The organism is Cyanobium sp. Lug-B (genome assembly GCF_024345635.1).
Taxonomy (GTDB): domain Bacteria; phylum Cyanobacteriota; class Cyanobacteriia; order PCC-6307; family Cyanobiaceae; genus Cyanobium; species Cyanobium minutissimum.
In genome coordinates, this window is the sequence record NZ_JAGQBM010000001.1 from 1 (window position 1) to 103070 (window position 103070).

A 103070-nucleotide genomic window follows, 5' to 3' on the forward strand; every position below is an offset into this window, starting at 1 on the left:
GGCGGTGGCAGGGCCTGCTCGGGCGGCGACGGCGACCCTCCCCCGTCGGCGGGGGACTGGCGCACCTCCTCCAGCAGGTCGAGCAGGGAGGCGCGGCCCCCGGCGTTGCCTGGAGCGCCGAAGAGGTCACGGCCCAGCCAGGTGAGCCCCCCCAGGCTGAGCACGCCCGCCCCGGCCACCGCCAGCACCAGGGGGCGCAGGGACGAGGTCATGGCAGCAGCGACAGCCAGCGCTGCCGGTTGTCGCGGGTGTGGGGGCCGTCCAGATCGGGATCGATCACCAGCTGCCAGCCGGCGATGGCCGGGGGGTCGGGCACCAGGCGGGTGGTGCGCACCCGGCCATCCCGCGCGTAGAGCACCTGCCGTTCCGCCGCTGCCGTGGCCATGGCGAGGGCCATCGCCAGGTCCTCGGGGGTGCGCAGGCGCAGGTCGTCGAGGGCCAGCAGTTCATCGCCCGCCTGCAGGCAGGCCCGCTCCGCCGGCCCGTCCCGATGCACCCGCTTCAGCCGCAACATGCCCGATGCGGGCTCCTCCAGCTGCCAGCCGAAGAAGGGTTCCCGGGCCGGTGTGGGCCGCAGGGCCAGCCCGAGGTCCGCCAGGTAGGCGTCGAGGTCGGGGTCGTCGGTGCTCTCCAGCCAGTGCGGCAGCAGCGCAGCCAGGTCGGGGGCCCGGTCCGCGAAGGCGTTGACCAGATCGGCGTTGGTGTAGCCCCGCCCGGCGGCCCCATGGCTGCGCCACAGCGCCCGCAGCACCACCCCCAGGCTGGAGCCATGGCGCCGCAGGTGCAGGTCGAGCACCAGGGCCACAACGGCCCCCTTGAGGTAATAGCTGATCTGGCTGTCGGCGGAGGAGGCGTCCTGGCGGTAGAGCTTCACCCAGGCCTCCTCGGCGCTCTGCCGCAGTCCCTGCACCCGGCGTCCGGGGGTGAGCCGATAGCGGCTGAGGTCGGCCCCGAGGTCCTCGAGCAGGTCGGCCTCCGTGCCCACGCCGGCCGCCAGGGGCAGCAGCAGATCGAGGTAGGAGGTCACCCCCTCGGCGAACCAGAGACCGGGCACGATCGTGGCCCGTCCGTAGTCCAGCGGCGTCAGCTCGGCGGGCTTGAGGCGCCTCACATTCCACTGGTGCAGGTACTCGTGGGCCACGAGCTGCAGCAGCTTGCGCCGGCCACCGGGACCCGCCAGGGCGCGGCGGCCGTACTGGAGCACGCTGGCGTGGTCGTGTTCCAGGCCGCCGAAACCCGCCTCCAGCAGGTGCAGCACGAACAGGTAGCCGTCACTGGCGGGGGCGCTCTCCCCCATCAGGCGGCAGCAGGCCAGGGCGATCCGTTCCACGTCGGCCAGCCAGGCGGGATCCTCCACGGGCAGGTCGCCCCCCCAGGTGACCCAGCGGTGCGGCACCCCGGCGACGCTGAAGGGGTGGCAGGGGTGGGGGCCGGCCTCCAGCGGCGCATCGATCAGCCGGTCGTAGTCGGCGGCCACCCAGGCCCCGTCACCGGCGGCCGGGAGGGGGAGGAAGGCCTGCCAGCTCTCGGGCAGCCGCAGCTCCAGGCGGTGGGGATTCCAGCGTTCGCCCGTGGCTTCCAGCACCACCCCGGCCAAGGCCAGGAAGCCATGGTCGGCGCTGAGGTGGCAGGTGCGCACGCTCAGTTCCGTGGCCTGGAGGTCGTAGCGGACGACGAGGGGATCGAGGCGGGTGAGGGAGAGCCGCCAGCAGGCCTCCGAGAGCCGCGTCGGTACGACGCGGGCCTCCCCTTGAACCACCTCCAGACCCTCCAGGTTCCGGACATGGTCCCGGATCAGGTACGAGCCCGGGGTCCAGGCGGGCAGCCGCAGCTCCGTCCGCAGGCTCCGGGGGGTGAGGTGGAGGGTGACCTGGACCCGATGACGATGGGGCTCCCGCAGGTCGAGCTGGACGACCGGCCCGGCGGCCGTGTCGGGGTGGGGTGGGTCGTCAGACACGGAGCTCGATCGACGCCGTGGGGACGGCCAGGCGGGCCTCCTCGAGGGCCGCCCGGGCGGCATAGGCCCGGGTGATCCGGCCCAGCAGCCGCTGCAGGGCGGTGTTGCGGCTGAGGCGCTGGAGATCGCCCACCAGGGCGAGGGATCCGTCGTCCATGGCGGCCCATCCCAGGCCCTGGCCGTCCCTGAGCTGCAGCTGCAGCGTCACCGCCTGGCGTTCGCCGGCGAATCCGACCAGTTCACCCCCCCAGCGCCAGGGGAGATCGAGGCTGGCGAGGGTGGCCGCCAGGGCCTCGGCATCCCGCAGCACGGTGGGCAGGATGGAGAGATGGGACATGGACGCAATGCCCGATTCCGCTGACCATAGCGATCCCGGCGGGTCTCTCCAGTGGCCGTTGCCACAGCCGGCTCCGGCCTCCCAGGCCCCGCTGCGACTGGCGGTGATGGCCTCGGGGGCGGGAAGCAACTTCGAGGCCCTGGCGCGGGCCTGCGGCGAGGGGCGGCTGCACGGCCAGGTGGTCGTCCTGGCGGTCAACCGGCCGGACTGCGGGGCCCGGGAGCGGGCCGAACGGCTTGGCATCCCCTGTGAGGTGATCGACCACCGCCACCAGCCCTCGCGGGAGGCCCTCGACCGGGCCCTGATCCAGCTGTTCGAGGTGCACCGGGTGGATCTGGTGGTGATGGCGGGCTGGATGCGCATCGTCACCCCGGTGCTGATCGGAGCCTTCCCGGAGCGGCTGGTCAACATCCACCCCTCCCTGCTGCCCAGCTTCCGGGGCGCCGACGGGGTGGGCCAGGCCCTGGCGGCCGGGGTCACCCTGGCCGGCTGCACCGCCCACCTGGTGACCGCCGAGGTGGACGCGGGGCCGATCCTGGTGCAGGCGGCGGTGCCGGTGCTCGCAGGCGATGACCGGGAGCGGCTCCATGCCCGCATCCAGCGCCAGGAGCACCGGATCCTGCCCCTGGCCGTCAGCCTCGCCGCCCGGCGCCTGGCTCAGGGGTAGAAGGGCAGAAGCGGCAGGCCGGTGCCCGCCTCCAGGCCGCTGAGCAGGTTGAGGCACTGCACCCCCTGGCCGGCCTGCCCCTTGATCAGGTTGTCGATGGCGCTCATGACGATCAGCTGGCCGGTGCGTGGGTCCACCTGGACCGACAGCAGGCATCGGTTGGTGTTGCGCACCCACTTGGTGGAGGGGTAGACCCCCACCGGCAGGACCTGCACCGTGGGGCTGTGGCGGTAGGAGGCCTTGAGCAGGGTCGTGCAGTCCTCCGCCGTCAGCCCGGGGTCCCGCAGCCGTCCGTACACGGTGGCCAGCAGCCCCCGCACCATCGGCATCAGGTGGGGCGTGAACTGCAGCTGGATCGCCTGGCCCGCCGCCTGGCCCGCCAGCTGCTCGATCTCACTGGTGTGGCGGTGGCCCACCACCCCGTAGGGCGCCACGGCCTCGGCGGCCTCGGCCAGCAGCAGGTTCTCCTTGGCGGCCCGGCCGCCGCCGGAGGTGCCCGTCTTGGCATCGATGACGATGCCCCCCGTCTCGATCAGCCCCTGCTCGAGGAACGGCAGCAGGGCCAGCAGGCTGGCGGTGGGGAAGCAGCCGGGGGCCGCCACCAGGCGGGCCTGCCGGATCTGCGCCTCCGCCACCTCCACCAGCCCGTAGACGGCCTCCCGGCAGAGGTCATCGTCCTGGCGGGCGACCTGGCGGGCCTCGGCGGCATAGACCTCCTGCCACTGGGCCAGGGAGCGGTAGCGATAGTCGGCCGAAAGATCCACCACCTTCACGCCGCGCTGCAGCAGCTCCGGCACCAGGCCGGCCGCCAGGCCGTTCGGCAGGCTCAGCACGGCCAGATCGGCGGCGGCGGCGATCGCCTCCGGATCGGGCGAGCGCACCACCAGGTCGTCCTCCAGGGGGAGGAACGGCACCAGTTCGCTCCAGCGCCTGCCACTGCTGCGCTCCCCGCCCAGAAAGGTCACCGTCAGATCCGGGTGGCCCTGCAGCAGCCTGAGGGTCTGCAGTCCCCCGTAGCCACTGGCACCGATCACCGCAACGCGCTTGCCGGCCATGCGGAACGCAGAAGAACGCTGGATCGTACCGGCACCCTATAAATGAGGTTCGATCCTTTCTCCGATCCGTCTCGCTCCCTTGACCGTCCTGTCCGGCCCACGCCAGTCCACGGGCATTCACTTCGATGCCATCGCCGATGCCCTGGCGGCCATCCGTAACGGTGAGTCGATCGTGGTGGTCGATGACGAGAACCGGGAAAACGAAGGGGACCTGATCTGCGCGGCCCAGTTCGCCACCCCCCAGCAGATCAACTTCATGGCCACCGATGCCCGGGGGCTGATCTGCCTGGCGATGGAGGGCGAGCGGCTTGATGCCCTGGATCTGCCCCTGATGGTGGATCGCAACACCGACAGCAACCAGACCGCTTTCACCGTGAGCGTGGATGCGGGTCCGGAGCGGGGGGTGAGCACGGGCATCTCGGCGGAGGACCGGGCCCGGACGATCCAGGTGGCGATCCACCCCGATACCCGGCCCGGCGACCTGCGCCGACCGGGCCACATCTTCCCGCTGCGGGCCCGCCAGGGCGGAGTGCTGCAGCGGGCGGGCCACACCGAGGCGGCCGTCGACCTGGCCCGGCTGGCGGGCCTTTACCCGGCCGGTGTGATCTGCGAAATCCAGAATCCCGATGGCTCCATGGCCCGGCTGGCCCAGCTGGCCGACTACGCGCGCCACCACGGCCTGCGGCTGATCAGCATCGCCGACCTGATCCGCTACCGCCTCGACACCGAGCGGTTCGTGGCCCGCCAGGCGGAGGCCACCCTGCCCAGCAGCTTCGGCCAGTTCCGGGCGATCGGCTACCGCAACGAACTCGACGGCAGCGAGCACGTGGCGATCGTCAAGGGCTACCCGGAACGCGGCAGTGGTCCGGTGCTGGTGCGGGTGCACTCGGAGTGCCTCACCGGCGACGCCTTCGGCTCGCTCCGCTGCGACTGCCGCCCCCAGCTGGAGGCGGCGCTTCGCATGATCGAGTCGGCCGGTGAGGGGGTGGTGGTCTACCTGCGCCAGGAAGGGCGGGGCATCGGCCTGATCAACAAGCTCAAGGCCTACAGCCTCCAGGACGGCGGGCTTGACACGGTGGAGGCCAACGAACGGCTGGGCTTCGCCGCCGACCTGCGTAACTACGGCGTCGGCGCCCAGATCCTCAGCGACCTGGGGGTGCGCCGGCTGCGCCTGATCACCAACAACCCCCGCAAGATCGCCGGTCTGGGCGGCTACGGCCTCCAGGTGGTCGACCGGGTGCCGCTGGTGATGGATCCCGGCATCCACAACGCCGCCTACCTGCGGGTGAAGCGCACCAAGCTCGGCCACCTGATGGAGGCCGAATCCCACGGCCTCACGGCGGTGCTGGGCTGGCACGGCCCCCACGACCCCTTGCTGGGGGCCAGCCGTCTGGAGGTGCTGAGGGAGTGGGCAAGGCGCAAGGGGCTGCTGCTGGAGCGCGAGGAGGACCCCCGCCTGCTCGCCCTGCTCGACGGTCCCGGGCTGGCCCTGCTGCTGGCGGCCCACCAGTCCCGCCAGCTCACGGCCGCCGACCTGGCCGGGCCGCTGATGGAGATGGCCCGCTGGCAGGGCACCACCGGCGTGAACCTGCTGCTGGCGCCCGATGCCCGCCGCAAGGGCCATCCGAGCATCGATCTGGAGCCGGAGCGTCGCCAGCTGACCGACCTGGTGCCGCCTGAGGGCAGCGAGCAGGCGCTGACCCTCACCTGCCCGCTGCTCAACCTCACCCCCGGGGCCTTCATCGTCTGGTCCTGAGGGGTTGCCCGGGGCCAGCGGCCCCGGCTGTCCACCAGCACCGGGTGTGGTCAGTCCTCAATCGTCACCGTGCGGATGCGGCTGCCGTTCTTCAGGGCCAGCACCACATCGATGTTCTCGGTGTGGCCGAACACGGTGTGCTGGCCATCCAGGTGGGGCTGGGGGCCATGGCACAGGAAGAACTGGCTGCCGCCGGTGTTGCGGCCCGCATGGGCCATCGACAGGCTGCCGGCCTTGTGCTTCTGGGCGTTGATCTCGCAGGGGATGGTGTAGCCGGGACCGCCGGTACCGGCCATGCCGCGGGCACCCTCGCGACTGTTGGGGCACCCTCCCTGGGCCATGAAACCGTCGATCACCCGGTGGAAGGCCAGGCCGTCATAGAAGCCGTCCTTGGAGAGCTTCACGAAATTGGCGACGGTGCCGGGGGCATCGGCGTCGAACAGATCGATGGTGATCAGGCCGGCGTCGGTGTCCATCAGGGCCTTGGTCACGGTCGAGGAGGCAAACTTCGACTGTATCCGTCCAGGGCACCTCGCATCCATGGCCAGCACCGAGCCCCGTTCCCCGTCCCCCCAGGCCAGCGGTCTGCCGACGTCCGACCTTGCGAAGGCCCGTCTGGGGGTGCTCGGCGGCAGCGGCCTGTATGCCATGGAGGGCCTCGAGGACGTGCGTGAACTGACGGTCGACACCCCCTACGGGGCCCCCTCCGATAGCCTGCGGATCGGCCGGATCGGCGATCTGGAGGTGGTGTTCCTGGCCCGGCACGGGCGTCACCACACCTTCACCCCCAGCGAGGTTCCCTACCGGGCCAACCTCTGGGCCCTGCGCTCCCTCGGCGTGCGCTGGATCCTTTCGGTGTCCGCCGTGGGTTCCCTGCAGGAGAGCGTGCGGCCCCTCGACATGGTGGTGCCCGATCAGTTCATCGACCGCACCATGCAGCGGCCGCTCACCTTCTTCGGTGAGGGCCTGGTGGCCCACGTCGGCAACGCGGACCCCTACTGCGCCGTGCTCTCCCGGGTCCTCGCCGACGTCAGCGACAGCCTGATGCCGGAAGGGCGCCAGCTGCACCGCGGCGGCACCTACCTCTGCATGGAGGGGCCGGCCTTCTCCACCCGGGCGGAATCCGAGCTCTACCGCTCCTGGGGCTGCACGGTGATCGGCATGACCAACCACACCGAGGCCCGGCTGGCCCGGGAGGCGGAGATGGCCTACGCCACCCTGGCGATGGTCACCGACTACGACTGCTGGCATGCCATGCACGACGCCGTCACCGTCGAGCTGGTGATCGACAACCTGCGGGCCAATGCGGCCCTGGCCCAGCAGATCGTGCGGCTGGCCGCCGAACGGGTGCAGGCCCTGCGGCCCCCCAGCCCGGCCCACCAGGCCCTGCGCGATGCGCTGATGACGCCGCCCGCCCAGGTGCCGCCGGCCACCCGGCGCCGCACCGACCTGTTCACCGCCCCCTACTGGGGACCGTTCAGCGAGGGTGAGGTCACGAGGGAGACGACGCCGGCGGCAGGCTGACCCCGAGGGCCTCAAGGCACTGGCGCAGGCCGGGGCCGTGGCGTTCCAGGGCCGACCGGGCCGCTCCGGCCTCAAGCCCGGAGGCGGCCATCAGCAGCGCCAGGCGCACCGATCCTCCGGCCCGCTCCAGCAATCCCAGCCCCTGATCACGTGGTACGCCGGCCAGATCCCGCAGGATGCGCAGGGCCCGGTCCTCCAGCTTGCTGTTGGTGACCGCCACATCCACCATCCGGTTGCCATACACCTTGCCCAGGCGCACCATCACGCCGGTCGAGAGGATGTTGAGGGCCATCTTGGTGGCGGTGCCCGCCTTGAGCCGGGTGGAGCCGGTCAGCAGTTCCGGCCCGGTCAGCAGGCGGATGTCGATGTCACAGGGCATCGGCACCTGGTCGGCGGGCACGCAGGCCATGGCCACGGTGAGGGCCCCGATCGCCTGGCCGTGGGCCAGCCCCCCCAGCACATAGGGGGTGGTGCCGCCGGCGGCGATGCCCACCAGGGCATCATCCGGGCCGAAGCCCCGCTGGACGAGGTCGTCACGACCCGCCTCCCGCAGGTCCTCCAGTCCTTCGGAGCTGCGCAGCAGGGCCGCCGCCCCGCCCGCCAGCACCCCCTGCACCAGTTCGGGGGGACTGCAGAAGGTGGGCGGACACTCCGCCGCGTCCAGCACCCCGAGCCGTCCGGAGGTTCCCGCCCCCAGGTAGAAGAGGCGCCCGCCTCCGGCGAGCCGCGCCGCAATGGCGTCGATGGCGGCCGCCAGCTCCCCGGCGGCGGCGGCCACCGCCTGCTGGGGCAGCAGGTCGTTGGCACAGAAGAGCTCCACCAGGCTGGCCGTGGGCAGCCGGTCGAGGGTCTCGCTGGCCGGGTTGGGCCGCTCGGTGAGCAGGTGACCCCTGTCGCCGCCTGGGGCGCTCAAAGCAGACCTTCGAGGCGACGGCGGAAGGCCTCCAGCTCCGTATCGCCGCTGGGCCCGTCGGCATCCGCCCCGTCGGCGGGGGCCGGATCCTCCTTCCAGCCCGTCACTTCCATGTTGCGTTCGGGCGGGGCGAGCAGCAGCCGCTCCTCCTCGCTCTCGGGCATGAAGCCGGCGGGGACGAAGCGGGCCTCGTAGCCCGCTTCGGCGCAGAAATCCTCCAGATCCTGGCGATTGAGGGCCTCGACACAGGGCACCGGAAAGTCCTGGGCCTCGAGCAGCCCGGCGTAGCGCTCGGCGTCGTCGGGGTTCTCGAACAACAGCACCACCGTCCGACCGCCGAGTTCGAGCGAATGGATGCCTTCCTGTTCGCTGCCCGGATCGAACAGCAGGACATGCACCGGGTTGGGTGGGAGACCGCCGTCTGTCACATCGTCAGGGGTGGGGCGCAGGCCAGTGTCTCATCCGTTGGCGGTCGATGGGGCGTTCAGTCCCCGTCCCTGGGGCCGTTCTGTTCCCGGTCCAGCTCCCGCAGCCGCCGGAACAGGGCCTCCTCTGCCTCCGTCGGCCGCTCCGGAACCACGATTCTCACCTCCACCAGCTGGTCGCCGCGCTGCTCCCCCAGCCGCTGCCCCCGCTGCCGCAGCCGCAGCAGCCGGCCGCTGGAGGATCCGGGCGGCACCCGCAGCCGCACAGGCCCCTCCAGGGTCGGCACCACCGCCTGACAGCCGAGGGCGGCATCGGCGGGATGGAGATCGAGCTGGTAAAGCACCCGCAGGCCATCGATGCGCAGACCCTCCGCGGTGCGCACCCGCAGCTGCAGGAAGTGGTCGGCCCCGCCGGGCGCCACTCCCGCCAGCCGCAGCCGCCAGCCATCCCCCGCCAGGGGAGGGGTCCAGACCTCCACCACCGTGCCGTCCCGCAGCTCCAGCTCCAGCCGCTGACCACTGAGCGCCTGCTCCGGGGCGAGGCTCACGAGGGTCTCCTCGTCGGTGGCGGCCATCACCGGTGGCGGCGCGGCCGGCGCCGTCGCCACCTCGCCGGCCGCCGGGGGTTCCTCCTCGACGGGGTCCTCGTCCCAGTCACGGGGACGGCGCCTGTCCTGGCCGAACAGTTCCGCCAGGTAGTCCTCGAAGCGGGGAAAGCCGCTGGCGAAGGGATCGGCGTCGAGGCCGGCGCTGTCCTGGCCCTCCCCGGCTTCCCAGGCGCGACGGCGGACCGGATCGGAGAGCACCGCGTAGGCCTCGTTGACCCGCTTGAAGCGGGCCTCGGCCACCGGGTCGTTGCCGTTGAGATCGGGGTGCCAGCGGCGGGCCTGCTGGCGGAAGGCCCGCTTGATGCTGGCGGCGTCGGCGCCCGGAACCAGCCCGAGCACCTCCCAGTGATCGCGGGCGGCCGTGGCCGCCGGGTCCGACGTGGGGGACTGGCTCACGACCCTCAGCTATCGGCCCAGGGATCGTCCTGGTCGTAGCGGCCGGCGCGGCGGGGGCGGTGCCGCTCGCCGGAGACCTCGCGGTCGTAGGGCTCCTGGCGATCCCAGGGGCGACCGTTGTCCCAGCGGCGGGGGGGGAGGTCGTCGTCGTAGCCGGCCTCCCGCTCGGCGAAGCGGCCGAGGGGGTACGGATCCCGCTGCAGCGGCCGGGGCGGGCTCGACCAGGGGTCGGAGCGGCCCGATCCGCCCCAGTCGTCCCAGTCGTCGTCGGAGAAGAGTTCGTCCTTGAGGGACCCCAGGGTGTTCTTGAGGCCCTTGAGGGGTCCGCTCTCCGCCCGTCGTTCGCCCAGCAGGCGGCGGTTGAGGCCGAACAGGGCCTCCTGCAGCTGGCTCACGGCCAATTCGAGGTCGGCGGGGTCCTCCTGGGTGAGCACGTCCTGCACATCCCGCAGGGCCAGCTCCACGGCACGCTGCTGGCGGTCGGCACCGGCGGGGCCCAGCTCCAGGGCGGCATCCCGCAGCCGCCGCTCGGCCTGGGCCACCAGGGTCTGGGCGCGGTTGCGGCGGTCGATCACGGCCCGCTTGCGGCGGTCCTCCACCGACTTGCGCTCCGCTTCCTCCAGCAGCCGGTTGATTTCCTCCTCACTGAGGTTCGAGCCCCCCTGGATCGAGACGCTCTGCTGGCGCCCGGTGGTGCGGTCGGTGGCGGACACCTGCAGCAGACCGTTGGCGTCGATGTCGAAGGACACCTGCACCTGGGGCACACCGCGGGGGGCCGGCGGGATGCCGGAGAGGCGAAAGCGGCCGAGGGACTTGTTGTCGGCCGCCATCTGGCGCTCCCCCTGGAGCACGTGGATCTCCACCGACGACTGGTTGGCCTCCGAGGTGCTGAACAGGTCCGACTTGCGGACCGGAATCGGGGTGTTGCGGGGGATCAGCACCTTCATCACCCCACCGATCGTCTCCAGCCCGAGGGACAGGGGCGTGACGTCGTTGAGCATCAGGTCGCGCAGCTCACCGGTGAGGATGCCGGCCTGCACCGCCGCACCGATCGCCACCACCTCGTCGGGGTTGACCGACTGGCAGGGTTCCCGGGGAATCAGGGTGCGCACCATCTCCTGCACCATCGGCATGCGGGTGGAGCCGCCCACCAGCACGACGTCATCGATGGCGTCGGCACTCAGACCCGAATCCCGCAGGGCCCGCTGGACCGGACGCAGCAGCCGGTCGAGCAGGTCGGGGCAGAGCCCCTCGAAGGTGCCCCGCTCCAGGGTGGTCTCGATGTGGAGGGGGCCGTCGGGGCCCGTGGCGATGAACGGCAGCGACAGCGGCGTGCTCTGCACGCCCGAGAGCTCCTGCTTGGCCTTTTCGGCGGCCTCGGTGAGCCGCTGCAGCGCCTGGCGGTCGCGGCGCAGGTCGATGGTGTGCTCCGCCAGGAAGGCCTCGGCCACCCAGTCGACGATGCGGCGGTCCCAGTCGTTGCCCCCCAGCTGCGTGTCACCGCTGGTGGCCATCACATCGAAGACGCCGTTGGCGATGCGCAGCACGGAGACGTCGAAGGTGCCGCCGCCGAGGTCGAACACCAGCACCCGCTTCACGGTGCTGCGGTCAAAGCCATAGGCCAGCGCCGCCGCGGTGGGTTCGTTGAGGATCCGCTCCACCGTGATGCCCGCCAGTCGGCCGGCGTCGCGGGTGGCCTGGCGCTGGGCATCGTTGAAATAGGCCGGCACCGTGATCACCGCCGCCTCGACCGCCTCGCCCAGGTAGGTGGTGGCGTCGTCCACCAGCTTGCGCAGGATCGAGGCCACCAGTTCCTCGGGGGCGTACTCCCGTTCCGTGGCCGGGCAGATGACGCGCACGTTGCCCTGGTCGTTGGCCCGCACGCTGTAGGGCACCCCCAGGCTGCCCTCGTCGAGTTCGTCCCAGCTGCGGCCGACGAAGCGCTTGAGATTGGCGAAGGTGTTGCGGGGATTGAGCACCAGCTGGCGCCGGGCCAGCTGGCCCACCAGCAGTTCCTGGTCGCGGCTGAACCCCACCACCGAGGGGGTGGTACGCCCCCCCTCCGCATTGGCGATGACCTGGGGCCGGCCGCCTTCGAGCACGGCCACCACCGAATTGGTGGTGCCCAGATCGATGCCGACGATGCGCCCCATGGAAGTCCTGATGGCGGCCCAACGCTACCGGAGCCTGTCGACCGTTAAACCGAGCTTAAACGGGCCGGCTGAAACTCGTGCTGAGATCAGGAGCAACGTCCATGCCGACCGGCATCATTGCTGCATGAGGAGCTCCCCCTCCACCGACGCGTTCACCCTCAGACGACGGCCCCCCCAGGAGAAGCTGGTCGACATCGGCTTCCGCCAGCTCACCCTGGTGCTGGCCGCCTCGGTCGGGGTCGTCCTTCTGGCGATCTTCGTGACGGTGTTCAGCGGTGCCAAGGAGGCCATGGCCACCTTCGGCCTCAAGTTCCTCACCACCTCCGCCTGGGATCCGGTCAATGAGGACTACGGCGCCCTGATCGCCATCTACGGCACCCTCGTCACCTCGATCCTGTCCCTGCTGATCGCCGTGCCCATCGGTCTGGGAACGGCGATCTTCATCACCGAGGACCTGCTCCCCCGGGGCCTGCGGGACCTGATCGGCCTGCTGGTGGAACTGCTGGCCGCCATTCCTTCGGTGGTGCTCGGTCTGTGGGCCATCTTCGTGATGGAGCCCGCGATCCGCCCGTTCCTCTCGTTCCTTCACAGCAGCCTCGGCTGGACCCCCTTCTTCTCCACCGAGCCCCAGGGTCCCGGCACGGCGCCGGCGATCCTGATCCTGGTGGTGATGGTGCTGCCGATCATCACCGCCATTTCCCGCGATGCCCTCAACCAGGTGCCGATCGAGCTGCGCCAGGGGGCCTACGGGGTGGGCACCACCCGCTGGGGCGCCATCTTCAACGTCATCCTGCCGGCCGCCGTCTCCTCGATCATGGGCGGCGTGATGCTGTCGCTGGGCCGGGCCATGGGGGAGACCATGGCGGTGACCATGATCATCGGCAACTCCCTCAATTTCAGTGTCTCCCTCCTGGCCCCGGGCAACACCATTTCCTCGATGCTGGCCAACCAGTTCGGTGAGGCGGATGGCATCCAGGTGTCGGCCCTGATGTATGCGGCCGTCGTTCTGATGATCCTCACCTTCGTCGTCAACGTGATGGCCCAGTGGATCGTGCGGCGCCTCAGCCTGCGCTACTGATCCGGTTTCCTCCCTCCACCCACCAGCCTTCACGACGTTCCCTGGCCATGTCCGTCTCGACTCCGCCGACGACCCGTCTTTTCACGGAACGGCTCAGCCTCCATTACGACCCGTCCCTGAAGCGCAACCGCTTCAACCAGATCGCCACCGCCATCGCCGGATTCTTCGCCGTGGTGGCGGTGATCCCCCTGTTCCTGGTGATCATCTACGTGCTGATCCAGGGGGGACGGCTGCTCAGCCTGCAGCTGCTGACCGAGCTGCCCCCGGCCCCCGGCCTCGAAGGCGGCGGCATCGGCAACGCCATCCTGGGCACGATCGTCGTCACCCTCATCGCCTCCCTGATCGCCATCCCGGTAGGGGTGGGCGGCGGTGTCTACCTCTCCGAGTACGCCCAGAACGGCTGGTTCTCCCGCTTCGTGCGCTTCGGCAACGACGTGCTAGCCGGGGTGCCCTCGATCATCTGCGGCGTCTTCATCTACTCCCTGATCGTCGCCACCCGGATCTTCTTCGACCAGAGCTTCAGCGCCATGGCCGGCGGCATCGCCCTCTCGGTGCTGATGCTTCCCACCGTGATCAAGACCACCTACGAGGGCCTGCTGCTGGTGCCCCAGGAACTGCGCTGGGGGGCCTACGGCGTCGGCGCCTCCCGCTTTGTGACCATCACCCGGATCACCCTGCCGGCCGCCTTCACCCCCATCGCCACGGGGGTGGTGCTGGGCATCGCCCGGGCCGCCGGAGAAACGGCGCCGCTGATCTTCACGGCCCTGTTCTCCCCCTTCTGGCCCGAGGGGGTGTTCAACCCGATCGCCACCATGTCGGTGCTGATCTTCAACTTCGCGATCATGCCCTACGAGGCCCAGAACGAACTGGCCTGGGCGGCCTCCTTCGTGCTGGTGATCATGATTCTCGGCGCCAACCTGCTGGCCCGCTGGATCAGCCGCGCCTCGCGCTCCTGACCCCCTCTCCGTCCCCACTCCTCCGGCTCCGTCTTCTCCCATCCCTGCCATGACTGCTTCCCCTTCCTCCACCGCGGCCAGCGACGTCTGCATGTCCCTGCAGGACGTGACGATCTCCTACGGCAGCTTCGAAGCGGTCAAGAACGTCTACATGGATCTGCCCAAGGGCAAGGTGACCGCCTTCATCGGGCCTTCGGGCTGCGGCAAGAGCACGGTGCTGCGGGCCCTCAACCGCATGAACGACCTGATCCCGGGCTGCACGCTCAAGGGCCGGGTGATCTTCGATCAGCACGATCTCTACGACAAGCGGGTGGATCCGGTGGAGGTGCGCCGTCGCATCGGCATGGTGTTCCAGAAGCCCAATCCCTTCCCGAAATCGATCTACGAGAACATCGCCTTCGGTGCCCGGATCAACGGCTACAAGGGCGACATGGATGAACTGGTGGAACGCTCCCTGCGGAAGGCGGCCGTGTGGGACGAGTGCAAGGACAAGCTCCAGGAGAGCGGCCTCTCCCTCTCCGGTGGCCAGCAGCAGCGACTCTGCATCGCCCGGGCCATCGCCACCGAGCCGGAGGTGATCCTGATGGACGAACCCTGCTCGGCCCTCGATCCGATCTCAACCCTGAAGATCGAGGAGACGATGCATGAACTGAAGCGCAGCTACACGATCATGATCGTCACCCACAACATGCAGCAGGCCGTGCGCGTGGCTGACATGACCGCCTTCTTCAATGCCGAGGCCGTCGAAGGCGGCACCGGCAAGGTGGGCTATCTGGTGGAATTCAACGAGACCGAGAACATCTTCAACTCCCCCAGCCAGCAGTCGACCCTTGACTACGTCAGCGGACGCTTCGGCTGAGCCCCACTCCGGGGTGGCCGCGACCGCAGACCGATCAGCACATTCCGTCTCAGCACATCTTGTCTCAGCACATCCCGTCCCGTACCAGGGATGGGTCTCATTTTGGTGTGTCGCATCCTGGCTTGAAAAACCAAAAAAAAGCCGGCCCTGGGGACCGGCTTCAGCAAACGGAGAGGGAGGGATTCGAACCCTCGATAGAGTTGCCCCTATACAGCATTTCCAGTGCTGCGCCTTCGACCACTCGGCCACCTCTCCAGCGGCGAAATGGGGCAGATGGCAATGTAGCAGGGGCTGCACCTGGCCACCGCTCCCCAGCGATCTCGCCCCGCCTGCGCCCCCTGCCCCCCGTCCAGCGCCCCATGACCCGCACCCATCCGATCACGGTCCACTGGCGACAGGCCAACCGCGTCATCCGCCTCGATGTTCCGGAAGGGGAGTACATCCTGCGCAGCTTCGAGGCCCAGGGTGAACCGCTGCCCTTCAGCTGCCGCAACGGCTGCTGCACCGCCTGCGCCGTGCGGGTGTTGGACGGCAGCATCGACCAGCGGGAGGCCCTCGGCCTCTCCAGGCAGCTGCGGGAGCAGGGCTACGGCCTGCTGTGCGTGGCCCGGGCCACCGGCCCGCTGGAGGTGGAGACCCAGGACGAGGACGAGGTGTACGACCGCCAGTTCGGCCGTTTCTTCGGCCGCGGTCTGGTGCGTCCCGGCTTGCCCCTGGACGACGAATGACATCCCTCTGCCAAAGGGCCCTGGAGGGGTCCGGCCTCGATGGCGCCGAGCTGGAGCGCCTGCTGCAGGTGGCCCGTGCGGCCGCCGAGGCCGGGGGCCGCGAGCTGCGGCGCCACTTCGGCCGGCTGGAGCAGGTGAAGGAGAAGGGCACGGCGGGCAACCTGGTCACCGAGGCGGACCTGGCGGCCGAAGCGGCCGTGCTGGCGGTCCTGGCGGCCGGCACCCCCACCGTGGCCGTGCTGGCGGAGGAGAGCGGCCGGCTGGACGGCCAGGGGGATCTGCAGTGGTGCGTCGATCCCCTTGACGGCACCACCAACTACGCCCACGGCTACCCCTTCTTCGGCACCTCCGTGGGGCTGAGCTGGCGGGGCCTGCCCCTGCTCGGCGCCCTGGAGGTGCCGGTGCTGGAGGAGCACTACTGGGCGGCTCCGGGTCAGGGGGCCTGGTGCAACGGCCACCGGCTGAGCGTCAGCGACTGCGGCGCCCTTGCGGATTCCCTGCTCGTCACCGGGTTCTCGTACGACCGGGTTCGGCGGCTCGACAACAATTACGCCGAATTCGCCTGGTTCACCCACCGCAGCCACGGGGTGCGGCGGGCGGGGGCGGCGGCGGTCGATCTGGCTTTCGTCGCCGCCGGCCGGGTCGATGGCTACTGGGAGCGGGGCCTGTCCCCCTGGGATCTGGTGGCGGGCGTGGTGCTGGTGGAGGAGGCCGGCGGACAGGTGTGCGCCTACGACGGCGGCCCCCTCGACCTGGCCGACGGACGGGTGATCGCCTGCACCCCCGCCCTGCGTCAGCCGCTGATCGAGGGCCTGGCCCTGTGCCGTCCCCTCAGCGGGGCCAGCTTCGGTGCCCCGGAACTCGATGCCCTGGCCGGCGTGGCGACCGACGCTCCATAGGATCCGCCCCACCCCACCCCACCGCCCCAGCACTCCCCTCCATGGCCCTCCAACCTGCCGCCGGCGCCCGGGACCTCAACCCGGGTCAGGTGGACAGCAACCGGCGACTCTGCGACCTGCTGGCGACGGTGTACCGCCTCTGGGGCTACCAGGAGGTGGCGCCGCCCACCATCGAGCGGCTCGACACCCTTGAGGCCGGCGGCGCGATCGCCGAACGGGAGCTCGTGCGGCTGGCGGCCGACGAACCCCTCGGCCTGCGACCCGAACTCACCGCCCCGATCGCCCGGGCCGCCAGCACGCGCATGCTCGGCCGGCCCCGCCCGCTGCGGCTCTGGGCCAGCGGCACCACCTTCCGCAGCTTCATCGGCGACGGCGGCGGCCAGCGCATCAGCGAACAGCTGCAGAGCGGGGTGGAACTGCTCGGCGAGCCCTCCGCCGCCGCCGACACGGAACTGCTGCATCTGCTGCTGGCCGCCGTGGCGACCCTGGGGCTCGCCTCCGAGCACCGCCCCACCCTGTTGGTGGGCCACCACGGCCTGCTCAGCGCCCTGCTGAGCCAGGTTCCGGCGGAGCAGCGCTCCGCGGCGCGCCACGCCCTCACCGATTTCGATCCCCTCGCCCTCGCCGCCCTCTCCTTGCCCGAGAGCCAGCGCCAGCGGCTGATGGCCCTGATCGGCCTGCGGGGCGAGCCGGTGCGGGTGCTCTACCAGCTGGAGCAGTGGCTCGGTCCGGTGCCGCTGCTGGAGTCCCTCGCCGCCACCCTGGCCAGCGTCCAGGAGCCGGCCGGCGCCCTGGGGGTGCGGGTGCAGCTGGATCCCACCTTCCAGCCCCACTTCGATCTCTACGACGGGCTGGTGTTCAAGCTCGTCTGCCAGGGCAGCGATGCCCCGGTGGCGATCGCCAGCGGCGGCCGCTACGACGGCCTGGTGGGCCGCTTCTGCAGCGACACCGCCCAGGCGGCCGGCACCGGCTTCGGCTTCGACGTGGAGGCCATCCGTGACCTGCTCGATTCGGCGACGACCCCGGAGGCCGCCGCGGAGGCGCCCGGTCCGTGGCTGGTGGCCAGCGCCACCGCCGCCGGCCTCGGGGCGGCCCTGCGCCGCATGGCGGAACTGCACGGCGGCGGCGAGGCGGCCGAGCTCTGCACCCAGCCCTGCACCGACCAGGCGGCGGCGGACCAGCTGGCGGCGGAACGGGGCTGCCGCGGTGCCCTGTGGCTGGCTGCCTAGGATCCGGCCGCTCGCTTTTTCGCGTCGATGGCCCATTCGATCGTCACCAACGTCTGTGAGGGCGTGGCCGACTGCGTCGACGCCTGCCCCGTGGCCTGCATCCACCCCGGCCAGGGTGCGAACAGCAAGGGCACGGCCTTCTACTGGATCGATTTCGACACCTGCATCGACTGCGGCATCTGCCTGCAGGTGTGCCCGGTGGCGGGGGCGATCCTGCCCGAGGAGCGGCCCGACCTGCAGAAGCCCGGCGGCTGACGCCCGCTGGTTCGGAGACCCCACCCTCGCCGGCCTTGAGCCGCCGCGCACCCCCACCTAGGTTCAAGGCGATTCTTCTCTTTCGCCATGACGGTGCTGGAACAGGGCCAGATTCAGATCCACACCGAGAACATCTTCCCCATCATCAAGAAGGCCGTCTATTCCGGCCATGAGGTGTTCCTGCGGGAACTGGTGAGCAACGGTGTCGATGCCATCAGCAAGCGGCGCATGGCCGCCATGGCCGGGGACTGCAGCGAAGGGGAGGAAGGGACGATCGCCATCCGCATCGACCGGGAGGCGAAGACCCTCACCATCAGCGACAACGGCATCGGCATGACCGCCGATGAGGTGAAGCGCTACATCAACCAGGTGGCTTTCTCCAGCGCCGAAGACTTCCTCGAGAAGTACAAGAGCGAAAGCGACGCCATCATCGGCCATTTCGGCCTGGGCTTCTATTCCAGCTTCATGGTGGCCGCCCGGGTGGAGCTGGTCAGCCTCAGCGCCCGGCCCGGTGCCGAGGCGGTGCGCTGGAGCTGCGATGGCTCACCCAATTTCAGCCTCGAAGGGGCCGAGCGGTCCGAACCTGGCACCGACGTGATCCTGCATCTGATGGAGGAGGAGCTGGAGTACATCGAGCCATCCCGAATCCGCACCCTGATCACCACCTACTGCGATTTTCTGCCGGTGGCGGTGCAGCTGGACGGCGAAACCGTCAACAAGCGGGAGGCCCCCTGGCGCAAGAGCCCCCGGGAGCTCAGCGACGACGACTACATCGCCCTCTACCGCTATCTCTACCCCTTCCAGGGGGATCCCCTGCTCTGGGTGCATCTCAGCACCGACTACCCCTACAACCTGCAGGGCATTCTCTACTTCCCCAGGATCACCGGCCGGGCCGACTGGGAGAAGGGGGAGATCCGCCTCTACTGCAACCAGGTGTTCGTCAGCGATTCGATCAAGGAGGTGGTGCCCCGTTACCTGCTGCCCCTGCGCGGCGTGATCGATTCGCCCGACATCCCCCTCAACGTGAGCCGCAGTGCTCTGCAGACCGACCGCCGGGTGCGCTCGATCGGTGGCTTCGTCGCCAAGAAGGTGGGCGACCGGCTCAAGGGGCTTCACCGTGACGAGCCGGCCCGCTACGCCGAGATCTGGGATTCCCTGGCCCCCTTCATCAAGATCGGCGCCATGGAGGACGACAAGTTCGCCGACCAGGTGGCCGACCTGATCCTGTTCGGCACCACCGCGGCGGCCAGCGAGCCATCGGCGGAGGGGGAGGCGGAGGTGGCCCCCGATCCCGTCGCCACCGACGGCCGCACCTACACCACCCTGGCCGGCTACCGAGGCCGGCTGCCGGCCGACAACGCCACTCGCATCCTTTATTGCACCGATGAGGCCGGTCAGGCCGGGGCCCTGGCCCTCTGGAAGGGGCAGGGGGCCGAGGTATTGCTCGCCGACACCCTGATCGATTCCCAGTTCATCCCCTGGCTGGAGGCCCGCCACGGCGACCTGCGCTTCCAGCGGGTGGACGCCGAACTCGATGACAGCCTGCATGAGCCGGAGAGCGAGCTGGCGGACGCCGACGGCGTCGACAGCGGCGAGAAGCTGCGAGGTCTGTTCAAGGCCGCCCTCGGCAACGACAAGGTCACTGTCCAGGTGCAGTCGCTGAAAGGGGAGGGCTCCCCGGCCGCCCTGATCCTGCTGCCGGAGCAGATGCGCCGTCTCAACGACATGGGGGCCCTGATGGAGCAGCGGCTGCCGGGTCTGCCCGACCACCACGTGCTGCTGGTCAACCGCCGCCACCCGCTCGTGGAGGGCCTGCTGAAGCTGTCCTCCGGTGCCGTGATCACCGGGGGCGGCAGCTCCCCCAGCCTCCAGCTGGCCGAAGATCTGAGCCGCCACGTCTACGAGATGGCGCGCCTGGCCGTGGGGGGCCTGGAGCCCAACCAGCTGGCCGGCTTCCAGCAGCGCAGTGCCGATCTGATGGGTCAGCTGATGCAGCGCGGTCTCTGAGGCGTCCGGAGCACCGGAGGCCCCCCCGGAGCCCTCCTGGGGAGCGGCCCCCCAGGCCCGCCTAACCTGGCCCGATGGCGGCCCGCCCCCCCTTCTCCAGCCTGCGGCGGTGGCGGTCGCTCCCCAGGCTGCTGACCCTTGCCGTGCTGGCCCTGCTCTCGGCGGCGGCCCTGCTGGTGATGCTCCCCGGATCCGGCCAGTCCGGCTCCGGGCCCTCGAGCCCCCCGGCGGCGCCAACCGGACCCGTACCGGTGCGGGTGCTGATGCCCGCGCCCCTGGCCGACGCGGTGGCCGCCCCGGTAGCCCAGTTCAACGCCAGCACGCCCGGCGTGGTGCTGGAGGTGATCCGCGGGCCCCTCGACACCGAGACCATCTCCGATCTGGCCACCGGCAGCCTGCTGCTGGGGGAGGCCCCCTTTGACCTCTTGCTGGTGGATGTCAGCTGGCTGCCCCGCTACGTGGCCGCCGGCTGGTTCGAACCCCTGGAGCGCTGGTTCGGGCCGGAGTCGCTGGCAGCGATGGAGCCCGGCGCCCGTTTGGGCAATGGTCTTGACGGCCACCTCTGGCGCATGCCCCTCACGGGCGACACCGGCCTGCTCTACTGGCGCACCGACCTGATGGAGCGCCCCCCGCGCGACACCGACGAGCTGGTGGCGATCTCCCGGGACCTGCAGCGCCGCGGCAAGGTGCGCTGGGGCTACCTCTGGCAGGGGCGCCAGTACGAGGGGCTGAGCTGCGTGATGGTGGAGGTGCTGCAGGGCTTCGGCGCCCACTGGTGGAACGGCTCCACCGCGCGCACGGAGCTGGACAGTCCGGAGGCCGTGGCGGCCGCGAAGTGGCTCGCGGACCTGCTGCAGGACGGGGTGAGCCCACAGGCGGTGGCCAGCTACGCCGAGAACGACGCCCTGCAGTCCTTTGCCGCCGGTGACGCCGCCTTCCTGCGCAACTGGCCCTACGCCTGGCGGGAGATCGAGAAGGGCGGGGGGCCGGTGAAGGGCAAGGTGGGTGTCACGGCGATGGTGGGGGCCCCCGGTGAGCAGGGGGGCGGCACCCTGGGCACCTGGGGGCTCTCCCTGATCAAGGGCAGCCCCCATCCCGAGGAGGCGGTGGCGGCGATCCGCTGGCTCACCGGCCCGATCGTGCAGCGCCAGCTCGCCATCGAGCAGGGCTATGCCCCCACCTGGAGCACGCTCTATGACGATCCCGAGCTGCAGCGCCGTGCCCCTCTGCTGGCGGTGCAGCGCCAGGCCCTGCAGCATCCCCAGCTGCGGCCGCCCACGCCGGCCTATGCCCAGCTCAGCGATCTGCTGGCCCGGCAGGTGAACGGCATGCTCACCGGCCAGGGGGGCCCCGGCCCGACCATGGCGGCCGCCCAGCGCCAGAGCCTGCAGGTGCTGCGCTCGCTGGCGGGACCGGCGGGCGACACTGCAGCGGGCCGCCCTGCCGTGGACCGATGAAACCCCGCGCGGCCAGCCTGCTGCTGATGGCTCCCGCCCTGCTGCTGCTGGCGGCGGTGTTCGTCTACCCCCTGCTGCGCTACGGCTGGCTGAGCTTCCAGGCCAGTTCGGTGCTCACCGGGCTGGTGCCGGTGCCGAACGGGGGCGCCAACTGGGGGCGGTTGCTCGATGACGCCCGCTTCTGGACGGATGCGTACCAGACCCTGCGCTTCGCCGTCTGCTCGGTGGCGCTGGAACTGGCCGGGGGGCTGGGGCTGGCCCTGCTGCTGCATCGCCCCCTGCGGGGCCGGGGGACCCTGCGGGCCCTGACCCTGCTGCCCTGGGCCCTGCCCACCACTGTGATGGCCCTGGGCTGGCGCTGGATCCTCAACGACCCCCACGGCCCCCTCAACGCCGCCATCCGCTCCCTCGGCGGCAGCAGCTACGGCTTCCTCTCCACCCCTTCCACCACCTGGTTCTTCGTGGTCCTGGCGGACGTCTGGAAGACCCTGCCGTTCGTGGCCCTGCTGCTCCTGGCCGGACTCCAGACCATTCCCGAGGATCTGGAGGAGGCCCTGCGGCTGGAGGGCGCCGGCGGCCTGCAGATCCTGCGCCGCCTGACCCTGCCGCTGCTGGTGCCCTACCTGGCCCTGGCCGTGATGTTCCGGCTGGCCCAGGCCCTGGGTGTGTTCGACCTGATCCAGGTGCTCAGCGGCGGTGGCCCGGCCGGGAGCACCGAGAGCCTGGCCCTCTACGCCTATCTCAATGCCATGCGCTTCCTCGACTTCGGCTATGCCGCCACGGTGATGCTGGCCACCTTCCTGCTGCTGCTGGTGCTGCTCGGTGGCGGCTGGCTGCTGTGGCGGCGGGATGATCTCCAGGGCCGCCGGGAGCGGGCCGCATGAGGCTGCTGGTGCTGCTGTGGAGCCTGGGGCCGCTGCTCTGGCAGCTGCGCACTTCCCTGCTGCGGCCGGAGGCGCTGGTGGCGCCGCTGCTGGAGGGCAACCCCTGGACGCTGGCCAACTACCGGCTGGTGCTCTCCGGCGACCCGCCCTTCTGGCGCTACCTGGGCAACAGCACCCTGGTGGCCCTGGCCACCACCCTGCTCACCCTGCTGCTGGCGGTGCCCTGTGCCTATGGGCTGCAGCAGCAGCGCGGCCTGCTGCGCTGGGGCGTCGGCCTGGCGCTGGTGGGGGCGGCGATGTTCCCCACCGTGCTGCTGTTCCTGGCGCTGCTGGAGATCGCCCGCCGCTTCGGCCTGGCCAATGACCTGCTCGCCCTGAGCCTGCCCTACACAGGCCTGTCGCTGCCGCTGGCGGTGCTGCTGCTGCGGGCCGCCTTCGCCGACCTTCCCGCCGAGCTGGAGGACGCCGCCCGGCTGGAGGGCCTGGGCCTCGGCCAGCGGCTGCGGCACGTGCTGCTGCCCCTGCTGGGGCCGGCCCTGGCCAGCACGGGCATCCTGGTGTTCCTGGCCAGCTGGAACGAGTACGCCATCGCCCTCACCTGGATCAGCCGCAGCGACCTGCTCACCCTGCCGATCGCCATCGCCCGGATCGGCGGCGGCTCGGTGTTCACCATTCCCTACGGCGCCTTCGCCGCCGCCACGGTGCTGGGCAGCCTTCCCCTGCTGCTGCTGGTTCTGGTGGCCCAGCGACCCATCATCTCGGGTCTCACCCGCGGGGCGGTGAAGGGATGAACGCCGCCGCCGCCGGTCTGGAGCTGCGCCAGCTGTGCCGGGAGGCGGGGGGGCGCCGGCTGCTGGACGGGCTTGATCTGAGCGTCGCCCCCGGCGAATGCCTCGCCCTGCTCGGCCCGAGTGGCTGCGGCAAGTCCACCACCCTGCGGGTGGTGGCGGGGCTGGATCCCGCCAGTGCGGGCCAGGTGCTCCTCGACGGCCAGGACCTGGGCGCCCTCGGCCCGGGCGAACGCCAGGTGGCGATGGTGTTCCAGAGCTACGCCCTCTATCCCCACCTGAGCGTGGAGGGCAACCTGGAACTGGGGCTCAAGGTGCGTGGGGTGCCCGCCGCCGAACGCCAGCGGCGCCTCGGGACCGTCCTCGAGCTGCTGCAGCTCGACGCGCTGCGCCAGCGCCGCCCTGCCCAGCTCTCCGGCGGCCAGCGCCAGCGGGTGGCCCTGGCCCGGGCCCTGCTGCGCCAGCCGCGGATCATGCTGCTGGATGAGCCGATGAGCAACCTCGACGCCCAGCTGCGGGAGGAGCTCCGACCGGAACTGCGACGGCTGGTGTGCGGCCGGGAGCAACCGGTGATCTACGTCACCCACGACCAGCAGGAGGCCGTGGGCATGGCCGACCGCCTCGCCCTGTTGGAAGCCGGCCGGTTGCAGCAGGTGGGCAGCCCGCGGGAGCTCTATGCCGATCCAGCCAACCGCTTCGTGGCCAGCTTCCTGGGACGGCCGGCGATCAACCTGCTGGCGATCGCGCCCGGCCGCCAGCTGGGCCTGCGGCCCGAGCACCTCCACCTGGCCGAGGACGGGGCCGTGGAAGCCCGGCTGCTGCGGCGTGAATGGTGGGGCCACCAGCAGCTGCTCTGGTTCGACACCCGCTGGGGCCCGGTGCGGGTGCTCAGCGACCCCGAGGCGCCGGTTTCCGCGGAGCCGCGCCTGGGCTGGCAGCGGCAGCACGAACTCTGGTTCGATCCCCTCAGCGGGGCCCGGCTCCAAGGCCTGGGGCCTGTTTGGTAAAGTCGCAGGCTGGCTCAGGCCTGCACCGTCCACCGTCGTCACTTCGTCATGTCCCGGGTCTGTCAGCTCACCGGCAAGCGCGCCAACAACGGCATGGCCGTCAGCCACTCCCACGTGCGCACCAAGAAGCTGCAGCAGGTGAATCTGCAGGAACGCCGCCTGTGGTGGGCTGAGGGCAACCGCTTCGTGAAGCTGCGCGTCTCCACCCGCGCCCTCAAGACGATCCAGAAGAAGGGTCTCGGTGCCTATGCCAAGGAGCTGGGCGTCAATCTCGCCAAGGTCTGACCATCCGGCCAGCCCCGCTAGGGTCCGGCCCTGATCGAAACCTGGCTGTGAACCGTCGCACCTTTCTGGGGGGATCCCTGCTGGCCGCCCTCAGCCTGCTGGTCCTCCCGGGCCGGGTCCGGGCCATGGGCGGCACCCTTCCCGAGGTCGGCCAGCCCGCCCCCGCCTTCGACCTCGATGGCGTCGCTCCGTCGGCGGACGGCACCGTCGTCACGACCCACCGCAGCCAGGCCGACTTCCGTGGCCGCTGGCTGGCCCTGTACTTCTATCCCAAGGACTTCACCAGCGGCTGCACCCTCGAAGCCCGGGGATTCCAGAGGGACCTGGAGACCTTCCACGCCCGCAACGCCGAGGTGGTCGGTGTGAGCGCCGATGACCCGGACGCCCACCTCTCCTTCTGTGGCAGCGAGGGTCTGGCCTATCCGCTGCTGTCGGATCCGGGCGGTGCCGTCAGCCGTCGCTACGGCTCCTGGCTGGCACCCTTTTCGGCGCGCCACACCTTTCTGATCGACCCGGACGGGGTGCTCCGCGCCAGCTGGGTGGCGGTCAGGCCCTCCGGCCACAGCCAGGAGGTGCTCGCCGAACTCGCCCGCCTGCAGGGGGAAACCGCGGCCTGAGGCGTCACCCGCGCCCCGGTGCCGGCGGGGTGATCAGGACAGCAGGGTGTCCAGCACCGCGCGATGCACCTGGCTCTGGCGCTGCAGGTCGGCGATGCCGCTCTGGTTTGGTGGCTGGTCGAGCGCGGCGGCCCAGCCCTCCTGCAGCCCTGCGGATGGTGGGGCGTCCAGATCCTGGCAGGGGCAGCCGATGCCGGCCGCCGCAGCGGCCACCTTGGGGTCGTAGCTGAGGGCGGCGCAGGGGCTGCCCGCCAGGGCCGCCAGGATCAGCCCATGCAGCCGCATGGCCAGCACCAGACCGGCCTGGGCGAAGGCGTCCATGGCCTCCTGGGGCGTCGCGGCCGCCAGCTCGCGGCTGCGGGCGGCCAGGGCCGGGCCCACCAGACCCTGGCGGGTGAGGTCGGCCAGCAGGCCCCGGTCCTGGTCCTGGTGGAAGGGCAGCCAGTGCACCGGGCGGTCGGCCGCCACAGCCAGCCCCTCGAGGGCCTGCAGATAGGGACGCCAGGCCATGGCGTCGAGCTGGCGCACAGGCCGGAAACAGACCACGATCGGACCGCCCCTGCCGCGCCAGTCCCGAGCAGGCAGACCCCAGACCGGATCACTGCCGACGCGGTCCGCCACGCCCCAGGCCCTCGCCTGGGCTGCGGAGGCCGGGTCCCGCCAGCTGATCGCCGTGGCCAGGGGCAGCAGCCCCCGCACGAGCAGCCGGCTGCGGCGGCGCCGCAGGGGTCCCAGGCCCTGGCCCCAGAGCAGGACGGGCTTGCCCCGGGTGCGGGCCGCCAGCATCAGGGCGCCGTAGTACAGGAGGCTGCGGAAGCTGGTGGCGTCCTGAAGCAGGCTGCCGCCGCCGAGCACCAGGGCGTCGCAGCGGTCCAGGGCGGCCAGCACCCCCTTCAGCCGGCGGCGGTCGGTGGTCTCCACCCCGAAGCGCTCCCGCACCAGGGCCTGGTCATGGGCCGTGACCAGGGGACGACACTCCCCCGGCAGCTGGTCCAGCAGCACCTCCAGCAGGGCATCGTCACCCAGGTTGTGCTCGCCGTAGTAGCCGCAGATCAGAGCACGCATCCGACGCAGCGGCGGGTCCGGCTCCGTACATTACGGATCGCACCAGGCCCCACCCATGCACGCGCTGTCGCTGCCCACCTGGTGGATCCACATCACCTCGGTGCTGGAATGGATGCTGGCGATCCTGGCCGTGCAGGCCTTCGGCCGCCGGCGTCGGGAAGGGGGCTGGCGCTGGCTGGCCCTGGCGATGCTGCCGGCGCTGGTGAGCGCCATGGCCGCCTGCACCTGGCATCTGTTCGACAACAGCGAGGCCCTCAAAGGGCTGGTGGTGTTGCAGGCCGGCCTCACCGCCGCGGGCAACGGGGCCCTGGCCCTGGCCGCCTGGAACCTGCTGCGCCAGCAGCGGCTCTCCCCGGAGGAGGAAGCCCCGTGAGCCTGCCCCTGGCCGCCTGGTTCCAGGGCCTCGGCGCCATCGATCCGGCCCCGTTCTTCGTGCTCTCCCTGCTCCCCTACCTGGCCTTCCTGTGGTGGGCCCGCCAGGTGCGGGCCTTTCCGCGGCTGGCGCTGCGCGGATTCCAGCTGACGCTGCTGTTCGTGGCGGTCACGATCGTCGCCGCGGTGGTGGCCCAACAGGTTTACGGACGGCAGCTGGCGGACGTCGATCCCCTGCACGGCGGCGCCGAAGCCTTCCTGACGCTCAGCAACCTGGTGGTGCTGCTGGGGTTCCGGCTGCTGCCTTCACCAGCTCCGCAGAAAGGTCCGGCGGCAGGCTCAGGCGCACCCCAGGTGAACAAGTCTTAAGGGGTCGGGGCACAGGTCGCCCTGACCCGGAAGATGGGGCGTCGCCACGTGCATCATGATCGCTCCTCTCCTGGCCATGGCTCCCGCTTCGATCAGCTGGTCCCCGAAGGTGGCCCTGGTCATGATCGTCTGCAACGTCATCGCCATCGCCATCGGCAAGGCCACCATCCAGCAGCAGAACGTGGGCCTCAAGCTGCCCAGCGACAACTTCTTCGGCGGCTTCAGCCACGGCGCCATGCTCGGCACCACCAGCCTGGGCCACATCCTGGGCATGGGCGCCATCCTGGGCCTGGCCTCCCGCGGCGTTCTCTGAGCGGCCCCCCGGCTGGCCCTTCAGCGCCAGCCGGGCTTCAGCGCCAGCCGAGCAGATACGGCATCGCCCTGAGGCCGTAGCGCTCGAAGCGATAGCCGAACAGCAGGGCCGAGAGATCCTCCGCCCTGCTGTTCTCCAGGCCCCGGAGCACCTGATCCAGCCGCCCATCGGCCCGAGGCCCGTGCAGGCCCAGCCAGGTGCGCCGGGCCAGGCGTCCACTGAGGGACCAGCGCCAGCCCAGGGCACGGCGAAGCTGGGGCGCGTAGTCCCGCAGGGCTCGCTCCGCCTGCATCGATGAACCCGCCGGGGCCGTGAGGGCTTCCTGCAGCAGCGGGGCGAGCACGGCGCTGCTGGTCAGGGCGTGCCGGATCCCTTCGCCGCCGAGCAGGTTGGCGGTGCTGACCGCATCCCCCAGCCCCACCAGCCGGCCCCGCCGGTGCGGTTCCCGGCGCCGGATCGTGCTGCGCACCAGGCCCCCGTGGCGGTCGAGCACCTCGAAGGGCTCGCAGCCGGCCCCGACTCCCGCCCGGCCCTCCGGCAGCAGCCGGCGGCCGAGGTCGTTGATCAGACCCCCCAGGGGAGGTTGTTGGCGCTGGGGGTCCACCAGCCGGCAGACGCCGAGCTTCAGCACCCCGGGCTGCATCGGAAAGATCCAGCCGTAGCCCTGGGGCACCCAGTCGCTGCCCAGGCAGAAGCTGAGTCGGTCGGCCCAGCGCTCCCAGCAGGCTGGGGACACCCGCAGCAGCCATTCCAGGCCGGCGGCCCGCACCAGCCCATCGCGCCGGCGCTCGGACACCGGCGGATCCCCCAGCAGGGCCCGGCCGTGGCCACTGGCATCCACCGTCCAGTCACTGTTGATCTGCAGCGTGCTGCCGTCGCCGCGGCGCAGCAGGGTCACCATCCGCTCGCCCTCCTGGCGGCTGGCGCAGGCGTGCAGTCCCAGATGCACCCGCCCGCCCCAGCGGCGGCACTGGTCGGCCTGCCAGCGGCGCAGGGCACCGAAATCCAGCACCACCCCGAGGGGACGGGGCGAGGCCCAGCACCGGGTGGCGGGCCCGGGTCCGATCAGTTGCCATTGCCGCCAGCGGCTGCCCACCACCTCCGCCGGCAGGCCCAGGCTGGCCATGGTCTCGATCGGCAGGGCGGCGCTGCTGAAGGCGGAACGGCCCAGGTCATCGAGCCGGTCGACCAGCACCACATCCACCCCCTGGAGGGCCAGACGCCGGGCCAGGTCCCCGCCGGCCGGACCGGCCCCCACCACCAGCACCTGGCAGCGGAGGGTCGACTCAGACGGCAAGGGCGGTGGGAACGGTGGCGCGGAAGACGGGCCCGAAACGCTCGAGGATGCGATCGGCCATCTGGGACGGCGTCAGGCCAAGGCGCTCCTTGCTCTGGTCGGGACTGGCATGGTCGACCAGGACATCGGGGATGCCGAGGCGCAGCACCGGCACGGGCAGGTCGTGGTCGTTGAAGGATTCCACCACGGCGGCACCGAAGCCTCCCGGCAAGGCCCCCTCCTCCATCGTCACGACCCGGCCGATGCGGCGGGCCAGGGGCAGCAGCAGCGCCTCATCGAGGGGCCGCAGGAAGCGGGCATTGACCACCCCCGCCCGCAGGCCCTTCTCCTGCAGCAGCCCGGCGGTGGCCATCGCCGGCGCCACCATGGCGCCATAGGCCACGATCAGCACGTCGTCACCGTCGGTGAGCAGCTCACCGCGGCCGATCTCCAGGGGCTGCCAGCCCTCGTCCATCAGCGGCACCCCTTCCCCTTCACCGCGGGGAATGCGGATGGCGCAGGGGCCATCGTGGGCGATCGAGGTGACCAGCATGCGCTGCAGCTCGGCCTCGTCCTTCGGGGCCATCACCGTGAAATTGGGCACGGCCCGCAGGTAGCTGATGTCGTACTGGCCCTGGTGGGTGGGGCCGTCGGCGCCGACGATGCCGGCCCGGTCGAGCACGAAGGTGACCGGCAGCTTCTGGATGCCCACGTCGTGGATGAGCTGGTCGTAGGCCCGCTGCAGGAAGGTGCTGTAGATCGCCACCACCGGCCGCAGGCCCTCGCAGGCCATGCCCGCCGCCATGGTGACGGCGTGCTGCTCGGCGATGCCGACATCGAAGTACTGATGGGGGAGGGCCTTCTCCAGCAGATCGAGGCCCGTGCCGGTGGCCATGGCGGCGGTGATGCCCACCACCCGGGAGTCCTGCTCGCAGATCTTCACCAGGGTCTGGCCGAACACCTTGCTCCAGCTGGGGGGCTTGGGCTTGCTGGACGGGTAGGCCTTGCCGGTGGCCAGGTCAAAGGCCGACTGGGCGTGGTACCCCACCTGATCGGCTTCGGCGTAGGGGTAGCCCTTGCCCTTGGTGGTGGCCACATGCACCAGCACCGGGCCCTCGCAGCGGTGGGCCGCCTGGAAGGTGCGCACCATCTCGGGGATGTCGTGGCCGTCGATCGGGCCCACGTAGGTGAAGCCCAGCTCCTCGAACACGGCGCCCACCTTGGGCACCGCCAGCCGCTTCATGCTCTCCTTGAGGGTCTTGAGCTCGGTGGGCAGCTCCCCGTGCAGGAAGGGCAGGTGCTTCACCGCCTCCTCGGCGCTGCCGGAGAGGAACTGCACCGGCTTGCTGAGCCGCATGCGGTTGAGGTGGGTCGAGAGGGCCCCCACCGGCGGTGAGATCGACATGTCGTTGTCGTTCAGCACCACCAGCAGCTTGGTGCGGGGCAGGTGGCCCGCATGGTTGATGGCCTCCAGGGCCATGCCGCCGGTGAGGGCGCCGTCACCGATCACGGCGACACATTTGAAATCCTCGCCGCGGCGGTCGCGGGCCAGGGCCATGCCCAGGGCGGCCGAGATGCTGGTGGAGGCGTGGCCGGCGCCGAAGTGGTCGAAGCGGCTCTCGCTGCGCTTGAGGTAGCCCGCCACACCGCCCTGCTGGCGCAGGGTGTGGAAGTCCTTGTACCGGCCCGTCACCAGCTTGTGGGGGTAGGCCTGGTGACCCACATCCCAGACCACCCGGTCGTGGTCGAGGTCGAGGGTCTGGTAGAGGGCGAGGGTGAGTTCGACGACCCCCAGTCCCGGACCGAGGTGCCCGCCGCTGGTGGCCACCACCTCCAGGTGCTTCTCGCGGATCTGGCGAGCCATGGCCTCGAGTTCAGCGGTGCTGAGGCCGTGCAGCTGATTCGGATGGCTCAGCTCGCTCAGATGCATGCCCGTCCTTGCTTCCAGATGGCCAATCTACGGGGTTCGCCCCGGCGCACGGCGGCGGATGCCACCGTTCCGGGGTCGGGTTGCGACACTGGAGCCATGACCACGGCCGACAACGACGACGCCTTTCCCGGGGCGACCGCCTACCTGCAGCGGATCCTGCGGGCCCGGGTGTACGACGTGGCGATCGAGTCCCCCCTCGATCCCGCCCCCAACCTCTCCCGCCGGCTCCACAACCAGGTGCTGCTCAAACGGGAGGACCTCCAGCCCGTGTTCAGCTTCAAGCTGCGCGGGGCCTACAACAAGATGGCCGGCCTGGAGCGCGCCGAACTCGACCGGGGGGTGATCGCCGCCAGCGCCGGCAACCACGCCCAGGGGGTGGCCCTGGCGGCCCAGCGGCTGGGCTGCACCGCCGTGATCGTGATGCCGGTCACGACGCCGGAGATGAAGGTGCGCTCCGTGGCGGCCCGGGGGGCCGAGGTGGTGCTGCACGGCGACACCTACGACGAGGCCTGCGAGGAAGCGCACCGGCTGCAGCGCCAGCGGGGACTCACCTTCATCCATCCCTTCGACGACCCCGACGTGATCGCCGGCCAGGGCACCGTCGCCCTGGAGATCCTGCGCCAGTGCTCCGATCCCCCCGATGCCATCTACGTGGCGGTGGGCGGCGGCGGCCTGATCGCGGGCATCGGCGCCTACGTCAAGAGCCTCTGGCCCCGGGTGGAGGTGGTCGGCGTCGAGCCGAGCGATGCCGACGCCATGACCCGCTCCCTGGCGGCGGGGGAACGGGTGCGGCTGGAGCAGGTGGGCCTGTTCGCCGACGGGGTGGCCGTGCGTCAGGTGGGGGTTCACACCTTCGCCCTGGCCCAGCGCTGCGTCGACCGCATGGTGACGGTGGACACCGACGAGATCTGCGCGGCGATCAAGGACGTCTTCGAGGACACCCGCTCGATCCTGGAACCCGCCGGCGCCCTCTCGGTGGCGGGCATGAAGAAGGATGTGGCCCAGCGGCAGCTCCGGGACCGCACCCTGGTGGCGGTGGCCTGCGGCGCCAACATGAATTTCGACCGGCTGGCCTTCGTGGCCGAACGGGCCGAGCTGGGCGAGGAGCGCGAAGCCCTGCTGGCGGTGGAGATCCCGGAGAAGCCCGGCAGCCTGGCCCGGTTCTGCGCCGTCCTCGGCCAGCGCAGCCTCACCGAGTTCAGCTACCGCCTCGCCGACCCCCAGCTGGCCCACATCTTCGTGGGGGTGCAGATCAGCGGCCACCAGGACACCCGCCAGCTGATGGACGCCCTGGAGTCGCAGGGTTTCCCCTGCCTTGATCTGAGCGGCGACGAGCTGGCCAAGCTCCACCTCTGCCACATGGTGGGCGGCCGGCTGCCGGCCAGTGCGGGGGCGGCCCTCGACCAGGGGGAGGAGCGGCTGTATCGCTTCGTGTTCCCGGAGCGGCCCGGGGCCCTGATGGCCTTCGTGAACGCCCTGCATCCCAACTGGAACATCAGCATCTTCCACTACCGCAACCACGGCGCCGACGTGGGCCGCATCGTGGTCGGGGTGCAGGTGCCCCCCGGGGAGCTGGAGGCGTGGCGGGCCTTCCTCGCCGATCTCCCCTACCAGCACTGGGAGGAGACGGGCAATCCGGCCTACCGGCTGTTCCTGGGCGAGGTGGGACGGGCCCTGCCCAGTGCAGGCGGGCTGGTGGGGGTCTGAAGCCTGCGATACGTTGCCGCCACGCCGTGCCGGACGTCCCCATGGCCGAACCCGACGCCCCGCCCCCCGAAGGCGCGCCCCCCATCGACGGACAACTCCTCGGGGAGCAATCCTTTGGCGAGCCCTCTGCAGCGGCCACTCCGGGGCTCTCCCTGCCGGCCCGGCTCGAGGCGATTCTCTACCTGAAGGGTCGGCCCCTGGAACTGGGTGAGCTGGCCGCCATCGCCGGCATCGACCGGGACGAAACCGAGCTGGCCCTGATCACCCTGATGGCCGACTACGCCCATCGCGACACCGCCCTGGAGATCCACCAGGAGGGCCAGCACTACGCCCTGCAGCTGCGGGCCGGCCTGGGGGACCTGGTCCAGAACCTGCTGCCGGTGGATCTCTCGGTCGCCGCCCTGCGGACCCTGGCCACCATCGCCCTCAAGAAGCGCCTGCTGCAGTCGGAGCTGGTGGAGCTGCGCGGCTCCGGGGCCTATGACCACATCCGGGAGCTCCTCGCCCAGGACTTCATCGAACGCCGCCGCCAGAGCGACGGCCGCTCCTACTGGCTGAGCCTGAGCGAGAAGTTCCATCGCACCTTCTCCCTGAAGGCCGATGATCTGGCCGCCCTCGGCGGCCGCCTGGCGGCCGCCGAGACGGCCGGAACGCCGCCGCCTGCCGACGAGGAGGCGGATCCATAGAGTTGGCCCAACAGCTGGCGCAAGCCTGCGCCCCCATCCTCCGACCCCTTCCATGAGCATCCTCGTCTTCCTGCTCCAGGTGCTGGCCCAGACCCTGAGCATCTACCTCCTGGTGCTCCTGGTCCGGGTGCTGCTGAGCTGGTTCCCCAACCTCGACTGGAGCAATCCGCTGCTCTCCAGCGTCAGCGCCATCACCGACCCCTACCTCAACGCCTTCCGCGGCCTGATTCCGCCGCTGGGTGGCCTCGACCTCTCGGCGCTGGTGGCGTTCATCGCCCTGCAGCTGGCCCAGAGCCTGCTGGGGGCGTCGATCGCCAGCCTCTCCGGCGGCCTTCCCTACTGAGGCTCCCCGGCCGGGGTCGCCGCCAGGGCCTCCTCCAGGGGGAGCAGCTCGTCGTCGACGCCGGCACGGGTACGCACCGGGGCACTGAATCCCCGGGCCTTGACGCTGCGGGTGCCCAGCGGCCCGGGGGTGCCGGCCGGCACCGCCAGCCGCAGGGCGAAACTGGAGCGCCCGGGGGGCACATCACCGATCGATCCCACCCGGGTGCGGTTCGGCAGCACCGGTTCACCACTGGCGTCGAGGATCAGGCCGAACACATCGGTATCCACCACCGGCTTGGATCCGGGGTTGACCACCACGCCGCGCAGGGCCCAGCAGGTGGCACCGCTGGGGCGGGCCAGGGTCGGCTGGGTGGCCAGGTCATCGGCGGGACAGGGCTCCAGCACCACCTCGGACACCGTCAGGTCGGTGGCGCCGGCCAGGGCCGGGGCACCGCAGACCACCAGCAGCACGAGGAACAGCCGCACCAGCAGCCGGAGGAGGGGCCCGACCCGGGTGGCGACCGACCTGCCGGCCCAGCTGCCGGCCGGAGTCCTGGTCCCTGGAACGACGATCCCTGCCTGAGTCACCGCCGGTCGCCGCTGCCTGCGATCACGTTACGGTTCGCCCGGTCGGCCAGCTTGGCCAGGTTGGCGGCCGCCACGTCGTCGAGATCCAGCCCCAGTTCCGTGGCCAGCTGGGCCACGTACCAGAGCACGTCCCCCAGCTCCAGCCGCAGATCGTCGCGAACCTCGGGGCCGAACACCCCGGCTCGGTCGCGCAGCACCTTCTTCACCTTGTCGGCCACTTCGCCGGCCTCGCCGCACAGGCCCAGGGTGGGATAAAGGATGTTGTTGCCGGCCTCGGGGTAGCGGGCCGTCTCACGGGAGCGTTGCTGGTAGTCGTGAAAGTCCATTCCAAGCGCGCTCCGGGCAAGTCCGGATGGTAGTTTCCGCCCCTGTACAAGGTCGTTCAATGGCCCCTCACGATCTCATGCGTCGCACAAAGATCGTGGCCACGATCGGGCCCGCCACCGAGTCGCCCGAGGTGCTGCGGCAGCTGATCGCCGCCGGCGCCACCACCTTCCGTCTCAACTTTTCCCACGGCGATCACAGCGATCACGCCGATCGGATCGCCACCATCCGCCAGGTGGCCCACGAACTGGGCGTCCACATCGGCATCCTCCAGGACCTGCAGGGCCCCAAGATCCGGCTGGGCCGCTTCCAGGCCGGTCCCATCACCCTGGCCAAGGGGGATCCCTTCTCCCTCACCTCCCGGGCCGTCAACTGCGACAACACGATCGCCACCGTCACCTACGACCGTCTGGCGGACGAGGTGACCAGCGGCAGCCGCATCCTGCTGGACGACGGCCGGGTGGAGATGGTGGTGGTGGAGGTGGACGGTCCCGGGCAGACCCTGAAGTGCAAGGTCACGGTGGGCGGGGTGCTTTCCAACAACAAGGGGGTCAACTTCCCCGATGTGCAGCTCTCGATCCGGGCCCTCACCCCCAAGGACCGGCGCGACCTGGCCTTCGGGCTGCAGCAGGGCGTCGACTGGGTGGCCCTGAGCTTCGTGCGCAACCCCTCCGACATGCTGGAGATCCGGGAGCTGATCCGCAGCCAGGGCCACAACACCCCTGTGGTGGCCAAGATCGAGAAGTTCGAGGCCATCGACGCCATCGACGCGATCCTGCCCCTCTGCGACGGGGTGATGGTGGCCCGGGGCGACCTCGGGGTGGAGATGCCCGCCGAGGAGGTGCCGCTGCTGCAGAAGGAGCTGATCCGCAAGGCCAACAGCCTCGGCATCCCGATCATCACGGCCACCCAGATGCTCGATTCGATGGCCTCCTGCCCCCGGCCCACCCGGGCCGAGGTGAGCGATGTGGCCAACGCCATCCTCGACGGCACCGATGCGGTGATGCTCTCCAACGAGACGGCCGTCGGCGACTACCCGGTGGAGGCGGTGGCCACCATGGACCAGATCGCCCGCCGCATCGAACGGGACTACCCCCAGCGGGTGCTGGACAGCCACATGGCGACCACCATCCCCAACGCCATCTGTCAGGCGGTCAGCAGCATCGCCCGCCAGCTCAACGCCGCGGCGATCCTGCCCCTCACCAAGACCGGCTCCACGGCGCGCAACGTCAGCAAGTTCCGCCCCAGCACCCCGATCCTGGCGATCACCTCCGATGTCACGGTGGCCCGGCAGCTGCAGCTGGTGTGGGGGGTCAACCCCCTGCTGATCCAGGACGAGTCCAGCAGCAGCCGCACCTTCAGCGTCGCCATGGCCACGGCCCAGCAGCTGGGGCTCCTGGGCGCCGGTGATCTGGTGGTCCAGACCGCCGGCACCCTCGAAGGGGTATCCGGCTCCACCGACCTGGTCAAGGTGGGCATCGTCTCCGCCGTCATGGGCCGTGGTGTGGGCATCGGCAGCGGCACCGTCAGTGGCAAGGTGCGCCTGGCCAGCTCGCCGGAGGATGCGGCCCGCCTGGAGGCCGGCGAGATCCTGGTGGTGCGCGAGACCAGCGCCGCCTACCTGGAGGCGATCCGCAAGGCCCGCGGGGTGATCGCCGAGGAGGAGGGCCGCCAGAGCCACGCCGCCGTGATCGCCGAGCGGCTGGGTGTGCCGGTGATCGTGGGGGTGGCCAACGCCACCCTCGAGCTGCGCATGGGCGAGGTGGTCACCCTCGAGATCCAGGAGGGGGTGGTGCACCGGGGACCCCGCAGTGCCCACCCTTCGGCGGTGCCGTCTTTCCTCTAGAACCGAAGCGACTCCGGCTGCGCCGCCATGGCCTCCAAGCTGCCCCTGAGCGAGACGGTGGCCATGGCGCTGCTGACGCTGCGCTCCAACCGTCTGCGCAGCCTGCTCACCATGCTCGGCATCGTGATCGGCAACGCCTCGGTCATCACCCTGGTGGGGGTGGGGCGTGGCGCCCAGAACCTGGCCGAGAGCCAGCTCAGCACCCTGGGCGCCAACGTGCTGTTCGTGGTGCCCGGCAACAACGACACGCGCCGCCAGGGGATCGAGACTCCGCGCACCCTGGTGCTGGAGGACGCCAAGGCCATCGCCGAGCAGGTGCCGAGCGTGCGTCGCGTCGCCCCCCAGATCACCCTCAATGAGGTGGCCCAGGCGGGGGGGTTCAGCTCCACGATCTCGGTGTCCGGGGTGACGCCGGAATTCCTGCCGGTGCGCAGCTTCGAGGTGACCCGGGGCCGCTTCATCGACGAGCGCGATCTCAAGGGCGCCCGCAACGTGGTGGTGATCGGGCCCGATCTGCAGAAGAAGCTGATGCCCACCGGCGAAGCCCTGGGCCGCCAGCTCCGCATCCGGGACAAGTCCTTCGAGGTCATCGGCGTGCTGGCGTCCAAGGGGGCGGTGTTCGGCTCCAACCAGGACGAGAACGCCTACATCCCCCTCACCACCATGGTGAGCCAGCTGAGCGGACGGGATCCCACCTTCGGCGTCAGCCTCACCTTCATCAGCGTGGAGGCCCGCGACGAAGCCAGCACCGGCGCCGCCGCCTTCCAGATCACCAACCTGCTGCGCCAGCGCCACCGCATCCTGCGGGAGGACGACTTCGCCGTGCGCTCCCAGAAGGATGCCCTCACGATCGTCGGCACGATCACCGGCGGGCTCACCCTGATGCTCGCCGCCATCGGCGCCGTGTCCCTGCTGGTGGGCGGGATCGGCATCATGAACATCATGCTGGTGTCGGTGAGTGAACGCACCGAGGAGATCGGCCTGCGCAAGGCCCTCGGAGCCCGCAGCAGCGACGTGCTGCTCCAGTTCCTGGTGGAGTCCCTGGTGCTTGCCAGCCTCGGCGGGGTGATCGGCAGCGCCATGGGCCTGGGCACCGTGGCCCTGGTGGCGGCCTTCACCCCCCTGCCGGCCACGATCGAGGCCAGCACCGTGTTGCTGACGGTGGGGCTGTCCGGCTCGATCGGACTGTTCTTCGGGGTGGTGCCGGCCCGCCGCGCCGCCCGACTGGATCCGATCGCGGCCCTGAGGAGTCTCTGAAGCCGCCGGCGGGGCCGCAGCGGTCGCCCTTGGGGGCCTAGCCCCGGCTTCGCCCAGGGAGAATAGAAGAAAAGATTAAGACTGCCAATCCGTCGCCTTCGTCACCGAATCCCCACAGCCGCAATGGCTTGATGGTATGGACGTCGCCGCATGAAGGTGTTGGATCAACTGGCCCGGACGGAACAGGTGGATTGCGGCTACCGGAACAGCTCCGACCGCATGGTCATCCTGCGCTGCATCGGGCCGGGGCAGTTCTTCCTCGAACGGGTCGTGTTTCCTTTCGAACTCCTGACCTTTCAGTGTCCCGAGAGGAGCGAGGTGGAGATCTGGACGCACGGCCTGGGTGGCCCGGAACTGCTCGAATCGATCGAGTCCCGCGAACTGATCATGGAATCGGCCCCCGTGCCTGAGGCTGCCGCCGGCGGCATCGAGCTCAACCCCTGGCTGCAGGCCAGCTGACCACACCCTCCGGCGCTGCCGGGCTCCCGCTGGCGGGCCCCGCGCTCTTAAGGTTGTCCAAAAGCTTCACAACCATGAATCAGCGCTGGCGTGTCCTTGCCCTGTGGCTGTTGCCGGTCGCCGTGGCCCTGTTCCTGGGCTGGCAGTTGCTGAGTTCCGGAGGGCGCCTGGCCCCCGCCGGCAGTGGCGGCGACACCACCGCCCCCCGCAATGCGGCGGTGGCCCGGATGAGCTACGGGCGCTTCCTGGATTATGTGGAGGCGGGGCGTGTCACCGCCGTTGACATCTTCGACGGGGGTCGCACCGCCGTGATCGAGGCGGTGGATCCAGACCTCGACAACCGCGTCCAGCGCCTGCGCGTCGATCTGCCCGGCGTCGCTCCGGAGCTGATCAACAAGCTCAAGGATCAGGGCATCAGCTTCGATGTCCATCCGCCCAAGTCCACCCCGCCGGCCCTGGGGCTGCTGGGCAACCTGCTCTTCCCGCTGCTGCTGATCGGCTCGCTGATCTTCCTGGCCCGGCGTTCCTCCGGCATGCCGGGTGGCCCCGGCCAGGCCATGCAGTTCGGCAAGTCCAAGGCCCGTTTCGCCATGGAGGCGGAAACCGGCGTCAAGTTCGATGACGTCGCCGGGGTGGAGGAGGCCAAGCAGGATCTGCAGGAGGTGGTCACCTTCCTCAAGACCCCCGAGCGCTTCACCTCGGTGGGAGCCAAGATCCCCCGCGGTGTGCTGCTGGTCGGTCCCCCCGGCACCGGCAAGACCCTGCTGGCCAAGGCGATCGCCGGCGAGGCCGGGGTGCCTTTCTTCTCCCTCTCCGGTTCCGAGTTTGTGGAGATGTTCGTCGGGGTCGGCGCCAGCCGGGTGCGCGACCTGTTCAAGCGGGCCAAGGAGAACAGCCCCTGTCTGATCTTCATCGATGAGATCGACGCGGTCGGCCGCCAGCGGGGCGCCGGCATCGGCGGCGGCAACGATGAGCGGGAGCAGACCCTCAACCAGCTCCTCACGGAGATGGATGGCTTCGAGGGCAACAGCGGCATCATCATCATCGCCGCCACCAACCGGCCCGACGTGCTGGATTCGGCCCTGATGCGGCCCGGCCGTTTCGATCGCCAGGTGCAGGTGGACGCGCCCGACATCAAGGGTCGGCTCTCGATCCTCAAGGTGCACAGCCGCAACAAGAAGCTGGCTGACGACGTCTCCCTGGAGATGATCGCCCGCCGCACCCCCGGCTTCACCGGCGCCGACCTGGCCAACCTGCTGAATGAGGCGGCGATCCTCACCGCCCGCCGGCGCAAGGAGGCCACCGGTCTGGCCGAGATCGACGATGCCGTCGACCGGATCATCGCCGGCATGGAGGGCAAGCCCCTCACCGATGGCCGCAGCAAGCGCCTGATCGCTTATCACGAGGTGGGCCACGCGCTGGTGGGCACCCTCGTGAAGCAGCACGATCCGGTGCAGAAAGTCACCCTCATTCCCCGGGGCCAGGCCCAGGGCCTCACCTGGTTCGCCCCCGATGAGGAGCAGATGCTGGTCAGCCGAGCCCAGCTGAGGGCCCGGATCATGGGGGCCCTCGGGGGCCGTGCCGCTGAGGATGTGGTGTTCGGCCACTCCGAGGTCACCACCGGGGCCGGCGGCGACATCCAGCAGGTGGCCTCGATGGCCCGGCAGATGGTGACCCGCTTCGGGATGAGCGATCTGGGTCCGATGTCCCTGGAGGCCGGCAACCAGGAGGTGTTCCTGGGCCGCGACCTGATGACCCGCAGCGATGTCTCCGATGCCATCGCCCACAAGATCGACGAGGCGGTCCGCCAGATCGTCCAGAGCTGCTACACAGACACGGTGAAGCTGGTGGCCGAGCACCGGGCCTGCATGGACCGGCTGGTGGAGCTGCTGATTGAGAAGGAGAGCCTCGACGGCGACGAATTCCGTCTGATCGTTTCGGAGTTCGCCTCGATTCCCGACAAGGATCGCTTCTCCCCCCTGCTCACCGCCGCCGACCTGGCGACTGTTCCCCCGCAGGGAGCCGCCGTGGCTGAGACCAGCGAAGCCCCCTGAGCTCCGGCTTTGGCGCCATGAAAAAAGGCCTGCTCCGGCAGGCCTTTTTCTGTGGGCGGCTGGGGCTCAGACGGGGCGAACAGGCCGCTTTTCGATCACCTTGTCGATCAGGCCGTAGGCCATCGCTTCGGCCGGCGACATGAAGAAGTCCCGATCGGTGTCGATCTGAATGCGCTCCAGATCCTGTCCGGTCCGGCTCGCCAGTTCGCGGTTGAGCTTGTCCTTCAGATAGAGGATCTCATCGGCCTGGATGCGGATGTCGCTGGCCTGGCCCCGGGCCCCGCCGAGGGGCTGGTGGATCATGATCCGGGAATGGCTGAGGCTGCTGCGCTTGCCCTTGGCGCCGGCGCAGAGCAGGAAGGCGCCCATGCTGGCCGCCAGGCCAACGCAGACCGTCTGGACGTCGGGTTTGATGTGCTGCATCGTGTCAAAGATGCCAAGGCCGTCGTAAACCGAACCGCCGGGGGAATTGACATAGAGGAAGATATCCTTTTCAGGATCTTCGGCCTCCAGAAACAGCAGCTGGGCCACCACGCGGTTGGCAGACTCCGCCGTCACCGGTTCGCCGAGGAAGATGATCCTCTCGCGCAGCAGGCGGGAATAGATGTCGAAGGCTCTTTCACCGCGACCCGACTCCTCGATGACGATCGGGATCATGGGCTCCAGACAGGCGATTGAAACGATCCTACCCAGCCGCCGATCGGGTCGAGTGCCTGCAGCGCTAAGGTCGCTGCAACGAAGAATCCATCCGCGTGAGCGCTGCTCTCACCGTCGCCGACAGCAAGCGCGCCTTCCACGGCGCCTTCCCCCATGTCATCAGTCCTCTCTACCGGCGCATGGTCGACGAACTGCTGGTGGAGCTCCACCTGCTGAGCCGTCAGAAGGGCTTCCAGAGTGATCCCCTGTTCGCCGTCGGACTGGTGCAGGTGTTCGATGGCTTTGCCCGGGGCTACCGTCCCGAAGCCCAGAAGGCCCCCCTCTTCCAGGCCCTCTGCGCCTCCTCCGGCTTCGATGGCCCCGACCTGCGCCGCCAGTGCGAGGAAGCCCTGGCCGCCATGGGACGCCACAGCCAGGCCGAGGTGCGCCAGTGGATCGAGAGCCAGGGGGCGGGGGCCCCGCCGCCGGTGGCCACCGCCCTGGCCGGCATCCGCCGGCCCGACTTCCACTACTCGCGTCTGATGGCCGTCGGCCTGCTGGCCCTGCTGGAGCAGGCCCTGGCCGACGACGCCATGGAACCCCAGGCCCTGCGCCAGCTGGCCCACGAAATCGGCGCGTCGATGGGCCTGCTGCGCGACCGTCTCGACAAGGACCTCGCCCTCTACGCCAGCAACCTGGAGAAGATGTCCATGGCCGTCGAGCTCATGGAGGAGACGGTGGCCGCCGAGCGTCGGCGGCGCGAGCGCCAGGCCGTCAGCGGCTCACCTGAAGGCGTCCCTTCAGCCAGCTGAGCCCGTCGGCTCCGTTAGCCGTTATGCCGGGAAGGGACTCCATCCACAGCTGATCGGCCCGTCGCACCAGCTCCGGCAGGGGTTCGGGGAGCAGGCCCAGCTGGTCCAGCCCCCTTGGCCGGACCCGCAACCACAGCTCACCGCTGGCCGGGGCGCCCGTCCCTGTGGTGGTCATGGCTTGCCAGCGGCCGGGCACCGGACCGAGGAACAGCAGCAGCTGGGGTGCGGGTCCCCCCTCGCCGATCCAGCGCCATCCCCCCAGCACCACGCCGTCCTGCCGGGTCCAGGTGGCGGCACCCTCCTGGGATGCGGCCGCGGTGGGGCCCGCCTCCAGCCCCTGGGCCTGCAGGGCCCGGGCCAGACCCTGCAGCAGCTGGCGCCAGCCCTGGCGGTCGGCCCCCACCGCCACCTGGAGCTCGAGCGAGGCCTGGAAGGCACCGGTGAGCTGGGGCTGGAGCCGCAGCCGGAACGGGGAACGCCGCAGCAGGGCGAGCCCCTTGGTGTCGATGCCGTAGCGGGCCGCCAGGGGATCGCGGATCAGCTGGCGGGCCAGAAGTCCCCGGAACAGCTGCTCGAGGGAGGAGCCCTGCAGCTCCAGCAGCAGGTCGGCGGGCAGGGGCGGCCGGGCGGACGGCGGCAGGTCCGGGATCCTCAGGCGGCCCGCCGGGCCGGTGGAGGCGGGGCGATCGGAGGCTTCGCCGCGCCAGCGCACCTCCGAGCCCTCCAGGGACAGGGAGAAGCAACCCTCCTGGTAGGCCTCCAGCAGGGGAGCAAGGGGCCCCACCAGGGCCCCGAGTCCGGAGGCGTTCCAGAAGACGCCCTGGCCACTTTCCAGGCGGGGCAGGCAGGTGCTGAACAGTCCGCGGCCGGCCCGCTGGTCGGGCCGCAGCTGGTCCTGCAGCAGGCGCCGGGAGAGGGGATCCGGTGCCACCACCAGCAGGTTCCCCACCCGCAGGCCCTGGGCCGGCAGGGGCGGCCGGGCCCCGCCGGCGGCGTTCTCCTGCAGCACCAGGTAGGCGCCCCCGTCGGTGTGAGGTCCCCAGAACTGCCACCAGGTGCGACGCTGCTCGCGCCACAGCCGGCGGCCCGCGGCCTCGCCGAGTCGGTCACGCCAGAGGGCCGGAACCGGCCGCTCCGGGCTGGCGGGGAAACTCTGCAGCAGGCTGCTCACCGCCATCAGCTGCTCAAGTCCCTGGGCGCGGGGCCGGGGCCAGCGCCACAGGGCCAGGCTCGGCAGCAGCAGCAACAGCAGCAGGGTGACCGTGGTGAGCGGCAGGGGAGGCGGCCCGGGTAGCCGGGGCAGGGCCGGCGCCACCAGCGAGCGGCGCAGACGATCGATCGGGCGGCTCATGGAATCGCCGGCGGGTTGGGGCCAGGGAGGGTGGGACGTCGCGGCCGGCCCCGGGGCCGCTCCTTCATCGGTGGTGACCCTGGCGAAAGCGGGCGTCTGCGCAGGGGGGCGATGGCCAGGCGACCAGCAGCGGAGCGCTCACCTAAAGAGGCCTTTCGGCCCCCTCGCGCCAGGGCTGGTCAAGGGTTGACCATCAGCGGTTGCGGCCTTCGCTGGAGCGCCGTCGGCGCTTGTCGCGCCATTCGACGGTGGAGAGATAGATCACACCCACACTCACGAAGAGCAGCAGGGCGGAGGCCAGGCCCGCCAGCAGGGTGGTGGTGGGGAAGGCCAGATCAGAAACCGATGCTGTTGTCACCGTTGCGGCCCCACACCACCATGGCGATCGAGAAGGTGAAGATGGCCGCCAGGGCGGACCAACCAAGGGTGATCAACATCGGGCCCGGTTCAAGACTCCGCGCATGTTACCTACGCTGGGGACCGGCAGCCGCTGCAGGCCCATGGTCGTCGCCCCCTCCAGAAGTCCCGCCCCGATCGCCCAGCGCCGGTCCGCGCACTATCACAGCGTCAACGTGATCGTCCTCGACGACGACGTCAACACGTTCCAGCACGTGGTCGCGGTGCTCGTGCGCCATCTGCCCGGCATGCAGCCCGACCGGGCCTGGGAACTGGCCCACCGCATCGATGGCGAGGGATCGGCGGTGGTCTGGAGCGGACCGCTCGAGCAGGGGGAGCTGTACCACCAGCTGCTCTCCGCCGAAGGTCTGACCATGGCTCCCCTGGGCCACGGCTGAGCAGCACCCATGGCCCGGCTGGTGATCACCCACAGCACCTACGTGGAGGGCCTGATCCCGTTGCTCAGGCGGCTGGCGACCCTGCCGGACATCGACACGATCACCCCGGCGGTGATCACCCGGGTCAGGGGCCGCAGCGTCGGCCTGCGGCTGCGGGTGTCGAGCCCGATCACCGGCGGCCACAAGCTGCTGGCCCGCCGCGGCAGCACGGCCCAGGAGGTGTTCGTGGTCACCCGCCTCAGCCGGGATCAGCTGCAGGAGGAACTGGATCGGCTGACGAGCTGAGCAGGCTGGTGGGGGCCACCCGCTCGTAGACGGCCGGGGTGCCGAAGCGGCCGTAGGCGCCGCTGTCGCGGAACCAGCTCGCCCCGGGCACCTCCTGCAGATCGCCGGGGCGCAGTCCCCAGCGGCGCTCCAGGTAGGCCGCAGCAGCAGCCCTATCGAAACGGGGCTGGCCCAAGGCCACGATCGCCAGGGCAAGGGCCCGGATCCGCAGGGCGCCGGCGGGACTTTCCTGGATCTCCTCCTCCAGCAGGAAGGTGCGGAAGGCGCCCGCCGCCTCCCCTTCCAGGGGGTACTTCTGCAGGTACAGCGCCCGGGCCCGGGGGAACACCGGACCCGGGGCACGGGCGAGCAGGCGCTCGAAGGCCTGCTGAAAGCTCGAAGGCTCGCTGTTCACGGCGGCGGGGCGACCTGCCCCCAGCATGCCGGCCCGGGCGCGATCGGAATGGGGAAAAGGGGTGGACCGCCATGCCGTCTTGCCCCAGTGTTCGACCTGGATGAACCAGAAGGGGAGTCAGGGGCGGGGCTTCGTTTCCGGCAATGAAGCCGGTCTACGTTGCCGTCGCTGAAGACTCCCCGTGTCGAAAGGGAGTCAGATCAGAAAACTGTGAAAGGCAGTCACCAACACAGCAGTCCGCCAGCATCCTAGGCGGGTTGGTGGGGGAGCGGCCAGATGGCCCGCACCTCGGCCAGCAGCCGCTGGCGTTCCAGTTCCCGCTCCTCTGCGGTGCGGCCCTGCAGAAGCAGGGTGAGGTGGCCCAGCTTGCGTCCCACCCCTCCGCCCCGCTTGCCATACCAGTGCAGGTGGGCGTCCGGGAGGGCCTCCAGTGCCCGGCGCCGCGCCAGCTGGTCGTCATCACCGTCCTCCGGCGCCAGCAGGTTGACCATCAGCGCCCCGGGCACCACGGCCTCGGTGGCCCCCATCGGCAGACCGGCGACGATCCGCACCTGCTGGGCGAACTGGCTGGTGCGGCAGGCCTCGATCGTCAGATGGCCGGAGTTGTGGGTGCGGGGGGCCAGCTCGTTGACCTGGAGCCCCGAGGGCCCGTAGAAGAACTCGATCGACAGCACCCCCACGTAATCCAGGGCCGTGAGCAGGGAGGCGGCCACGTTGCGGGCGAACACCTCCACCCGGTGGTCCACCGGAGCGGGGAAGAGCACCCAGTCGCAGACACGGCTGTGCTGGTGGGTCTGCACCAGGGGGTAACAGGCCACCTGCCCCTGTCGGTCGCGGCAGGCCACGAGGGCCAGTTCGCGCTCGAAGGCCACCAGCTCCTCAAGGATCCAGTCGTCCGGCTCGACGCGATCCAGCAGCTGCTCCAGAGCCCCCAGATCGGGCACCGGCACCGTCCCCCGGCCGTCGTAGCCGCCGCGGCTGGCCTTGGCCATCAGGGGAAAGCGGAAGCCCTCGGGGAGGCGCGGCACCGCCGGCATCTGCACGGGGCGCGGTGGGCCCGCCGGCGGCGGGCCCGCCCCCTCCTCGCCCGGGGGCAGGGCAGGCTCCGGCTGCAGCACATCGGCCAGGGGACACCAGCGGGGGGCGGGCAGATGCAGGTCACCGAGCAGCCGCCGCTGGCCCGCCTTGCTGACCAGGGGCTGGAGGGCATCGAGACCCGGCAGGAACTGCAGCCCCGGCCCCTCCAGGGCCCGCAGGGCCTCGAGGGGGATCCACTCGTTCTCGAAACTGATGGCGCCGCAGCGGCCGGCCAGCTCCCGGGTGGCGTTGACGTCATCGACCGGCGCCAGCACCACGCTGGCGGCGGCACGGGTGGCCGGATCCCCGGCGCCGGGCGTCTGCACGTGCACGGCGACACCGAGGTCCCGGGCCGCCTCGGCCAGCATCCAGGCCAGCTGGCCACCGCCGACGATGCCGATGGCGTCGAGCGGTGCCGGCGTGGCCTGGGGAGGGGGGTCCGCGATGATCTTCACCCTGGCTTTGGTGGCTCGAAGCGGAAACCAGCCTGCCATCAGGGGGTCGAGGGCCCCGACGGTGACATCACGGGCAGGGGCCCGGCGGGGATCACTGGAGCGGGTTGTCGGCGGCGAAGGCGTAGCGCAGCAGGCTGAGCAGCAGCACGATCAGGAACAGGGCCAGCCCCACCGTGCAGGCATAGCTGATCTCCAGCTCGGAAAAGGCCTGGTCGTACACGTAATACACAATCGTGCGGGTGCTGTCCGCCGGGCCCCCCTGGGTCATCAGGTAGACCTCCTCGAACACCTTGGTGGCCCCGATCGCCGAGATCACCGCCACCAGCGTGATGTAGGGCCTCAGCAGGGGCAGGGTGATGTCCAGATGGCGGCGCCATCCCTCGCTGCCATCGAGGGCCGCCGCCTCGTAGAGATCGGCGGAGATCCCCTGCAGGCCGGCCACGAAGATCACCATGTAGTAGCCGAGGCCCTTCCAGAGGGTCACGAGCATCACCGAGGGCAGGGCCAGACCGGTGGAGGTGAGGAAGCCGATCGGCGAGAAGCGGTCCCCCAGCAGGGCGCCGAGCCAGCCGTTGACCAGGCCGTTCTCGGCGTAGAGCCAGCGGAAGGCGATCGCCGCCACCACCAGCGACACCAGCACCGGGGTGTAGAAGGCACCGCGGAACCAGTGGATCCCCGGCAGCTGGCGGTTGACCAGCACCGCCAGGGCCAGGGATCCGAGCACGATCGGCGGCACCACCCCCACCAGATAGAGAAAGGTGGTGCCCGTGACCCGCAGCAGCATCGGGTCGGCCAGCAGGCGGCGGAAGTTGGCCAGGCCCACGAAGGTGAGTGGCTCGCCTACATCCAGCCCGGTGCGGGTGAAGCTGATCACCAGGGCCATCGCCGCCGGAATCAGCACCGACACGGCGAGCAGCACCAGGGCGGGGGTCAGGAACGCCCAGGCGGAGCGGGTGGCTGCCGGTGCGGCGGGGGTGGGTGGAGCCATGGGGACATCCTGCCGGAGCCGGGGCGATGCACAATCGGAGCCGAGGCTGGAGCCCCCTTGGTGCCGCCCCACCCTTTCCCCATGACCCCAACGCCGACGCCCAAGCAGGTGCTGCGGGAGGTCTTCGGCTACGACGCCTTCCGCGGCCCCCAGGCCGCCATCGTCGAGCACGTCTGCGCGGGGGGGTCGGCCCTGGTGCTGATGCCCACCGGTGGCGGCAAGTCGCTCTGCTATCAGATCCCGGCCCTCTGCCGGCCGGGCACGGCGGTGGTGGTGTCGCCTCTGATCGCCCTGATGCAGGATCAGGTGAGTGCCCTGCGCCAGGCCGGCGTGCGGGCGGCCGCCCTGCATTCGGCCGAGAGCGGCGCCTCGGCCGCCGCCACCTGGCGGGAGCTGCAGGCAGGGGGTCTGGACCTGCTGTACGTGTCGCCGGAGCGGCTGCTGAACGGTGACCTTATCGAGCGGCTCGCCGACCTGCCCCTGGCCCTGTTCGCCATCGATGAAGCCCACTGCGTCTCCCAGTGGGGCCACGATTTCCGTCCCGAGTACCTGCAGCTGGCGGTGCTCGCGGAGCGCTTCAGGGCCGTTCCCCGCATCGCCCTCACCGCCACCGCCGATCCCCGCACCCGCTCCGAGATCGTGGCGCGCCTGGGCCTGGAGCAGGCGGCGGTGTTCACCGCCAGCTTCGATCGGCCGAACATCCGCTATCTGCTGCGGGACAAGAGCGATCCGAAGCGCCAGCTGCTGGAGTTCCTCGCCAGCCAGCGGGGCCATGCCGGCATCGTCTACGCCCGCTCCCGCAAGCGGGTGGAGGAGTTCGCTGCACTGATCAAGGCCGACGGGCATGACGCCCTGCCGTACCACGCCGGCCTGGCGGCGGACACACGCGGTGCCGCCCTGGAGCGCTTCCGCCACGGCAGCGGCGTGATCGTGGTGGCCACCATCGCCTTCGGCATGGGCATCGACAAGCCGGACGTGCGCTTCGTGGCCCACGTGGACCTGCCCAAGAGCCTGGAGGCCTACTACCAGGAGACGGGCCGAGCGGGCCGCGATGGGCTGCCGGCCATTGCCTGGATGGTGCATGGAGCCGCCGACGTGCCACCGCTGCGCCGCTTCATCGAGGAGTCCGACGCCGCGCCGGCCCAGAAGCGCATCGAGCATGGCCGGCTCGATTCCCTGATCGGTTTCGCCGAGACCTCCGGCTGCCGCCGCCGGATCCTGCTCGACTATCTGGGCGAGACGGGCAGCGCCGACTGCGGCAACTGCGACGTCTGCCTGGAGCCGAACCAGGGGGTGGACGTGACCGAACCGGCCCGCAAGGCCCTCTCGGCCGTCTACCGCACCGGCGGCCGCTTCGGGGCCGCCCACCTGGTGGACGTGCTGCTGGGGGGGGACACCGCCCGGGTCCGCAGCCTCGGCCATGACCAACTGGGGGTGTACGGGATCGGCAGGGAACTGGACCGGCTGCAGTGGCGCAGCCTGTTCCGCCAGCTCACCGCCAGGGGGTACCTGGTGGCGGCCGCCGATGGCCATGGCGGCCTGGAGTTCGGCCCCGAGGCGCTGGTGCGGCCGCTGCTGCGGGGCGAGTCCCGCCTCGAGATCCGGCTGCCGCCGCCGGCCCGGGAGCGACGTGGGCGCGCCTCCGGGGGAGCCACAACGCCCGCGGCCGGCGCGGAGTCCGCCGATCCGGACCTCCTGGCGGCCCTGAAAGCCTGGCGGCTGGAGCAGGCCCGGCAGCAGCGCCTGCCCCCCTATGTGGTCTTTCATGACCGCACCCTGGTGGCCATCGCCGAACGCCGTCCCACCGGCCTCGACGAACTCGCCGGCCTCACCGGCATCGGCACCGCCAAGCTCGCCAGCTACGGGGAGGCGGTGCTGGAGGTGGTCCGCCGCCTCTCCCCCCAGGCCTAGCCTCGGTCCACCCTCGCCCCTTCCTCCGTGCCGCAGGAGTACCGCACCATCACGGTGTCCCTCGCTGCCGATCCCTACCCGATCCTGATCGGTGAGGGCCTGCTCGGGGGCCTCGGTTCGTTCCTGCTCGAACGGGGAATCCAGAGCGGCACCCGGGTGCTGATGGTGACGAATCCCGATGTGGACGCGTTCCACGGGGCCCGGGCACTGCAGAGCCTGGAGGCCTCCGGCTTCGTGGTGCGGACGCTGGTGATTGAGGCCGGTGAGGAACAGAAGACCCCCGCCACGGTGGCGGCCATCCACGACGCCGCCTTCGCCCACCGCCTGGAGCGGAGCTCCCTGATCGTCGCCCTCGGCGGCGGTGTGGTGGGGGACATGGCCGGCTTCGCCGCCGCCACCTGGCTGCGGGGCATCGCCGTGGTGCAGGTGCCCACCACCCTGCTGGCGATGGTGGATGCGGCCATCGGCGGCAAGACCGGCGTGAACCATCCCGGCGGCAAGAACCTGATCGGCGCCTTCCACCAGCCGAAGCTGGTACTGATCGATCCCCTGGTGCTGGCAACCCTTCCGGAACGGGAGTTCCGGGCCGGCATGGCGGAGGTGATCAAGTACGCCGTCATCGGCGATGGGATCCTGTTCCGGGATCTGGAGGCGGCCGCCGAGCGGCATCCCAGCGGGGGCCTGGCCAGCCGGGACGCCCTCGGCCCGGTGCTGCTGCAGCGGCTGCTGGAACGTTCCGCCGCCGCCAAGGCCCGCGTCGTGGCGGCCGATGAACGGGAAGGGGGTTTGCGGGCGATCCTCAATTACGGACACACCCTGGGGCATGCGGTGGAGAACCTCAGCGGCTACGGCACCTGGCTGCACGGCGAGGCCGTGGGCCTGGGCATGCTGGCGGCCGGTGACATCGCTGTGGCCATGGGGCTCTGGAGCCAGGCCGATCAGGACCGCCAGCGACGTCTGATCGCCGCCGCCGGTCTGCCCATGGACTGGCCGGCCCTGGATCCCGAGGCGGTGCTGGCTTCCCTGCAGGCCGACAAGAAGGTGCGCCAGGGGAAGGTGCGTTTCGTCCTGCCCACCGGTGTGGGATCGGTCACGATCCGGGATGACGTCGATCCCGCCACGATCCGGGCCACCCTGGCGGTCGCCACTTCGATCGGCGCCCCCTGACACAGGGGCCCGCTGCGGCCCCGTCTTGCGGCCCAAGGCGCCGGGGAGAGGGGCTCAAAGGTGGTCTTTCGCTGACAGGGAAGGCGCGGACCCCTCGGATCGGAGACCATCACCGCAAGGTTTTCTTCAACACGGCCCATGAGCCTTCGTCCCAGCCGGTTCAAAGACATCCTGAGCCAGCCCCTGAGACGACTCGGTGCCCTGGCCAGAACCGTCGGGCTCGGGGGGTCGGAGCAGACCGCCCAGCCCGATCCCTCCGCCCCGGCGGAGGAGGTTTCGCCGTCTGCCGTGGAGCCCACACCGGCGTTCTCGCCCCCGCCGCAGGCGCCCCAGGAGCCCGGCCGCGGGGCCAGCTGGGTGGCCTTCGTGCCCCGCGATCCCCAGTGGTCCCAGGTGCGCTGGTTCATCGAACCGGGCGACCGGAAGCGGGCCCAGGCGGAGGGAGCCACCCAGCTGTGTCTGCGGGTGGCCGACGTCACCGGTCTCGATGGGGGGTCCACCCACCCCCACACCCTCCAGGAGGTGGTGGTCGACAGCCAGGCCATTGAGTGGTACTTGCCGGTGCCCCTGTCCGGCCGCGATTACCGGGTGGAGCTGGGCTTCCGCAAGGGCGGCAGCGGCGGCTGGATCTCCCTGGCCTTCTCCGCCACCGCCCATGTCCCGGAGCTGGATGGTCCGGCCCTGACCACGCCCGATCCCTTCGTGGCCTTCTCCATGCCTCCCGCCGCTGACCCGGCACCGGGAGCCGCCCCGCCCCGCGAGATCGTCAACGATCTGCACGAACGGCTCTACCAGAGCGCCACCAGCCCCTGGCGGCGTCTGGGCCGGGGCTCGGAGGCCTTCCACGAGATCGATTCCGCCGCCGGCCTGCACGGTGCGGGCGGTGCCCTGTCCGACTCCGGCGCCGGTCCCTGGGCCTCCGGCCGCAGCGCTTCCGGCATCGGTGGGGTTGCGCCCCGGCAACGTTCCTTCTGGCTGGTGGCCGATGCTGAGCTGATTGTCTATGGAGCCACCGACCCCTCGGCACGGCTCAGCATCGGCGGTGAGGACGTTCCCCTCTCCGCCGATGGCACGTTCCGCCTGCAGGTGCCCTTCCGGGACGGTCAGCAGCTCTACCCGATCGAGGCGCTGGCGGCCGATGGGGAACAGAAGCGCAGCATCACCATGGAGTTCCGCCGCACCACCCCCCACGCCAACGTCAATCCCCGCGAGGAAGCCCAGTCGGAGTGGTTCTGAGCAGGGGATGGCAAGGAGGTCGCAGGTGAACCGGGGGCTTGAGCGGAAGGGCTGAGCGCCGGGATCAGGCCGAAGGGGGACTCAGGAACAGGGGTTCCCTTCCCGGGGTCGCCGGTTCCCCGTCACGGCGCAGGGCGATCCAGCGGAACTCACCGAGCCCCGCCGGATCCACCAGCCGCAGCAGGGTCTCCCTGCGCTGCAGCAGCTCCGCCAGCGGCGTGCCGCTCTGCCGCTGCAGGCCATGCAGACGCTTGGCCAGGCCGAGGGCCAGCAGGGCCTCGCCCTGGCGGCAGACGCCCTGGGGCTGCCAGCCACCGGCCCGGGCGGCGATGTCCAGGCTCTCCAGGCAGAGGTGGGCGGTGAGGTCCCACTGGCCCGGCTCGCGAAGCGGGTCGTCGCTGGCCCGCTGGCGGCGGTAGGCCATCAGGGTGCCGTTGCTGCGCTGGGGCGCGTAGTAGCGGCGGGCTTCATGGGCGTAGTCGATCACCAGCAGCCAGCCCTGGTCGAGGGCTGCGGCGCAGGCAGCCAGCCAGGGGGCCAGACCGGGGTGGAGCTCGCTGCACCAGCCCTCGGGACGGCGTTCATCGAGGGGCAGCAGTCCCAGATCGGCCAGCGACGCCAGCATCGCCCCGGACAGGGGTTCACCGGCCTCCAGCCGAAGCCCGTCGTTCTCCAGCACGACCCGCTGGCGGCACCAGCGCTCACCCCGCCGCTCGAACCGCTCCACGGCCAGGGCGTCAAGCACCTCGTGGGCCAGCACCACCCCCCGCAGCGGGACGTCCGCCAGGGTCCGGAGGTCGGCCCAGCGCACGGGCAGGGGGCAGCTGGCGAGCCGCCGGCGCTGCCGCTCGGCCATGCCGGCATTGGGCTCGACGAGCACCAGCTCGGTGCGCCCGGCCAGGGAGGGCCAGCCGGTGTGGAGCGCTTCGGCCAGCTGCTGGGCCAGCTGCCCCTCCCCCGGGCCGGTCTCCACCAGGGCCAGGGGTGCGTCAGCGGGGAGCAGGGCCAGCCACTGGGCCACCTGGGGGGCCAGCAGGCGGGCGAACTCTTCGCCCAGGGAGGGGGCCGTGGCGAAGTCACCACCGGGGCCGATCTGGAGCCGGCCGCTGCCGTAGGCCCCATGGTCCGGGTCGTGCAGGGCCCAGTCCATGTAGTCGAGGAACGGCACCGAGCCCCCCGCCGCCCGCAGTCGCTGGGCCAGCCAGGCCGGAACCGCCGGGGAGCCGGGGGAGGGAGGGATCACGCGGCGTGGGGCGACTCGGTGAGAATGCTGACCGATGGATGACGGAACGATGGCGATGGCGGCAGCGACGGCACCGACAGCGATGGCGGCTCGACAACCGCACCGGGGTGGGCCGCAGCGGCGCAGCGACCTGGGGCGGCGGCTGGGGGCGCTCCTGGCCATGCTCTGCCTCGTGCTCGTCACCTGGGTGCTGCCAGGCACCGTCGGCCAGGCCCTGGCGGCGGACAACCCCCAGCTGCTGCCCGATCACCCCACCCCGGTGATCGACCTGGCCAAGGCCCTCACCGACGGCGAACGGGGGGCCCTGGAGAGTGAACTGGAGGATTTCGAAGCCAGCAGCGGCTGGAAGCTGCGGGTACTGACCCAGTACGAGCGCACGCCCGGCCTGGCGGTCAAGGGCTTCTGGGACCTCGATGAGCGCAGTCTGCTGCTGGTGGCCGATCCCCGCGGCGGCAACCTGCTGAACTTCAACGTGGGCGAGGCCCTGTTCGCCCTGATGCCCCGCACCTTCTGGGTGGAGCTCCAGACCCGCTACGGCAACCAGTTCTACGTGCGCGACCACGGCGAGGACGGTTCGATCCTCTCGGCCATCCATGCGGTGAAGGGCTGCCTGGCGATCGGCGGCTGCCAGGTGGTGCCCGGGCTGCCCCAGGAGCAGTGGATCCTGACCCTGTGCACCTCGATCCTGGGGGGACTGATCGTCGGGTTCGCCGCCTTCCCGCGCCAGGAGGGTCGTCGGGTGGAGTGGACCTGGGTGCTGCTGCTCTCACCCCTGTGGGTGATCCTGTTCGTCGCCCTGGGAATGGGGCCGATCATCACCCGCACCCACGACGTGCTGCCGCTGCTGCGCAACGTTCTGGGCTTCCTGGGAGCGGCGGTGCTGGCCTATCTCATCGCCCAGAAGACGCTCGGCGGTGTGCGACTGGAGGGCAAGGGGGAGAGCTGAGCTCAGGGGGCCGGGGTGCTGACGCGCTCCAGCTGACAGGAGAGGCTGGCGTCATTGCAGGCCGGCGGCACCTGGCGGATGGCCACGTCCTCCCAGACGGCGGCCTCCTCCCTGCGCAGCTGGGCCAGGTTCTGCTCGTAGAAGCGGCGCAGGTCGTTCAGACGCTTGACGGGCTGGCCGTAGAAGCTGCGGCCGGCCAGGGTGGGGAACGAGGCCCACTCGGGGGCCAGCCGGGCGGCCAGATCGGGGGTCAGCTCGCCACGGTCGGCCAGATGCAGGGCACCGCGACGCTGGACCAGGAACAGGGCGGCCTGGTCCTGGGATTCGGGGCCGAAGTCGGAGACCCCGAGAGCGCGGGTGACCATGTCCCAGGTGAAGGGCATGAACTGGTAGGCCCCGGCGGCGGCACTGGCGTAGCGGGCCGTGCGCATGACGCGGTTGGGATGCCGCTCGAGGGAGTCGAACAGGCTGCCGCCGAACAGGATCCGGTAGCCGATCTCATGGCCGTTGGCCCAGGTTCCCTCGGCGTAGCGGATGGTGTTGAGCAGGGCGCGCCGCTCGGGGGTGATGGCGAAGACCCGGGGCGCGGCCGGCAGCGGCGAGAGCATCGCCATGCGGGTGGGGCCGCCGGGGGCGACGCTGCTGGCCCCCCAGCCCTGGGAGCCCTCGGCGGCCCTGACTGGCCCGGCCAGGCTCAGACCCAGTCCGGCGAGGGCAAGAAGCAGGGGGGTGCGCTGAAGGTTCGGCAAGAGAAGAGGTCGAGAAGGACAAGTGGGCAGAGACCTGTTGCAGGGACAACAGAGTCAAACCGGCTTGATGTGCTTGGTGAGACCAGGTCTTCTGGAGAACGGCAACAGGAAGAACCAGTGATCCCGGGACATAGAAAATGAATCCATGACGCCGGGAGTTGGCGGTAATTTGCCGATGAATCAGCAGAATCGATTCCTTATTTGTGACGGTCGAATAACTGTCTACCGGTATCAAGAATGACGTTTTGCATTCCGGTTACAGCCAGGGACTGATATCTCCCGGATTCGATGAACAGATGATCAAATCCTGAAGGCCTACCCCATAGGCAGTGCTGATCGTCCCTCCAGCCAGGTCACGAGCGTCCGTGCGGCGGTGGACGCCCCGTCGTCCGCCAGGGGGCCGCGCCGCGGAGGCATCAGGGGCTGGTCCAGCTCCCAGTCGCCGCGGCGGAAGGCCTCCTGGCTCAGCAGCCGATGCCAGCCGTGGTTGCGCAGGTCCTCCTCCAACACCGGTGCTTCCGCGAAGCCGCTCCGGTGCACCAGATGAATGCCCACCCCCTGGCTGAAGGCCTCGCAGAAGCTGCTGTAGCCGGGCTTGGTGATCAGCCGTCCGGCCAGGGGCATCAGGTCGAGGGGGCGCACCCCCGGCGGCAGGCAACGGCCATTGGCCACCGTGGCCAGCAGCGGCTCCGGTCCGATGAACACATGCTCGGGCCAGCGGGCCAGCAGCGCCGGGTCGATCGCCATTCCGAGCCCCCCGAAGCTGACCAGCACCACCCGCTCCCGGTCCGCCGGCAGGTCCAGCTCCCGGGCCAGCCACTCGCCATCGAGCCGGGGCCGGGAGCAGGTCAGGCCCAGCCGCACCTGGGGCACCCCCCAGTCCATCGGCAGGGACAGGGGGCAATGGAGCAGCAGATCCCCCTGGCCGTAGAGCTGCCGGTGCCGATCGGCCCAGGGACGGAAGGCCGGGCCCATTGGGGCATGGATCACGTCCCAGCCGAAGCTGGCCAGCCAGACGAGCGGCACCCGCAGTCGCCGGGCCAGCAGGGCGGCCGCCGGAGGCACGTCCCCCAGCACCAGGACCGGCTGACGCTGGTCCTCCAGCCAGCGGGCCTCGCGCTCCACCAGCGCCGGCAGCTCCTCCTCCAGCCGCTCGAGGGCGGCCAGGGTGGCGCTGGCGTCGGCGCCGAGGGCATCGGCCTGGATCACCCCCACGTCCCAGTGGCAGGGGCGCCGCTCGAAGGGCACAGGCCCGAAGGACAGCTCCAGGAAGGCCGGCGGCAAGCCGGTGGAGATCACCAGCCGCCAGTCGGGCCTGAGGGCGGCCAGTTCGCAGAGCACCGAGGCCGTTCGGGATCCATGGCCGAAGCCATGGCTGCTGACGCAGGCGCAGATCAGCAAGGGCTGAGCACTCCCGCCGCCGGCAGGGCCGCCGTCCAGAGGGTCTGCTCGTAATGGAGGGCGCCGTCGATGCCGTACCAGCGGTGGCTGATGTGGCGCAGATCGCCATCGGAGAAGACGACCCAGCTGAAGTGGCGCAGGGCGCGGCCCCGCTGGTCCACGCCATGGCGGGGGACGCAGGCGGTGTTCAGGAAGGCGGTGCCCTGGGCGTCGCGGCGGAAGCTCAGCCGTTCCCCCTGGTGATGGCAGAGGGCGTGGTGCATGTGGCCGAACACCACCAGGGGCAGGGGGCGGCGGCGGCGGATCTGATCCACCGCCAGGGCCAGATCCTGATCCCCCCAGTCGCAGGCGGGGGCCTTCCAGTCGCGGCCGCAGGGGTCGTCCACCTGGGTGCCCAGGCCGCTGGGGCCGGAATGGGCCAGCAGGATCAGCGGCAGCTGGGGATCGGCGGCCAGGGCCGCCCGGCTGATGCGCTCGGCGGACTCCTGCAGGCCCACTGGCCCGTAGACCGATCGCACCGCCTTGGAGAGGTGGAAGCCACCGCCGGCGGTGCCGGGACGGGCGCCCACCACCGCCAGCCCGGGGGGACGCAGCTCCCTCAGACCCCAGCCGCAGTGCCGCTCACCGAGCAGCTCCAGCTGGCGGCGCAGGGTGCGGCCGCTGCCGTCCTTGCCGGCATCGTGGTTGCCCAGAACGCAGGCGATCGGCAGCTCCAGGGTGGCGAGCAGTTCGGGGATGCGGCACTTGCCGTCGCTCAGGTCGCCCACCAGCAGCAGGGCATCCGGACGGATCCGTTCCAGCACGTCGTGGTCACTGCGATCCCACTGGTCGTGCAGATCCCCCGCGATGGCGATGTTCAGCTCAGCCAATACCGACCGCTTCCTAGAGTGGGATCATCGTGCATGAGAAGGGGCATCGGTTGGTCTTCACGCAGACGCTGACCCACACGCCCCAACCCAGCCCTGAGGCCTGCCCGCCCCATGCTGAGCTGGCCGCCGCGATCGAAACGCTCAAGAACGAGCGCAACGCCATCATCCTGGCCCACTACTACCAGGACGACGCCATCCAGGACTGCGCCGATTTCATCGGCGATTCCCTCGAGCTCTCCCGCCGCGCTGCCAGCACCGACGCCGAGGTGATCGTCTTCTGCGGCGTCCACTTCATGGCGGAGACCGCCAAGATCCTCAACCCCGGCCGCACGGTGCTGCTGCCCGACCTCGAGGCCGGCTGCAGCCTGGCGGACGCCTGCCCCGCCGACGCCTTCGCCGACTTCCGCCGGCGTCACCCCGACCACGTCGTGGTGAGTTACATCAACTGCTCCGCGGCGGTGAAGGCCCAGAGCGACCTGATCTGCACCAGCAGCAATGCGGTCCACCTGGTGCAGCAGCTGCCGGCCGACCGCCCGATCCTGTTCGCCCCCGACCAGAACCTGGGGCGCTGGGTGGCCCGCCAGAGCGGCCGGGAGCTCACCCTCTGGCCCGGCAGCTGCATCGTCCACGAGACCTTCAGCGAGCAGGCCCTGCTGCGCCTGCGCCAGGAACACCCCGAGGCCGAGGTGATCGCCCATCCGGAGTGTCAGCAGCACCTGCTCGACCTGGCCGACTTCATCGGCTCCACCAGCAAGCTGCTGCAGCGCACCCAGACCAGCCCGGCCCCCTCCTTCATCGTGCTCACCGAGCCGGGCATCCTCCACCAGATGCGGCGGCGGGCACCGGAGAAGATCTTCCATGAGGTGCCCGGGGCCGACGGCTGCAGCTGCAACGCCTGCCCCTACATGCGGCTGAACACGCTCGAGAAGCTGTGGCGGTGCCTGCACACCATGGCGCCGGCGATCGAGCTCGACGAGGAGATCCGCTTGCGGGCCCTGGTGCCGATCGAGCGCATGCTGGCGATGAGCGCCTGAGGGGCCGGCCCGGACCCCTCGGCTCGGCACCTTTTCAGTAGCTGTAGTTGGCCACGAACAGCGAGCCGCCGTCACCGGAGGGTTCGGAGCCAGCCACATAGGCCCCGCGGGCCGCGGCGCCGTTGGCCCGGGCGCGGGCCAGCAGGGCCGCCTGGCCCGCCGCCGTGTCGTTCCCCTTCCATTCACTGAGGCAGGAATGCTGCAGGGCGCGGCCGTAGGAGAAGCCCAGGTGCCAGGGGGCCTCCGGGTCGGCGGCATGAATGGCCGAGAGCAGGACGCTGGCCTCCTCCTCCCCCAGGCCCCCCGAGAGGAACAGGATCGCCGGCACGGCCGGGGGCACGCTGCGGCGCAGGGTGCGCACGGTGTAGGCCGCCACCTGCTCGGAGCTGGATCGATCGGAAGCCCCGGCTCCAGGCAGGGTCATCGAAGGTTTCAGCAGGGTGCCCTCCAGGAATACGCCGTTCTGGCCCAGGGCCTCGTAGACGCTGCGCAGCACCCACTCCTGCACCGCCGCGGTGGTGAGGATGTCGTGGTCGCCGTCCATCAGGATCTCCGGCTCCACGATCGGCACCAGGCCCTCCTCCTGGGCCGTGCGGGCGTAGCGGGCCAGCCCCCAGGCGTTCTCGCGCACGCACAGCTCCGAGGGGCAGCCGTCGGCGCTGATGCGCAGCACGGCGCGCCATTTGGCGAAGCGGGCGCCGCGGGCGTAGGCCCGGGCCGCCCGTTCCTGCAGGCCCCGCAGTCCCGTGCACCAGGTCTCGCCGGCCAGGCCCCCGGCCAGGGGCTCCACCCCGAGGTCCAGCTTGATCCCGACCACCAGCCCCTGCTCCTTGAAGAGATCGACGATCGATCCGGCCGGCCGGCCCGCGATGGGGGCCGCCTCCTGGTACAGGGTTTCCTCGTAGAGGATCACGCCGCTGATCGTTTCGCCGAGTCCGGGGGTGGTGGCCAGCAGGGTGCGGTAGGCGCGGCGGTTCTCCTCACTGTTCTCAACGTCGATCGCGGTGAAGCGCTTGCCGATCGTGCCGGTGGATTCGTCGGCCGCCAGCAGGCCGGTGCCCGGCCGGGCCAGGGCGGCCGCGGTGGCCTCCAGCTCCTCGCGATGGGTCTCCAGTGACATCGGGCCAGCGGTGATGGCTGCCCCATGGCTAGTGGTGAGCCCGCACGCCGTCAACGGACACGGGCCGCCAGGATGCGGCCATCCCCCTGCGGCGGCACCGGCGCGCCATGGTCCTGCCGCCCGACGGCCTGCTCCAGCTCACCCCCCAGGGGCTCTACTGTCCGGCGGCCCAGGCCTGGATCGACCCCTGGCGACCGGTGAGCCGGGCCCTGATCACCCATGGCCACGCCGACCACGCCCGGCCCGGCAGCGGCGCCTACTGGGCGGCGAGCCCTGGCGAGGGCGTGCTGCGCCAGCGGCTGGGGGCCGGCATCGAACTGACGGGGCTGCCCTACGGCGAGGAACGACGCCTCGGTGGGGCTGTGGTGTCGTTCCATCCGGCCGGCCATGTGCTGGGCTCGGCCCAGATCCGGATCACGGCCGGCAATGAAACCTGGCTGATCAGCGGGGACTACAAGCGCGATGCCGACCCCAGCTGCGCCCCGTTCGAGCCGGTGAGCGCCGACGTGCTGATCACCGAGGCCACCTTCGGCCTGCCGATCTACCGCTGGCGGCCCGGCTGGCAGGTGGCCGCCGAGATCTTGGCCTGGTGGCGGGGGGGCCCCCAGCGCCCCTCGCTGCTGTTCGCCTATGCCTTCGGCAAGGCCCAGCGGCTGCTGGCGGAACTGGCCGCGCTGGGGGTGGAGGAGGAAGTGCTGCTGCACGGGGCGGTGCAGGCCCTGATGGAGCCCTACCGGAGCCAGGGGGTGGTGCTGCCGCCGACGCGGCCGCTGAGCGAACTTCCCCGCAGCGAATCGCTGGCCGGGCGCCTGGTGCTGGCGCCGCCCTCGGCCCACCGCTCGCCCTGGATGAAACGGTTCACCAACCCCCAGACCGCCTTCGTCAGCGGCTGGATGGCGGTGCGGGGGGCACGGCGGCGACGCGGCTTCGAGCGGGGCTTCGCCCTCAGCGACCACGCCGACTGGGACGGGCTGCTGCGCACGGTCCGGGACTGCGGCGCCCGCCAGGTGTACGTGACCCACGGCAACAGCGACGGACTGGCCCGCTACCTGCGCGAGGAGCAGGGTCTGGCGGCCGAGCCCCTGGGGCGGGCCTTCGAGGGGCAAAGGAACGAGGAGGGGGAGGTGGCCGGAGCCTCGCCCGCCTGAAGCGATGAACAGACAACGGCCCGCTGAATGTTCGCCATGGAACCGCAGTATGGGAAGCGAGGGAAGATCAGCGCCACGGAAAAAAGATTCACCCTGAAAGCCCGTTGTCAAGGGCCGATGGAATCAATAACTGTTGAAGATCCAGGATGATGGGGCCAGCTCGCACCTAGCGTTCTTGAGGAAGGGAACGTGGTGCCATGGGTGAACATGGGGGATCGGCAGACCACGCCGCGAGCCTTCACGATCGGCTGGCCGATTTCTGTCTGATCGCCGACCTCACCGACACCGACCTGCTGGCCTCCGATGCGCTGAGCGGCCATTTTCTTGCCTGCAATCATTCAGCCCACACCCATCTGGGGTACAGCATCCCGGAACTGCTGGCCCTGTCCCCGGAAGCGATCCAGGCCGATCCCGATCACGACGCTGCCTGGGGGGCCGAGCGTCGCCGCGAGCTGATCGTCGCCGGCGGCGGGACCCTGCACACCCGTCATCGCTGCCGCGATGACTCCATCCGAGACGTCATCGTCCGCAGCCGTGTTCTCGAGATCGACGGGCGGCAACTGATCGTGAGCTGCGTCAGCGACGAAACCCAGCAGCGCCACCGGGAAATGCAGCTCGCCGACACCCTCTCCCTCCTGGAGGAGGGGACGACGATCAGCGGCATCGGTGTCTGGGATCTGCGCTTCAGTGATGGCCGCATGCGGTGGTCGGAGCAGACCCGGCGCCTCTGCAGAAGCCCGCACGGCGGTGACCACCCCTCGCTCCGGGACTACGGCGCCCTGGTGCATCCCGACGACCGACTCCGCTGGCATATGGATGTGCGGCGGGCCGTGACCCGGGGGGATGTGTTCCGCAGCTGCCACCGGCTCTGCTTCGAGGACGGCACGGAGGTGATGGTGGAGGCTGTGGGTCAGCTCAGCTACGACCACAGCGGTGCGCCGGCGCGCATGGTGGGCACCCTCAGGGACATCACCGGCGAGCAGGCCCTGCTGCAGGCGGTGGCGGGCGAGCGCTCCTGCGACCCCCTCACCGGCCTTCCCAACAAGCTCGCCACCCTGGAGGAGCTGGACCGACGCCTGAGCGGTCGCCGCTACAACGCGTCGATGGCGGTCATGAGCCTGGATGTGGATGGCTTCGGGGACATCAACGACCACTTCGGATCCGATGTCGGCGACCGGGTGCTGCGCGCCATGGCCGGCCGGCTGCGGGATCTGATCGGGCCGGGCGACTGGCTGGCGCGGCTGGGCAGCGACCAGTTTCTGATCCTCATGGAAGCGGGAGTCCGCTCCATCGGTGATGCGATGGGCGCCGCCCGTCGGTTGCAGCAGGAGTGGGCCCAGCAGCAGCCGTTACTGGAGGCCCTGCCCCTCGACCCGACGTTTTCCGTGGGGATCGCCACCTATCCCGAGCACGCCCAGGAGAGCCGGACGCTGATCCAGTGCGCCAACACGGCCCTGATGAAGGGGAAGGCCCAGGGAAGCACTCAGGTGTGCGCGTACTCCAGCACGATCAGCCGCCAGATTCAGGAGCGCATGGAGCTGAGCATTCAGCTGTCCCAGGCGGTGGAACGCGAACAGTTCCGACTGCTGATTCAACCGCAGCGAACCGCATCCAACGCGCTCGCCGGCGGGGAGATCCTGCTGCGCTGGACCAACCACCTGAGCCTCTCGGTGCCGCCCAGCCATTTCCTTCCGCTTGCCGAAGAGAGTGGTCTGATCCTGCAGCTCTCCCCCTGGGTGCTGCGACAGACCGCCCAGCGGATCAGCGCCTGGCAGGCGGCGGGCCTCCACCCCCCGCGGCTGGCCCTGAACGTCTCCCCGCGGGAGCTGGAGCTGCCGGACGGGCGATTCATCGGCGCCATGCTGGAGACCCTGGCGGAGCACCAGCTGCGTCCCGAGCAGCTGGAACTCGAGATCACCGAAACGGCGTTGATCCGCAATCCCCTTCTGGCCCGTGAACAGCTGCGGGTGCTGGCCGATCAGGGGTTCCGGATCGCGATCGACAACTTCGGAACCGGCTATTCCTCCCTGGAACTGCTGCGGACCCTGCCGGTCCATCGACTCAAGATCGATCGCACCTTCGTGCAGGCTCTGACGACTTCCCCCGTCGATCAGACCATCGTGGCCACCACCATCGCCCTGGCCCATGGCCTGGGGATGGACTGCACCGCCGAGGGGGTGGAGACCGAGGAGCAGCGCCGGAAGCTGCAGGATCTCGGCTGCGACTGCTTCCAGGGCTTCCTGTGCGGTCCTCCCCTGGAACCGGAAGCCTTCGAGGCCCTGCTCCTGCATCCGGGTAGCGCGGTCGTTCCTGCCCCGGAGCGCTGGTCGGGGGCACCGCAGGGCAGCGCAGCCCCGTCAGGCCGGCCGGCGGCTGGGGCCCATCTGCCCGGCACGTTCGAGCAGCTCGCGTTGCTGCGAACCGCCGTGGACGCCAGCCGTGATTTCTTTCTGCTGCTGCAGTCCGTCCATGGCCATGACGGCAGCATCGAAGACTTCCGGGTTCTGGATGTCAACAGAGCCGTCTGCTCCCACCTGCAGCAGGACCGCGAGGCGATCCTGGGCCAGACGCTGCTGGCCATCAGCCCGTCGATGGTCCAGAACGGGCTGATGGAGCTGTATGGCGATGCGGCCATGCGCAACGTCCCCACCGCCGTCAGTGGCTTTGCCGCCGACGATGGACCCACGGCCACGGGCCGCCGTCTGTTCGACATCGAGATCACCCCGGACCGCGGGATCCTCGCGGTCACCTGGCGGGATGTGACCGAGCAGGACCACGCCGCCCGCAGCCTGGCGGATGTGGCAGCCCTGTACCGGCTGCTCGCCGACAACATCGTCGATGTGATGCTGCTGCTGAACCACCACCAGCAGGTGGTGTGGGTGTCGCCGTCGCTGCAGCCCATGACGGGCTGGCAGCAGACGCAGTGGCACGGCCGGAACTTCCAGGATCTGTTCGCCTCCGCCGAGGAGCCGCCCGGACCGGTGGATCTCGACCAGTGGCTGGCGGAGTCGGGCCCGATCCGCCAGGGCCGTCTGCGGCTGGCCGATCCCGATGGGGGCTGGGGCTGGGTGCAGCTGAACGTCCGCAGGCTCGCGTGCGACCAGCTGCGCAGCCTCGACACGCGCGGGTTCGACACCAGTGGCGAGGTGGACCCCATCGGGGCCCCCCTGAGCCTGGCCCATGGCTATGTGATCACCCTCCAGCCGGTGGATGCGCAGGTCCTGGAGGAACGCCTGTTGCTGCAGCGCGCCAACACCGATCCCCTGACGGGCCTCTGCAGCCGCGCCGCCATTCTCGAGCGGCTGGAGCGGCTGCTGCTGGATGAGCGTGCCCACAGCGCCCAGCCCCTGGCCCTGCTCTTCTGCGACTGCGACGGCTTCAAGGGCATCAACGACCGCTACGGCCACGCCTGCGGTGATGCGGTGCTGAGAACCGTGGCCCGCAGGATTCAGGCCCGGACCCGCCGCGGCGACCATGCCGGCCGGATCGGCGGCGATGAGTTTCTGCTGCTGCTGGAGGGGATCGAGCAGCTCGAGGATGCGATCGCCTTCGCCGAAGACCTCCAGACCAGCATCAGCGAGCCGATCCCCTGGAGTGACCGCACCATTGAACCCTCGTTCTCGATCGGCATCGCCCTGCACGGGGCCGGGGAGGATGCGGATCTGTTCCTCCGGCGGGCCGACCGCAACATGTACACAGCCAAGGCCGCCGGCCGCCGTCGGGTGGTCGCCCTCTGAACCTTCCCCGTCAGACTGGCCTCCCACTCCGGCGACGGCTTGCCCCATGCGGTTCAACCTCCAGCAACGTCTGCAGTCGCTGCGGATGGTGGCCGGCCTGGCCGCCTTCCTGAAGAACCCCACGGAGCTCGAGAGCGTCTTCGGGGTGGCCCGGAGCCTCCAGGGCAGCCCCCTGGCCAGCCAGATGCAGCGACACCTGCTGGAGAACCCGGCCATGGCCGCCCTGGTGGCGGAAGGCTGGCGGCCCGAGCCGGTCGACCTGGCCCATCTGGCGGCCCTGCCCGTGGGCAGCCTGGGTCGCACCTACGCCGAGCAGCTGCAGCGCCTGAATCTGACGCCGGACAGCCTGATCGATCCCCGGCCGATCAGCTCACCGGCGGAGTACATCACCCACCGGCTGCGGGAGACCCACGACATCATCCACGTGCTCACCGGTTTCGGCATCGACGGCCCCGGCGAGCTGGGGCTGCAGGCCTTCAACCTGGCCCAGGTGCGCTCCCCCCTGGCGGTGCTGCTGATCTTCGGTGGCCTGCTCGGCACCCTTCAGGACGACGAACCGCTCGAACCGCTGCTGCGCGCCCTGGCCCGGGGCTTCGCCATGGGCCTGGAGGCCCGCTGCCTGATCACCTTCAAGCTCGAGGAGGGCTGGGAGCGGCCCCTGGCCGACTGGCGACGGGAGCTGGGGCTGCCGGAAGCGCCCCTGGCCTGAGCCGATGCGGGCCTTCGCCGACCTCTTCCAGCAGCTGGAGCGCAGCAGCGGCACCAAGGCCCGCGTCGAGGCGCTGGCGGCCTACTTCAGGGCCGCCGATCCGGCCGATGGCGCCTGGGCCCTGGCCCTGCTGCTCGGCAAGCGGCGCCGGCGGCTGATCACCGGCCGGCGGCTGCGGCAGATCGCCCTGGAGCGCTCCGGCCTGCCGGACTGGCTGTTCGAGGCCTGCCACGCCCAGGTGGGGGATTCGGCCGAGACCATCGCCCTGCTGCTGCCCCGGCTGGGCCTGCCGCCGGCCCCGCCCCTGGAGCTCCCTCTGGCCGAGTGGATGGGCACGCGGCTGCCGGCCCTGGGCGCCCTGGAGGCCGAAGCCCAGGCGGAGGCGGTGCTGGAGATCTGGGGGGGGTTGCCCGAGGGACAGGTCTTCCTGTTCAACAAGCTGCTCACCGGCGGTTTCCGGGTGGGTGTGGCGGCCGGCCTGGTCACCCGGGCGCTGGCGGAGGTGTCGGGGCTGGAGGAGGCGGAGCTGGCCCACCGGCTGATGGGCGGCTTCGAGCCCTCCGCCGCCGCGATGGAGGCCCTGCTGGCGCCCCTGGAGGCCGGCGCCGCCGCGCCGATCAGCCGCCCCTATCCCTTCTGCCTGGCCTCCCCCCTGGAGGCGGAGCGCCTCGCCGCCAGCGATCCCGCCGGCTGGCAGGTGGAGTGGAAGTGGGACGGGATCCGGGCCCAGCTGATCCGCCGCGACGGCCAGACCTTTCTCTGGAGCCGGGGCGAGGACCTGATCAACGCCAGCTTCCCCGAGCTGGAGGGGGTCGCCGCGTTGCTGGGACCGGGCACGGTGCTGGACGGGGAGCTGACCGTCTGGCCGGCCGGGGCGAGCCAGCCCGCCGGCTTCGGTCCCCTGCAGCGGCGGCTGGGGCGCCAGAAGCCCGGCGCCGCCCTGCTGCGGGAGTGTCCGGCGGCCTTCGTGGCCTACGACCTGCTGGAACGGGGGGGCCGGGACCTGCGCCCCGAGCCCCTGGGCCGACGCCGTGCCGCCCTGGAGGACCTGGTGCGGCGGCTGCCGGAGGCGGCCTCCACCCCCGCTGCCGGGCTCCTGCGCCTCTCCCCGGTGCTGCCCCTGGGCCACTGGGAGGAGCTGGAAGCCCTGCGGCAACGGGCCCGATCGGTGGGCGCCGAGGGGCTGATGCTCAAGGCGCTCGATTCGGCCTACGGCGTCGGGCGGCGCCGCGGGCTGTGGTGGAAGCACAAGCTGGAGCCGATGGAACTCGATGCGGTGCTCCTCTATGCCCAGGCCGGCAGCGGCCGCCGCGCCAACCTCTACACCGACTACACCTTCGGCCTCTGGGACGGCGAAGGCCGCCTGGTGACCTTCGCCAAGGCCTACTCAGGGCTCGACGACGGCGAGATCACCGAGCTGGACCGCTGGATCCGCCGCCACACCACCGAGCGCTTCGGTCCGGTGCGGGCCGTTGAACCGCTGCAGGTCTTCACCCTGGGCTTCGAGGGCCTCCAGCGCTCCTCCCGCCACCGCAGCGGCCTGGCGGTGCGTTTTCCCCGCATCCTGCGCTGGCGCCGCGACCGCACCCCCGAATCCGCCGACAGCCTGCTCAGTGCCCTGGCGCTGCTGGAGGACCCGGCCATCCCGGCGCGATCGGGCCCGGCTCCCCGGTCGGATCCAGATCAGCGATCGGATCCCGCTCAGCGGTAGACCGAACGGCCATCCCCGGGCAGCAGCAGCGGCGCCGCCGGGTCGATGCGCCGGCCCAGGCTGAGCTCCGGGGGCCCCGGATCGGCGCCCTCCTCCCAGCGCTCCAGGGACAACACCCGGCCGTCGGCCCCTTCGTAATCGCCGTAGCGGCAGCCCGTCAGGCGCCGGTTCATCACCCGGGCGGCAGCGGTCACCGACGCCCGGCCCGTCTCCTTGAGGTGATAGAGCTGGCCGCGGCAGCGCAGGTGCTCGGGGAAGTCGGCCGTCAGACCCTCCAGCTCGGCGGCCGGGACGTCCTCCAGCCAGCTCACCTCCAGCCAGTCGTCCTCGCAGACGCTCAGCCAGCGGCCCTCGGTGCCGTCGCGCAGCAGGTACTCCAGCCACTGGAAGCCGTCGTCGTCGTAGAGCAGCCGGTCCTCCACCACCCAGTCACGGCCGTCGTGCTGAACGATGTCGCCGGTGGTGAGGTTGAACAGGGTGCGGCCCTGCAGCGTCGGGGCACGGCGGCGCAGGCGGGTCCGCCGCAAGAGCAGCAGGGCGACGGCGGCGAGCAGCAGCAGGAGCAGGAGAAGCCAGACAGCCATCGAGGCGCTCAGGGGCCGGAGCAACCAGGCCGGCGGGCCCAGCTTATGGAGGCCGTCGCCCCCGTCCCGTCGCCGCCGCGGGGGCCGGTCAGTTCTCGCGCCAGCGGCCCTGGCGCTGGTACTCGGCCAGCACCGGCCGGTGCAGGCGATTCGGCAGCACCCGCTCCCCCGGCGGCAGGGCCAGATCCCGGCTGAGGGGGAAGAGGCGCTCCAGCTGCCCCTGGTCGATCCAGCGGCCCTGGAACGGAAGCACGGCCGGAGACGGCCGCGGCGGGCCGCGGTGGGCCAGCACGAAACCCCAGGGCCCGAAGCTGGGCACATCCACGCCGTAGGGGCGGGTGGTCAGGTTCAGCTCGCCCAGGGTGGCCTGGATCGAGGCCAGCACCCTGGGGCTGAAGAACGGCGTCGAGGCCTGGGTGACCAGCAGGCCATCGGGGGCGAGCCGGCCCAGCAGGCGCCCGTAGAAGGTGACGCTGTACAGGCGCGCCAGGGCCGGCGTGGACGGGTCGGGGAAATCGGCGATGATCACGTCGTAGGGGCCCCGCAGCTGACGCACCCGCTCGAAGGCGTCGCCGAACACCAGCCGCACCCGGCCGTCCTCCAGGCTGGCGCCGTTCAGCCGCCTCAGGAACGGCTGCTCCCGGGCCAGCCGCGCCATGGCGGGGTCGAGCTCCAGCAGATCCACCTGCCGCACGGCCGGCCAGCGCAGCACCTCCCGCAGGGCCAGCCCATCGCCCGCCCCCAGCAGCAGCACGCGAACCGGCCGGCCGTGCCAGGCCATCGCCGGATGCACCAGGGCCTCGTGGTAGCGGTACTCGTCGAGGCTGGAGAACTGCAGCTGGCCGTCGAGGAACAGACGCAGGTCGTCGCGGCGGCGGGTGAGCACGATGCGCTGGTGGCGGCTCTGGAGACGGCTCACCACCGGATCCTCGTAAAGGCCGTCCTCGATCCGGTCGCCGAGGGGGACCAGTCCGAGGCCCGCCAGGGCGACCACGGGAACGGCGAGGGCGATCGAGCGGCGCCAGAGCCTCCCCACCGGGAACACGGCGGCGATCACCACGCAGCTGACCAGGGGCATCAGGGCCAGCCAGCCGGCGGTGGGCAGCAACCCCAGCCAGGGGAGCAGCACCAGGGGAAACAGCAGGGCCCCCACCAGGGCGCCCAGGTAATCGAGGGCCAGCACCCGGGCCAGGGCGACCCGCAGCTGCTGACCGCACTCCAGCAGCCGGGTCAGCAGCGGCACCTCCATGCCGCCGAGCGCCCCCACCAGCACGGTGAACACCACCAGGCCCAGCCACACCGGCCCCCCCAGCCGGAAGATGGCGAACAGGCCCAGGGGCGCCAGCAGGCACAGGGGCGCCAGGGCCAGTTCGACGCCCAGGAACCACTGCAGCAGGGCCAGACCGGGATCGGGCCCGGCGGCCAGAAACTGGCTCAGCCAGGCGCCCAGGCCCATGGCGGCCAGGAAGGTGCCCACCACCACGCCGGTGGCCAGGGCATGGTCGCCCAACAGATAGCTGGCCTGGGTGACCAGCATCAGTTCCAGCACCAGGCTGACGCTGGAGGAGAGGGCCGCCGCCGCCAGCAACACCCGCACCTGCAGGGGGCTCAGGGGCGGAAGGCTGCGGGCCGTCACTTGGCCGCGCCCGGCCCGCGCCCCTGGAACCCCGTCCAGTCCTGGCGGCGGGGCGTCGCCGTCACCCAGCGACCGGAGCGGTAGCTGCCGCCGTAGCGGACGCCGCTGGAGGCGGCGGGGGTGCCCTCCTGACCGAGGCGCCAGAGGCCAGGACGGGTGATGGCGGTCACGGTGCCGGCGGCGACCACCGTCACCGTCAGCAGCATCAGCAGCGCGCGCTCGTCGACCATCTCAGCGGCCCTCCATCGCCCCGTCCAGGGACAGCACCGGGACCGGTCGGGCCGTCCGCAGCCCGTCCTCCACGGTGAGCCGCAGCCACTCGAGCTCCCAGAGGTCACCGTCGGCGCGGAAGCTTTCGGGCAGCTGCACGCGGAAGCGGTGGCTGCCCGGCTCCGGCAGGCGCAGATGCATCACCTGGCGGGCGGACAGCCAATGGTCCCCATCGCTGGAGCGATGGGCCACGGCCAGCGTCTGCCGGTGCCGGAGGCGGGGGCGCCCGAGGGCGTCGCACACCTGCAGCTCCAGGGTGGCGGTGGCCGGCGGCTGGCCCAGGGGGGGATCGTCATCGGGCAGCTCCCAGCGGGCCTCCACCCCCACCCGCACCAGACCGGAGCCACCGGCGTCACAGCGGATCGCGCTGACGCCGTCACCGCTGCGCCGCATCCAGCGGCCCCGGCCGATGCCGTAGCAGGCCCTCAGCAGCACCAGCGCCGTCGCCAGCGTGACCACGGCGGTGAACAGGAGCAGGGGGGCGTCGACGCTGTGGTTGCGGACGCTGCCGCGCACCACCACAGGCTGCGGCAGGGGGCGACCCGCCTCATCGAGCAGATCCTGCAGCTGCACCGCCAGCTGGAAGCGTCCGTTTCGGTCGGGGCGCAAGTCCAGCGCCACGCCCGCGTCGCCCTCCTCCCAGGTGCCGCTCTCCCCGTCCTCCGCCCAGGTGCCGCTGGCCCGCCAGCCGTCCTTGGTGAGAGCAAGCACGGTGCGGCCGCTGGCGTCGAGCAGGGCGACATCCAGCTCGATGCTGCTGTTGGGGGGGATCTCGGCCGCCAGCGTCAGCTGCGGGCTGCCCAGCCAGCCGTCCCGCAGCTCGAAGGGGGCACTGAGCACCCGCTGGCCCTCCGGCACCACCATCACCAGCCGCCGGGGCCACTCCAGCGCCGAGAGGGCCAGCACCAGCAGGGGCAGCAGCGGCAGCACCAGGCTGGCCAGCGGCCAGAGCAGCAGCGCCGGATCCCGCTGTCCGCCCGGGGAGGACGTCCCCATCAGAGGGCGGCCTCCGGGCAGTCCCTACGGTGGGTCCGGCTTCGTGACGCGGGGATGGTCAAACCACTGCTCCAGATGCTGCTGATGGTCGGCTGGACCTTTCTGGGCATCATCCTCATCTATGTCGGGCTGCTGCTCTTCGATCGCCTCTCCCCGATCGATTACCGGGCCGAGATCCGCCGGGGCAACATCGCCGCCGGGGTGGTGCTGGGGGCCGTGATCCTGGCCATCGCCGCCGTGGTGGTGGCGGTGCTCTCCACCTGAGCCGTTCCCGCCCCGCCCCCCCTTGACCCCTTCCCCCGCGGCGGCGTTGCGGCCGATCGAAGCCTGGTTCCGTGCCCGCGGCTGGCGGCCGATGCCGTTCCAGCGCCAGTGCTGGCGCGCCTACCTGGAGGGGGCCAGCGGCCTGATCCAGGTGCCCACCGGCTCCGGCAAGACCTACGCGGCCGTGATGGGACCGATCGCGGCGATGCTGGCCGAGAACGGTGGCGCAGGACCGGACGCGGGCCTGCGGCTGCTGGTGCTGACGCCCCTGCGGGCCCTGAGCCGGGATCTGCTGCTGGCGATCCGGGAGCCGATCGAGGCCATGGGCTGGCCGCTGCGGGTGGGGCTGCGCAACGGCGACACCAGCAGCCATGAGCGGGGCAAGCAGCTCAAGGCCCCGCCCCAGATCCTGATCACCACGCCCGAATCCCTCTCCCTGCTGCTGGCCGGCCCCCGGGCCCAGGCCCTGTTCGCCGATCTGGAGGCGGTGGTGATCGACGAGTGGCACGAGCTGATGGGCAGCAAGCGCGGCTCCCAGACCGAGCTCTGCCTGAGCTGGCTGCGCAGCCGGCGGCCGGCCCTGCGCACCTGGGCGATCAGCGCCACCATCGGCAATCTGGAGAAGGCGGCCCGGGCCGCGGTGGGGGTGGACGGCGAGCCGCGGATCATCACCGCCCGCATCCGGCGGGACACGCAGATCCGCAGCCTGCTGCCCGACACCATCGATGGCTTCCCCTGGGCCGGCCACCTGGGGCTGCGCATGTACGAGGAGCTGGTGGCCGCCCTCGACCCAGCCGTCTCCACCCTGCTGTTCACCAACACCCGCAACCAGGCCGAACGCTGGCACCAGTGCCTGCGCTTCGCCTGCCCGGAGATGGAGGGGGCCCTGGCCCTGCACCACAGCGCCATCGACCGGGCCGAGCGGGAGGCCATCGAGGCCGGGGTGAAGGCCGCCGCGATCCGCTGGGTGGTGTGCACCAGCTCCCTGGATCTGGGGGTCGACTTCCAGCCGGTGGAACGGGTGGTGCAGATCGGCAGCGCCAAGAACCTGGCGCGGCTGCTGCAGCGGGCGGGCCGCTCGGCCCACCAGCCCGGGGGAACGGCCCAGGTGCTGTTCATGCCGACCAACGCCCTGGAGCTGCTGGAGGTGTCGGCGATGCGCCGGGGACTGGGGGAGGGGCTGGTGGAGCACCGCCGCCCGCCCCAGGAGCCCATCGATGTGCTGCTCCAGCACCTAGTGAGCCTGGCCTGCGGTCCGGGCTTCGAGCCCGAGGCCACCCTCGCCGCCGTGCGCCGCACCTGGAGCTACCGCCAGCTGGAGCGCAGCCGCTGGGACTGGTGCCTGCGCTTCCTGGAGGAGGGGGGCGACTGCCTGGGGGCCTACCCGCGCTACCGCAAGCTGGAGCGGGAGCCGGCCGCGCCCGCCCCGGCCGGCTCCTGGCGCTACGTGGTGCGTGAACCGGCCGTCGCCCGTCTGCACCGGCTCAACATCGGCACGATCAGCGCCGATCGGGCCGTGACGGTGCGCTTTGTGCGCGGCGCCGTCCTGGGCCATGTGGAGGAAGCCTTCGTCGGCCGGCTCAAGCCGGGGGACGTCTTCTTCTTCGCGGGCCGCCAGCTGGAGTTCGTGCGCCTGAGGGAGATGACGGCGATGGTCAAGGCCACCACGCGTCGCAGCGCCACGGTGCCCGCCTGGGGCGGGGGCCAGATGGCCCTCTCCGACCTGCTCAGCGCCCATCTGCGCCGGGAGGTCGACCGCTGCGCCCGCGCCCTTGACGGCGAGGCGGGGTTCAGCCTCGACACCGCCGAGCTGCGGGCCCTGGCACCCCTGCTGGAGCGCCAGGTGCAGCTCTCCGCCCTGCCCCGGACCCACCAGTTTCTGGTGGAGCTGTGCCACACCCGGGAGGGCAGCCATCTCTACGCCTATCCCTTCGAGGGCCGCTTCGTGCATGAGGGCCTCGGCTTCCTGTGGTCGTGGCGACTGGCCCGGCACCATCCGGGCACCTTCACGGTGTCGGTGAACGACTACGGCTTCGAGCTGCTCGCCCCCCGCGGCTACCCCTTCGAGGAGCTGCTCGCACAGCACGCCGAGAGCCTGCTGGATCCCACCGGCCTGCTGGAGGACCTGGAGCGGGCCGTGAACCTCTCGGAGCTCTGCCGTCGCCGCTTCCGCTCCATCGCCCAGGTGAGCGGCCTGGTGCTGAACGGCTACCCCGGCCAGGCCCGGTCCGGCGGCCAGCTGCAGATCAGCGCCGCCCTGCTCTTCGATGTCTTCCAGCGCCATGAGCCCGGCAATCTGCTGCTGGCCCAGGCCCGCGGCGAGGTGCTGGAGGACCAGCTCGACCTGGGTCGGCTGATCGGCACCCTGGAGCGGCTACAGGCAAGCGAGTGGCTGGAGCGGTATCCACCCCGACCGGGGCCCATGGCCTTCCCCCTGCTGGCGGAGCGGCTCAACAACCGCATGAGCAACGAGTCGCTGCTGGAGCGCCTGGAGCGCCTGCGCCAGCAGGCCACCCGGGCCGAGGGCCGCTGAGAGCCCGGCGGGGGTGCAGGGCAGGGAAGGAAGAACGGAGGGGGTGGGATTCGAACCCACGGAATCTTGCGATTCGCCGGTTTTCAAGACCGGAGCCATCAACCACTCGACCACCCCTCCTGGATGGGCGGCCCGACGCGCATGCCGGAGCCACGCCATGGTCCCATGCAGGGGCGGCCCCTACAGCCGGCTGGGCAGCCCCTTGCAGCCGCCGGGGATCGTCTGGCGGGAGCGGGGCCCGCTCCAGGCCGCCAGGTAGGTCCGGCTGGCGGGATCCAGCTGGCGCACCCCCGAGAGGTTGACGTTCTCCACCAGGGCACCGGTGCCGGCACCGCCGGCGTGGTCCGGCGGCTGCTGGGGCTGGGGCGGGGTGGCCTCCAGGGCTTCGCCGTAGAAGAAACGGGTGTCCTGCAGGTTGGCCCCCTGCAAGTTGGCGCCGGCCAGGTTGACGCCCGAGAGGTTCGCTTCGGCCAGATCGGCGCCGGAGAGGTCGGCCCCGGAGAGATCGGCACCGTTGAAGTCGATGGCCCGCAGGTCGGTGCCGGCGAGGTCGGCTCCCCGCAGCATGCTCTGCAGGCGGATCACCGGGACGCCCCTCTGCCGGTCCTCCTCGTAGCTGCCCTCCCCATCAAGGATGGCCCGCCCCAGCCGCTGGTCGCGGCGCAGGGGCGTCAGCAGCCGGGCGTGGGAGAGAAACCGCAGGATCCGGGCCTTGCCGTCGCCGTCGATGCTGCTGAGCACGGCGGCCAGACGGCCCTCCGCCAGCATCCGCTCCAGGGGCCAGTCCTCCAGCAATCCCTCCTCGTCGCTGATCAGCTCGGAGATGCCGTGGATGAAGCTGTCGATGGTCTGGGCCTGGGTGATGCGGTTCTGCTGGGTGGTGAGCCGCTGGTCCACCATCACCTGGCGCCAGGCGATCATCAGGGCCACCAGGGCCACGAGGATCTGGCCGATCGCCCCGATCACCCCTTCCCCGAAGGCGCCGATCGCCTCCCAGTCGCCGTTGCGATAGATCGCCAGCAGCGGGTCGAACCAGCCCAGGGCCAGGGGGATCGCCAGCAGGGCGAGCACCAGGGACAGCAGCGCCAGCAGGCGAACCGTGGGGGGGTCCTCCAGGTGGCGGGCCAGGAGCTGCCAGAGGGGCGGCAGCAACTGCCGCAGGGCCAGGGCGACGACCAGCAGGGCCGCCGGCAGCGCCAGCCAGGACAGTCCCAGGATGAGGGCCGCCTGGAGCACCAGGAGCGTGAGCAGCAGCTGCAGGCCGGCCCCGTGGCGCAGGCGGGTCCAGGCCCCACCCGAGCGCAGGGCGGGGGGCGGGCCGGAGGCGGCGGAGAGCGGACGGTCGTCCGGCTTCGTGCTCATGGGACGGGGCTGCCCTGGAAGAAGAAGCCGGCCGCCAGGATGGCGTAGGCCGCCAGCAGCAGCACCCCCTCCAGCCAGTCCGAACGTCCGTCGAGGCTGACCAGGTTGCTCACCAGGACCGCGGTCGCCACCGCCACCACCTCATAGACGTTGAAGCTGAGGTCGAGGGGGTGGCCGAGCAGCGGGGCCACCAGCAGCAGCACCGGCACCACCAGCAGTCCCACCAGCAGGGTGGAACCCAGGGCCACCGACACCGCCAGGTCCATCTTGTCCTTGCGGGCCATGCTCACCGCCGTGAGGTACTCGGCGGCGCCGCCCAGCAGGGGCAGCAGCACCACACCGGTGAACAGGGCCGAGAGGCCGAGGGACTCGGTGACGGTTTCCACCACACCGACGAACAGCTCGGAGGCGTAGGCCAGGCCGACGGTGGCCGCCAGCAGCACGGCGACCCAGGGGAGCAGGGGCGGCTTGGTGGCGCCGCCATCGCCGTGGCTCCCCTCGCCATCCACGCCCAGGTCAGCCTCCGCCACGGCGTAGAGGGTGCGGTGGGTCTTGAGGGAAAACAGCAGCGTCAGGCCGTAGACGGCCAGCAGCACCCAGGCCACGAACAGGGAGAAGGACTCGGCGGCACCCGCGTCGAGGCCGCCGGCGCCGTTGCCCACCATGCCGCGCAGGCTGGGGATCAGAATCGCCAGCACAGCCAGGGTCATGGCGGAGCCGTTGACCCGGGCCACCACCGGCTGGAAGCGCTGCTCGCTGCGGCCGATCCCGCCGACCAGCATCGACAGGCCCAGGGCCAGCAGCAGGTTGGCCATCACCGTGCCTGTGATGCTGGCCTTGACGATGTCCACCAGGCCCGCCCGCAGGGCCGCCAGGGCGATGATCAGTTCGGTGGCGTTGCCGAAGAGGGCATTGAGCAGGGCCCCGAGCGAAGGCCCGAGGGTGAGGGACAGCTCCTCGGTGGCGGTGCTGAGCAGGATCGCCAGCGGAATGATCGAGAGGATCGACGTGACGAAGACGATCCCGTCCCCCCAGTGGAGCCGATCCGCCGCCGCCGCCACCGGCAGCATCGCCAGCAGGCCGGTGGCGATGCGCAGGCGAGGGGGCATGTAGAGCGAAAGAGAGTGACCCATTGTGACCGACTGTTGATCGTCGGGGCCATGGCCACCAATGGTGGAATCACCACGCCATCGGGGTGGGCCGGGGCCGGCCGGCGACGTCGGTGTGATCAGGAGGCGCGGGCGGGATGTTCGACTCAGAATGGCCGCAGCAGCATGCTCCTGATTGCCCGACACCCTGCAGGCCAGCATGGGTCCGACCAACCCTCAGGCGATGAACATCCCCATCCAGGGACCCGATGGGGACGGGCCCGACCAACGCCCCGGCCACCGCTTCAGGCTCCGCAGACCACGGCGAGGGCATCACCCCCCGACACGACAACCGGCGGCATCGATTCAGCAGGTCTTCACCCTGATTGCGATTGTCAATGGGTTGGTTCTGCTGTATCTGGTCATCGCCGCCATCCAGGTGCTGATGGTGCCCGGCAGCCGCTCGGCGGAGGTCTATGTCTCCCTGATCCTCACGCTGCTGCTGGTCATCCTGGCGATCATCTCTTATCAGATCATCGCCCGGCGCATCATCCTGCCCATCGCCCGGCTGGTCAGGGAAGCCAGTGCGATCGAGAGCGACGACATGAGCAGCCTGCTGACGATCCGGAGCAACGACGAGATCTCCAGACTCGCCCAGGCCTTCAACGTGGTGCTCATCAAGATGCGCCAGGCCCTGATCGCCGGTGAGGCCAGCAACCGGCAACTGCTGGAGGCGAACCGTCAGATCGAAGCCTCCATCAACTACGCCGGCCTGCTGCAACGCTCGATCCTGCCGGACCGCCAGCTGCGGGAAACGTTCGGCAACGACTATTTCATCCTCTGGCTGCCGCGCGACACGGTCGGTGGCGATTACTACATCTTCCACTCCGAAGGCGGACATTGCCTGGCCGGGGTGGCCGACTGCGCCGGTCACGGCGTGTCCGGAGCGATGATGACCATGCTGGCCAGGGCAGGAATCGATCGATCGATCATGGAGGTGGGCATCACCTCACCGGCCGCCATCCTGAGCTGCACCGATACCGCCATGCGCACCCTGCTGCATGGGGCCAGGATGAGCAAGTCGATCGCCACCAGCATGGACATCGGGCTGGTTCGCCTTGACTTCGAAGCCAGGACACTTAGATTCTCTGGGGCAAAGATCAGTCTCTATTGGAGTGATGGGCAAACCATGCACATGCTCAGGGGAGACCATCGGGCCATCTGCGACCAACGGGTGGGCTCCTACACGGACCACGACATCCCGTTGCTGCCGGACTGCACGTACTACCTCACCACCGACGGCCTTCTGGACCAGTCCGGCGGCGACAACGGCTTTTCCCTCGGCACCCAGCAATTCAAGGAATGGCTGATCCGGCTGGCCCGCCAACCTCTGGAGCAGCAGCGCCAGGCCCTGGCCGATGCCCTCGAGCAGTTTCGCGGCGGCCATCCCCAGCGGGACGACATCACCATCCTGTCCTTCCGATTCTCCTAGAGGCCTGACTGATGCCCCAAACGATCATGACCAGCGAGCCCATGTCGAGGCCCACCAAGGCCCCCGGTGAGGCGATCTCGGAGCTGACGCGATGACGATCACCACCACCAGCCTGATGTCTCTGAGGGAATTCTTCAGTGACTACCGGATCCTCATCTGCTTCAATGGCCCCATCTCCACCACCCTGATCGGTGAGATTGGATCGGCACTCAAGGAACACATTGAATCCAATCATGCACCAGAATTAGAAGTGATGGATGTGTTCAGTGTGTATATTGAAATGAGTCAGAATATCCGCAATTACGCCACCAGTCATGGCTTCAGTGACGCCGAGTCCTCCGCCACGGTCGTGATCGCGGCCGCCGAGGCTGGCCATTACGCCGTCTGTGCGGGTAACCTCGTGGAGATGGAGGATGGAAAGGCCCTGCTGAAGCGGATCCACGAACTCGCCGACTGCGACAAGGCCCAGCTGAAGGTGCTCTACAAGCAGCAGTTGCGCCAGCCCCACTCCCAGACCCCGGGCCAGGGTGCCGGCCTGGGTCTCATCGAGATCGCCAGGCGCTCGACCCAGCCCATGGAGGCCTCCCTTGACCCCCTTGAGACCGGTCGTGCCTTCTTCAGCCTTCGGGCCATCATCTGATCCCATGAGCAGCAGCGAAGCACTGAACCTGTCGGTACCGGGCTCCCAGTCCAGCCCCTCGATCCGTGCGGACTGGAAGGCCGGGGTCGTGGTGATGAGCGGTGAGTCCTATCCTGAGAATTCGTTCGAGCTCTATGACCAGCTGATCCAGTGGATTGAGTCTTACCTGTCCACCGCCGACCAGTCCCTCACCCTTGAGCTGCATCTCAACTACCTCAACACCAGCAGCATTCGCTTCATGATCGATATCTTTGATCTGCTGCAGAGCGCCTTTGATGAAGGCAAGGAGGTGCTGGTGCAGTGGATGTTCGATGACAGAAACCCCCGCTCCGCTGAACTGGGTTCTGAGTTCAAGGAAGACTACACCTTTCCTTTCCTGATCCTTTCCATCAACGCCTGACATGCCCGAGACTTCCGGTCCGAAATCAGACGATCAGCTGGAACAGGAAGTCATGGCCGTCCTGGCCGATCAGCGCTACGACAATGATCCGGTCCGGGATCTGCTGGCCAGGCTATGGCACCGCATTGAGGAGCAGGTCGACCGGCTGGAGCGCGTCGCCGATATCTCCGACCTTTACCAATCCCACGTGCTGGAGAGCAACCGCAGCCTCACGAATCGCTACGAGAAGCAGCTGCGCCAGATCAAGCGGGTGGTGCGCATCTCCGACCTCTATCAGGCCTCACTTAAGGAGGTGAATCTCAGCCTGTTCGAGGCCTCCACCCACGATGCCCTCACGGGGATCTCCAACCGTCGTTTCATGGCGGAGCGCTGCCTGGAGGAGGATCAGAGGGCCAGTCGGCATGGCTCCACCTATTCGATGATCATCCTGGATGTTGATCATTTCAAGTTGATCAACGACGAATATGGCCACGCCACCGGTGATCTGATGCTGGTGGATTTCGTCAAGGCCCTCTCCAACAGCCTTCGCCATTACGACATCATCGCCCGCTGGGGAGGGGAGGAATTTCTGGCCCTGTTGATTGATGCGGACCTGTCCACAGCGGAAGGTGTGGCCAAGCGCATGCTGGCCAACATCCGCAACATGCGCGTCTCCATTGATGACATGGAGCTGCAACTGACCGCCAGCATGGGCCTGACCGAGCACAAGGCCGATGAGAACTACGACGCGACCTTCCGCCGCGCCGACAAGGCTCTGCTGATGGCCAAGAACGGCGGTCGTGACCGCCTCGTGGTGATCGATCCGGTCGATCCCCTCAGCCATCGCGAGATCTGCAGCCTGGCCGCCAGCGCCGAGTAGGGGGCCGGGCCGGGGCCGAAGCAGCCACCACATCCCGGGCCATCAGCACCGGCACACCCCATCCCCCGGCGCCATCGCACCGGGGGGGGATTGCACCCTTCGTTCCCCGCCCTTCAAGCCAAGGTGGGACCCGGCGGCCCGCTGGGCCGCCGGCACCTCAGGCCTCAGGCTTGGCGAGCGGCAGCAGACATTTGTCGGAATCGCACCCGGCCGGGCCGGCTTCGATCAGCTCGCCGCGGTCGTACTTCTGCAGCGCCAGGAAGAAGTCGGCGCAGACACGTCGCTGCTCGACCTCAGCGACCAGGCGGGCGTAAGTGGCCTGATCGATCGGCTCAAAGGGCAACCGCGGGAAGGTGGCATTGGCATCGAAGCGGGCCAGGAGCGCCGCCGAGATGTAGCCCTCGCCATTCTCGATGGCGTGGTGGATCGCGGCGGCCAGGGGCTTGATCTCATGCTCGCGGAATTCCACCGTTGCCGAGGTGTTGTGGGTGGTGTAGTAACGCTGCACCTGCATGTAGAAATCAAACTGGGCCAGGGCGGAGAAGTTGTTGATCTCCACCCGGTCGGCCCCGGGCAGGTTGGCCCAGCTCACCTCGGTGGGAATCTCCACCAGCCACTCGGTGCAGCGCGGATCGAAGGGATCATTCAGCAGCCGCCCCTGCTCGTCCTTGTCCGACTGGGACGGAACGATCGCATAGCCGTACTCCATGCAGGCGAGGGCCACCGGATCGTTCTTGCGGAAGGTGATGCGGCGGATGAAGCGCTGGGCCTTGGGGGGATGCCAGCCGGGGCTGGCGCCGGTGAGCAGGCTCTTGGTGCCGGCCGGCTGCACGGTGGTGCAGCGGTTGGGACGGCGCATGCCGTGGCGGTCGCAGTAGTCCCACACCGCCTCATGCACCCAGTCCTTCCAGCGGGACAGGTAGGCCGCCTCCTGCTGGCGGAACGCCCGGCCCTCCTCGCTGTCGGGACGACCCGCCTCCCACCACTGCAGCCAGGGGGTGCCGAAGGCGTGGACAAAGAAGTCGAACAGGCCCGTGAAGCTGACCCCGACGATCGGATCCCAGGCCCGGCTACGGCGGTAGCGCTCGACCTCGAAGCGGTGGTTCAGCAGGCAGGCCACCGCCAGACCGCCGGCTTTGAAAGCATCCTCCTGGGCCTGGTGGTCGGTGGGGTCGATCCGATTGAGATGGATCTCCGCCAGGTTGCAGTGGAAATCGGCCCCCAGAATCTCGCCGCAGGGATTGAGGCCGTAACGTCCGAGCCGGTGTTCCAGCTCGTCGGCGCCGATCTCTGGATGGTGCAGCTGCAGCCAGCGGCCGGCTTCCTCCCGGCCCTGGTCGCAATAGATGCCGATGAACTCGGTGCGAAGCTCGGGAGTGGTCAGCAGGTCGGCGTTGGAGCGGGCGATGGCCTCGGGGGCGAACTGGATGGCCCCCTCTCCCGACTGGAACTGCTTGGTGACCGCTTCCAGCACCACCTCGCGGCTGGGGCGCACGTGAAACACGCGGGTGTGGTTGGCCATGCGCAGGGCGTCGCGCTCCGGATCGATGCGCCAGTTCCCCTGCGCGTCCTGCTGCCAGAGGTTCTCCTTGGCACCGAGGGCGGAATCGTCATCGGCGCAGAACTGGCGCATGCCGGCACTGCGGCGGATGTTGCCGGCCACGATCGTGACCGCCGCCTCATCAATCAGCAGACAGCACTCCACCGAGGTGAGCTGGCGCCCGATGGCCTTGTTGAGGATCTGGGCGACGCGGCCATAGAGATCCTTCAACTTGACCGGGTTGGCCATGCCGCCGAAGCCCTTGAGGGTTTCCCCCACCGGACGCACGTCCGAGAGATCCACCGAGACGTGCACGGGGCCCTCGAAGCGCTCGTCGCTGCAGAGGTTGAGCAGCAGGCGATAGCTCTCCACCCAGCCGGCACGGGTGTCGCCGACGCGGACGCTGACGTGATGGCCGTCGATCTTGTGGGTGGTCTGCTGCTGGCGGGAGCCGATCGGCGTCAGGCCGATGTCGGTCACACCGTCGATGACGAGGGTGTTGCGCACCTTCGGCAGCCGGTTGATCAGATGGGGCTCGATGATGGCGCCGGTGCCGCAGCCCATCATCGCCAGATCCATCATCAGGGCGAAGGCTTCCCAGTCCACCAGGTTGGTGGAGGTGCAGTTGTAGGCGCCGGAGAAGTTCTCGGGTTGCTCAATCCACTCGGTGCCGCCGATCCACAGCCAGCGGCCGGAGGGCAGGGCCATCTGGTGGCGCTGCATGCGCCGGATCAGCTCCACCTCGGAGGTGTCCAGGGAGCCGAGCACCCGCAGACCCTCCAGGTTGCGCTCGGCCACCTCGTGCCAGCTCTCCCGGCCACCGCTGGCGGTCTTGCGGCTGTAGGTCCGGTAGAAGACCGGGTAGGCGGCCGGAGCCGTGACCGGAAAATCCGCCGCCGGCCCCGGGCTCGCGTCGCCGCCGGCAGAGGGTGCCCCGACCGATGTCGCCCCGGCCGATGGGGCCGCCGTGGTGGGGGTGGCTGGACGGGCAGCGGAAAGGGTCACGGGGGGTACGGCCGGATCGTGTTGCGCACCATAACGCCACCTGTAGGGTCTGCAACGCTCACCCGCCACCAGCCACGGTGCCCGGGCCGCCCCAGGGGATGCTGGAGCGATGGAGCGGATCTGCGAACCCGAGCTGATGGACGAGCCGCTGCAGGCCCAGGCCTATGCGGCGGCGGACTTCTCCAGCGGAGACCGGGCGGTGCTGGAGCGGATCGACGCCGTGCTCGGCCCCAGGGGCGTGGGGGAGGGTGAGGGGCTGAGCGTCGTCGATCTGGGCTGCGGACCGGGCAACATCACCTTTCTGCTGGCCGGTCGCTGGCCCGAGGCCGACGTGCTGGGCATCGACGGCTCCGCCGCCATGCTGGCCATCGCCGAGCGGCGACGGCTGGCGGAACCGGACGCCCATCGCCACGTGCGCTTCCGGCGACTCGTCCTGCCCAGCCCGCGGCTGGCGGGACCCTGCAGCGCCGTGGTCAGCAACAGCCTGCTGCACCATCTCCATGATCCCGGCGTGTTCTGGGGGGCCGTCAAGCAGCTCGCGGGGCTGGACACCTGCCTCTATGTGCGCGACCTGCGCCGGCCGGCGACCGCCGCGGAGCTGGAGGTCCTGGTGGCACGCCACGCGGGCGCGGCGCCGGCGGTGCTGCGACGGGACTACGCCCATTCGCTGCGGGCGGCCTTCACCTGCGCCGAGGTCAGCGAGCAGCTGGCGGCCGCCGGACTGGAGGGGCTGCAGGTGCGGGAGGTGGACGACCGCTATCTGGAGATCCACGGCCCCATCCCGCCTGGCAGGCTGGCCCCATGACCAGCCGACCCCCTTCCGTCCCCGTACCGGACACCGACGCCGCGGCCCTGGCGGCGGCGGTGAGCCGGCGCCGCAACTTCGCGATCATTTCCCACCCCGACGCGGGCAAGACGACCCTCACCGAGAAGCTGCTGCTCTACGGCGGGGCCATTCAGCAGGCCGGGGCGGTGAAGGCCAAGGGGGAGCAGCGCAAGGTGACCTCCGACTGGATGGAGCTGGAGAAGCAGCGCGGCATCTCGATCACCTCCACCGTGCTCCAGTTCGACTACGCCGGCAGCACGGTCAACCTGCTCGACACCCCCGGCCACCAGGACTTCTCGGAGGACACCTACCGGACCCTGGCCGCCGCCGATAACGCCGTGATGCTGGTGGATGCGGCCAAGGGCCTGGAGCCCCAGACCCGCAAGCTGTTCGAGGTCTGCCGGATGCGGCGGATTCCGATCTTCACCTTCGTCAACAAGATGGACCGGCCGGGGCGCGAACCCCTGGAGCTGATCGACGAGATCGAGCAGGAGCTGGGGCTGGCCTGCTGGCCGGTGAACTGGCCGATCGGCAGCGGCGACCGCTTCCGCGGCGTCATCGACCGGCGCTCCCAGGATCTGCTGCTGTTCGAGCGGGCCGAACGGGGCCGCCAGAGCCTGGAGCGGCGCCTGGCCCCCGGCGATCCCGATCGGGCCGGGCTCGTGGAGGCGGAGCTGCTGGAGCTGGCCCAGGAGGAACTGGAGCTGGTGGAGGGGGCCGGCGCGGCTCTGGATCTGGAGCGGGTGCACGCCGGTGAGCTGAGCCCGGTGTTCTTCGGTTCGGCGATGACCAACTTCGGGGTGCGCCCCTTCCTCGATGCCTTCCTGGAGCTGGCCCAGCCGCCGGTGGCCCGGGAGAGCGACCAGGGGCCGGTGGATCCGCTGCGGCCCGAGTTCAGCGGCTTCGTGTTCAAGCTGCAGGCCAACATGGACCCCCGCCACCGCGACCGGGTCGCCTTCGTGCGGGTGTGCAGCGGCCGCTTCGAGAAGGACATGAGCGTGCGCCATGCCCGCAGCGGCCGCACCATCCGCCTGTCCCGGCCCCAGAAGCTGTTCGGCCAGGACCGGGAGGTGGTGGAGGACGCCTACCCCGGCGATGTGATCGGCCTCAACAACCCCGGCATGTTCGCCATCGGTGACACCCTCTACACCGGGGCGCGGGTGGAATACGAGGGGATTCCCTGCTTCAGCCCGGAGATCTTCGCCTGGCTCCGCAACCCCAACCCCTCGGCGTTCAAGAGCTTCCGCAAGGGGGTGAACGAGCTGCGGGAGGAGGGCGCCGTGCAGGTGCTGTACGACACCGACCCCAGCAAGCGGGATCCGATCCTGGCGGCGGTGGGCCAGCTGCAGCTGGAGGTGGTGCAGTACCGGCTGGAGAACGAATACGGCGTCACCAGCCGGCTCGAACCGCTGGAATTCAGTGTCGCCCGCTGGGTGAGCGGCGGCTGGCCGGCGCTGGAACGGGTGGGACGCCTGTTCAACTGCAAGACGGTCCGCGACGCCTGGGACCGCCCCGTGCTGCTGTTCCGCAACGACTGGAATCTGCACCAGCTGCAGGAGGACCACCCCGACCTGGAGCTGCACGGGGTGGCGCCGGTGGTGAGCGGTGTGGAGCCGATCGCCCTCTGAATCCGGGGGCTTGGGCGCCGGCCCGGGGGAATCCCCTCCCTCGCGCCAGGCGGTTGGAGGGGGCAGAATGAAGCAACAATTCGTCACGCCGCAACGGACGGTCACTGCGATGCCTCGATCCGTGACGCCATCCCCGCTCTGGCTCGTGCGTCCCCGCAGCGACGGGGGCAGTGATTACGTCAGCTTCCAGCCATCCCAGGGGGCCGTGGAGATGCGAGAAGGCAGCCACCTGCCGCCCCAGATGCCCCTGCTGAAGCGGCGCCGCTCCCTGGCCATCGAGGAAGCCGAAGCCTGCCGGCGCCGTCTGCAACAGGAAGCCGGATATCACCGCAGTGAACCGCTTTTTTAGCCTTGGCTCGATACGCTCGGTGGTATGAACCAAGGATCCGACCAGACCCAGCCGGCCCCTGACGCCTCCGACCCGTACGAGCGGCTGGGCGTCGCCCCGGATGCCTCCTTCGACACGGTCCAGGAGGCCAAGCTGGCTCGGCTGAAGGAGGCCGGTGACGATCCGATGGTGCGCTCCCGCATCGAGGCGGCCTACGACGCCGTGTTGATGGATCGGCTCAAGGAACGCCAGCAGGGTCGGGTCAGCAGTGCCGCCCGCTCCGCCTCCCAGCGGGAACAGGCCTCACCACCGCCGAGTCGCCCGGCCCTTTCGGCCCTGCCGAGCCTGCCCCAGCTTCCCCCCTCCCGCCTGCCCCGTCCCAGTTTCTCCCTGCCCCGGCTGCAGCCGGCCAGCGGCCGGGAGCTCTGGTTTCCGCTGGCCGCCGACGGCGTCCTTCTCGTGCTGCTGGTGCTGATGCCCGGGGCGGCCCCCGAACTGCTGACGGCCCTGGCCACCGGCGTCACCCTGCTCAACCTGCAGCGGCGTAACGGCCGCTTCCTGGCCGCGGTGGGCTGGTCCTTCGCCCTCCTCTGCCTGGGCCTGATCCTCGGCGGCCTACTGGCCGGTGGGCTGGGGCCCACCGTGGGCTCGGCCCTTCCGGTCTCCACCCTCCAGCTGCAGAGCATCCCCGCCATCCTGCTGCTGCTGCTCGGAGCCCTCCTGATCGCCTGAGCGCAGCTCAGGCGACCGCGGCCAGCTCGTCGATCAGCTCCTGCAGCTCGGGGGCCTCCACCCGGTAGACCTCACTGCAGAAATGGCAGGTGAGTTCCGCCTGGCCGTCCTCGTCCAGCATGGCGCTGAGCTCATCGCGGCCCAGGAGCCGCAGGGCGCTGACGCTGCGGTGACGGCTGCAGGGGCAGTGGAAACGCACCGCCTGCTCGATCGGCGCCGCCTCAAGGGGCTGGGGATCGAGGTCCGGAAAGATGTCCTCGAACAGGGCGTGGAGCTGGTGGGCATTGGCGGCGAGCCGATCACTGAACCCGGTGATCTCCCGGCAGCGCTCCTCCAGCAGGGCCACCAGGGCGGGCTCCCGTGCCGCCTTCGGCAGCACCTGCACCAGCACCCCACCCGCGCTGCGCACCCCGGAGCTGTCGATCGTCTCGCCCACGAACAGGGCCGAAGGGGTCTGCTCGGAGTGGAGCAGGTAGGAGGCCACGTCCTCGCCGATCCCACCGCTCACCAGCTCCACGGTGCTGCTGAAGGGTTCCCCCTGGCCCCGGTCCCGCACCACGTGCAGGTAGCCGGTGCCGGTGGCGCGGCGGAAGTCGAAGCGGTGGCCGCCGGCGGCGTCGGGGAGGAGATCGAGCTCCAGGTCCGGCCGGCCCACGTAGCCCCGCACGGTGCCGTCCCGGCCCGCATCCACCATCAGACCGCGCAGGGGCCCATCGGACTGGATGCGCAGATTCACCCGTCCGTGGGCCACCTTCATCGAGCTGGCCAGGAGCAGCCCCGCGGTCATGGCGCGTCCCAGCAGGGCGGTGGTGAGAAAGGAGAGCCCGTGGCGATCGCTGGCCATGCGGCTGGCGGCGGTGGTGGTGACCGCCACCATGCGGATGCCGCCCCCGGCGCCGGTGGCCCGCAGCAGGCTGTCCCCCATCAAGCTGTCCCCACCATCAGCCCGTCATCGTAAGGAGGCGGATCGGGGGGCCTCCAGGGGGCCCAGGCTGCCCCCCTCCAGGCGCCAGCCGTGGTCGATGACGCCGCGGAACAGCTCGGGTTCGTGGGTCACCACCAGCAGGGCCCGTTCCCGGGCCAGCTCCCCCAGCAGCTGCAGCACCTCCTCCCGCACGGTCCAGTCGAGACCGGCGGTGGGTTCATCCAGCAGCAGCACCCGGGCATCGCGCACCAGCTGCACCGCCAGGGCCAGACGCCGCTGCTGGCCGCCGCTGAGCCGCTCGGGAGCCTGCTGCAGGGAGAGGTGGCCGAGACCCACCTGCTCCAGCACCGCCTCGGCCTTCTCGGCGGTGAGACGCCGCTGGCCCAGCTTCAGCTCCTGACCCACCGTCAGACCGAGAAAATGGCGTTCCGGGAACTGGAACACCAGCCCGCACAGCCAGCGGCGCTGGCGGCTGCTGAGGACCTCCCCCTGCCAGAGGATGCGGCCGGCTTCGGCTTCGGCCAGGCCGCAGAGCACCTCCAGCAGGGTGGTCTTGCCGCTGCCGCTGCGGCCGGCCACCAGGGCCGGGGCACCCACCGCCAGCTGCAGGGACACATCCCGCAGCACCGGCGCCGCCGCCGTGGCCGGGTGGTAGCGCAGACCGATGACGTCGAGCATCCCACCAGCATGCCGTCCGCCCCTGCGACCGGGGAGCGCCCGGGCGCCCATGCCCGGGAACGTGTTGGATGGGGAGACACGCGCGCCGTCTCCCCCCTCCCCATGGATGTCCGATTTCGCGAGGTGGATCCGTTCAACTGCTGGATCTGGCTGCACTTCGCCGACCAGCCCGGCGCGGCCGAGCGGGGCTACGTCGAGACGGCCTTCGACAGCTGGTTCTTCCTCGGCAAGCTGGGCGGCTTCAACGCCGAGAACCTGCAGACCCACGAGGGGGGGGTGGACCTGGGCTGGCTCCCCTACGACACTGAATCCGCCGAGCGCTGTCTGCCGGCCCTGATGCACAACATGGGGCCGATGGAGTACCAGGACGACTGGGCCCGCTGCTGGGTCGACCTGGGCACCAGCGATGCCCTGGCCCTCGATGTGCTGATCAACGCCCTGCGCCAGCTGGACAACGACGTGCTCGAGATCACCGAGCTGGTGATCGGCGGCCTCAACGAGGACTGGCCGATCGACGAGGAGCCCGAAAGCCCCTTCTCCGGGGACTGATGGGGCGGGAGCTGCGCCGGCTGCTGATATCCCCGGAGCGGATCGCCGCCCTGGCGACCGGGGACCCGAGCCAGGCCCGGCTGGCCCTCGAGCCCCAGGAACGCCACTACCTGGAGCGGGTGCTGCGCTATCGCCCCGGCGATCGCCTGGCCCTGGTGGACGGCGTCGGCGGGCTGTGGACGGCGGTGCTCGACACCGAGCGGGGCCTGCGGCTGGAGCAGGACCCCTGTGCACCCCTGCAGCGGCAGGCGTCGGTGGGGCCGCCCCTGGAGCTCGCCATGGCCGTGCCCCGGCGGGAGGCGGATCTGGTCTGGCGCATGGCCACCGAACTGGGCGCCGACCGGCTTCAGCCCCTGCTGGCCGAGCGGGCCGCCCCGGGGGAGCGCTGTCCCCTCGAGCGCTGGCAGGGGATCGTGCGGGAGGCCACCGAGCAGTGCGAGCGGCTGTGGCACCCGGTGCTGGCCGCGCCCCAGCCGGCCGGGGAGTGGCTGGCCCGGCCAACGGCCGGCATCGCCCTGCTGGCCACCACCCGGCGGGAGGGGCTGCCCCTCTGCGGCCAGCGGCTGCGGGAGCTGGTGGACGGCACGGGCGCGGGAGGGAGCAACGCGGACCCGGCGGCCGGAATCCGGCTGGCGATCGGCCCGGAAGGGGGCTGGAGCCCCCGGGAGGAGGAGCGGGCCGAAGCGGCCGGCTGGCAGCCGGTGAGCCTGGGGCCCACGATCCTGCGCACGGCCACGGCCGCGGTGGCTGGCCTGGCCCTGCTGGCCGACTGGCGGACGCTCAGGAGCGCATCATGCCGGCCGCCATCTCCTTGAACACGGCCAGGTTGGCCCCGGGGGTGCGGCGCTTCATCGGGGTGGCTCCGCCGGCGGTGACGCAGTCGGGGGCGAAGGTGGCCATCGACGGGGCCGGCCGCAGGGCCTCGGCGGCGGCCAGCTCGGCCGCGATCGCCTCGGCGGTGGTGAGGCCCGAAACGGGCTGGGGGGTGGCCTCCGCAGCCGCTGAAGCGGCGGGGGTCGACGCCGGCTTGGCCTCGGCCGTCTCGGCAGCGGCCTTCGGGGCGGGCTTGGCCTCGGCCCGGGGGGGCGCCACCACCGCCGGGGGCTGGTTGCCTTCGCCGCCGCCCAGATCGAGGAAGAACTTGGGTCGCTTGAAGACCATTCGGTGCACCGCCGGATGGAGCGATTATCCGCCGAAGCCGGCTCCCCGCTGCGCCTGGCTTAGATCTGTGCAACACAACGGGCCCCCGCCATGCTGCCGCTGTCGCCCCAGGACCCCCTGCACTGGCTGGCGGCCCTGGCGATCAACGGGCTGCTGATCGGCCTGGCCCAGCGGCTGCCCCTGCTCACCCCGGCGGGCTGGGTCCATGCCGGGGTGCTGGGCACCCTGCTGTGGGGAAGCCTGGGCTGGCGTGGCTGGCTGGCGGTGGTGGTGTATCTCGCCCTGGGCAGCGGCGTGACGAAGCTGGGGTTCCGGCGCAAGCGGGAGCTGGGCCTGGCGGAAGGCCGGGAGGGCCGGCGCGGGCCGGAGAACGTCTGGGGCTCCGCCCTGGTGGGGACGGTGCTGGCCCTGCTCACCTGCCGGGCACCGGCGGCCAGCCAGCCCCTGCTGCTGGCCGGCTTCGCCGCCAGCTTCGCCGCCAAGCTCGCCGACACCTTCGGCAGCGAGATCGGCAAGCGCTGGGGCCGGCACACCGTGCTGATCACCAGCCTGCGGCCGGTGCCCCCCGGCACCGAGGGGGCCATCAGCCTGGAGGGCACCGCCGCCAGCCTGCTGGGCAGCGCCCTGATGACCCTGGCGATGGCGGCCCTGGGGATGATCCGCGGCTGGCCGCTGGCGGCCATCGTGGGCGGTGTCGGGCTGGTGGCCACCCTGGCCGAGAGCGTGGTGGGCGCCAGCCTGCAGCGTCACTGGCGCTGGCTGACCAACGAGGTGGTCAACGGGCTCCAGACCCTGCTGGCGGCCCTGCTGGCGATGGCGCTGGTGGCGTGGCTGCTGCCGGCGTCGGGCTGAGGTCCCCCTGGCGCCAGGCGAGGGCGGCGCGCCTGAGGCGATCAAGGGCGGCGTCATGACGGCGCTGGGCCTGACGGGCCGGGATCCCCAGCTGCCGGCCCAGCTCCACCCAGGTGCAGCCCCCATCGAGGCGGCCCACCAGCAGCTGCCGCTCCCGGGGATCGAGATCGGCCAGCTGGCGCCGCAGCCACAGGCGCTCGGCGCCGCGGGGGTCGCACGGGGCCTCCAGCGGGTCCTCGGCGACCGGGCCGGTGGGAGCAGCCAGCAGATCCAGCAGGCAGCTGGGCGCCTCAAGCTCGCCGACCCCTGGGCCGAGGGGCGCATCCAGGCTGCGCACCGCGGCGGTCCGGCGGATCGCCAGGGCCTCCTCGAGCCGGGCCGGATCGCAGGCCAGCCGATCGGCGAGGGCGGCGGGCGACAGCGGGTCGAGGCCCTGGCGGCGGCGCCCCTCCTGCAGGGCGAGCACCTGCTGGTGCAGATCCCACAGGGGCCGTGGCGGACGCACCAGGGGCTGGCGGTCCCGCCGCTCGCGGCGCATCGCCCCCTGGATATACGGCACAGCAAAGCTGCTGAGGCTGACGTTGCGGTCGGGATCAAAGGCCTCGACGGCCTTGATCAGGCCGAGGCTGCCCACCTGGGCCAGGTCCTCGAAGGCCAGGCCGGCGTCGGCGCCCTGGCGGCCGGCGATCGAGAAGACGAGCGGCAGGTTGTCCTCCACCAGCAGGTTCCGCCAGCGGAGCCGGGTGGCCGGATCGGTGGCGTCGGCGTAGGCCCTGAGCCGGCGGCGGTTGCGGGTGCGGCGATCCACGATCGCCTCGGGAATCTCCCGGCAGCCGGGACAGAGATCCGGCGCCGGCAACCGGCGGGTGCTCAGCACCACGGGTGCCGGAGGCGGGGGCGAGGGGGGCGGGGGGCGATCCATGGCAGAAGGCACGGGGGTCCGTTTCTTCAGGGTCGCCGTTGGCCCTCGGCGGCGGTTCACCCCACCGAGGGAGTCCCTTTCACCCGAACGGGTGATGCCGGCGGCACCGGCATGGGGAACAGTGGCCGCTGGAGCGATGCCTCAGAAGCCGGCCGTCACGCTGCTGTGGGGATCGAGCCCGGCCCACTCCAGCAGGGCGCCCCAGCTGCGCAGGCGCCGGTAGAGCTGGCCGTGGCCGTCGCTGTTGAGGTGCAGGCCGTCGCTGCACAGGCACTGCAGCCAGTGGGGGTCGGCCAGCAGGCCATCCAGCAGCGGCAGGAAGGGCACGTCGGCCTCCATGCAGGCCTCCTCCAGCAGGCCCTCATAGCGGCGCACCGTGGCCAGGTCGTACCAGAGCATCTCGGCGAAGGGCATGACGACCTCATCCACCGGCGTCAGCCCCAGCACGAACACCGGGGCGATGGACGTCAGCCGGGGCAGCAGCTGCCGCAGGCCGAACAGGAACGCGTCGGGGGCCAGCTGGTGGCGGCCGTCGGGCCGCCCCACCCGGGCCGTGTCGTTCAGGCCGATCGACAGCAGGATCCCCTGGGGCCGCTGGCGGCGCAGTTCACCCCGGCTGGTCACCTCCGCCTCGGCACGGGCCGCCAGCCGCTCCAGCCCATCCCCCCGCACCCCCAGGCCGTAGAGCACCGGGCCCTGGGGCAGCTCCATCCAGTGCCGCCGCAGGCGCTCGCACCAGCCGCCCTGCTCGGGGTCGCCCCAGCCGTAGACGCCGCTGTCGCCCAGCACCACCAGCTTCTTCGGCACCGGCATCGGCTGGGCGATCAGAGACTGGCGCCGAAGCGGCGCAGCCGCTCCAGGCCGTCGTCGATCGTGGCCGGGGACGCCGCGCAGGAGAGGCGGATGCAGCGGTCGTCGCCGAAGGCGGCACCGGGCACCACCGCCAGCCCCACCTCCTCCAGCAGCCGGCCGCACAGGGTCATCGAATCCAGGCCCCAGGCGCTGACGTCGGGGAAGGCGTAGAAGGCCCCTTCGGGGGGCAGCAGTTTGAGGCCGCTGATCGCCATCAGGCCGTCGCTGAGCCGGGAGCGGCGACGGCTGAATTCGGCCGCCATCTCCTGGACGCAGTCGCGGGATCCGCTCACGGCCGCCAGGGCGCCGAACTGGGCGAAGCTGCAGACGTTGCTGGTGCTCTGGCTCTGCAGGGCGCTGGCGGCGGCCACCACGTGGCGGGCGCCCGCCAGCCAGCCGATGCGCCAGCCGGTCATCGCCCAGCCCTTGGCGAAGCCGTTGACGATGAAGATCCTCTCAGCGATGTCGGGTGCCACCGCCGCCAGGCTGTGGTGCACGTGGCCGGGGGAGAGCAGCAGCTCGTAGATCTCGTCGCAGACCACCGCCACGGCGGGATGGCGGCGCAGCACGGCGGCGATCCCCTCCAGCTCGGCGCGGCTGAGCACCATGCCGGTGGGATTGGAGGGGCTGTTGAGCACCAGCAGCCGGCTGGCCGGGGTGATCGCCGCCTCCAGCTGCTCGGGGCTGAAGCGGAACCCGCCGCTGGCATCGGTGATCAGGCAGCGCACGCTGGCGCCGGCCAGGTGGGCCATCTCCGGGTAGCTGAGCCAGTACGGGGCCGGCAGCAGCACCTCGTCGCCGGGGTCGAGCAGGACCTGGAAGAGGTTGTAGAGGGCCTGCTTGCCGCCGTTGGTCACCAGCACCTGGTCGGGGCGGGTGGGAACGCCGTTCTCCTGGCTGAGCTTGGCGGCGATCGCCTGGCGCAGCTCCGGTTCGCCGGCCACGGGCCCGTAGCGGGTATGGCCGGCCTCCAGCGCCTCGGCGGCCGCCTGGCGGATGAAGGCGGGGGTGTCGAAGTCGGGCTCCCCGGCGCTGAGGCTGCAGATGTCCTTGCCCTCGCCGCGCAGCTCGCGGGCCTTGGCGGTGATGGCGAGGGTGAGCGATGGCTGCAACGCCTGCGCCCGGGCGGAGAGCGTCAACGGGGCCGGCATGGCAGCGCGCGCCGTCTGGAGGGCGCGATTCGGCAATCCGGCCATCTTGCCCTACGCCCGCGACCATGGCGAACAATGGGGCGATGGCTCCCGATCACCTGCAACCTTCTCCCCGGCAACCCTCTCCCCTGCAGCCGTCCCTTCTGGGTGAGGACCCCGCCACCGCGGAACCTGCCGCCAGGGAGCCCACCGCCACGGAGGCCACCGCCACGGTGCACACCGCCGGGGTGATCGACGCACCCGCTGGGCCACCCGATCTGGCGGCTCTGGAGCGGGACTGCCGCGAGTGCCGCCGTTGCGGCCTGGCGGAGGGCCGCCGGACGGTGGTGGTGAGCCGCGGCGATCCGGCGGCCCGGCTGATGGTGATCGGCGAGGGGCCGGGTGCCCAGGAGGACGCCAGCGGCCGGCCGTTCGTGGGTCGGGCCGGCCAGCTGCTTGACCAGATGCTGGCCAGCGTGGGGCTGGACAGCGAGCGCGACGCCTACGTCTGCAACGTGGTGAAGTGCCGTCCGCCGGACAACCGCCGGCCCACGCCCCAGGAGATCGCCGCCTGCGCCCCCTGGCTGGCCGCCCAGATCGCCGCCGTCGATCCCGCCGTGGTGCTGCTGGCCGGCGCCACCGCCCTGGAGGGGGTGCTGGGAATCAAGGGGGGGATCACCCGGCTGCGGGGCCGCTGGCACCCCTGGCAGGGCCGCTGGGTGATGCCCGTGTTCCATCCCTCCTACCTGCTGCGCAATCCCTCGCGCGAAAAGGGCTCCCCCAAGTGGCTCACCTGGCAGGACCTGCAGGAGGTGCGGCGTCGCCTGCAGGAGGACCGACCGCCGACACCCTCTTTGTGACAGGCTTTGGCCATCACCGGCCCACGCGAGATGACCGGCACCCTGGCCACACCCACCACCACAGCCCCGGGGACCTCCCCCCTCCCGGCCGACTGGGCCAGTGACCCCCGCTTCGACACGGTGATCCGCCGCCGCAAGACCCGCAGCGTCCGTGTCGGCGACGTGTGGGTGGGCAGCGAGCACCCCGTGGTGGTGCAGTCGATGATCAACGAGGACACCCTCGACATCGAAGGGGCCACCGCCGGCATCCGCCGCCTGCACGAGGCCGGCTGCGAGATCGTGCGGCTGACGGTGCCGAGCCTGGCCCATGCCAAGGCGGTGAAGGAGATCCGCCAGCGGCTGGAGGACACCTACCGGCCGGTGCCGCTGGTGGCCGACGTGCACCACAACGGCATGAAGATCGCCCTGGAGGTGGCCCAGCACGTCGACAAGGTGCGGATCAATCCGGGCCTTTATGTGTTCGACAAACCCGACCCCAACCGCACGGAGTTCACCCCCGAGGAGGTGGCCGCGATCGGCGAGCGCATCCAGGCCACCCTCGAACCCCTGGTGAGCCTGCTCAAGGACCAGGACAAGGGGCTGCGGATCGGTGTCAACCACGGCTCCCTGGCGGAGCGGATGCTGTTCACCTACGGCGACACCCCCCTGGGGATGGTGGAGAGCGCCATGGAGTTCATCCACATCTGCGACCGCCTCGATTTCCACAACATCGTCGTGTCGATGAAGGCCTCGCGGGCGCCGGTGATGCTGGCGGCCTACCGGATGATGGCCTTCCGCATGGACGCCGAAGGCTTCCATTACCCCCTGCACCTGGGGGTCACCGAGGCGGGCGACGGCGACTACGGCCGCATCAAGAGCACCGCCGGCATCGCCACCCTGCTGGCCGAGGGCCTCGGCGACACGATCCGGGTGTCGCTCACCGAGGCGCCGGAGAAGGAGATCCCTGTCTGCTACTCGATTCTGCAGGCGATGGGGCTGCGCAAGACGATGGTGGAGTACGTGGCCTGCCCCAGCTGCGGCCGCACCCTGTTCAACCTGGAGGAGGTGCTGCACACGGTGCGCAACGCCACCGCGCACCTCACCGGCCTGGACATCGCCGTGATGGGCTGCATCGTCAACGGCCCCGGCGAGATGGCCGATGCCGACTACGGCTACGTCGGCAAGACCCCCGGCACCATTTCCCTCTACCGGGGGCGGGAGGAAATCCGCCGGGTTCCCGAAGCCGAAGGGGTGGAGGCGCTGATCGCCCTGATCAAGGAGGACGGTCGCTGGGTCGACCCCTGAGCGGGGAGCCCACCCCTGGCATCGGCGCTACGTTGGAACCACGTTTCAGACTCCTTGAGGATCCCCACCATGGGCAGAGCTCGCGCCACCGTCGTGGTGCTGGTTGGTCTCGGTGCCTGTGCCGCCACGGCGGTGATGGCCCGGGAGATGGTGCTGACCCCCACCGGAACCGTGTCGATCAGCGACAGCCCCAAGGAGGTGATGGACCAGGCGTGGCAGATCGTCTTCCGCGACTACCTGGACACCACGGGCAAGTACACACCTGAGCAGTGGCGCAAGCTGCGCCGGAGTGTGCTCTCCAAGAGCTACAGCACCCCCAAGGATGCCTACGAGGGCATCCGTGGCATGCTCAGCACCCTCGACGATCCCTACACCCGCTTCCTGGACCCGCGGGAGTTCAAGGAGATGCAGATCGACACCTCCGGGGAGCTCTCCGGGGTGGGCATCCAGCTGAGCGTCGACAAGGAGACCAAGGAGCTGGTCGTCATCTCGCCGATCGAGGGTTCGCCGGCCTCCAGGGCCGGGGTGCAGCCCAAGGACGTGATCGTCTCGATCGACGGCAAGAGCACCAAGGGGATGAGCACCGAGGACGCGGTGAAGCTGATCCGGGGCAAGGCGGGCACCACGGTGAACCTGGTGCTGCGCCGCAAGGGCCAGAACATCGACACCCCCCTGACCCGGGAGCTGATCGAGATCCATGCGGTCACCCACCAGGTGAACACCGCGCCCGACGGGACGAAGATCGGCTACATCCGGCTCAAGCAGTTCAGCGCCACTGCCACCAAGGACATGCGGGCGGCGGTGCGGGACCTGGAGGCCCAGGGGGTGCAGGGCTACGTGCTCGACCTGCGCAGCAACCCGGGCGGGCTGCTGGTGGCGAGCGTCGAGATCGCCCGCCAGTGGATCAACGAGGGCATCATCGTCTCCACCAAGACCCGCGACGGCATCCAGGACGTCAAGCGGGCCACCGGCCAGGCCCTCACCACCAAGCCCATGGTGGTGCTGGTCAACGAGGGTTCGGCGAGCGCCAGCGAGATCCTTTCCGGCGCCCTGCAGGACAACAACCGGGCCGTGCTGGTGGGCCAGAAGACCTTCGGCAAGGGTCTGGTGCAGTCCGTGCGCGGCCTGTCCGACGGCTCCGGCATGACGGTGACCATCGCCAAGTACCTGACGCCCCGCAACCGGGACATCCACAAGCACGGCATCAACCCGGACGTGCCGGTGAAGATGACCGAGCAGGAGGTGCAGCGGCTCAAGCTGGAGGACATCGGCACCAACCGCGACAGCCAGTACCGGGTGGCCGAATCCACCCTGCGCAAGCAGCTGCAGGCGGGTGCCACCCTGCAGAAGGCCTTTGAGCCCGGCAGCGCCAACCTGCCGGCGGCCCTTGCCAAGCCCTGACCCAGACGACCGGATGCCGGGCAGCCCGCCCGGCTCGGTCTGGGACCTGAAGCCCTGGTGGTGTCAGCCGTGGACCATCCTGCTCACCGGCATGGTGGTGATCGGGGCGAGCTGGCTGGTGCTGCACCTGTGGTGGATCACCGCCGGGGTCTCTGCGGTGATCGCCGCCTGGTGGCTGCTGTTTCTGGTGCTGATGCCGGCCGCCTGGAAACGGTCGCAGGCCGGCGGCAGCGAAGGCTGAGACGCCGGACTCAGGCCACGGGCTGCATCAGCCCGCCGCCGGGGGAGGAGTCGTCGTCGTCGTTGTTGCCGGCGGCGGACTGTAGCAGGGCGAAGAAACCGAGGCCGAGCACCCCCAGGAAGGCCGGCAGCAGCAGGGGATTCTGGGTGGCGCCCGCGACCTCGATCAGCTCACCCATGTCGGCGCGTAACGAAAGATGACGTCACCTTAACGGACATTCTCATCGGCTGGGCGCCCCGCTCAAGGCCAGGTGGCCCAGGGGCCACCCATCGCCAGCCGATCCCCTCGGCCGTAATCTCCGCATGAGCAGCACGACTCGCTCACCTTCATGCGTTCTCCCGATCGGCGGTGACATCGAAGATCCCCGTCCTGATCTGCATCGATGTGGAACCGGACGTGTTCTTCGTGTCCCGTCAGCACCCTGAGCCATGGAAGGGCTACGAGCTCACCCATGCGTACATCCGGAGCTGGCGATCGGCGCTGCAGCAGCTCACGGGAGACGCCGTGCATGTCAACTGGTTCCTCCGCATGGATCCGCAGGTGGCCCTGGCCCATGGCCGTGCCTCCTGGGCCGCGGATCACTACCGGGAGCTGATCCAGGAGGCCATCGACGCCGGTGATGAGCTGGGTGCCCATGTCCACACCTATCGCTGGTGTGGGGACTCCGGCGACTGGCTGGATGACCACGGCCACGACGACTGGGTGGCGGAATGCCTGGCCACCGCCGCGGAAGCCCACCAAACCAGCCTCGGGTCGCCGTGCCGTTCGCTGCGCTTCGGCAATTACTGGTGCGGAACGCAGGCCATCAATCGGGCGGAAGCCCTGGGATTCCGTTTCGATCTGACCATCGAGCCCGGCCTGCCCCCCAATGCGCTGGACTCACGCAAGCCGCCCCACTCGGGCGATCTGCCGGACTACTACCGGGTGCCCCGCGAACCCTATGCCCCCTCCCGCCGCGACTTTCGCCGCCGGGCCAGGCCAGGTGAACGGGAGATCACACTCCTGCCCCTCACCTCCGCCCACCTGCGCTACGGCTGGGGGCCGCAGAGCCTGAAGCAGCGATGGCGGCGGCTGCGCCACAACGGCCTCCGTCACCGGCTGCAGGACACCCCCCTTTCCATGTGGCGGGACTGGAGCCATCCCAACGGGTTCAGCGCGATGGTCGACCGGGCGATCGCCCGGCAGCGACATCCCTATCTGGCCTTCGCGATTCACTCCAACGCCCCCGTCGAGCCGGAATCGCTGCCGAGAATCGAGCGCTGCCTGCAGGCCCTGATGGCCCACCCCGAGCGCTCCCGATTCGCGTTCTGCACCCCCGCCGAAGCCATGGCGATCCTGCGCGGCAACGCCCCAGGAAACGCCCCAGGCGGCCGAGACCGTTGCGGGTGATCGGCCCCCCCCGGTGGCGCAGCAGCTGCCACCAGGCACGCGGCTGCCAGGGGTCCTCCAGCAGGTAACCGATCAGAACGGACGTCGGATAGGCATTCTCCGGATGGAACGGCACCAGCCGGCCCAGGTGCCGGATGGTGGCGGGCTGGCCCCGGTGCAGGGTCCGCACCAGACGTCGCCGCTGCCGGACGTCGCTCCCGGTGAGGGTCGGGCGCAGGTACCACTCCAGGGTGCCGATGACGCGGTCCCGCAGACGGGCCGATCCAGGCGTCTCCGACCGGAGCGCCGCTGCTCGGGACAGTTCCGCTTCCAGTTGCGTCAGGGCGGACCGCATCAGCGCCGCATCGAATCGCTCCATGGCCCCGATCACCTGGGCCATGGGTCCGAGAATCCGGCACTGCTGCAGGCGCAGGTCCGTTTCCGCCGGATGGCTGAGGCCGCGCTCGCGGGCCAGGGCCTCGCAGCTCGTGCGGATGTTGAGGAAGTACTCGTGGGCCCGCTCCAGGCGCCAGCGGGTGCTGGTGGCCTCCCGGTGCTGCACGCGATAGGCGGCGGTGGCCGTGGCGTTCCGCACCATCGGGGCGACGGAGGCCAGCTGGAACCAGGCCTGCACATCACTGCTCCAGGCATTCCGGGCCGGCCAGCCGCCGATGGCCTCCAGGGCTCCGCGGCGGATCAGCACGAAGGAGGGGGTGTCAATGCGGTGGAAGGGAAAGGTGTCCCAGGGGTCGAACCGTTCCGGTCGAAGGCACGGCTCCGGGAAGGACAGCTCCCGTTCGTCCTCGTAGGTGAGGGTGCGGGAGACCGCCGCACCGGCGGCAGGATCGTCCAGCAGCAGCGTGCTGAGCAGCTCGAGGTGGCGGGGATGCCAGTGGTCGTCCTGGTCGAGGAAGGTGACGAAGGCCGCCGTGCTGCGCGCGAAGCCGAACTGACGGGTCTGGTGGGTGCCCCTGCCGGGATGGCGATAGAGGGCCACCTGGGGAAAGGAGCGGACGATGGCCGCCGAGTCGTCGCTGGAGCCGTCGTCGACGACGATGATCTCCCGGGCCGGCAGGGTCTGGGCCAGCACGGATGCCAGCGTCTGGCGGATCCAGGGGGCGCCGTTGAACAGCGGAATGACCACCGCGATGTCCGCGGCGGTTGCGCCTGAGCCCGTGGTGCCGTGGGGGGCCCTCACACCACCAGCACCGCCGCGTTCTTCGCCGCCTGCTCCTCGGCCCGCTGCTCCTCGGTGCGCCCATCGGCCTCGGGGATCTGGCCGGCCATGGCGGAGAGCCAGGCCATCAGCTGCTCCACCTGCTGGGCGGGGGAGAGGGCCCCCAGCCCCCGGGCCAGCACCTTGGCGGTGCTGCCGGCGCCGCCCTGGTACACCAGCCGGCCGTGCAGGTGCTGGGGCAGGGCCTGGCGCAGGCGGCGGAAGGCGGGTTCCTCCATCGGCGTTTCCAGGGCGATGTTGGGTTTCTCCGGCCTGATGCGCGAGAAGCCGCAGCGGCGGGCCAGCAGCTTCAGCTCCATCAGCTGCAGCAGGCTCTGCACCGGCGCCGGAATCGGGCCGTAGCGGTCGGCCCAGCCGGCGGCCAGCTCCACCAGGGCCGCCTTGCCCCCGCACTCGGCGGCGGCCCGGTAGGCCGCCATCTTCTCGTCGGCCTCGGTGATCCAGTCGGCCGGGATGAAGGCCGTCACCGGCAGGTCGATCTGGGTCTCGTCCACCGCCGGGATGTCCTGGCCCTGGATCTCGGCCAGGCAGTCCTGCAGCATCTCCATGTAGAGGTCGAAACCGATTGCCTCCATCTGGCCGCTCTGCTCCACCCCCAGCAGGTTGCCCACCCCCCGGATCTCCATGTCGCGCATGGCCAGCTGGTAGCCGGAACCCAGCTGGGCGAACTCCTGGATCGCCCGCAGCCTCTGGCGGGCCGCGTCGCTGAGGGAGGCATCGCCGGGATAGAACAGCCAGGCGTGGGCCTGGATGCCGCTGCGGCCCACCCGGCCCCGCAGCTGGTACAGCTGGGCCAGGCCGAAGCGGTGGGCGTCCTCTACCAGGATCGTGTTCACCCGGGGGATATCCAGGCCGCTCTCGATGATCGTGGTGCAGAGCATCACGTCGGCCTCGCCGGCGTTGAAGGCCACCATGGCGCTCTCCAGTTCCCCCTCCGGCATCTGGCCGTGGGCCACCTGCAGCCGCAGCCCCGGCAGCATCGCCCGCAGCTGGCCGGCCACCTCCTCGATGCCCTCCACCCGCGGCACCACGTAGAACACCTGGCCGCCGCGGTCGAGCTCCTGGCGGATGGCGCTGCGCACCGCCTCCTCGTCCAGGCTGGCCAGGTGGGTCTTGATCGGGCGCCGCAGCGGCGGCGGCGTGGTGATCAGGCTCATCTCCCGCACCCCCGAGAGGCTCATGTAGAGGGTGCGCGGGATCGGCGTGGCGGACAGCGTCAGCACGTCCACGTCCTTGCGCAGCGCCTTGATCTTCTCCTTCTGGTTCACACCGAAGCGCTGCTCCTCGTCCACCACCAGCAGACCCAGCTGCTGGAAGCGGGTGCCCTTGCCCAGCAGCTGGTGGGTGCCCACCACCACATCGATCGTGCCCGCCGCCAGGCCGTCCTGGATCGTCTTGCGCTCGGCGGCGGTGCGGAAGCGGTTGAGCAGGGCCACCTTGAGCGGATAGGGGGCAAAGCGCTCGCTGAGGGTCCGCCAGTGCTGCTGGGCCAGGACGGTGGTGGGGGCCAGCAGGGCGCACTGCCGGCCGGCAGTGACCGCCTTGAAGATGGCTCGGATCGCTACTTCCGTCTTGCCGAAGCCCACATCGCCGCAGACGAGGCGGTCCATGGGCTGGGGGCGCTCCATGTCGCGCTTCACCTCCACGATCGCCTTGAGCTGGTCGGGGGTGGGGTCGTAGGGGAAGGAATCCTCCAGTTCGCCCTGCCAGGGGCCATCGGAGGGGAAGGCGAAGCCCGGCGCCTGGTGGCGCTCGGCGTAGAGCTTCACCAGATCCATGGCCACCTTGGCCACCGCCTTGCGGGCCCGCTCCTTGGCCTTGGTCCAGGCCGTCCCGCCCATGCGGTTGAGTTCCGGCGGGCTGTCGCTGCTGGCCCGGTAGCGCCCCAGGCTGCCCAGCTGGTCGGCGGCCACCCGCAGCAGCCCGTCGGCGTACTGGACCACCAGGTAGTCGCGGACCTCGCCGCCGATGGCCAGCTTCTCCAGCTTCAGGAAGCGGCCGATGCCGTGGTTGCGATGCACCACAAAGTCGCCGGGGAGCATCTTGTTGGGATCCACCGTGCGGCTGGCCGCCTTGCGGCGCCGGCGCACATAGCCCCCGGCCGCCAGGCTGTGCTGGCCGAAGATCTCCCGGTCGGTGAACAGCACCAGCTTCCAGGCCGGCAGCTGGAATCCCTCCAGCTCGGCGGTGCCGCGCAGCTTGAGCGCCACCGGGGTCCCCTGCTCCACCAGCCGCTCGATGGCCGGGAAGTCGCGGGCGTTGGGCACGAAGCGCGTGACGCAGTCGTGCTCCTCCAGCAGGGCCACGGCCCGTGACGGCTGGGCGGAGACGATCCAGGGCCGGGCCTTCTCGCGCAGGTGCCCCTTGATCTGCTCCGCCAGACGCCCGAACTGGTTGGGATGGGCCGGCACCGGGCGGCTGGCCAGGTCGAGGTCGTTCGGGTGGCGGTCGCTCTCGTGCAGCTCCGCCAGATCGAAGCCCGTGAACGCCTCCGCCTCCCCCAGGGCCGCCGCGATCGGCCGGTGCAGCCGGGCGGGCAGGGGCAGGGGCGACTCACCATCGGCGGCCTTCACCACCTCGCCGTGGTGCTCGGCGGCATGGTCGAACCACTGCTGGCCGTGGGCCAGGCACTGGCGCCGCTCATCGATCGCCACCAGGGTGCCGGCGGGCAGGTAGTCGAGCAGCGTCGCCGGCGCCTCCCAGGCGAGCCCCATCAGCCGCCGCATTCCCTCCGGCGTGCCCCCCTCCAGCAGCTGGTCGAGGGCGGCGGGCTCCAGCAGCCGCTCCAGCCCTTCCGGCATCCGCTCCCGCAGGGCCTCGGCGATCAGGGGGGCGTAACTGGTGGGGGTGAGCCGCACCCGCTCGATCACATCGAGGGAGCGCTGGGTGGCGGGATCGAACTCCCGCAGCTTCTCCAGGTCTTCACCGAAGAGCTCCAGCCGCACCGGCAGCTCGGCGCTGACCGGAAACACATCGACGATGTCGCCCCGGCGGCTCCAGGTGCCCTCCTGCTCGATCGTGGGCACCTTCTCGTAGCCCAGGCCCGCCAGGGTGTGGGCCAGCTGCTCCAGATCCAGCCGATCGCCCCGGCGCAGGGTGAGGCAGCGGGCCGCCAGCTGGGGCGGCGGCGGCAGGTGGGGCTGCAGGGCCCGCTCGGTGGCCACCACCGCGAAGCGGCCAACGCCGGTACCCGAAGCCCCCTCCCCGTCGCCCACCAGCTCAGCCAGCACCTGCAGCTGGCCCCAGGTGATCTCGCTGGTGGGGTCGAAGGGCTCGTAGGGGGAGCCCTCGCTGGTGGGATAGAGCTGACACAGGGGCCAGCCCATCAGCTCCAGCAGGGAAGCCCAGCGGCCCGCCTCCTCCAGGGTCGGCACGACCACCAGCAGGGGCGCCTCACTGGAGCCCGCCAGGGCACTGGCCACCAGGGCCCGGGCCGCCCGACCCGCCCCGCTCAGCCGCAGGCGCTCGGCCCGCCCGCAGCGCGCCTTCACCTCGGCGGTGAGGGGGGCGGCCTGCAGCTGGCGCACGAGGGCGTGGAGGGGCATCGCGTGGATGGGATCAAACCGGTGGCGATCCTCGCAACCACCGCACACCGCCGCGACGTCCCGGCCCCTTTGCGGTCATGCTGGTGGTCGGTCTGCCGAGCGATGGCCCGCTTCCGTTGTCCCACCTGCCGCGGTCGCCCCCTGCGGATGGAGCCTCCCTACACGGGGCTGCCCCGCTGCGGGCGCTGCGGAGACCTGCTGGAGCCGAAGCCCCGCCATGGCCGCGCCTGGGGGCTGGCCGGCGGGGTGGCCGTGCTGGTGCTGGGGGGAGCCGCCCTCTCCGGCCTGCTCGAGCCGATGGGGAGCCTGCCCGAGCAGGCCCCCGAGATCACCACCCGTCTGCTGGAGCGCTTCGATCCGGCCCCCGATCCGAGCCTGCGGCCGATGGCCCTGATCGAGGGGGGCCTGCTGGAGAACCTCAAGGAGGCCGACCGGCAGTGGATCCCCAGGGCCGAACCCCTGGCCGGTGGAGGTATCCGCTTTCTCTACCGCCGCCGGGCCGGGGAACCCGAACTCTCGGTGGATGAGCTGCAGGCCCTGATCGACGCCCCGCCGGACCACGGCGAGAAGCGCCGCGCCATCGCCGATCTGCTCAGCGTGCTCGAGCAGGCCGGGGTGCAGGTGCAGCTGGCGGAACCCAGAAAGACGGGCGCCGCCGGGGAATGGGACCACGCCGCTCGCACCCTGCGGATCAAGCCCGCCGTGGTCGACAAGGGCACCGTGGATTTCGCCCAGGTGCTGAACCACGAGGCGATCCATGTGGCCCAGAGCTGCGCGGCGGGCGGCCTGCGCTCCGTTCCGCGGACCCTGGGGCTGAGCCAGGAGGTGCCGGCGGAACTGAAACTCCACCTCGACGATCCCCTCTACGCCGGAGCCTCCGACTGGGAGAAGGCCCTGGAGCGCGAGGCCTACGCCAATCAGCGCCAGATCGAACTGGGCGCCACCCTGGTGCGCAGCCATTGCCGCGTCCGCGCCACGGGCTGATCAGCGGGAGATGTGGGCGATCAGGTCGAGGCACTTGCTGGAGTACCCCCACTCGTTGTCGTACCAGGACACCACCTTCACGAAGGTGTCGGTGAGGGCGATGCCGGCGGAGGCATCGAAGATCGACGTGCAGGTTTCGCCGAGGAAATCGGTCGAGACCACGGCGTCCTCCGTGTAGCCCAGGATCCCGGCCATCGGACCGGCGGCGGCTTCCCGCATGGCGGCCTTGATGGCGTCGTAGCTGGCGCCCCGCTCGAGATTCACCGTCAGGTCTACCACCGACACGTTGGGGGTGGGGACCCGGAAGGCCATGCCGGTGAGCTTGCCGCTCAGGGCCGGGATCACCTTGCCCACCGCCTTGGCCGCGCCGGTGGATGAGGGGATGATGTTCTGGCCGGCACCACGGCCGCCGCGCCAGTCCTTGACCGACGGCCCGTCGACCGTCTTCTGGGTGGCGGTGGTGGCGTGGACGGTGGTCATCAGACCATCGCGGATGCCGAAGCTGTCGTGCAGCACCTTGGCCATCGGCGCCAGGCAGTTGGTGGTGCAGGAGGCATTGGAGACGATGTCCTGGCCGGCATAGGTGGTGTGGTTCACCCCCATCACGAACATCGGCGTGTCGTCCTTGGAGGGGGCCGACATCACCACCTTGGAGGCCCCCGCAGCGATGTGGGCCCTGGCCCGCTCATCGCTCAGGAACAGGCCGGTGGATTCGAGCACCACATCGGCACCGACATCACCCCAGCGCAGGGCGGCGGGATCGCGCTCCGAACTGATGCGGATGCGGCGGCCGTTCACCACCAGGGCGCCATCGTCGACGGCCACCTCGCCTTTGAAACGGCCATGGGTGGAGTCGTAGCGGAGCATGTAGGCGATGTAGTCGACATCGATCAGGTCGTTGATGCCCACCACCTCGATGTCATCGCGCCCGCAGGCGATGCGGAAGACGAGGCGACCGATGCGTCCGAACCCGTTGATGCCGATCCTGATGGTCACCGGTGGATCTCCCGAGGCAAGACAGGGGATTCAGCGTCGCACGCAGCCGGCGGCCATCGGCGGCGCCGTGCAGGCCTTTGTCGCCAGATGAAACGGGCTCAGATCCAGGCGGGCCGGGGGATTTCGGCGGGGGTGGAGGCCCCGGCGTGGCATCCCGGGGCCCGGCCCGCGCCGCCGATCGGGATCAGCCCTCCTGGCCCGGGGGCACCGGCGCCTCGGCGGTGCCCCGCAGCGTCTCCTCCTCCAGCAGCATGTTGAAGCGCAGCAGGTCGGCGTCCTTCAGCTGCTGGCGGCTGCTGACTCCCATCTGCTTCTCGAGGAAGCTCCGGCCCATGCTCCCGTCCCAGCCCAGCTGCTGCAGCAGCAGGTTGCACTGCTCAAGCAGGTCGGCCCGCCGCAGCGGGACCGCCGCCGTGGCGGGGTCGCAGCCGGGCTCGAGGGTCTCGATCGCCTGCAGGTAGGCGATCAGGTCGGCGTAGACGGTGATCCGGTCGCGGCTGGGGTGGCCGAAGCAGCGCTGCAGATAGGCGGCCTCCCGGTCCCGGTCCCAGCCGAGACGGCGCAGCTGCAGATCCAGATGGGTGAGTTCGGCGCTCCAGTCCTGGGGGTCCTCGGCGGGACTCTGGGGGGCGGGCACGGGCGCCGCTGCCGCGGGAGGCGCGGGCGCGGGCACGGGAGCTGGAGGCGTGGGCGCCGCGGCCGCGGGAGCCGGTGGCGCG

100 protein-coding genes, 2 tRNA genes, 1 other RNA gene and 1 pseudogene are annotated in these 103070 nt (G+C 70.7%); 57 read left to right on the top strand and 47 right to left on the bottom strand.

What is annotated here, in order from left to right:
* The 3 genes and pseudogenes from KBY81_RS00005 to KBY81_RS00015 form a co-directional block, all read right to left on the bottom strand.
* Positions 1-212 (bottom strand): annotated as a pseudogene (locus KBY81_RS00005) (N-acetylmuramoyl-L-alanine amidase); the annotation flags it as partial.
* On the bottom strand, positions 209-1957 hold the full coding sequence (locus tag KBY81_RS00010) for a M61 family metallopeptidase (RefSeq protein WP_254975113.1): 1749 nt from the start codon (positions 1955-1957) through the stop codon (positions 209-211). The pseudogene KBY81_RS00005 and the gene KBY81_RS00010, both read right to left, overlap by 4 nt.
* Positions 1950-2294 carry a DUF1257 domain-containing protein gene (locus tag KBY81_RS00015; protein ID WP_106220021.1) on the bottom strand — a complete coding sequence of 115 codons (345 nt, stop codon included), beginning with the start codon at positions 2292-2294 and terminating at the stop codon, positions 1950-1952. The genes KBY81_RS00010 and KBY81_RS00015 overlap by 8 nt, the downstream gene beginning before the upstream one ends.
* 7 nt (positions 2295-2301) lie before the next feature.
* On the opposite strand from KBY81_RS00015, the gene purN reads away from it, so the two are divergent.
* On the top strand, positions 2302-2961 hold the full coding sequence (gene purN / locus KBY81_RS00020; RefSeq protein ID WP_254975114.1) for a phosphoribosylglycinamide formyltransferase: 660 nt from the start codon (positions 2302-2304) through the stop codon (positions 2959-2961).
* Here the strand turns inward: purN and argC are convergent.
* Positions 2952-4016 (bottom strand): N-acetyl-gamma-glutamyl-phosphate reductase, encoded by a 1065-nt coding sequence (argC, locus tag KBY81_RS00025; RefSeq protein WP_106220023.1) that lies wholly within the window; start codon positions 4014-4016, stop codon positions 2952-2954. The genes purN and argC overlap by 10 nt on opposite strands.
* Before the next feature lie 79 nt (positions 4017-4095).
* On the opposite strand from argC, the gene ribBA reads away from it, so the two are divergent.
* Positions 4096-5772, top strand: a complete 1677-nt coding sequence (gene ribBA, locus KBY81_RS00030) for a bifunctional 3,4-dihydroxy-2-butanone-4-phosphate synthase/GTP cyclohydrolase II (RefSeq protein ID WP_254971384.1) — start codon at positions 4096-4098, stop codon at positions 5770-5772.
* A 50-nt stretch (positions 5773-5822) separates the two neighbouring features.
* Here the strand turns inward: ribBA and KBY81_RS00035 are convergent, their stop codons facing one another.
* Positions 5823-6263 (bottom strand): peptidylprolyl isomerase, encoded by a 441-nt coding sequence (locus KBY81_RS00035; protein WP_106220024.1) that lies wholly within the window; start codon positions 6261-6263, stop codon positions 5823-5825.
* A 49-nt stretch (positions 6264-6312) separates the two neighbouring features.
* Here KBY81_RS00035 and mtnP point away from each other — a divergent pair, with 49 nt between their 5' ends.
* Complete coding sequence (mtnP, locus tag KBY81_RS00040; RefSeq protein ID WP_106220025.1) at positions 6313-7296, top strand: S-methyl-5'-thioadenosine phosphorylase; 984 nt, start codon at positions 6313-6315, stop codon at positions 7294-7296.
* Here the strand turns inward: mtnP and murQ are convergent.
* The 4 genes from murQ to dnaK form a co-directional block, all read right to left on the bottom strand.
* The gene (gene murQ / locus KBY81_RS00045) at positions 7265-8209 is read right to left on the bottom strand and encodes an N-acetylmuramic acid 6-phosphate etherase (RefSeq protein ID WP_254975115.1); all 945 of its coding nucleotides are present in this window, start codon (positions 8207-8209) and stop codon (positions 7265-7267) included. The genes mtnP and murQ overlap by 32 nt on opposite strands.
* Positions 8206-8607 carry a DUF3110 domain-containing protein gene (locus KBY81_RS00050; protein WP_254975116.1) on the bottom strand — a complete coding sequence of 134 codons (402 nt, stop codon included), beginning with the start codon at positions 8605-8607 and terminating at the stop codon, positions 8206-8208. Before KBY81_RS00050 ends, murQ begins: the two co-directional genes overlap by 4 nt.
* A gap of 86 nt (positions 8608-8693) precedes the next feature.
* Positions 8694-9638, bottom strand: coding sequence for a DnaJ domain-containing protein (locus tag KBY81_RS00055; protein ID WP_106220028.1), 945 nt, complete (start codon positions 9636-9638; stop codon positions 8694-8696).
* Between the two features lie 5 nt (positions 9639-9643).
* Positions 9644-11791 carry a molecular chaperone DnaK gene (gene dnaK / locus KBY81_RS00060; protein WP_106220029.1) on the bottom strand — a complete coding sequence of 716 codons (2148 nt, stop codon included), beginning with the start codon at positions 11789-11791 and terminating at the stop codon, positions 9644-9646.
* A 124-nt stretch (positions 11792-11915) separates the two neighbouring features.
* Between dnaK and pstC the strand changes: the two genes are divergently transcribed.
* Genes pstC through pstB form a run of 3 tightly spaced genes read left to right on the top strand, consistent with a single transcriptional unit; the run spans position 11916 to position 14684 of the window.
* Positions 11916-12869, top strand: a complete 954-nt coding sequence (gene pstC / locus KBY81_RS00065) for a phosphate ABC transporter permease subunit PstC (protein WP_106220030.1) — start codon at positions 11916-11918, stop codon at positions 12867-12869.
* 47 nt (positions 12870-12916) lie between these two features.
* Positions 12917-13825 (top strand): phosphate ABC transporter permease PstA, encoded by a 909-nt coding sequence (pstA, locus tag KBY81_RS00070; protein ID WP_106220031.1) that lies wholly within the window; start codon positions 12917-12919, stop codon positions 13823-13825.
* Positions 13826-13874: 49 nt separating this feature from the next.
* Positions 13875-14684: a phosphate ABC transporter ATP-binding protein PstB gene (pstB, locus tag KBY81_RS00075; protein WP_106220032.1), complete on the top strand. Its 810-nt coding sequence runs from the start codon at positions 13875-13877 to the stop codon at positions 14682-14684.
* Between the two features lie 168 nt (positions 14685-14852).
* Here pstB and KBY81_RS00080 read toward each other — a convergent pair.
* A tRNA-Ser gene (locus tag KBY81_RS00080) sits at positions 14853-14939 on the bottom strand.
* A gap of 104 nt (positions 14940-15043) precedes the next feature.
* On the opposite strand from KBY81_RS00080, the gene KBY81_RS00085 reads away from it, so the two are divergent.
* From KBY81_RS00085 to KBY81_RS00135, 11 genes are all read left to right on the top strand, one after another.
* Entirely contained in the window at positions 15044-15412 is a 369-nt protein-coding gene (locus tag KBY81_RS00085; RefSeq protein WP_106220033.1) for a 2Fe-2S iron-sulfur cluster-binding protein, read from the top strand.
* Positions 15409-16311 carry an inositol monophosphatase family protein gene (locus KBY81_RS00090; RefSeq protein ID WP_254975117.1) on the top strand — a complete coding sequence of 301 codons (903 nt, stop codon included), beginning with the start codon at positions 15409-15411 and terminating at the stop codon, positions 16309-16311. Before KBY81_RS00085 ends, KBY81_RS00090 begins: the two co-directional genes overlap by 4 nt.
* A 41-nt stretch (positions 16312-16352) precedes the next feature.
* Entirely contained in the window at positions 16353-17540 is a 1188-nt protein-coding gene (locus KBY81_RS00095) for an ATP phosphoribosyltransferase regulatory subunit (protein ID WP_254975118.1), read from the top strand.
* Positions 17541-17567: 27 nt separating this feature from the next.
* On the top strand, positions 17568-17795 hold the full coding sequence (locus KBY81_RS00100) for a ferredoxin family protein (RefSeq protein ID WP_094584616.1): 228 nt from the start codon (positions 17568-17570) through the stop codon (positions 17793-17795).
* 87 nt (positions 17796-17882) lie between these two features.
* A complete protein-coding gene (gene htpG, locus KBY81_RS00105; RefSeq protein WP_254975119.1) occupies positions 17883-19802 on the top strand; it encodes a molecular chaperone HtpG in 1920 nt (639 codons plus the stop codon).
* A gap of 74 nt (positions 19803-19876) precedes the next feature.
* Entirely contained in the window at positions 19877-21259 is a 1383-nt protein-coding gene (locus KBY81_RS00110; protein WP_254975120.1) for an extracellular solute-binding protein, read from the top strand.
* The gene (locus KBY81_RS00115) at positions 21256-22143 is read left to right on the top strand and encodes a carbohydrate ABC transporter permease (RefSeq protein ID WP_254975121.1); all 888 of its coding nucleotides are present in this window, start codon (positions 21256-21258) and stop codon (positions 22141-22143) included. Before KBY81_RS00110 ends, KBY81_RS00115 begins: the two co-directional genes overlap by 4 nt.
* Positions 22140-22934, top strand: a complete 795-nt coding sequence (locus tag KBY81_RS00120) for a carbohydrate ABC transporter permease (protein WP_254975122.1) — start codon at positions 22140-22142, stop codon at positions 22932-22934. Before KBY81_RS00115 ends, KBY81_RS00120 begins: the two co-directional genes overlap by 4 nt.
* Positions 22931-23938 (top strand): ABC transporter ATP-binding protein, encoded by a 1008-nt coding sequence (locus tag KBY81_RS00125; protein ID WP_106220040.1) that lies wholly within the window; start codon positions 22931-22933, stop codon positions 23936-23938. Before KBY81_RS00120 ends, KBY81_RS00125 begins: the two co-directional genes overlap by 4 nt.
* 48 nt (positions 23939-23986) lie before the next feature.
* A complete protein-coding gene (gene rpmB, locus KBY81_RS00130; RefSeq protein WP_106220041.1) occupies positions 23987-24223 on the top strand; it encodes a 50S ribosomal protein L28 in 237 nt (78 codons plus the stop codon).
* Between the two features lie 47 nt (positions 24224-24270).
* On the top strand, positions 24271-24840 hold the full coding sequence (locus KBY81_RS00135; RefSeq protein WP_254975123.1) for a peroxiredoxin: 570 nt from the start codon (positions 24271-24273) through the stop codon (positions 24838-24840).
* Positions 24841-24873: 33 nt separating this feature from the next.
* Here the strand turns inward: KBY81_RS00135 and csaB are convergent, their stop codons facing one another.
* Positions 24874-25905: a polysaccharide pyruvyl transferase CsaB gene (gene csaB / locus KBY81_RS00140; protein ID WP_254975124.1), complete on the bottom strand. Its 1032-nt coding sequence runs from the start codon at positions 25903-25905 to the stop codon at positions 24874-24876.
* Between the two features lie 55 nt (positions 25906-25960).
* On the opposite strand from csaB, the gene KBY81_RS00145 reads away from it, so the two are divergent.
* The 3 genes from KBY81_RS00145 to psaK are packed head-to-tail and all read left to right on the top strand — an operon-like array spanning position 25961 to position 26959.
* Positions 25961-26278 (top strand): DUF2499 domain-containing protein, encoded by a 318-nt coding sequence (locus KBY81_RS00145; protein ID WP_106220044.1) that lies wholly within the window; start codon positions 25961-25963, stop codon positions 26276-26278.
* Entirely contained in the window at positions 26275-26646 is a 372-nt protein-coding gene (locus KBY81_RS00150) for a DUF3593 domain-containing protein (RefSeq protein ID WP_254975125.1), read from the top strand. The genes KBY81_RS00145 and KBY81_RS00150 overlap by 4 nt, the downstream gene beginning before the upstream one ends.
* A gap of 55 nt (positions 26647-26701) precedes the next feature.
* A complete protein-coding gene (gene psaK / locus KBY81_RS00155; RefSeq protein ID WP_015108267.1) occupies positions 26702-26959 on the top strand; it encodes a photosystem I reaction center subunit PsaK in 258 nt (85 codons plus the stop codon).
* A 37-nt stretch (positions 26960-26996) separates the two neighbouring features.
* Here the strand turns inward: psaK and KBY81_RS00160 are convergent, their stop codons facing one another.
* Together KBY81_RS00160 and dxs are read right to left on the bottom strand one after the other, a co-directional pair.
* On the bottom strand, positions 26997-28256 hold the full coding sequence (locus KBY81_RS00160; RefSeq protein ID WP_254975126.1) for an NAD(P)/FAD-dependent oxidoreductase: 1260 nt from the start codon (positions 28254-28256) through the stop codon (positions 26997-26999).
* Positions 28246-30165 (bottom strand): 1-deoxy-D-xylulose-5-phosphate synthase, encoded by a 1920-nt coding sequence (dxs, locus tag KBY81_RS00165; RefSeq protein WP_254975127.1) that lies wholly within the window; start codon positions 30163-30165, stop codon positions 28246-28248. Before dxs ends, KBY81_RS00160 begins: the two co-directional genes overlap by 11 nt.
* A gap of 96 nt (positions 30166-30261) precedes the next feature.
* Here dxs and ilvA point away from each other — a divergent pair, with 96 nt between their 5' ends.
* Genes ilvA through KBY81_RS00180 form a run of 3 tightly spaced genes read left to right on the top strand, consistent with a single transcriptional unit; the run spans position 30262 to position 32901 of the window.
* Positions 30262-31872, top strand: coding sequence for a threonine ammonia-lyase, biosynthetic (ilvA, locus tag KBY81_RS00170; protein WP_106220048.1), 1611 nt, complete (start codon positions 30262-30264; stop codon positions 31870-31872).
* Between the two features lie 41 nt (positions 31873-31913).
* Positions 31914-32558, top strand: a complete 645-nt coding sequence (scpB, locus tag KBY81_RS00175) for an SMC-Scp complex subunit ScpB (RefSeq protein WP_396103640.1) — start codon at positions 31914-31916, stop codon at positions 32556-32558.
* 52 nt (positions 32559-32610) lie between these two features.
* The gene (locus KBY81_RS00180; protein ID WP_106220049.1) at positions 32611-32901 is read left to right on the top strand and encodes a YggT family protein; all 291 of its coding nucleotides are present in this window, start codon (positions 32611-32613) and stop codon (positions 32899-32901) included.
* Here KBY81_RS00180 and KBY81_RS00185 read toward each other — a convergent pair.
* On the bottom strand, positions 32895-33368 hold the full coding sequence (locus KBY81_RS00185; protein ID WP_254975128.1) for a hypothetical protein: 474 nt from the start codon (positions 33366-33368) through the stop codon (positions 32895-32897). The two genes, KBY81_RS00180 and KBY81_RS00185, sit on opposite strands and share 7 nt — an antisense overlap.
* 98 nt (positions 33369-33466) lie before the next feature.
* Complete coding sequence (locus tag KBY81_RS00190) at positions 33467-33796, bottom strand: nucleoside triphosphate pyrophosphohydrolase family protein (RefSeq protein ID WP_106220051.1); 330 nt, start codon at positions 33794-33796, stop codon at positions 33467-33469.
* Positions 33797-33855: 59 nt separating this feature from the next.
* Here KBY81_RS00190 and pyk point away from each other — a divergent pair, with 59 nt between their 5' ends.
* From pyk to ftsH, 4 genes are all read left to right on the top strand, one after another.
* Positions 33856-35640 carry a pyruvate kinase gene (gene pyk / locus KBY81_RS00195; protein WP_106220052.1) on the top strand — a complete coding sequence of 595 codons (1785 nt, stop codon included), beginning with the start codon at positions 33856-33858 and terminating at the stop codon, positions 35638-35640.
* Between the two features lie 27 nt (positions 35641-35667).
* A complete protein-coding gene (locus tag KBY81_RS00200; RefSeq protein ID WP_015108276.1) occupies positions 35668-36897 on the top strand; it encodes an ABC transporter permease in 1230 nt (409 codons plus the stop codon).
* Positions 36898-37047: 150 nt separating this feature from the next.
* Positions 37048-37356: a DUF1830 domain-containing protein gene (locus KBY81_RS00205; protein ID WP_106220053.1), complete on the top strand. Its 309-nt coding sequence runs from the start codon at positions 37048-37050 to the stop codon at positions 37354-37356.
* Between the two features lie 74 nt (positions 37357-37430).
* Complete coding sequence (gene ftsH / locus KBY81_RS00210) at positions 37431-39410, top strand: ATP-dependent zinc metalloprotease FtsH (protein WP_254975129.1); 1980 nt, start codon at positions 37431-37433, stop codon at positions 39408-39410.
* Between the two features lie 66 nt (positions 39411-39476).
* Here ftsH and clpP read toward each other — a convergent pair whose 3' ends face one another.
* Positions 39477-40067 carry an ATP-dependent Clp endopeptidase proteolytic subunit ClpP gene (gene clpP / locus KBY81_RS00215; protein ID WP_015108279.1) on the bottom strand — a complete coding sequence of 197 codons (591 nt, stop codon included), beginning with the start codon at positions 40065-40067 and terminating at the stop codon, positions 39477-39479.
* Positions 40068-40162: 95 nt separating this feature from the next.
* Here clpP and psb29 point away from each other — a divergent pair, with 95 nt between their 5' ends.
* Positions 40163-40858, top strand: a complete 696-nt coding sequence (gene psb29 / locus KBY81_RS00220; protein ID WP_254975130.1) for a photosystem II biogenesis protein Psp29 — start codon at positions 40163-40165, stop codon at positions 40856-40858.
* Here psb29 and KBY81_RS00225 read toward each other — a convergent pair.
* The 3 genes from KBY81_RS00225 to petN all read right to left on the bottom strand — a co-directional run bounded on the left by KBY81_RS00225 (position 40821) and on the right by petN (position 42646).
* On the bottom strand, positions 40821-42209 hold the full coding sequence (locus tag KBY81_RS00225; RefSeq protein ID WP_254975131.1) for a hypothetical protein: 1389 nt from the start codon (positions 42207-42209) through the stop codon (positions 40821-40823). The two genes, psb29 and KBY81_RS00225, sit on opposite strands and share 38 nt — an antisense overlap.
* A gap of 193 nt (positions 42210-42402) precedes the next feature.
* Positions 42403-42567, bottom strand: a complete 165-nt coding sequence (locus KBY81_RS00230; RefSeq protein WP_015108282.1) for a hypothetical protein — start codon at positions 42565-42567, stop codon at positions 42403-42405.
* Entirely contained in the window at positions 42545-42646 is a 102-nt protein-coding gene (gene petN / locus KBY81_RS00235) for a cytochrome b6-f complex subunit PetN (protein ID WP_015108283.1), read from the bottom strand. The genes KBY81_RS00230 and petN overlap by 23 nt, the downstream gene beginning before the upstream one ends.
* A 63-nt stretch (positions 42647-42709) precedes the next feature.
* Here petN and clpS point away from each other — a divergent pair, with 63 nt between their 5' ends.
* Positions 42710-43003, top strand: coding sequence for an ATP-dependent Clp protease adapter ClpS (clpS, locus tag KBY81_RS00240; protein ID WP_254975132.1), 294 nt, complete (start codon positions 42710-42712; stop codon positions 43001-43003).
* Between the two features lie 9 nt (positions 43004-43012).
* On the top strand, positions 43013-43288 hold the full coding sequence (locus tag KBY81_RS00245; protein ID WP_106220058.1) for a DUF2103 domain-containing protein: 276 nt from the start codon (positions 43013-43015) through the stop codon (positions 43286-43288).
* Here KBY81_RS00245 and KBY81_RS00250 read toward each other — a convergent pair.
* The 4 genes from KBY81_RS00250 to KBY81_RS00265 form a co-directional block, all read right to left on the bottom strand.
* Complete coding sequence (locus KBY81_RS00250) at positions 43242-43682, bottom strand: hypothetical protein (protein ID WP_254975133.1); 441 nt, start codon at positions 43680-43682, stop codon at positions 43242-43244. The genes KBY81_RS00245 and KBY81_RS00250 overlap by 47 nt on opposite strands.
* A 59-nt stretch (positions 43683-43741) precedes the next feature.
* Positions 43742-43924, bottom strand: a non-coding RNA gene (gene ssrS / locus KBY81_RS00255) — 6S RNA.
* Between the two features lie 6 nt (positions 43925-43930).
* Positions 43931-45253 (bottom strand): 5-(carboxyamino)imidazole ribonucleotide synthase, encoded by a 1323-nt coding sequence (locus KBY81_RS00260; protein WP_254975134.1) that lies wholly within the window; start codon positions 45251-45253, stop codon positions 43931-43933.
* 52 nt (positions 45254-45305) lie between these two features.
* On the bottom strand, positions 45306-46202 hold the full coding sequence (locus KBY81_RS00265) for a carbohydrate ABC transporter permease (RefSeq protein WP_106220061.1): 897 nt from the start codon (positions 46200-46202) through the stop codon (positions 45306-45308).
* 81 nt (positions 46203-46283) lie between these two features.
* On the opposite strand from KBY81_RS00265, the gene recQ reads away from it, so the two are divergent.
* From recQ to KBY81_RS00280, 3 genes are all read left to right on the top strand, one after another.
* Positions 46284-48113, top strand: coding sequence for a DNA helicase RecQ (recQ, locus tag KBY81_RS00270; protein WP_254975135.1), 1830 nt, complete (start codon positions 46284-46286; stop codon positions 48111-48113).
* Positions 48114-48140: 27 nt separating this feature from the next.
* Positions 48141-49280: a 3-dehydroquinate synthase gene (gene aroB / locus KBY81_RS00275; protein WP_254971432.1), complete on the top strand. Its 1140-nt coding sequence runs from the start codon at positions 48141-48143 to the stop codon at positions 49278-49280.
* A gap of 138 nt (positions 49281-49418) precedes the next feature.
* A complete protein-coding gene (locus tag KBY81_RS00280) occupies positions 49419-50516 on the top strand; it encodes a DUF4912 domain-containing protein (protein ID WP_254975136.1) in 1098 nt (365 codons plus the stop codon).
* A gap of 64 nt (positions 50517-50580) precedes the next feature.
* Here the strand turns inward: KBY81_RS00280 and KBY81_RS00285 are convergent, their stop codons facing one another.
* On the bottom strand, positions 50581-51759 hold the full coding sequence (locus KBY81_RS00285; protein ID WP_254975137.1) for an SAM-dependent methyltransferase: 1179 nt from the start codon (positions 51757-51759) through the stop codon (positions 50581-50583).
* An 82-nt stretch (positions 51760-51841) separates the two neighbouring features.
* On the opposite strand from KBY81_RS00285, the gene KBY81_RS00290 reads away from it, so the two are divergent.
* Positions 51842-52705, top strand: a complete 864-nt coding sequence (locus KBY81_RS00290) for a TPM domain-containing protein (protein WP_396103639.1) — start codon at positions 51842-51844, stop codon at positions 52703-52705.
* A gap of 2 nt (positions 52706-52707) precedes the next feature.
* On the opposite strand, the gene KBY81_RS00295 is transcribed toward KBY81_RS00290, so the two are convergent.
* From KBY81_RS00295 to KBY81_RS00305, 3 genes are all read right to left on the bottom strand, one after another.
* Positions 52708-53454: a glycoside hydrolase family 104 protein gene (locus KBY81_RS00295; RefSeq protein WP_254975138.1), complete on the bottom strand. Its 747-nt coding sequence runs from the start codon at positions 53452-53454 to the stop codon at positions 52708-52710.
* A gap of 315 nt (positions 53455-53769) precedes the next feature.
* Positions 53770-54855, bottom strand: coding sequence for a hypothetical protein (locus KBY81_RS00300; protein ID WP_254975139.1), 1086 nt, complete (start codon positions 54853-54855; stop codon positions 53770-53772).
* Complete coding sequence (locus KBY81_RS00305) at positions 54849-55724, bottom strand: TIGR04168 family protein (RefSeq protein WP_106220069.1); 876 nt, start codon at positions 55722-55724, stop codon at positions 54849-54851. The genes KBY81_RS00300 and KBY81_RS00305 overlap by 7 nt, the downstream gene beginning before the upstream one ends.
* Positions 55725-55792: 68 nt before the next feature.
* Between KBY81_RS00305 and nadA the strand changes: the two genes are divergently transcribed.
* The gene (nadA, locus tag KBY81_RS00310; RefSeq protein WP_254975164.1) at positions 55793-56758 is read left to right on the top strand and encodes a quinolinate synthase NadA; all 966 of its coding nucleotides are present in this window, start codon (positions 55793-55795) and stop codon (positions 56756-56758) included.
* A 34-nt stretch (positions 56759-56792) separates the two neighbouring features.
* On the opposite strand, the gene KBY81_RS00315 is transcribed toward nadA, so the two are convergent.
* Positions 56793-57878, bottom strand: coding sequence for a class I fructose-bisphosphate aldolase (locus KBY81_RS00315; protein ID WP_254975140.1), 1086 nt, complete (start codon positions 57876-57878; stop codon positions 56793-56795).
* Positions 57879-57985: 107 nt separating this feature from the next.
* Here KBY81_RS00315 and KBY81_RS00320 point away from each other — a divergent pair, with 107 nt between their 5' ends.
* From KBY81_RS00320 to KBY81_RS00335, 4 genes are all read left to right on the top strand, one after another.
* The gene (locus tag KBY81_RS00320) at positions 57986-59026 is read left to right on the top strand and encodes a ligase-associated DNA damage response exonuclease (RefSeq protein ID WP_254975141.1); all 1041 of its coding nucleotides are present in this window, start codon (positions 57986-57988) and stop codon (positions 59024-59026) included.
* A 197-nt stretch (positions 59027-59223) separates the two neighbouring features.
* The gene (locus KBY81_RS00325) at positions 59224-62763 is read left to right on the top strand and encodes a diguanylate cyclase domain-containing protein (protein WP_254975142.1); all 3540 of its coding nucleotides are present in this window, start codon (positions 59224-59226) and stop codon (positions 62761-62763) included.
* Between the two features lie 46 nt (positions 62764-62809).
* Complete coding sequence (locus KBY81_RS00330) at positions 62810-63472, top strand: Coq4 family protein (protein WP_254975143.1); 663 nt, start codon at positions 62810-62812, stop codon at positions 63470-63472.
* A 4-nt stretch (positions 63473-63476) separates the two neighbouring features.
* On the top strand, positions 63477-65183 hold the full coding sequence (locus KBY81_RS00335; RefSeq protein WP_254975144.1) for an ATP-dependent DNA ligase: 1707 nt from the start codon (positions 63477-63479) through the stop codon (positions 65181-65183).
* Here the strand turns inward: KBY81_RS00335 and KBY81_RS00340 are convergent.
* The 4 genes from KBY81_RS00340 to KBY81_RS00355 all read right to left on the bottom strand — a co-directional run bounded on the left by KBY81_RS00340 (position 65174) and on the right by KBY81_RS00355 (position 68669).
* Positions 65174-65767, bottom strand: a complete 594-nt coding sequence (locus tag KBY81_RS00340) for a DUF4178 domain-containing protein (protein ID WP_254971458.1) — start codon at positions 65765-65767, stop codon at positions 65174-65176. The two genes, KBY81_RS00335 and KBY81_RS00340, sit on opposite strands and share 10 nt — an antisense overlap.
* Before the next feature lie 88 nt (positions 65768-65855).
* Entirely contained in the window at positions 65856-67403 is a 1548-nt protein-coding gene (locus tag KBY81_RS00345) for a polyamine aminopropyltransferase (protein ID WP_254975145.1), read from the bottom strand.
* Positions 67400-67633 carry a hypothetical protein gene (locus KBY81_RS00350; RefSeq protein WP_106220075.1) on the bottom strand — a complete coding sequence of 78 codons (234 nt, stop codon included), beginning with the start codon at positions 67631-67633 and terminating at the stop codon, positions 67400-67402. The genes KBY81_RS00345 and KBY81_RS00350 overlap by 4 nt, the downstream gene beginning before the upstream one ends.
* Before the next feature lies 1 nt (position 67634).
* On the bottom strand, positions 67635-68669 hold the full coding sequence (locus tag KBY81_RS00355) for a hypothetical protein (RefSeq protein ID WP_254975146.1): 1035 nt from the start codon (positions 68667-68669) through the stop codon (positions 67635-67637).
* Positions 68670-68723: 54 nt separating this feature from the next.
* Between KBY81_RS00355 and KBY81_RS00360 the strand changes: the two genes are divergently transcribed.
* Together KBY81_RS00360 and KBY81_RS00365 are read left to right on the top strand one after the other, a co-directional pair.
* Positions 68724-68933, top strand: a complete 210-nt coding sequence (locus KBY81_RS00360; protein ID WP_094584670.1) for a DUF350 domain-containing protein — start codon at positions 68724-68726, stop codon at positions 68931-68933.
* A gap of 22 nt (positions 68934-68955) precedes the next feature.
* Complete coding sequence (locus tag KBY81_RS00365; protein ID WP_254975147.1) at positions 68956-71466, top strand: ligase-associated DNA damage response DEXH box helicase; 2511 nt, start codon at positions 68956-68958, stop codon at positions 71464-71466.
* Positions 71467-71501: 35 nt separating this feature from the next.
* Here KBY81_RS00365 and KBY81_RS00370 read toward each other — a convergent pair.
* The 3 genes from KBY81_RS00370 to cax form a co-directional block, all read right to left on the bottom strand.
* Positions 71502-71586, bottom strand: a tRNA-Ser gene (locus tag KBY81_RS00370).
* Positions 71587-71646: 60 nt separating this feature from the next.
* Positions 71647-72828 carry a pentapeptide repeat-containing protein gene (locus KBY81_RS00375; protein ID WP_254975148.1) on the bottom strand — a complete coding sequence of 394 codons (1182 nt, stop codon included), beginning with the start codon at positions 72826-72828 and terminating at the stop codon, positions 71647-71649.
* Positions 72825-73937 (bottom strand): calcium/proton exchanger, encoded by a 1113-nt coding sequence (cax, locus tag KBY81_RS00380; RefSeq protein WP_106220079.1) that lies wholly within the window; start codon positions 73935-73937, stop codon positions 72825-72827. Before cax ends, KBY81_RS00375 begins: the two co-directional genes overlap by 4 nt.
* A 382-nt stretch (positions 73938-74319) precedes the next feature.
* Here cax and KBY81_RS00385 point away from each other — a divergent pair, with 382 nt between their 5' ends.
* From KBY81_RS00385 to siaD, 4 genes are all read left to right on the top strand, one after another.
* Positions 74320-75408 (top strand): SpoIIE family protein phosphatase, encoded by a 1089-nt coding sequence (locus KBY81_RS00385; protein ID WP_219903939.1) that lies wholly within the window; start codon positions 74320-74322, stop codon positions 75406-75408.
* A 91-nt stretch (positions 75409-75499) separates the two neighbouring features.
* Positions 75500-76048 carry a biofilm regulation protein kinase SiaB gene (gene siaB, locus KBY81_RS00390; protein WP_106220081.1) on the top strand — a complete coding sequence of 183 codons (549 nt, stop codon included), beginning with the start codon at positions 75500-75502 and terminating at the stop codon, positions 76046-76048.
* Between the two features lie 4 nt (positions 76049-76052).
* The gene (gene siaC / locus KBY81_RS00395; protein ID WP_106220082.1) at positions 76053-76448 is read left to right on the top strand and encodes a biofilm regulation phosphoprotein SiaC; all 396 of its coding nucleotides are present in this window, start codon (positions 76053-76055) and stop codon (positions 76446-76448) included.
* A gap of 1 nt (position 76449) precedes the next feature.
* A complete protein-coding gene (siaD, locus tag KBY81_RS00400; RefSeq protein ID WP_254975149.1) occupies positions 76450-77307 on the top strand; it encodes a biofilm regulation diguanylate cyclase SiaD in 858 nt (285 codons plus the stop codon).
* Between the two features lie 157 nt (positions 77308-77464).
* Here the strand turns inward: siaD and nrdJ are convergent, their stop codons facing one another.
* Entirely contained in the window at positions 77465-79852 is a 2388-nt protein-coding gene (gene nrdJ / locus KBY81_RS00405; RefSeq protein WP_254975150.1) for a ribonucleoside-triphosphate reductase, adenosylcobalamin-dependent, read from the bottom strand.
* Between the two features lie 109 nt (positions 79853-79961).
* On the opposite strand from nrdJ, the gene KBY81_RS00410 reads away from it, so the two are divergent.
* From KBY81_RS00410 to KBY81_RS00425, 4 genes are all read left to right on the top strand, one after another.
* Positions 79962-80657 carry a class I SAM-dependent methyltransferase gene (locus KBY81_RS00410; protein WP_254975151.1) on the top strand — a complete coding sequence of 232 codons (696 nt, stop codon included), beginning with the start codon at positions 79962-79964 and terminating at the stop codon, positions 80655-80657.
* A complete protein-coding gene (locus KBY81_RS00415) occupies positions 80654-82306 on the top strand; it encodes a peptide chain release factor 3 (RefSeq protein WP_254971477.1) in 1653 nt (550 codons plus the stop codon). The genes KBY81_RS00410 and KBY81_RS00415 overlap by 4 nt, the downstream gene beginning before the upstream one ends.
* Before the next feature lie 109 nt (positions 82307-82415).
* Positions 82416-82655, top strand: a complete 240-nt coding sequence (locus KBY81_RS00420; protein WP_106220086.1) for a hypothetical protein — start codon at positions 82416-82418, stop codon at positions 82653-82655.
* A gap of 24 nt (positions 82656-82679) precedes the next feature.
* A complete protein-coding gene (locus KBY81_RS00425) occupies positions 82680-83366 on the top strand; it encodes a CPP1-like family protein (RefSeq protein WP_254975152.1) in 687 nt (228 codons plus the stop codon).
* A 7-nt stretch (positions 83367-83373) separates the two neighbouring features.
* Here KBY81_RS00425 and hslO read toward each other — a convergent pair whose 3' ends face one another.
* Together hslO and KBY81_RS00435 are read right to left on the bottom strand one after the other, a co-directional pair.
* Complete coding sequence (hslO, locus tag KBY81_RS00430) at positions 83374-84291, bottom strand: Hsp33 family molecular chaperone HslO (protein WP_106220088.1); 918 nt, start codon at positions 84289-84291, stop codon at positions 83374-83376.
* Positions 84292-84315: 24 nt separating this feature from the next.
* Complete coding sequence (locus KBY81_RS00435) at positions 84316-84969, bottom strand: ABC transporter ATP-binding protein (protein ID WP_106220089.1); 654 nt, start codon at positions 84967-84969, stop codon at positions 84316-84318.
* A gap of 102 nt (positions 84970-85071) precedes the next feature.
* Between KBY81_RS00435 and KBY81_RS00440 the strand changes: the two genes are divergently transcribed.
* Both KBY81_RS00440 and KBY81_RS00445 read left to right on the top strand, forming a co-directional pair.
* A complete protein-coding gene (locus KBY81_RS00440) occupies positions 85072-85518 on the top strand; it encodes a DUF3531 family protein (RefSeq protein ID WP_106220090.1) in 447 nt (148 codons plus the stop codon).
* Complete coding sequence (locus tag KBY81_RS00445) at positions 85518-86333, top strand: 16S rRNA (uracil(1498)-N(3))-methyltransferase (RefSeq protein WP_254975153.1); 816 nt, start codon at positions 85518-85520, stop codon at positions 86331-86333. The genes KBY81_RS00440 and KBY81_RS00445 overlap by 1 nt, the downstream gene beginning before the upstream one ends.
* Here the strand turns inward: KBY81_RS00445 and KBY81_RS00450 are convergent.
* Positions 86299-86679: a hypothetical protein gene (locus KBY81_RS00450; RefSeq protein WP_106220092.1), complete on the bottom strand. Its 381-nt coding sequence runs from the start codon at positions 86677-86679 to the stop codon at positions 86299-86301. The two genes, KBY81_RS00445 and KBY81_RS00450, sit on opposite strands and share 35 nt — an antisense overlap.
* Before the next feature lie 90 nt (positions 86680-86769).
* Between KBY81_RS00450 and KBY81_RS00455 the strand changes: the two genes are divergently transcribed.
* Positions 86770-87531, top strand: a complete 762-nt coding sequence (locus KBY81_RS00455; RefSeq protein ID WP_254975154.1) for a TIGR00297 family protein — start codon at positions 86770-86772, stop codon at positions 87529-87531.
* Here the strand turns inward: KBY81_RS00455 and KBY81_RS00460 are convergent.
* The 3 genes from KBY81_RS00460 to KBY81_RS00470 all read right to left on the bottom strand — a co-directional run bounded on the left by KBY81_RS00460 (position 87455) and on the right by KBY81_RS00470 (position 90456).
* Entirely contained in the window at positions 87455-88411 is a 957-nt protein-coding gene (locus KBY81_RS00460; RefSeq protein WP_254975155.1) for a sigma-70 family RNA polymerase sigma factor, read from the bottom strand. The two genes, KBY81_RS00455 and KBY81_RS00460, sit on opposite strands and share 77 nt — an antisense overlap.
* A 183-nt stretch (positions 88412-88594) precedes the next feature.
* Entirely contained in the window at positions 88595-89266 is a 672-nt protein-coding gene (locus KBY81_RS00465; RefSeq protein ID WP_106220095.1) for a GDSL-type esterase/lipase family protein, read from the bottom strand.
* A gap of 11 nt (positions 89267-89277) precedes the next feature.
* Positions 89278-90456, bottom strand: coding sequence for a pyridoxal phosphate-dependent aminotransferase (locus tag KBY81_RS00470; RefSeq protein ID WP_254971493.1), 1179 nt, complete (start codon positions 90454-90456; stop codon positions 89278-89280).
* A gap of 83 nt (positions 90457-90539) precedes the next feature.
* Here KBY81_RS00470 and KBY81_RS00475 point away from each other — a divergent pair, with 83 nt between their 5' ends.
* From KBY81_RS00475 to KBY81_RS00490, 4 genes are all read left to right on the top strand, one after another.
* Entirely contained in the window at positions 90540-91295 is a 756-nt protein-coding gene (locus KBY81_RS00475; RefSeq protein ID WP_254975156.1) for a uracil-DNA glycosylase family protein, read from the top strand.
* 30 nt (positions 91296-91325) lie between these two features.
* Positions 91326-92579 (top strand): (E)-4-hydroxy-3-methylbut-2-enyl-diphosphate synthase, encoded by a 1254-nt coding sequence (gene ispG, locus KBY81_RS00480; RefSeq protein WP_254975157.1) that lies wholly within the window; start codon positions 91326-91328, stop codon positions 92577-92579.
* A gap of 69 nt (positions 92580-92648) precedes the next feature.
* The gene (locus KBY81_RS00485; protein ID WP_106220099.1) at positions 92649-93980 is read left to right on the top strand and encodes a S41 family peptidase; all 1332 of its coding nucleotides are present in this window, start codon (positions 92649-92651) and stop codon (positions 93978-93980) included.
* A gap of 13 nt (positions 93981-93993) precedes the next feature.
* Complete coding sequence (locus KBY81_RS00490; protein WP_254975158.1) at positions 93994-94221, top strand: DUF6737 family protein; 228 nt, start codon at positions 93994-93996, stop codon at positions 94219-94221.
* A gap of 10 nt (positions 94222-94231) precedes the next feature.
* Here KBY81_RS00490 and KBY81_RS00495 read toward each other — a convergent pair whose 3' ends face one another.
* From KBY81_RS00495 to mfd, 3 genes are all read right to left on the bottom strand, one after another.
* On the bottom strand, positions 94232-94399 hold the full coding sequence (locus KBY81_RS00495; RefSeq protein WP_015108332.1) for a hypothetical protein: 168 nt from the start codon (positions 94397-94399) through the stop codon (positions 94232-94234).
* 972 nt (positions 94400-95371) lie between these two features.
* Positions 95372-96733, bottom strand: coding sequence for a glycosyltransferase family A protein (locus KBY81_RS00500; protein WP_254975159.1), 1362 nt, complete (start codon positions 96731-96733; stop codon positions 95372-95374).
* Positions 96734-96783: 50 nt separating this feature from the next.
* Positions 96784-100371, bottom strand: coding sequence for a transcription-repair coupling factor (gene mfd / locus KBY81_RS00505; protein ID WP_254975160.1), 3588 nt, complete (start codon positions 100369-100371; stop codon positions 96784-96786).
* Between the two features lie 102 nt (positions 100372-100473).
* On the opposite strand from mfd, the gene KBY81_RS00510 reads away from it, so the two are divergent.
* Complete coding sequence (locus KBY81_RS00510; RefSeq protein ID WP_146134543.1) at positions 100474-101355, top strand: hypothetical protein; 882 nt, start codon at positions 100474-100476, stop codon at positions 101353-101355.
* On the opposite strand, the gene gap is transcribed toward KBY81_RS00510, so the two are convergent.
* Positions 101356-102351: a type I glyceraldehyde-3-phosphate dehydrogenase gene (gap, locus tag KBY81_RS00515; RefSeq protein WP_106220104.1), complete on the bottom strand. Its 996-nt coding sequence runs from the start codon at positions 102349-102351 to the stop codon at positions 101356-101358. It lies immediately after the preceding gene.
* Between the two features lie 184 nt (positions 102352-102535).
* Positions 102536-103070 (bottom strand): hypothetical protein (locus KBY81_RS00520; RefSeq protein ID WP_254975161.1); only part of this gene is annotated, 535 nt, incomplete at its 5' end.

Bases quoted from the DNA above. Each gene is read 5' to 3' on its own strand.
- KBY81_RS00015 (WP_106220021.1), bottom strand. From the start codon at position 2,294: ATGTCCCATCTCTCCATCCTGCCCACCGTGCTGCGGGATGCCGAGGCC.
- purN (WP_254975114.1), top strand. From the start codon at position 2,302: ATGCCCGATTCCGCTGACCATAGCGATCCCGGCGGGTCTCTCCAGTGG.
- argC (WP_106220023.1), bottom strand. From the start codon at position 4,016: ATGGCCGGCAAGCGCGTTGCGGTGATCGGTGCCAGTGGCTACGGGGGA.
- mtnP (WP_106220025.1), top strand. From the start codon at position 6,313: ATGGCCAGCACCGAGCCCCGTTCCCCGTCCCCCCAGGCCAGCGGTCTG.
- dnaK (WP_106220029.1), bottom strand. From the start codon at position 11,791: ATGGGGCGCATCGTCGGCATCGATCTGGGCACCACCAATTCGGTGGTG.
- pstC (WP_106220030.1), top strand. From the start codon at position 11,916: ATGAGGAGCTCCCCCTCCACCGACGCGTTCACCCTCAGACGACGGCCC.
- pstA (WP_106220031.1), top strand. From the start codon at position 12,917: ATGTCCGTCTCGACTCCGCCGACGACCCGTCTTTTCACGGAACGGCTC.
- pstB (WP_106220032.1), top strand. From the start codon at position 13,875: ATGACTGCTTCCCCTTCCTCCACCGCGGCCAGCGACGTCTGCATGTCC.
- KBY81_RS00085 (WP_106220033.1), top strand. From the start codon at position 15,044: ATGACCCGCACCCATCCGATCACGGTCCACTGGCGACAGGCCAACCGC.
- KBY81_RS00090 (WP_254975117.1), top strand. From the start codon at position 15,409: ATGACATCCCTCTGCCAAAGGGCCCTGGAGGGGTCCGGCCTCGATGGC.
- KBY81_RS00095 (WP_254975118.1), top strand. From the start codon at position 16,353: ATGGCCCTCCAACCTGCCGCCGGCGCCCGGGACCTCAACCCGGGTCAG.
- KBY81_RS00100 (WP_094584616.1), top strand. From the start codon at position 17,568: ATGGCCCATTCGATCGTCACCAACGTCTGTGAGGGCGTGGCCGACTGC.
- htpG (WP_254975119.1), top strand. From the start codon at position 17,883: ATGACGGTGCTGGAACAGGGCCAGATTCAGATCCACACCGAGAACATC.
- KBY81_RS00110 (WP_254975120.1), top strand. From the start codon at position 19,877: ATGGCGGCCCGCCCCCCCTTCTCCAGCCTGCGGCGGTGGCGGTCGCTC.
- KBY81_RS00115 (WP_254975121.1), top strand. From the start codon at position 21,256: ATGAAACCCCGCGCGGCCAGCCTGCTGCTGATGGCTCCCGCCCTGCTG.
- KBY81_RS00120 (WP_254975122.1), top strand. From the start codon at position 22,140: ATGAGGCTGCTGGTGCTGCTGTGGAGCCTGGGGCCGCTGCTCTGGCAG.
- KBY81_RS00125 (WP_106220040.1), top strand. From the start codon at position 22,931: ATGAACGCCGCCGCCGCCGGTCTGGAGCTGCGCCAGCTGTGCCGGGAG.
- rpmB (WP_106220041.1), top strand. From the start codon at position 23,987: ATGTCCCGGGTCTGTCAGCTCACCGGCAAGCGCGCCAACAACGGCATG.
- csaB (WP_254975124.1), bottom strand. From the start codon at position 25,905: ATGCGTGCTCTGATCTGCGGCTACTACGGCGAGCACAACCTGGGTGAC.
- KBY81_RS00145 (WP_106220044.1), top strand. From the start codon at position 25,961: ATGCACGCGCTGTCGCTGCCCACCTGGTGGATCCACATCACCTCGGTG.
- psaK (WP_015108267.1), top strand. From the start codon at position 26,702: ATGATCGCTCCTCTCCTGGCCATGGCTCCCGCTTCGATCAGCTGGTCC.
- dxs (WP_254975127.1), bottom strand. From the start codon at position 30,165: ATGCATCTGAGCGAGCTGAGCCATCCGAATCAGCTGCACGGCCTCAGC.
- ilvA (WP_106220048.1), top strand. From the start codon at position 30,262: ATGACCACGGCCGACAACGACGACGCCTTTCCCGGGGCGACCGCCTAC.
- scpB (WP_396103640.1), top strand. From the start codon at position 31,914: ATGGCCGAACCCGACGCCCCGCCCCCCGAAGGCGCGCCCCCCATCGAC.
- KBY81_RS00180 (WP_106220049.1), top strand. From the start codon at position 32,611: ATGAGCATCCTCGTCTTCCTGCTCCAGGTGCTGGCCCAGACCCTGAGC.
- KBY81_RS00190 (WP_106220051.1), bottom strand. From the start codon at position 33,796: ATGGACTTTCACGACTACCAGCAACGCTCCCGTGAGACGGCCCGCTAC.
- pyk (WP_106220052.1), top strand. From the start codon at position 33,856: ATGGCCCCTCACGATCTCATGCGTCGCACAAAGATCGTGGCCACGATC.
- KBY81_RS00200 (WP_015108276.1), top strand. From the start codon at position 35,668: ATGGCCTCCAAGCTGCCCCTGAGCGAGACGGTGGCCATGGCGCTGCTG.
- KBY81_RS00205 (WP_106220053.1), top strand. From the start codon at position 37,048: ATGAAGGTGTTGGATCAACTGGCCCGGACGGAACAGGTGGATTGCGGC.
- ftsH (WP_254975129.1), top strand. From the start codon at position 37,431: ATGAATCAGCGCTGGCGTGTCCTTGCCCTGTGGCTGTTGCCGGTCGCC.
- clpP (WP_015108279.1), bottom strand. From the start codon at position 40,067: ATGATCCCGATCGTCATCGAGGAGTCGGGTCGCGGTGAAAGAGCCTTC.
- KBY81_RS00225 (WP_254975131.1), bottom strand. From the start codon at position 42,209: ATGAGCCGCCCGATCGATCGTCTGCGCCGCTCGCTGGTGGCGCCGGCC.
- petN (WP_015108283.1), bottom strand. From the start codon at position 42,646: ATGTTGATCACCCTTGGTTGGTCCGCCCTGGCGGCCATCTTCACCTTC.
- clpS (WP_254975132.1), top strand. From the start codon at position 42,710: ATGGTCGTCGCCCCCTCCAGAAGTCCCGCCCCGATCGCCCAGCGCCGG.
- KBY81_RS00245 (WP_106220058.1), top strand. From the start codon at position 43,013: ATGGCCCGGCTGGTGATCACCCACAGCACCTACGTGGAGGGCCTGATC.
- KBY81_RS00260 (WP_254975134.1), bottom strand. From the start codon at position 45,253: ATGGCAGGCTGGTTTCCGCTTCGAGCCACCAAAGCCAGGGTGAAGATC.
- KBY81_RS00265 (WP_106220061.1), bottom strand. From the start codon at position 46,202: ATGGCTCCACCCACCCCCGCCGCACCGGCAGCCACCCGCTCCGCCTGG.
- recQ (WP_254975135.1), top strand. From the start codon at position 46,284: ATGACCCCAACGCCGACGCCCAAGCAGGTGCTGCGGGAGGTCTTCGGC.
- KBY81_RS00280 (WP_254975136.1), top strand. From the start codon at position 49,419: ATGAGCCTTCGTCCCAGCCGGTTCAAAGACATCCTGAGCCAGCCCCTG.
- KBY81_RS00290 (WP_396103639.1), top strand. From the start codon at position 51,842: ATGGCGGCTCGACAACCGCACCGGGGTGGGCCGCAGCGGCGCAGCGAC.
- KBY81_RS00315 (WP_254975140.1), bottom strand. From the start codon at position 57,878: ATGTCACTGGAGACCCATCGCGAGGAGCTGGAGGCCACCGCGGCCGCC.
- KBY81_RS00320 (WP_254975141.1), top strand. From the start codon at position 57,986: ATGGTCCTGCCGCCCGACGGCCTGCTCCAGCTCACCCCCCAGGGGCTC.
- KBY81_RS00325 (WP_254975142.1), top strand. From the start codon at position 59,224: ATGGGTGAACATGGGGGATCGGCAGACCACGCCGCGAGCCTTCACGAT.
- KBY81_RS00330 (WP_254975143.1), top strand. From the start codon at position 62,810: ATGCGGTTCAACCTCCAGCAACGTCTGCAGTCGCTGCGGATGGTGGCC.
- KBY81_RS00335 (WP_254975144.1), top strand. From the start codon at position 63,477: ATGCGGGCCTTCGCCGACCTCTTCCAGCAGCTGGAGCGCAGCAGCGGC.
- KBY81_RS00340 (WP_254971458.1), bottom strand. From the start codon at position 65,767: ATGGCTGTCTGGCTTCTCCTGCTCCTGCTGCTGCTCGCCGCCGTCGCC.
- KBY81_RS00350 (WP_106220075.1), bottom strand. From the start codon at position 67,633: ATGGTCGACGAGCGCGCGCTGCTGATGCTGCTGACGGTGACGGTGGTC.
- KBY81_RS00355 (WP_254975146.1), bottom strand. From the start codon at position 68,669: ATGGGGACGTCCTCCCCGGGCGGACAGCGGGATCCGGCGCTGCTGCTC.
- KBY81_RS00360 (WP_094584670.1), top strand. From the start codon at position 68,724: ATGGTCAAACCACTGCTCCAGATGCTGCTGATGGTCGGCTGGACCTTT.
- KBY81_RS00375 (WP_254975148.1), bottom strand. From the start codon at position 72,828: ATGAGCACGAAGCCGGACGACCGTCCGCTCTCCGCCGCCTCCGGCCCG.
- cax (WP_106220079.1), bottom strand. From the start codon at position 73,937: ATGCCCCCTCGCCTGCGCATCGCCACCGGCCTGCTGGCGATGCTGCCG.
- siaB (WP_106220081.1), top strand. From the start codon at position 75,500: ATGACGATCACCACCACCAGCCTGATGTCTCTGAGGGAATTCTTCAGT.
- siaC (WP_106220082.1), top strand. From the start codon at position 76,053: ATGAGCAGCAGCGAAGCACTGAACCTGTCGGTACCGGGCTCCCAGTCC.
- siaD (WP_254975149.1), top strand. From the start codon at position 76,450: ATGCCCGAGACTTCCGGTCCGAAATCAGACGATCAGCTGGAACAGGAA.
- KBY81_RS00410 (WP_254975151.1), top strand. From the start codon at position 79,962: ATGGAGCGGATCTGCGAACCCGAGCTGATGGACGAGCCGCTGCAGGCC.
- KBY81_RS00415 (WP_254971477.1), top strand. From the start codon at position 80,654: ATGACCAGCCGACCCCCTTCCGTCCCCGTACCGGACACCGACGCCGCG.
- KBY81_RS00420 (WP_106220086.1), top strand. From the start codon at position 82,416: ATGCCTCGATCCGTGACGCCATCCCCGCTCTGGCTCGTGCGTCCCCGC.
- KBY81_RS00425 (WP_254975152.1), top strand. From the start codon at position 82,680: ATGAACCAAGGATCCGACCAGACCCAGCCGGCCCCTGACGCCTCCGAC.
- hslO (WP_106220088.1), bottom strand. From the start codon at position 84,291: ATGGGGGACAGCCTGCTGCGGGCCACCGGCGCCGGGGGCGGCATCCGC.
- KBY81_RS00435 (WP_106220089.1), bottom strand. From the start codon at position 84,969: ATGCTCGACGTCATCGGTCTGCGCTACCACCCGGCCACGGCGGCGGCG.
- KBY81_RS00440 (WP_106220090.1), top strand. From the start codon at position 85,072: ATGGATGTCCGATTTCGCGAGGTGGATCCGTTCAACTGCTGGATCTGG.
- KBY81_RS00445 (WP_254975153.1), top strand. From the start codon at position 85,518: ATGGGGCGGGAGCTGCGCCGGCTGCTGATATCCCCGGAGCGGATCGCC.
- KBY81_RS00450 (WP_106220092.1), bottom strand. From the start codon at position 86,679: ATGGTCTTCAAGCGACCCAAGTTCTTCCTCGATCTGGGCGGCGGCGAA.
- KBY81_RS00455 (WP_254975154.1), top strand. From the start codon at position 86,770: ATGCTGCCGCTGTCGCCCCAGGACCCCCTGCACTGGCTGGCGGCCCTG.
- KBY81_RS00465 (WP_106220095.1), bottom strand. From the start codon at position 89,266: ATGCCGGTGCCGAAGAAGCTGGTGGTGCTGGGCGACAGCGGCGTCTAC.
- KBY81_RS00470 (WP_254971493.1), bottom strand. From the start codon at position 90,456: ATGCCGGCCCCGTTGACGCTCTCCGCCCGGGCGCAGGCGTTGCAGCCA.
- KBY81_RS00475 (WP_254975156.1), top strand. From the start codon at position 90,540: ATGGCTCCCGATCACCTGCAACCTTCTCCCCGGCAACCCTCTCCCCTG.
- ispG (WP_254975157.1), top strand. From the start codon at position 91,326: ATGACCGGCACCCTGGCCACACCCACCACCACAGCCCCGGGGACCTCC.
- KBY81_RS00485 (WP_106220099.1), top strand. From the start codon at position 92,649: ATGGGCAGAGCTCGCGCCACCGTCGTGGTGCTGGTTGGTCTCGGTGCC.
- KBY81_RS00490 (WP_254975158.1), top strand. From the start codon at position 93,994: ATGCCGGGCAGCCCGCCCGGCTCGGTCTGGGACCTGAAGCCCTGGTGG.
- KBY81_RS00495 (WP_015108332.1), bottom strand. From the start codon at position 94,399: ATGGGTGAGCTGATCGAGGTCGCGGGCGCCACCCAGAATCCCCTGCTG.
- mfd (WP_254975160.1), bottom strand. From the start codon at position 100,371: ATGCCCCTCCACGCCCTCGTGCGCCAGCTGCAGGCCGCCCCCCTCACC.
- KBY81_RS00510 (WP_146134543.1), top strand. From the start codon at position 100,474: ATGGCCCGCTTCCGTTGTCCCACCTGCCGCGGTCGCCCCCTGCGGATG.